This is a genomic window from Bacillus sp. FSL R9-9530 (genome assembly GCF_038008145.1).
GTDB lineage: Bacteria > Bacillota > Bacilli > Bacillales > Bacillaceae_G > Bacillus_A > Bacillus_A mycoides.
Genome location: NZ_JBBOYO010000001.1, coordinates 1,211,103 through 1,326,445, shown reverse-complemented (window position 1 = coordinate 1,326,445; position 115,343 = coordinate 1,211,103). Strand labels below are relative to the sequence as shown.

The 115,343-nt window shown below is 33.2% G+C and carries 123 protein-coding genes, 7 pseudogenes and 2 riboswitches (2 of these 132 cut by a window edge); of the genes and pseudogenes, 29 read left to right on the top strand and 101 right to left on the bottom strand.

Annotated elements, in window-relative coordinates:
• Positions 1-396: the 5' portion of a GrpB family protein gene (locus MKX66_RS06625; RefSeq protein ID WP_341085807.1), read on the bottom strand. It extends 123 nt beyond the left edge of the window; only the first 396 of its 519 coding nucleotides appear in the window; the start codon lies at positions 394-396; the stop codon falls past the left edge of the window.
• A gap of 126 nt (positions 397-522) precedes the next feature.
• Between MKX66_RS06625 and MKX66_RS06620 the strand changes: the two are divergent.
• Together MKX66_RS06620 and MKX66_RS06615 are read left to right on the top strand one after the other, a co-directional pair.
• Positions 523-1,403 (top strand): annotated as a pseudogene (locus MKX66_RS06620) (serine/threonine protein kinase).
• 46 nt (positions 1,404-1,449) lie between these two features.
• Positions 1,450-2,769, top strand: a complete 1,320-nt coding sequence (locus MKX66_RS06615; protein WP_033709154.1) for a sensor histidine kinase — start codon at positions 1,450-1,452, stop codon at positions 2,767-2,769.
• A gap of 99 nt (positions 2,770-2,868) precedes the next feature.
• Here MKX66_RS06615 and MKX66_RS06610 read toward each other — a convergent pair whose 3' ends face one another.
• From MKX66_RS06610 to MKX66_RS06595, 4 genes are all read right to left on the bottom strand, one after another.
• Positions 2,869-2,967 carry a YjcZ family sporulation protein gene (locus tag MKX66_RS06610; protein ID WP_000007808.1) on the bottom strand — a complete coding sequence of 33 codons (99 nt, stop codon included), beginning with the start codon at positions 2,965-2,967 and terminating at the stop codon, positions 2,869-2,871.
• A gap of 135 nt (positions 2,968-3,102) precedes the next feature.
• Positions 3,103-3,903, bottom strand: a complete 801-nt coding sequence (locus MKX66_RS06605) for an energy-coupling factor transporter transmembrane component T family protein (protein ID WP_002189766.1) — start codon at positions 3,901-3,903, stop codon at positions 3,103-3,105.
• Positions 3,896-5,596: an ABC transporter ATP-binding protein gene (locus MKX66_RS06600; RefSeq protein ID WP_002013167.1), complete on the bottom strand. Its 1,701-nt coding sequence runs from the start codon at positions 5,594-5,596 to the stop codon at positions 3,896-3,898. The genes MKX66_RS06605 and MKX66_RS06600 overlap by 8 nt, the downstream gene beginning before the upstream one ends.
• A gap of 10 nt (positions 5,597-5,606) precedes the next feature.
• The gene (locus tag MKX66_RS06595; protein ID WP_002013166.1) at positions 5,607-6,155 is read right to left on the bottom strand and encodes an ECF-type riboflavin transporter substrate-binding protein; all 549 of its coding nucleotides are present in this window, start codon (positions 6,153-6,155) and stop codon (positions 5,607-5,609) included.
• A gap of 139 nt (positions 6,156-6,294) precedes the next feature.
• A riboswitch (SAM riboswitch) is annotated at positions 6,295-6,410 on the bottom strand.
• A gap of 150 nt (positions 6,411-6,560) precedes the next feature.
• Here MKX66_RS06595 and MKX66_RS06590 point away from each other — a divergent pair.
• The gene (locus MKX66_RS06590) at positions 6,561-7,244 is read left to right on the top strand and encodes an aspartate/glutamate racemase family protein (RefSeq protein WP_002032436.1); all 684 of its coding nucleotides are present in this window, start codon (positions 6,561-6,563) and stop codon (positions 7,242-7,244) included.
• Between the two features lie 49 nt (positions 7,245-7,293).
• On the opposite strand, the gene MKX66_RS06585 is transcribed toward MKX66_RS06590, so the two are convergent.
• The 8 genes and pseudogenes from MKX66_RS06585 to MKX66_RS06550 form a co-directional block, all read right to left on the bottom strand.
• A complete protein-coding gene (locus MKX66_RS06585; RefSeq protein WP_341085806.1) occupies positions 7,294-8,472 on the bottom strand; it encodes a macrolide family glycosyltransferase in 1,179 nt (392 codons plus the stop codon).
• Positions 8,473-8,727: 255 nt separating this feature from the next.
• Positions 8,728-9,249 (bottom strand): annotated as a pseudogene (gene lepB, locus MKX66_RS06580) (signal peptidase I).
• Between the two features lie 77 nt (positions 9,250-9,326).
• Positions 9,327-11,453, bottom strand: coding sequence for a peptidoglycan D,D-transpeptidase FtsI family protein (locus MKX66_RS06575; RefSeq protein ID WP_341085805.1), 2,127 nt, complete (start codon positions 11,451-11,453; stop codon positions 9,327-9,329).
• A gap of 224 nt (positions 11,454-11,677) precedes the next feature.
• On the bottom strand, positions 11,678-13,465 hold the full coding sequence (locus MKX66_RS06570; protein ID WP_002189773.1) for a PAS domain-containing sensor histidine kinase: 1,788 nt from the start codon (positions 13,463-13,465) through the stop codon (positions 11,678-11,680).
• Between the two features lie 351 nt (positions 13,466-13,816).
• Entirely contained in the window at positions 13,817-14,668 is an 852-nt protein-coding gene (locus tag MKX66_RS06565) for a Cof-type HAD-IIB family hydrolase (protein ID WP_341085803.1), read from the bottom strand.
• Between the two features lie 177 nt (positions 14,669-14,845).
• A complete protein-coding gene (locus MKX66_RS06560) occupies positions 14,846-15,424 on the bottom strand; it encodes a cysteine dioxygenase family protein (protein ID WP_341085802.1) in 579 nt (192 codons plus the stop codon).
• Between the two features lie 114 nt (positions 15,425-15,538).
• Positions 15,539-16,405 (bottom strand): annotated as a pseudogene (locus tag MKX66_RS06555) (cytochrome P450); the annotation flags it as partial.
• A gap of 93 nt (positions 16,406-16,498) precedes the next feature.
• Positions 16,499-16,801 (bottom strand): hypothetical protein, encoded by a 303-nt coding sequence (locus MKX66_RS06550; protein ID WP_000717614.1) that lies wholly within the window; start codon positions 16,799-16,801, stop codon positions 16,499-16,501.
• Positions 16,802-17,057: 256 nt separating this feature from the next.
• Between MKX66_RS06550 and MKX66_RS06545 the strand changes: the two genes are divergently transcribed.
• The gene (locus MKX66_RS06545; RefSeq protein ID WP_341085801.1) at positions 17,058-17,579 is read left to right on the top strand and encodes a DinB family protein; all 522 of its coding nucleotides are present in this window, start codon (positions 17,058-17,060) and stop codon (positions 17,577-17,579) included.
• Positions 17,580-17,797: 218 nt separating this feature from the next.
• Complete coding sequence (locus MKX66_RS06540; protein WP_341087621.1) at positions 17,798-18,202, top strand: PadR family transcriptional regulator; 405 nt, start codon at positions 17,798-17,800, stop codon at positions 18,200-18,202.
• 103 nt (positions 18,203-18,305) lie between these two features.
• Here MKX66_RS06540 and MKX66_RS06535 read toward each other — a convergent pair whose 3' ends face one another.
• The 6 genes from MKX66_RS06535 to MKX66_RS06510 all read right to left on the bottom strand — a co-directional run bounded on the left by MKX66_RS06535 (position 18,306) and on the right by MKX66_RS06510 (position 23,656).
• On the bottom strand, positions 18,306-18,461 hold the full coding sequence (locus MKX66_RS06535) for a DUF1540 domain-containing protein (protein WP_000046092.1): 156 nt from the start codon (positions 18,459-18,461) through the stop codon (positions 18,306-18,308).
• 73 nt (positions 18,462-18,534) lie between these two features.
• Positions 18,535-19,164, bottom strand: a complete 630-nt coding sequence (locus tag MKX66_RS06530) for a Vat family streptogramin A O-acetyltransferase (protein ID WP_002189783.1) — start codon at positions 19,162-19,164, stop codon at positions 18,535-18,537.
• Positions 19,154-20,437 carry an MFS transporter gene (locus MKX66_RS06525; protein ID WP_341085800.1) on the bottom strand — a complete coding sequence of 428 codons (1,284 nt, stop codon included), beginning with the start codon at positions 20,435-20,437 and terminating at the stop codon, positions 19,154-19,156. Before MKX66_RS06525 ends, MKX66_RS06530 begins: the two co-directional genes overlap by 11 nt.
• Before the next feature lie 267 nt (positions 20,438-20,704).
• Positions 20,705-21,940, bottom strand: a complete 1,236-nt coding sequence (locus MKX66_RS06520) for a cytochrome P450 family protein (protein WP_341085799.1) — start codon at positions 21,938-21,940, stop codon at positions 20,705-20,707.
• 160 nt (positions 21,941-22,100) lie between these two features.
• Positions 22,101-22,505 carry a hypothetical protein gene (locus MKX66_RS06515; RefSeq protein WP_002032464.1) on the bottom strand — a complete coding sequence of 135 codons (405 nt, stop codon included), beginning with the start codon at positions 22,503-22,505 and terminating at the stop codon, positions 22,101-22,103.
• 146 nt (positions 22,506-22,651) lie between these two features.
• On the bottom strand, positions 22,652-23,656 hold the full coding sequence (locus MKX66_RS06510) for a DUF1835 domain-containing protein (protein ID WP_002189788.1): 1,005 nt from the start codon (positions 23,654-23,656) through the stop codon (positions 22,652-22,654).
• Positions 23,657-23,954: 298 nt separating this feature from the next.
• On the opposite strand from MKX66_RS06510, the gene MKX66_RS06505 reads away from it, so the two are divergent.
• A complete protein-coding gene (locus tag MKX66_RS06505; protein ID WP_002085221.1) occupies positions 23,955-24,158 on the top strand; it encodes a hypothetical protein in 204 nt (67 codons plus the stop codon).
• 352 nt (positions 24,159-24,510) lie between these two features.
• Here the strand turns inward: MKX66_RS06505 and MKX66_RS06500 are convergent, their stop codons facing one another.
• The gene (locus MKX66_RS06500) at positions 24,511-24,714 is read right to left on the bottom strand and encodes a hypothetical protein (protein ID WP_002085220.1); all 204 of its coding nucleotides are present in this window, start codon (positions 24,712-24,714) and stop codon (positions 24,511-24,513) included.
• A 624-nt stretch (positions 24,715-25,338) separates the two neighbouring features.
• Here MKX66_RS06500 and MKX66_RS06495 point away from each other — a divergent pair.
• Positions 25,339-25,530, top strand: a complete 192-nt coding sequence (locus MKX66_RS06495) for a hypothetical protein (RefSeq protein WP_002070042.1) — start codon at positions 25,339-25,341, stop codon at positions 25,528-25,530.
• Here the strand turns inward: MKX66_RS06495 and MKX66_RS06490 are convergent.
• The 10 genes and pseudogenes from MKX66_RS06490 to MKX66_RS06445 all read right to left on the bottom strand — a co-directional run bounded on the left by MKX66_RS06490 (position 25,481) and on the right by MKX66_RS06445 (position 36,550).
• Positions 25,481-25,687 (bottom strand): hypothetical protein, encoded by a 207-nt coding sequence (locus MKX66_RS06490; RefSeq protein ID WP_341087677.1) that lies wholly within the window; start codon positions 25,685-25,687, stop codon positions 25,481-25,483. The genes MKX66_RS06495 and MKX66_RS06490 overlap by 50 nt on opposite strands.
• Positions 25,688-26,126: 439 nt before the next feature.
• A pseudogene (locus MKX66_RS06485) lies at positions 26,127-26,417 on the bottom strand (homoserine dehydrogenase); the annotation flags it as partial.
• A 70-nt stretch (positions 26,418-26,487) separates the two neighbouring features.
• Positions 26,488-26,904, bottom strand: coding sequence for a DUF3995 domain-containing protein (locus tag MKX66_RS06480; protein WP_341085798.1), 417 nt, complete (start codon positions 26,902-26,904; stop codon positions 26,488-26,490).
• Positions 26,905-27,048: 144 nt separating this feature from the next.
• On the bottom strand, positions 27,049-27,816 hold the full coding sequence (locus MKX66_RS06475) for a DUF3959 family protein (protein WP_002070031.1): 768 nt from the start codon (positions 27,814-27,816) through the stop codon (positions 27,049-27,051).
• A gap of 210 nt (positions 27,817-28,026) precedes the next feature.
• Positions 28,027-30,408 carry a pPIWI_RE module domain-containing protein gene (locus MKX66_RS06470; RefSeq protein WP_326997909.1) on the bottom strand — a complete coding sequence of 794 codons (2,382 nt, stop codon included), beginning with the start codon at positions 30,406-30,408 and terminating at the stop codon, positions 28,027-28,029.
• A 332-nt stretch (positions 30,409-30,740) separates the two neighbouring features.
• Positions 30,741-31,427 (bottom strand): thiaminase II, encoded by a 687-nt coding sequence (tenA, locus tag MKX66_RS06465; protein ID WP_341085797.1) that lies wholly within the window; start codon positions 31,425-31,427, stop codon positions 30,741-30,743.
• A gap of 124 nt (positions 31,428-31,551) precedes the next feature.
• A riboswitch (TPP riboswitch) is annotated at positions 31,552-31,657 on the bottom strand.
• Positions 31,658-31,730: 73 nt separating this feature from the next.
• Positions 31,731-32,645, bottom strand: a complete 915-nt coding sequence (gene ddlB, locus MKX66_RS06460; protein WP_002013134.1) for a D-alanine--D-alanine ligase — start codon at positions 32,643-32,645, stop codon at positions 31,731-31,733.
• Between the two features lie 4 nt (positions 32,646-32,649).
• Complete coding sequence (gene pdxR, locus MKX66_RS06455; protein WP_002032478.1) at positions 32,650-34,098, bottom strand: MocR-like pyridoxine biosynthesis transcription factor PdxR; 1,449 nt, start codon at positions 34,096-34,098, stop codon at positions 32,650-32,652.
• Positions 34,099-34,194: 96 nt separating this feature from the next.
• Complete coding sequence (locus MKX66_RS06450) at positions 34,195-35,220, bottom strand: homoserine dehydrogenase (protein WP_002165683.1); 1,026 nt, start codon at positions 35,218-35,220, stop codon at positions 34,195-34,197.
• An 88-nt stretch (positions 35,221-35,308) separates the two neighbouring features.
• Positions 35,309-36,550: an esterase/lipase family protein gene (locus MKX66_RS06445; RefSeq protein WP_002032480.1), complete on the bottom strand. Its 1,242-nt coding sequence runs from the start codon at positions 36,548-36,550 to the stop codon at positions 35,309-35,311.
• 279 nt (positions 36,551-36,829) lie between these two features.
• Between MKX66_RS06445 and MKX66_RS06440 the strand changes: the two genes are divergently transcribed.
• Entirely contained in the window at positions 36,830-37,171 is a 342-nt protein-coding gene (locus MKX66_RS06440) for a DUF3914 domain-containing protein (protein WP_002189797.1), read from the top strand.
• A gap of 75 nt (positions 37,172-37,246) precedes the next feature.
• On the opposite strand, the gene MKX66_RS06435 is transcribed toward MKX66_RS06440, so the two are convergent.
• The 6 genes and pseudogenes from MKX66_RS06435 to abc-f form a co-directional block, all read right to left on the bottom strand.
• Positions 37,247-37,918, bottom strand: coding sequence for a lipoprotein BA_5634 family protein (locus tag MKX66_RS06435; RefSeq protein ID WP_002127671.1), 672 nt, complete (start codon positions 37,916-37,918; stop codon positions 37,247-37,249).
• Positions 37,919-37,987: 69 nt separating this feature from the next.
• Positions 37,988-39,919, bottom strand: a complete 1,932-nt coding sequence (locus MKX66_RS06430; RefSeq protein ID WP_326997316.1) for an ABC transporter permease — start codon at positions 39,917-39,919, stop codon at positions 37,988-37,990.
• A complete protein-coding gene (locus tag MKX66_RS06425; RefSeq protein ID WP_002013124.1) occupies positions 39,894-40,664 on the bottom strand; it encodes an ABC transporter ATP-binding protein in 771 nt (256 codons plus the stop codon). The genes MKX66_RS06430 and MKX66_RS06425 overlap by 26 nt, the downstream gene beginning before the upstream one ends.
• A gap of 320 nt (positions 40,665-40,984) precedes the next feature.
• Positions 40,985-41,479 carry a DUF3267 domain-containing protein gene (locus MKX66_RS06420; protein ID WP_215591300.1) on the bottom strand — a complete coding sequence of 165 codons (495 nt, stop codon included), beginning with the start codon at positions 41,477-41,479 and terminating at the stop codon, positions 40,985-40,987.
• A gap of 434 nt (positions 41,480-41,913) precedes the next feature.
• Positions 41,914-42,265, bottom strand: a pseudogene (locus MKX66_RS06415) (GNAT family N-acetyltransferase).
• Positions 42,266-42,285: 20 nt separating this feature from the next.
• Entirely contained in the window at positions 42,286-43,914 is a 1,629-nt protein-coding gene (abc-f, locus tag MKX66_RS06410; RefSeq protein ID WP_002136649.1) for a ribosomal protection-like ABC-F family protein, read from the bottom strand.
• A 511-nt stretch (positions 43,915-44,425) separates the two neighbouring features.
• Between abc-f and MKX66_RS06405 the strand changes: the two genes are divergently transcribed.
• Positions 44,426-45,415 carry an aldo/keto reductase family protein gene (locus MKX66_RS06405; RefSeq protein ID WP_002013118.1) on the top strand — a complete coding sequence of 330 codons (990 nt, stop codon included), beginning with the start codon at positions 44,426-44,428 and terminating at the stop codon, positions 45,413-45,415.
• Positions 45,416-45,492: 77 nt separating this feature from the next.
• On the opposite strand, the gene MKX66_RS06400 is transcribed toward MKX66_RS06405, so the two are convergent.
• Entirely contained in the window at positions 45,493-46,392 is a 900-nt protein-coding gene (locus tag MKX66_RS06400) for a LysR substrate-binding domain-containing protein (protein ID WP_033733141.1), read from the bottom strand.
• Between the two features lie 182 nt (positions 46,393-46,574).
• Here MKX66_RS06400 and MKX66_RS06395 point away from each other — a divergent pair, with 182 nt between their 5' ends.
• Positions 46,575-47,201: a DUF6518 family protein gene (locus MKX66_RS06395; protein WP_002189807.1), complete on the top strand. Its 627-nt coding sequence runs from the start codon at positions 46,575-46,577 to the stop codon at positions 47,199-47,201.
• A 367-nt stretch (positions 47,202-47,568) separates the two neighbouring features.
• Here MKX66_RS06395 and MKX66_RS06390 read toward each other — a convergent pair whose 3' ends face one another.
• The 3 genes from MKX66_RS06390 to MKX66_RS06380 all read right to left on the bottom strand — a co-directional run bounded on the left by MKX66_RS06390 (position 47,569) and on the right by MKX66_RS06380 (position 50,290).
• On the bottom strand, positions 47,569-48,552 hold the full coding sequence (locus MKX66_RS06390) for a sensor histidine kinase (protein ID WP_002136652.1): 984 nt from the start codon (positions 48,550-48,552) through the stop codon (positions 47,569-47,571).
• Positions 48,549-49,256: a response regulator transcription factor gene (locus MKX66_RS06385; protein ID WP_341085796.1), complete on the bottom strand. Its 708-nt coding sequence runs from the start codon at positions 49,254-49,256 to the stop codon at positions 48,549-48,551. The genes MKX66_RS06390 and MKX66_RS06385 overlap by 4 nt, the downstream gene beginning before the upstream one ends.
• A gap of 119 nt (positions 49,257-49,375) precedes the next feature.
• On the bottom strand, positions 49,376-50,290 hold the full coding sequence (locus MKX66_RS06380; protein ID WP_002032501.1) for an acetamidase/formamidase family protein: 915 nt from the start codon (positions 50,288-50,290) through the stop codon (positions 49,376-49,378).
• 159 nt (positions 50,291-50,449) lie between these two features.
• Here MKX66_RS06380 and MKX66_RS06375 point away from each other — a divergent pair, with 159 nt between their 5' ends.
• Positions 50,450-50,878: a cell wall hydrolase gene (locus MKX66_RS06375; protein WP_002013108.1), complete on the top strand. Its 429-nt coding sequence runs from the start codon at positions 50,450-50,452 to the stop codon at positions 50,876-50,878.
• Between the two features lie 73 nt (positions 50,879-50,951).
• Here MKX66_RS06375 and MKX66_RS06370 read toward each other — a convergent pair whose 3' ends face one another.
• The gene (locus tag MKX66_RS06370; protein WP_341085795.1) at positions 50,952-51,878 is read right to left on the bottom strand and encodes an NADP-dependent oxidoreductase; all 927 of its coding nucleotides are present in this window, start codon (positions 51,876-51,878) and stop codon (positions 50,952-50,954) included.
• 236 nt (positions 51,879-52,114) lie between these two features.
• Between MKX66_RS06370 and MKX66_RS06365 the strand changes: the two genes are divergently transcribed.
• Positions 52,115-52,972 (top strand): alpha/beta fold hydrolase, encoded by an 858-nt coding sequence (locus MKX66_RS06365; RefSeq protein ID WP_215589735.1) that lies wholly within the window; start codon positions 52,115-52,117, stop codon positions 52,970-52,972.
• Positions 52,973-53,252: 280 nt separating this feature from the next.
• Here the strand turns inward: MKX66_RS06365 and MKX66_RS06360 are convergent, their stop codons facing one another.
• Positions 53,253-53,588 (bottom strand): hypothetical protein, encoded by a 336-nt coding sequence (locus tag MKX66_RS06360; protein WP_002085171.1) that lies wholly within the window; start codon positions 53,586-53,588, stop codon positions 53,253-53,255.
• Positions 53,589-53,599: 11 nt separating this feature from the next.
• Positions 53,600-54,769 (bottom strand): ParM/StbA family protein, encoded by a 1,170-nt coding sequence (locus tag MKX66_RS06355; RefSeq protein WP_002013097.1) that lies wholly within the window; start codon positions 54,767-54,769, stop codon positions 53,600-53,602.
• 209 nt (positions 54,770-54,978) lie between these two features.
• Between MKX66_RS06355 and MKX66_RS06350 the strand changes: the two genes are divergently transcribed.
• Positions 54,979-55,383 (top strand): hypothetical protein, encoded by a 405-nt coding sequence (locus MKX66_RS06350; RefSeq protein WP_012261049.1) that lies wholly within the window; start codon positions 54,979-54,981, stop codon positions 55,381-55,383.
• A 41-nt stretch (positions 55,384-55,424) separates the two neighbouring features.
• Here the strand turns inward: MKX66_RS06350 and MKX66_RS06345 are convergent, their stop codons facing one another.
• The 6 genes from MKX66_RS06345 to sleB all read right to left on the bottom strand — a co-directional run bounded on the left by MKX66_RS06345 (position 55,425) and on the right by sleB (position 59,870).
• A complete protein-coding gene (locus MKX66_RS06345; RefSeq protein WP_016091496.1) occupies positions 55,425-55,961 on the bottom strand; it encodes a DUF1697 domain-containing protein in 537 nt (178 codons plus the stop codon).
• Positions 55,962-56,125: 164 nt separating this feature from the next.
• Positions 56,126-56,623 carry a GNAT family N-acetyltransferase gene (locus tag MKX66_RS06340; RefSeq protein WP_215589736.1) on the bottom strand — a complete coding sequence of 166 codons (498 nt, stop codon included), beginning with the start codon at positions 56,621-56,623 and terminating at the stop codon, positions 56,126-56,128.
• A 27-nt stretch (positions 56,624-56,650) separates the two neighbouring features.
• Complete coding sequence (locus MKX66_RS06335; RefSeq protein ID WP_002127693.1) at positions 56,651-57,007, bottom strand: hypothetical protein; 357 nt, start codon at positions 57,005-57,007, stop codon at positions 56,651-56,653.
• 104 nt (positions 57,008-57,111) lie between these two features.
• A complete protein-coding gene (locus MKX66_RS06330; protein ID WP_002085166.1) occupies positions 57,112-57,708 on the bottom strand; it encodes a YhcN/YlaJ family sporulation lipoprotein in 597 nt (198 codons plus the stop codon).
• A 26-nt stretch (positions 57,709-57,734) separates the two neighbouring features.
• Positions 57,735-59,075, bottom strand: a complete 1,341-nt coding sequence (gene ypeB / locus MKX66_RS06325) for a germination protein YpeB (RefSeq protein ID WP_215589737.1) — start codon at positions 59,073-59,075, stop codon at positions 57,735-57,737.
• Between the two features lie 15 nt (positions 59,076-59,090).
• Positions 59,091-59,870, bottom strand: a complete 780-nt coding sequence (gene sleB / locus MKX66_RS06320; RefSeq protein WP_002013086.1) for a spore cortex-lytic enzyme — start codon at positions 59,868-59,870, stop codon at positions 59,091-59,093.
• Between the two features lie 145 nt (positions 59,871-60,015).
• Here sleB and MKX66_RS06315 point away from each other — a divergent pair, with 145 nt between their 5' ends.
• Positions 60,016-60,348, top strand: a complete 333-nt coding sequence (locus tag MKX66_RS06315) for a DUF3889 domain-containing protein (protein WP_088039514.1) — start codon at positions 60,016-60,018, stop codon at positions 60,346-60,348.
• Between the two features lie 56 nt (positions 60,349-60,404).
• Here MKX66_RS06315 and MKX66_RS06310 read toward each other — a convergent pair whose 3' ends face one another.
• The 5 genes from MKX66_RS06310 to kynU all read right to left on the bottom strand — a co-directional run bounded on the left by MKX66_RS06310 (position 60,405) and on the right by kynU (position 64,896).
• Positions 60,405-61,040 (bottom strand): Pr6Pr family membrane protein, encoded by a 636-nt coding sequence (locus MKX66_RS06310; protein WP_215589738.1) that lies wholly within the window; start codon positions 61,038-61,040, stop codon positions 60,405-60,407.
• A gap of 20 nt (positions 61,041-61,060) precedes the next feature.
• A complete protein-coding gene (locus tag MKX66_RS06305) occupies positions 61,061-61,978 on the bottom strand; it encodes a serine hydrolase domain-containing protein (RefSeq protein ID WP_002136669.1) in 918 nt (305 codons plus the stop codon).
• A 126-nt stretch (positions 61,979-62,104) separates the two neighbouring features.
• Positions 62,105-62,944, bottom strand: a complete 840-nt coding sequence (kynA, locus tag MKX66_RS06300; RefSeq protein ID WP_000661975.1) for a tryptophan 2,3-dioxygenase — start codon at positions 62,942-62,944, stop codon at positions 62,105-62,107.
• 33 nt (positions 62,945-62,977) lie between these two features.
• Positions 62,978-63,607, bottom strand: coding sequence for an arylformamidase (gene kynB, locus MKX66_RS06295; RefSeq protein WP_341085794.1), 630 nt, complete (start codon positions 63,605-63,607; stop codon positions 62,978-62,980).
• Positions 63,608-63,609: 2 nt separating this feature from the next.
• Complete coding sequence (kynU, locus tag MKX66_RS06290; RefSeq protein ID WP_341085793.1) at positions 63,610-64,896, bottom strand: kynureninase; 1,287 nt, start codon at positions 64,894-64,896, stop codon at positions 63,610-63,612.
• A 159-nt stretch (positions 64,897-65,055) separates the two neighbouring features.
• Here kynU and MKX66_RS06285 point away from each other — a divergent pair, with 159 nt between their 5' ends.
• Positions 65,056-65,667, top strand: a complete 612-nt coding sequence (locus tag MKX66_RS06285; RefSeq protein WP_341085792.1) for a TetR/AcrR family transcriptional regulator — start codon at positions 65,056-65,058, stop codon at positions 65,665-65,667.
• A 47-nt stretch (positions 65,668-65,714) separates the two neighbouring features.
• On the opposite strand, the gene MKX66_RS06280 is transcribed toward MKX66_RS06285, so the two are convergent.
• The 6 genes from MKX66_RS06280 to MKX66_RS06255 form a co-directional block, all read right to left on the bottom strand.
• Positions 65,715-65,954 carry a DUF3953 domain-containing protein gene (locus MKX66_RS06280; protein ID WP_341085791.1) on the bottom strand — a complete coding sequence of 80 codons (240 nt, stop codon included), beginning with the start codon at positions 65,952-65,954 and terminating at the stop codon, positions 65,715-65,717.
• Positions 65,955-65,976: 22 nt separating this feature from the next.
• Positions 65,977-66,222, bottom strand: a complete 246-nt coding sequence (locus MKX66_RS06275; protein ID WP_000873838.1) for a DUF3977 family protein — start codon at positions 66,220-66,222, stop codon at positions 65,977-65,979.
• Positions 66,223-66,337: 115 nt separating this feature from the next.
• The gene (locus MKX66_RS06270; RefSeq protein WP_256486183.1) at positions 66,338-68,188 is read right to left on the bottom strand and encodes a sigma-54-dependent Fis family transcriptional regulator; all 1,851 of its coding nucleotides are present in this window, start codon (positions 68,186-68,188) and stop codon (positions 66,338-66,340) included.
• 314 nt (positions 68,189-68,502) lie between these two features.
• Positions 68,503-68,841, bottom strand: a complete 339-nt coding sequence (locus MKX66_RS06265) for an NIPSNAP family protein (protein ID WP_326997320.1) — start codon at positions 68,839-68,841, stop codon at positions 68,503-68,505.
• Positions 68,814-69,410 (bottom strand): GNAT family N-acetyltransferase, encoded by a 597-nt coding sequence (locus tag MKX66_RS06260; protein WP_149190584.1) that lies wholly within the window; start codon positions 69,408-69,410, stop codon positions 68,814-68,816. Before MKX66_RS06260 ends, MKX66_RS06265 begins: the two co-directional genes overlap by 28 nt.
• Positions 69,411-69,422: 12 nt before the next feature.
• Entirely contained in the window at positions 69,423-70,193 is a 771-nt protein-coding gene (locus MKX66_RS06255; RefSeq protein WP_326997322.1) for a DeoR/GlpR family DNA-binding transcription regulator, read from the bottom strand.
• Positions 70,194-70,444: 251 nt separating this feature from the next.
• Here MKX66_RS06255 and MKX66_RS06250 point away from each other — a divergent pair, with 251 nt between their 5' ends.
• Positions 70,445-70,936, top strand: coding sequence for a hypothetical protein (locus MKX66_RS06250; RefSeq protein WP_016101293.1), 492 nt, complete (start codon positions 70,445-70,447; stop codon positions 70,934-70,936).
• Between the two features lie 49 nt (positions 70,937-70,985).
• On the opposite strand, the gene MKX66_RS06245 is transcribed toward MKX66_RS06250, so the two are convergent.
• Positions 70,986-71,642 carry a DUF4085 family protein gene (locus MKX66_RS06245; RefSeq protein ID WP_326997323.1) on the bottom strand — a complete coding sequence of 219 codons (657 nt, stop codon included), beginning with the start codon at positions 71,640-71,642 and terminating at the stop codon, positions 70,986-70,988.
• Positions 71,643-71,862: 220 nt separating this feature from the next.
• Between MKX66_RS06245 and MKX66_RS06240 the strand changes: the two genes are divergently transcribed.
• Positions 71,863-72,456 carry a hypothetical protein gene (locus MKX66_RS06240; protein WP_061674243.1) on the top strand — a complete coding sequence of 198 codons (594 nt, stop codon included), beginning with the start codon at positions 71,863-71,865 and terminating at the stop codon, positions 72,454-72,456.
• Positions 72,457-72,624: 168 nt separating this feature from the next.
• Here the strand turns inward: MKX66_RS06240 and lpdA are convergent, their stop codons facing one another.
• From lpdA to MKX66_RS06205, 7 genes are all read right to left on the bottom strand, one after another.
• A complete protein-coding gene (gene lpdA / locus MKX66_RS06235) occupies positions 72,625-74,004 on the bottom strand; it encodes a dihydrolipoyl dehydrogenase (protein WP_215589742.1) in 1,380 nt (459 codons plus the stop codon).
• 15 nt (positions 74,005-74,019) lie between these two features.
• Positions 74,020-75,219: a dihydrolipoamide acetyltransferase family protein gene (locus MKX66_RS06230; protein ID WP_326997324.1), complete on the bottom strand. Its 1,200-nt coding sequence runs from the start codon at positions 75,217-75,219 to the stop codon at positions 74,020-74,022.
• Positions 75,220-75,246: 27 nt separating this feature from the next.
• Positions 75,247-76,281: an acetoin:2,6-dichlorophenolindophenol oxidoreductase subunit beta gene (gene acoB, locus MKX66_RS06225; RefSeq protein WP_002085142.1), complete on the bottom strand. Its 1,035-nt coding sequence runs from the start codon at positions 76,279-76,281 to the stop codon at positions 75,247-75,249.
• Between the two features lie 17 nt (positions 76,282-76,298).
• Positions 76,299-77,297 (bottom strand): acetoin:2,6-dichlorophenolindophenol oxidoreductase subunit alpha, encoded by a 999-nt coding sequence (gene acoA, locus MKX66_RS06220; RefSeq protein WP_215589744.1) that lies wholly within the window; start codon positions 77,295-77,297, stop codon positions 76,299-76,301.
• Between the two features lie 169 nt (positions 77,298-77,466).
• Positions 77,467-77,946 carry a DinB family protein gene (locus MKX66_RS06215; RefSeq protein ID WP_002085139.1) on the bottom strand — a complete coding sequence of 160 codons (480 nt, stop codon included), beginning with the start codon at positions 77,944-77,946 and terminating at the stop codon, positions 77,467-77,469.
• 41 nt (positions 77,947-77,987) lie between these two features.
• The gene (locus MKX66_RS06210; RefSeq protein WP_341085789.1) at positions 77,988-79,184 is read right to left on the bottom strand and encodes an MFS transporter; all 1,197 of its coding nucleotides are present in this window, start codon (positions 79,182-79,184) and stop codon (positions 77,988-77,990) included.
• A gap of 123 nt (positions 79,185-79,307) precedes the next feature.
• Positions 79,308-80,267 (bottom strand): helix-turn-helix domain-containing protein, encoded by a 960-nt coding sequence (locus MKX66_RS06205; RefSeq protein ID WP_215589746.1) that lies wholly within the window; start codon positions 80,265-80,267, stop codon positions 79,308-79,310.
• A gap of 136 nt (positions 80,268-80,403) precedes the next feature.
• Between MKX66_RS06205 and MKX66_RS06200 the strand changes: the two genes are divergently transcribed.
• On the top strand, positions 80,404-81,249 hold the full coding sequence (locus MKX66_RS06200; RefSeq protein ID WP_326997326.1) for an oxidoreductase: 846 nt from the start codon (positions 80,404-80,406) through the stop codon (positions 81,247-81,249).
• 39 nt (positions 81,250-81,288) lie between these two features.
• Positions 81,289-81,798, top strand: coding sequence for a GrpB family protein (locus MKX66_RS06195; RefSeq protein WP_326997327.1), 510 nt, complete (start codon positions 81,289-81,291; stop codon positions 81,796-81,798).
• Positions 81,799-81,906: 108 nt separating this feature from the next.
• On the opposite strand, the gene MKX66_RS06190 is transcribed toward MKX66_RS06195, so the two are convergent.
• The 5 genes from MKX66_RS06190 to MKX66_RS06170 form a co-directional block, all read right to left on the bottom strand.
• On the bottom strand, positions 81,907-82,290 hold the full coding sequence (locus MKX66_RS06190) for a DUF4181 domain-containing protein (RefSeq protein ID WP_341085787.1): 384 nt from the start codon (positions 82,288-82,290) through the stop codon (positions 81,907-81,909).
• Between the two features lie 165 nt (positions 82,291-82,455).
• Entirely contained in the window at positions 82,456-82,773 is a 318-nt protein-coding gene (locus tag MKX66_RS06185; RefSeq protein ID WP_080784428.1) for a DUF4181 domain-containing protein, read from the bottom strand.
• Between the two features lie 63 nt (positions 82,774-82,836).
• Complete coding sequence (locus MKX66_RS06180) at positions 82,837-83,673, bottom strand: PP2C family serine/threonine-protein phosphatase (protein ID WP_341087616.1); 837 nt, start codon at positions 83,671-83,673, stop codon at positions 82,837-82,839.
• On the bottom strand, positions 83,657-84,148 hold the full coding sequence (locus tag MKX66_RS06175) for an HIT family protein (protein WP_078185648.1): 492 nt from the start codon (positions 84,146-84,148) through the stop codon (positions 83,657-83,659). Before MKX66_RS06175 ends, MKX66_RS06180 begins: the two co-directional genes overlap by 17 nt.
• A gap of 104 nt (positions 84,149-84,252) precedes the next feature.
• Positions 84,253-84,426, bottom strand: coding sequence for a hypothetical protein (locus tag MKX66_RS06170; RefSeq protein ID WP_002085128.1), 174 nt, complete (start codon positions 84,424-84,426; stop codon positions 84,253-84,255).
• Positions 84,427-84,641: 215 nt separating this feature from the next.
• On the opposite strand from MKX66_RS06170, the gene MKX66_RS06165 reads away from it, so the two are divergent.
• Positions 84,642-84,878 (top strand): hypothetical protein, encoded by a 237-nt coding sequence (locus MKX66_RS06165; protein WP_215589750.1) that lies wholly within the window; start codon positions 84,642-84,644, stop codon positions 84,876-84,878.
• A 47-nt stretch (positions 84,879-84,925) separates the two neighbouring features.
• Here the strand turns inward: MKX66_RS06165 and MKX66_RS06160 are convergent, their stop codons facing one another.
• Entirely contained in the window at positions 84,926-85,762 is an 837-nt protein-coding gene (locus MKX66_RS06160) for an ABC transporter permease (RefSeq protein ID WP_002127727.1), read from the bottom strand.
• A complete protein-coding gene (locus tag MKX66_RS06155; RefSeq protein WP_002013036.1) occupies positions 85,755-86,960 on the bottom strand; it encodes a quaternary amine ABC transporter ATP-binding protein in 1,206 nt (401 codons plus the stop codon). The genes MKX66_RS06160 and MKX66_RS06155 overlap by 8 nt, the downstream gene beginning before the upstream one ends.
• Positions 86,961-87,133: 173 nt before the next feature.
• Here MKX66_RS06155 and MKX66_RS06150 point away from each other — a divergent pair, with 173 nt between their 5' ends.
• Positions 87,134-87,991, top strand: coding sequence for a glycine betaine ABC transporter substrate-binding protein (locus MKX66_RS06150; RefSeq protein ID WP_002085124.1), 858 nt, complete (start codon positions 87,134-87,136; stop codon positions 87,989-87,991).
• Positions 87,992-88,044: 53 nt separating this feature from the next.
• Here the strand turns inward: MKX66_RS06150 and clpP are convergent, their stop codons facing one another.
• Both clpP and MKX66_RS06140 read right to left on the bottom strand, forming a co-directional pair.
• Positions 88,045-88,626 (bottom strand): ATP-dependent Clp endopeptidase proteolytic subunit ClpP, encoded by a 582-nt coding sequence (gene clpP, locus MKX66_RS06145; RefSeq protein WP_002085123.1) that lies wholly within the window; start codon positions 88,624-88,626, stop codon positions 88,045-88,047.
• A 20-nt stretch (positions 88,627-88,646) separates the two neighbouring features.
• Complete coding sequence (locus tag MKX66_RS06140; protein WP_002127730.1) at positions 88,647-89,333, bottom strand: RNA polymerase subunit sigma-70; 687 nt, start codon at positions 89,331-89,333, stop codon at positions 88,647-88,649.
• 143 nt (positions 89,334-89,476) lie between these two features.
• On the opposite strand from MKX66_RS06140, the gene MKX66_RS06135 reads away from it, so the two are divergent.
• From MKX66_RS06135 to MKX66_RS06125, 3 genes are all read left to right on the top strand, one after another.
• Complete coding sequence (locus MKX66_RS06135) at positions 89,477-89,797, top strand: 2Fe-2S iron-sulfur cluster-binding protein (protein ID WP_002189833.1); 321 nt, start codon at positions 89,477-89,479, stop codon at positions 89,795-89,797.
• 4 nt (positions 89,798-89,801) lie between these two features.
• Positions 89,802-90,464 (top strand): ribose 5-phosphate isomerase A, encoded by a 663-nt coding sequence (rpiA, locus tag MKX66_RS06130; RefSeq protein ID WP_002136714.1) that lies wholly within the window; start codon positions 89,802-89,804, stop codon positions 90,462-90,464.
• Positions 90,465-90,569: 105 nt separating this feature from the next.
• Positions 90,570-91,004 carry a GNAT family N-acetyltransferase gene (locus MKX66_RS06125; protein ID WP_193653484.1) on the top strand — a complete coding sequence of 145 codons (435 nt, stop codon included), beginning with the start codon at positions 90,570-90,572 and terminating at the stop codon, positions 91,002-91,004.
• Positions 91,005-91,216: 212 nt separating this feature from the next.
• Here MKX66_RS06125 and MKX66_RS06120 read toward each other — a convergent pair whose 3' ends face one another.
• The 9 genes from MKX66_RS06120 to MKX66_RS06080 all read right to left on the bottom strand — a co-directional run bounded on the left by MKX66_RS06120 (position 91,217) and on the right by MKX66_RS06080 (position 97,916).
• A complete protein-coding gene (locus tag MKX66_RS06120; RefSeq protein ID WP_341085786.1) occupies positions 91,217-92,584 on the bottom strand; it encodes a lytic polysaccharide monooxygenase in 1,368 nt (455 codons plus the stop codon).
• 438 nt (positions 92,585-93,022) lie between these two features.
• A complete protein-coding gene (locus MKX66_RS06115; RefSeq protein ID WP_002165644.1) occupies positions 93,023-93,583 on the bottom strand; it encodes a hypothetical protein in 561 nt (186 codons plus the stop codon).
• Between the two features lie 76 nt (positions 93,584-93,659).
• Positions 93,660-94,856 (bottom strand): macrolide family glycosyltransferase, encoded by a 1,197-nt coding sequence (locus MKX66_RS06110; protein WP_341085785.1) that lies wholly within the window; start codon positions 94,854-94,856, stop codon positions 93,660-93,662.
• Between the two features lie 92 nt (positions 94,857-94,948).
• Positions 94,949-95,626: a formylglycine-generating enzyme family protein gene (locus tag MKX66_RS06105; protein ID WP_002127738.1), complete on the bottom strand. Its 678-nt coding sequence runs from the start codon at positions 95,624-95,626 to the stop codon at positions 94,949-94,951.
• 59 nt (positions 95,627-95,685) lie between these two features.
• Positions 95,686-96,192: a DNA topology modulation protein gene (locus MKX66_RS06100; protein ID WP_215589753.1), complete on the bottom strand. Its 507-nt coding sequence runs from the start codon at positions 96,190-96,192 to the stop codon at positions 95,686-95,688.
• 21 nt (positions 96,193-96,213) lie between these two features.
• Positions 96,214-96,600: a ribosomal maturation YjgA family protein gene (locus MKX66_RS06095; RefSeq protein WP_002127740.1), complete on the bottom strand. Its 387-nt coding sequence runs from the start codon at positions 96,598-96,600 to the stop codon at positions 96,214-96,216.
• 92 nt (positions 96,601-96,692) lie between these two features.
• Positions 96,693-97,046, bottom strand: a complete 354-nt coding sequence (locus tag MKX66_RS06090; RefSeq protein WP_341085784.1) for an MmcQ/YjbR family DNA-binding protein — start codon at positions 97,044-97,046, stop codon at positions 96,693-96,695.
• A gap of 15 nt (positions 97,047-97,061) precedes the next feature.
• On the bottom strand, positions 97,062-97,466 hold the full coding sequence (locus tag MKX66_RS06085; protein ID WP_060751382.1) for a GNAT family N-acetyltransferase: 405 nt from the start codon (positions 97,464-97,466) through the stop codon (positions 97,062-97,064).
• A gap of 33 nt (positions 97,467-97,499) precedes the next feature.
• Positions 97,500-97,916, bottom strand: coding sequence for a GNAT family N-acetyltransferase (locus tag MKX66_RS06080; protein WP_193653490.1), 417 nt, complete (start codon positions 97,914-97,916; stop codon positions 97,500-97,502).
• Positions 97,917-98,283: 367 nt separating this feature from the next.
• On the opposite strand from MKX66_RS06080, the gene MKX66_RS06075 reads away from it, so the two are divergent.
• Positions 98,284-98,985 (top strand): collagen-like protein, encoded by a 702-nt coding sequence (locus MKX66_RS06075; protein ID WP_326997333.1) that lies wholly within the window; start codon positions 98,284-98,286, stop codon positions 98,983-98,985.
• Between the two features lie 218 nt (positions 98,986-99,203).
• On the opposite strand, the pseudogene MKX66_RS06070 reads toward MKX66_RS06075, so the two are convergent.
• From MKX66_RS06070 to recQ, 9 genes and pseudogenes are all read right to left on the bottom strand, one after another.
• A pseudogene (locus MKX66_RS06070) lies at positions 99,204-99,437 on the bottom strand (serine hydrolase); the annotation flags it as partial.
• Between the two features lie 154 nt (positions 99,438-99,591).
• Positions 99,592-100,104 carry a GNAT family N-acetyltransferase gene (locus MKX66_RS06065; protein ID WP_215589755.1) on the bottom strand — a complete coding sequence of 171 codons (513 nt, stop codon included), beginning with the start codon at positions 100,102-100,104 and terminating at the stop codon, positions 99,592-99,594.
• A 78-nt stretch (positions 100,105-100,182) separates the two neighbouring features.
• On the bottom strand, positions 100,183-101,184 hold the full coding sequence (locus MKX66_RS06060; RefSeq protein WP_341085782.1) for an HAAS signaling domain-containing protein: 1,002 nt from the start codon (positions 101,182-101,184) through the stop codon (positions 100,183-100,185).
• On the bottom strand, positions 101,171-101,518 hold the full coding sequence (locus MKX66_RS06055) for a PadR family transcriptional regulator (RefSeq protein WP_002013008.1): 348 nt from the start codon (positions 101,516-101,518) through the stop codon (positions 101,171-101,173). The genes MKX66_RS06060 and MKX66_RS06055 overlap by 14 nt, the downstream gene beginning before the upstream one ends.
• A gap of 168 nt (positions 101,519-101,686) precedes the next feature.
• Entirely contained in the window at positions 101,687-102,019 is a 333-nt protein-coding gene (locus MKX66_RS06050) for a DUF952 domain-containing protein (RefSeq protein WP_002189854.1), read from the bottom strand.
• 74 nt (positions 102,020-102,093) lie between these two features.
• A complete protein-coding gene (locus MKX66_RS06045; RefSeq protein ID WP_002189855.1) occupies positions 102,094-104,169 on the bottom strand; it encodes a HelD family protein in 2,076 nt (691 codons plus the stop codon).
• A 117-nt stretch (positions 104,170-104,286) separates the two neighbouring features.
• A pseudogene (locus tag MKX66_RS06040) lies at positions 104,287-105,023 on the bottom strand (class I SAM-dependent methyltransferase).
• A gap of 181 nt (positions 105,024-105,204) precedes the next feature.
• Positions 105,205-105,588 carry a gamma-glutamylcyclotransferase family protein gene (locus MKX66_RS06035; RefSeq protein ID WP_002032638.1) on the bottom strand — a complete coding sequence of 128 codons (384 nt, stop codon included), beginning with the start codon at positions 105,586-105,588 and terminating at the stop codon, positions 105,205-105,207.
• Between the two features lie 25 nt (positions 105,589-105,613).
• Positions 105,614-107,731, bottom strand: coding sequence for a DNA helicase RecQ (gene recQ, locus MKX66_RS06030; protein WP_002013002.1), 2,118 nt, complete (start codon positions 107,729-107,731; stop codon positions 105,614-105,616).
• A gap of 1,092 nt (positions 107,732-108,823) precedes the next feature.
• Here recQ and MKX66_RS06025 point away from each other — a divergent pair.
• The 3 genes from MKX66_RS06025 (at position 108,824) to MKX66_RS06015 (ending at position 110,523) form a co-directional block, all read left to right on the top strand.
• Entirely contained in the window at positions 108,824-109,447 is a 624-nt protein-coding gene (locus MKX66_RS06025) for a hypothetical protein (RefSeq protein ID WP_002142078.1), read from the top strand.
• Positions 109,448-109,576: 129 nt separating this feature from the next.
• Positions 109,577-109,933, top strand: a complete 357-nt coding sequence (locus MKX66_RS06020; protein WP_002142079.1) for a hypothetical protein — start codon at positions 109,577-109,579, stop codon at positions 109,931-109,933.
• A gap of 137 nt (positions 109,934-110,070) precedes the next feature.
• Positions 110,071-110,523 carry a hypothetical protein gene (locus MKX66_RS06015; RefSeq protein ID WP_002142080.1) on the top strand — a complete coding sequence of 151 codons (453 nt, stop codon included), beginning with the start codon at positions 110,071-110,073 and terminating at the stop codon, positions 110,521-110,523.
• A 51-nt stretch (positions 110,524-110,574) separates the two neighbouring features.
• Here MKX66_RS06015 and MKX66_RS06010 read toward each other — a convergent pair whose 3' ends face one another.
• From MKX66_RS06010 to MKX66_RS06000, 3 genes are all read right to left on the bottom strand, one after another.
• Positions 110,575-110,760, bottom strand: coding sequence for a hypothetical protein (locus tag MKX66_RS06010; RefSeq protein ID WP_002085081.1), 186 nt, complete (start codon positions 110,758-110,760; stop codon positions 110,575-110,577).
• Between the two features lie 132 nt (positions 110,761-110,892).
• Positions 110,893-111,342, bottom strand: coding sequence for a DUF6884 domain-containing protein (locus tag MKX66_RS06005; RefSeq protein ID WP_016101265.1), 450 nt, complete (start codon positions 111,340-111,342; stop codon positions 110,893-110,895).
• A 20-nt stretch (positions 111,343-111,362) separates the two neighbouring features.
• Positions 111,363-112,571: a peptide ABC transporter permease gene (locus MKX66_RS06000; RefSeq protein ID WP_215589759.1), complete on the bottom strand. Its 1,209-nt coding sequence runs from the start codon at positions 112,569-112,571 to the stop codon at positions 111,363-111,365.
• Between the two features lie 175 nt (positions 112,572-112,746).
• On the opposite strand from MKX66_RS06000, the gene MKX66_RS05995 reads away from it, so the two are divergent.
• Positions 112,747-112,935 carry a DUF4017 family protein gene (locus MKX66_RS05995; protein ID WP_061690278.1) on the top strand — a complete coding sequence of 63 codons (189 nt, stop codon included), beginning with the start codon at positions 112,747-112,749 and terminating at the stop codon, positions 112,933-112,935.
• Between the two features lie 129 nt (positions 112,936-113,064).
• On the opposite strand, the gene ppaC is transcribed toward MKX66_RS05995, so the two are convergent.
• From ppaC to MKX66_RS05980, 3 genes are all read right to left on the bottom strand, one after another.
• A complete protein-coding gene (gene ppaC / locus MKX66_RS05990) occupies positions 113,065-113,994 on the bottom strand; it encodes a manganese-dependent inorganic pyrophosphatase (RefSeq protein WP_002032629.1) in 930 nt (309 codons plus the stop codon).
• A 150-nt stretch (positions 113,995-114,144) separates the two neighbouring features.
• Complete coding sequence (locus tag MKX66_RS05985; RefSeq protein WP_002012991.1) at positions 114,145-114,810, bottom strand: lytic polysaccharide monooxygenase; 666 nt, start codon at positions 114,808-114,810, stop codon at positions 114,145-114,147.
• Between the two features lie 247 nt (positions 114,811-115,057).
• On the bottom strand, positions 115,058-115,343 hold the 3' portion of the coding sequence (locus tag MKX66_RS05980) for a DinB family protein (protein ID WP_016101259.1). The gene runs 230 nt beyond the window's last position; 286 of the gene's 516 nt are visible here — the last part of the coding sequence; its start codon lies beyond the right edge, outside the window — the gene reads right to left on this strand; the stop codon is at positions 115,058-115,060.

The following is a 115,343-nucleotide window of genomic DNA, read 5'->3' as shown; positions in this document are numbered from 1 at the left end:
ATATTCTTCACGTGCCCACTCATGATTTATTAGAAAGTCTCGAAATAAAAGGTTGTTCCTCCATTCCTCGTTATTATAAATATAAACATGTAAATGGTGGGTACCAGCTCTCCATTTACCTTTTCTAAAAAAACGCCAATTAGGTGTTTTTTTAGGAACATATTCATAGCCAATTTCTTCTAGGGCTTCCCTCCAATTTACGGTAATTTGTAAATTTGTTACGCCGATCATCATATCAATAAGAGGTTTAGCCCCTAACCCTTCTACAGCTGTGCTTCCGATATGTTCAATAGCAATAATTTCTTCATGGAGTAACGGCACAATTTTATTTTTTTCATTTAAAAACTCTGTATGCCAATATTGTTGGTACGGTTTAATTATGATTTTTCCATCCATTTGCTTTCCTCCTTATAACTATATATTATTATATTTATAAAATTTAAATTTATAAATATAGGGATTTCACAAAATATGTCGAATACTGTAATGGACAACTTAATTATATTAAATTTGAGGTGAATTATGAAAGATATTCCAGTTAAAATTCAGTTAGATACTATAACATTCCAACTAAAAAAACATCATAATTTTGATTGGCTTACAAAACTAGGTACAGTATTTGCGGTTTTTGACCAACAAGATTCCGGTAATATAAGTTTTGGTGTTGAAAAGAATGGGAAAAAGAACTTTATAAAATATGCAGGGGCACAAACACTCGCATATAATGCTTCTACAAATGAAGCTATACAAAGATTAAAAAGCTCAGTTACTATATACAATGAATTAAAACACGTTTCTCTTATAAGTTTAATTGATCACTACCCTGTACAACATGGATATGTTTTAATTTTTGATTGGTTTGACGGTGAATGTCTCCACCCGCACTGGAGTTTCCCACCCCCAGCAAAATATAATGATCCTAACTCACCATTTTATAAATATAAAAAATTATCCGTTAAAAATAGGCTAGTTTCATTAAATTCTATTCTTAATTTCCATACTTACGTTGAACACAAAAACTATGTAGCTATTGATTTTTATGACGGTAGTATTTTGTACAACTTTAAAACTAATGAAACAAAAATTTGTGATATTGATTTATACAGTAACAAACCGTATGTAAATAAGATGGGACGAATGTGGGGGTCATCTCGTTTTATGTCACCTGAAGAGTTTCAACTTAATGCTATGATAGACGGGAAAACTAATGTATTTAATATGGGGGCTATAGCTTTGCACTATTAGGTGGCGGGCAAGATCGTTCCTTTATGAAATGGGAAGCTAGTGCAGGCTTATATGAAGTAGCATACCGTGCTGTAAATGAAAATCGTAGTGAGCGCTATGCGTCAATGGAAGAGTTTAATAATGCATGGTTAAAAGCCTATAACACTGAAAATCTATAAAAACTAAATACATTGTAAAAGTACATGTAAAACTTGTACTTTTATAATGTATAATACATATGGGATTGAAATTCAGGATAACGAGGCATGTATTATGAACTTTGTTTACATTAATCAAAATGTTTTAAATAATCTTCTTTATATTTTAAGCAGTATATTTGTTTTTTATTTTATTTATGATAGTGGGTACTTCGGGAAGAAATATAAGAAACTACTTATCATTCTTTGTACGAGTATCCCACTAATTTTATGTATGCGGTACCCCATCTATATGGATGAAAATTATATTCACGATTTAAGACAAATCCCCTTTTTAATTGGTACACTTTATGGTGGATTTCCAGTCGGTATTGCATTACTCATGATTTTATTAATAATACGTTTTATGTTTTATGGTTTTAGCCTGTTAACAATCATTGTTTATGGAACGATGTTAATAATTACAGCATTCGTATCATCAAAATTTAATACATACAATAGGAAAATAAAAGTAACTTCATCTATGTTTTTAACTTTTTTCCTTGCAATATTTACAACAGTAATTGTTTTAACTCTATCAGATTTTGAAGTGAATAATTTGTACATTATTTATTTCATTCTATTACCAACTATTTTAATATTATTTATGGTCTATTTTAATGAGGTTTTAAAAGATGCAATATTTATGCGATCAAAATTAATAAAAGTTGAAAAAATGGAGATTGTCAGCCAACTCGCTGCAAGTATTTCACATGAAGTAAGGAATCCATTGACTGTTGTAAAAGGATTTACACAACTTTTAAAAACACCCAATATAACTCAACAATCCAAAGATGAGTATATTGAACATATTCTTGAAGAATTAAATCGTGCACAAGCAATTATTGATGATTACTTAACTTTTGCCAAACCGGCTTCAGAAAAACTAGATCATATTTCAGTGGAGCACGAGTTAAATCGAGTTATTAATATGATGTTGCCTTTTTGTAACATGAATACTATTAATATTACAAAAGAGTTCTCAGAGGGAACAATTATTGGTAATACACAGCACTTCCATCAATGTTTTTTAAATTTAATAAAAAACAGTATAGAAGCAATGCCATGTGGCGGTAATCTAATTATTTCTGCAACTGTTAGCAATAATAAGGTCATAATAAGGATTCAAGATAGTGGAGTTGGAATGTCGCAAGAGCAAATTAATCGATTTGGCGAACCATATTTTAGTACAAAAACGAAAGGTACGGGTTTAGGAACGATGGTTGCTGTTAAAATTATTGAAACGATGCGAGGCAGTTTAAAAATCCGAAGTATCGTTAATAAAGGAACTACTTTAACTATTACATTCCCAAAATATAATAATGAGAGCACGTTGCATAATAAATAAAAAAGGAGCATAATGGCTCCTTTTTTATTTCGATACAAAAAGTATCTGCTATGTTTTTTTAATTTACATTTAGAAGAGACTAATTAGAAATTAGTACCCTTAGCTCCAACAGCTACATCCAACAATAATTAATAAAATAAATAACACAACTAATAAAGCGAAACCTCCACCAAAACCACAAGAACCGCCGAAACTCATATTTTTTCCTCCTTTTGGTTTGAAAACTAATAGGTAGTTGATCATTTTAACTGGTTCGTATTATACAGTATGTATATCTCCCTTTTTTGAGCATGTCTTTATAAAAATTAGTAAAAGCACTCTATTGAGAGTGCTTTAAAATGGGTACCAGAAGCTTTGGAATACATTCAGCTTTAAGTAAACTGCAATAATCAAAATGATAATACCAACAAAAAGTGTGATGTAATCCTCCTTTTGTGCGTCTTTTGCATAGTACCACGTTCGTTTATCCTTTTTTCCAAAACCTCTTAAATCCATTGCATTTGAAACAGTATCAATCCTTTCTAATGAATGAATAATAAGTGGCCAAAAAATTAAAACACGGTTTTTCATACGAATCCACAAGCTCGCTTCTCCTTTTTCAAAAGGTACGCCTCTTGCTTCCTGCGCGTGTCTAATGATTATATATTCAGATTGAATACTTGGTATATAACGCAGTGCAATATTTATTGCATATGTAATTTTATAAGGAACAGCAAATTTATTTAAGCTGCTTACAAATTCACTTGGATGAGTTGTATAAATAAAAAGAAGTGTAAATGGTAATAACGTAAAATATTTCAATGAAAGTGTAGCTGCATAAAATAAAGTTTCATATGTAATTGTTGCATAACCTATATAAAAAAAAGAGGTATACGATCCCGTTAATTCCGATCCATGGGTGGGCGTAATGAAAAGAATCATAACGGAATTTAATAAACTAAATGTAAATATAACGCTGAAAATAACTATAATTTTACGCAATTGAATTTTTGCAATTAAGAGGCCGATACATCCAATAATAAATAAAATTAGCAATATACGAAAATCAAAAAATAAAAAAGTAAGTGTCATACAAAATATAAATAAAGATAATTTAATTGCACCATCCATACGATACAAATACGTATTATGCATATTCCTCCCTCCTATTAGCTTCAATATAAAGTTGTACAAATGTTTCTGGAGTTGGAATTCCGCTTAATTTAGCTAGTTTTATTAATGAAATCTCCCGTAGATTAGCTCTTTGTAACGTTCCTTTATCCCCTAAAACAGCAGATACAGTATTGTCCGCAATAATTTTCCCTTCATGCAGAACTACCGCTCGATCTGCATATTCTAAAGCAAGATTCATATCGTGTGTGATAATAATAAAGGATATGCCCTTTTCAGCCAGTTTTCTAATAAACGACATAAACTGTTTGTAATGGTAATAATCTTGTCCAGCTGTCGGCTCATCTAATACAATAAGTTTTGGGTTTGTTATAAGTACAGATGCAATAGTAAGCCTCTTTTTTTGTCCATAGCTTAATGCCTGAATTGGCCAGTTACGAAATGGATATAATCCACAAATTTTTAAAGATTTTTCGACTCTTTTCTCAATCTCATCTTTAGAAACCTTTTTTAATTTTAATGAATATGAAACCTCTTCTAAAACAGTAGGCTGTGTAATCATTTGATTTGGGTTTTGCATAACGTAAGAAATAACTTCCCCGCGTTTACGAATAGACCAACAATTTATATTTTCTCCATCGAATGTTATTCTCCCATTCTTCGTTTTATTTATTCCTATAAGAGTATGAGCTAATGTCGATTTCCCTGCTCCATTATGACCCAATAACGCTACTATTTCTCCCTCTCCTATTGAAAGGTTGATATCTTCTAAGGCTGTATGTTTGTTATTGTACGTAAATGATAAATTTTCTATCTTGCATAAAGCTTTTTTAATATATTTGTTTTTTGATGAAACTTGCTTATGCATCCAGTTCTTTAATAGGCTATGAACGCCTGCATTACGAAGATTTTCAATTGGAAATACCCTAACATTATTACTATCAAAATTTAATTTCTTTAGCGCCTCTATATAAATAGGTTCTCTTAGTCCGATATTTGGTAATATATTAGAATTTAAAATACTATCCGGTGAACCAACGGCAATAACTTCTCCCTCATCTATTAAAATAATTTTATCTAAATCAAGGTTTAAAATTTCTTCTATTCGATGTTCAATAATTACAATTGTTTTATTATATTTCTCATGTATATTTTTAATGAGTTCTATTGTATTCAAACTACATGCAGGATCCAAATTAGCTAACGGTTCATCAAATAATAATATATCGGCATTTGTCGTTAGCAGACCTGCAAGAGAGACTGTCTGTTTTTGACCTCCTGATAATTCATGCGGACTTTGTGTATGAAAGTCCTGCATGCTTACCTTTTTTAAAGAATCCGTAACAATCTTTTTCATTTCTATTTGATTTACACAATCGTTTTCTAATGCAAATGCTACATCCTCTTCGACAGTAAGGCCTATAAATTGTGAATCTTGATCTTGTAATATTGTCCCTACGTGTTTACTCTGTTCAAAAACACTACCTTTTCTCGGATCCTTTCCAGCTATTAAAATGTTACCGGTACTTATCCCTTCGTAAGAAAATGGGATTAGCCCATTTATACAATGAGCTAATGTTGACTTACCTGAACCACTTCGTCCAGCGATAAGTACCTTTTCCCCAGGATATATTTGAAATGTAATATCTTTTAAAGTAGGCTGCGTGGTATGCCTATATTGAAAGGTAAATTGTTCAAAAGAAATAATTGGTTGCATGTATACATCCCTACTTTTCAATTTTTAAATGTGTATGTTTCTTATTTGATTTCGCTAGACCGATCGTGATTGGTAAGCCAAGAACTAAAAATACGATAACGTCTGCAATTGTTGCGCCTAGTACTTGTATAACTATTTTGTCAAACGGTTCTCCCATCACAATAATATCGAATGCTCCAGCAAATATAATTGCTATGACAATACCAATTAACCCTGCAATTGCAAAATAAGAAATATCACGGTTATTATACGTTCCATGTTTTACACTAAAACCAACTCTTTTTTGTATGAGTCCCATTGCAAAACCAATAATACCTGAACTAATAACCCATCCCCACCAAATACCCCAACCAGCGATCGTATCTGTAACGGTATGACCGATGAGTCCTATTAAAAGCCCTGCTACCGGGCCAAATAACGCTCCAAAAACTGTTAAAATAGCCAATGCGGGTTTAATAAATGTATTCGGCGCGATAGAAAATCCCCAAAGCCCTAATACCCCGTATAAAGCTGCTCCAATTCCAATAGCTACTACTAGCTTTGTCGTTAATTTGTTCATTACAATTCCCCTCTCGTATTATTCAACTTTTAATACTCTATATTTATTTTGAAAATGAATTATGCATCGACACTTCCTTTCTATACAACAAAAAATGACCTCTTAAATAAGAGGTCATTTTCTTTCACGTACAAGAATCCCCTTATCTTTCAAAAGACACATAGTGTCCTCTGCGGAATTAGCACCTTCCTATGTAATTACATAGGGGTTGCTGAGGCTTCAAAGGGCCGTTCCCTCTACCTCTCTGGATAAGTATGTATTTGTAATCTGTATTATGGCACTAACAATAAATAATTTCAATACTTTTCTTACTATTTTTATTTTTCGATAAATAGTTCACTTAAATCATTGTATTCTTATCGGGATTATGAAATAATAAATTCAAAATTGTTACGGGAGGAATGCATGATGAAAGTAATTGGCTTAATTGGCGGACTAAGTTGGGAATCAACATCGTTGTACTATAAACACATTAATACACTGACTCTCTCTAAATATGATCAAAATGCGAAGCTTGTTTTATATAGCATGGACTTTGGGGAGGTAACTACATTATTGCAAAACCATCAATATGAAGAAGTGAAAAATGAATTAGTCACGGTAGCAAAAAAGGTAGAAAACTCAGGAGCTGAATGTTTACTAATGTGTTCTAATACCGTACATCTATTTGCTGAGGAAGTAGAACAAGCAATATCAATCCCACTTCTTCATATCGGTGATGTAAGTGCTAAAGAAATGGTAGAACAGAATATAAAACGGATCGGATTATTAGGAACGAAACAAACAATGGAAGAAGATTTTTATACATCACGACTAGCAAAATATAACATTGAGACAATCATCCCAAATGACGAAGAAAGAACTTTTATCCATCACGTCATATTAAATGAATTAAGTAGAGGAGTTATTTCAGAAACATCAAAAGAAAAACTAATACAAATTACCAATTCATTAATTAATAATGGGGCTGAAGGAATTCTACTTGGCTGTACGGAAATTCCTTTGCTCATTTCCCAAAATGATCTATCTGTTCCTGTTTTTGATACTGCTTATTTACATGCGAATACTGCTGTACAATTTGCTGGATAATAATATAAAAGCATACAGGTAGAGCCTCTATGCTTTTATATTATCCGAACTATTTATTTAAAAGAGCATCAATAACTGCAATGGCTCTTTTGGAACCACCACACTCTAAAAAACTTTCATTCAGTTTTTGAATGCCATGTTTATACTTTTTATTTGAAAGAACGTCTGTTACCGCCTTTTTTAAAGTTTGCACATTAACATGCTCTTTCAATAATCTATGTGCTGCCTCAAGCTCAGTTAATCTTTGCGCTATCATAGGTTGATCTTTATCATGCGGTATTATCACAAATGGGACATTATAATGGATTGCATCGTGCACACTATTCATTCCACCATGTGTAATAAAAACATCTGCTTCACTTAATATTTCTGATTGAGGTACGTAAGGGGGTATAATAAAGTTGTCTGGCGCTTGCTTAATTTTTGAAATATCATTTCTATCACCAATCGCCATTACTACAATCCCTTCGAAATTTGAAAAAGCATCAATACAAGTATTAAAAAATGGTTCGAGCCCTTCGAGAAGTGTTCCCATTGAAATATAAATAACTTTCTTTTTTGAAAGCAATTCAAGTGGAAACTTTACATTTGTTTTGCGCTTTATAATACTCGGTCCAATAAAAACATTGTTTTCTCCGAACGAATCGCTATTAGGTTGAAAATAACGACTTGTATACACGAGACTAATATCTCCCTTATTATGCATAAATTGAAGATTACTTTTGGGCTTTACTCCAAATTCATGTTCCATTTGATACAGTAACTTTTCAGAGAGTTCATCGGGTTGGAATTGTATGTCTGCATTTGGATGAAAAGGCAAGGTTTCCAATAATACTGGTGGAATTAAAAATATAGGAGAGGAAACTATGCCTGGAACTTGTAAATATTCCTTTACTAACTCTCCAGCACCAAATATATCATAAACTATGAAATCAAAATTAATGCTTTTACATAATCGTTTCGTAATTTCTAATATGTATAAAGAAGTTTGAACATGTACATGAAAGAAAGTTTTTAATCCATATGAAGTTTCATTATCAATAGAAATCTCCTTTAATAAATCCGGATGAGTATGTACAATGGCTCCCAAAACTTCAAGCCTTTCCTTAAAACTTTCCGTTGTAATATAGTGTACGTTATCACCTCTTTCAGTAAAGGCCTTTACTAAACTTAATGTAGGATTTACATGTCCCTCTGCAGGGAAATTAACTATTAAAATATTCATCACTTATTTCTCACTCCTACAATTCAATGTTCTTATTAATCGTACTGTTATTATTACAAGCAATCTTCCCTTAATAGTCCCAATATACTTACTACTTTAGGTTGATAAATAATTATCAGACATTGAAAAAGGCATCTACATAAAATGTAGATGCCTAACTGTGATAAGGAGTGTTCTGTGAGGTTAGGATAAGCTTTTCTGCTTGTCCTATGCTATCAATATATGATTTATTTTATAAAACGTGCATATCTAATAGAATTATTTTATTTGATCAAATGGATAATATACCATCTTCACTTTACCTATTATATTTGACTCATCAATTAGTCCAAGCGTATTCCTACTATCTTTACTATGATTTCGATTATCACCTAACACAAATAATTTATGCGTGGGAACTTTCATTTCTCTACAGTTTGAAAAACGATTTGATACTTGTGACATATCTAACTGTATATACGACTCATCACGCTTTTTACCGTTAATATATACCTCATCGTCTCTTAATTATATGTTATTCCCCGGTAATCCAATAATTCGTTTCACGTAGTATGTAGCCGAGTCCTCTTTTTTTATTATTACAACATCACCATGATGAAAAGAAGAAAAATAGATGCTAGCCTTATTAACAAGTATGCGATTATTCTCATTCAAAGTAGGTTGCATCGAAATTCCTTCTACCATACAAAATAAGAATGACTTATTAATAAAAATAATTCCTATTATAATTAAAATATAGCTACATATTTTTCTCCGATCTTTTAGAATCAATTGCTTCATATATACCTCATTTCTAATCTATTCGTATGTAAAAAACGTCTCTAGTTCATATAATTGCTAGAGACGTTTCGTATATTTTAATTCTCTTTAGAGTCATCTGTTTTTGGTGCTTCGCCAGTTAATCGCTTATTTTTTAATTCAAAATAAGCATCTAAAACTTCTTTTCCAATATCAGAGTTAATACCAGATTTATCATTAATAACCCACGGCACAACTACAGAGAATGCTACTTCAGGATTATCATACGGCGCATATCCTGCTAACGTTAAATTATAACATTCTCTTCGCTCACCTTTTTCATTTCTTCCAATATCACTTTCTCCACCGTATACTGTCTGTGCTGTCCCTGTTTTACCTGCTGGCTTATAAGATGCTTTTTGGAACGCCCTTACTCCTGTTCCATCACCTTCTTGGAATACCCTTCTAAATCCTTCTTTTACTTGATTTATATATTCCTCTTTCATATCTATCTTATTTAAAACGATTGGTTCTACTGCATGCACCACTTTACCAATCTCATCTTTTTGCGACGTTTGCTCTCTTACCTCTTGAACAATTTGTGGCTTCATTCGATATCCACCGTTTGCGATTGTTGAAATATACTGTACAAGCTGAAGTGGCGTATAGGTGTCATACTGGCCAATTGAGTAGTCTAGTAAAAAACCAGGTTGATTATCTTTTTTACCAATTTGTCCAGCTGTTTCATTCGGTAAATCAATACCCGTTGGAACACCTAATCCAAATTGCCTGAAATAATACCTCATTTTATCAAAGTACTCCTGTTTAATATTTAATGAACTATTTTTCACATAATCTACACCTGCAATTTTTAATGCTGTATTAAACATATAAACGTTAGAAGAAACTTGTAAAGCTCTTAGATCATCAATATTCCCGAAATCTTTCCAAGACTTTTTCTCCTTAGTTCCTTTAAACTTCATAGGCGCATCATAAAAGTAAGTACCTGGTGTTATAGCTTTCGTTTCGAAACCAGTCAATATTGTCGCACCTTTAACTGTTGATCCAAGCTCATATGAACTTGTCATCGTACCTAAAGCATAATCTTCAACTTCTGTTTTCCTATCTTTTTCCACTAATTTTTTCCCTGCCATTGATAATACTTGACCATTTTTCGGATTTATCATTACAACGAAAGCACGGTCCAACATCGATTCTGAACCTTTATAGGCCTTTAATATTTTTTCTATGCTCTCTTCTACTTTTTTCTGTAATTCCATATCTATTGTTAAAGTTAAATTCTTACCGCTCTTTCCCTCAGAAACGGTTTCCGTTCTAATTGTATTACCTTGTTTATCTGCAACGCTTCTTACTTCTTTTTTTGTACCATGAAGTACATCTTCATATTGCTGCTCGATATAACTTTTTCCAACCCTATCATTTCGGCTATAATCACGTACCAAGTAGTAATCTAATCGTTCACTTGGTAATCCTTCATCGGAATTAGAAACATTTCCAAGAACAGATCGGAATAATCCATCATTTACATACACTCTCTCCCAATCCACCGATACGTCTACACCTGGGAGATTCGCTAAACCTTCACTAATTATAGTAAATTTCTTTTCACTAACATCTTTTTTAATAATTTGAGGTGCCATTTGATAACCTGAAGTCATCTTACTTTTAATAGCTAACACTTTTATATCTTTCTCTGTTAATTCCTGAAGATTTTTATCTGTAACCCGTTTTCTTTTTAACTCTTCTATTTTTTTATCTAGCTTCTTGCCGCTAATATCCTTTTCTCTAAATGTATCTATTTCTTTTTTCGATACTAGATTTTCAGCCAGTTGCGGATTTAATTGCATCCAAAAATCTTTCTTATCTGTCTCATTTAACTTATCTATATCTTCTTGCGGCATTTCAATTATGTCTACAAGTTGTCTTGCAGTTTTTAATATATCTTCTGATTTTACACCTTTCATCTTTGTGTACGTGATCGTGCGTAAAGATGTATTATCAACAACTGGATTCCCTTCTCGATCAAATATTTTCCCACGTGGGACAGATAGGCTCACAGTTGCATTTTCTCTCTTTTCTACTTCATTTTTATAAGTCTCTCCATCGAAAATTTGCACTTTACCTAACTGTATAATCATTGCAGAAAATAATAAAAATACACATAGAAATAAAATATTTAACCGCATCGGTATTGCTCTACCACTTTTTTTCACTTGCTTTTTCACCTTGTCATAATCTCCTCCTTACAGTATTTCTAATAATAATTGAATCTATATATTAAAAGTAGTGCACATTTTCTATACAGTACTTTGTACAAATATTAATATACTGATAAAAACTTAATAGAAATTAAAACAAAGGTTAAGAAAAGGTAAAGTTTACTAAATTAAATATAAAAATACCCAATGAAAAAAGTTTAGCTTTTTTCATTGGGTATTTAATCATTTATTTAAGAGTTAATACTAGAACGTATCGATATACATTTATCATCACAATTTGATAGAGATTGTTTACTCTGAATTTTCGGCAAGTAAATAGTTACAGTTGTCCCGACGCCAACCTCACTCATTATACTTATTGTTCCTTGATGACCTTCAATTATTTTATAACTTAACATCAATCCAATACCGGTACCTTTTTCTTTCGTACTATAGAAAGGTTCACCTAATCTTTTAATTCTTTCTTCAGGTATTCCTATTCCTTCATCTATTACACTAATAATGACACCTTTTTTATGTATTTCTTTTATATGGATTGAAATTTTCCCGCCATCTAGCATTGCTTCAATTGAATTTTGCAAAATATTAATAAATACTTGTTTCAATTGATTTTCTGAGCATTCAATGATTATCTCTTTGGAATCTGTAAATAGTTCAACTTGAATATTTGTCATGATTGCTTTTGTATTAATTAATGATACGACATTTTTAAAAATTTGATAAATATTTTTCTTTTCTGTATTTATTTCATCAGTTTTAGCAATCGACAAAAACTCTTGGAGGATTGCTTCTATTCTTTCTATTTCGGAAAGCATAAGATCAAAATATTTTTCTTGATCTTCTTTATTAATTTGGAATAACTGTATAAATCCTTTAATTACAGTTAATGGGTTTCTCACTTCATGAGCTACACCGGCTGCTAATTGACCAATTGCCGCAAGTGTATCTGATTTATTTAGCAATTCTTCTGCCTTTTTCCGCTCTGTGATATCGCGTACAATGATCATAATTTTATCTTGTAATAATGGTAAACATCTAGCTTCAAAGAAATCGATACTTCCATTAATTGTCAGAATATATTCTACAATTACATTCTTTCCTTCTTCTTTCAATTGGCGAATTGCTTCTTGAAATTGCTGTGCTACTGGAGACGGTAATATTTCGTAAAACTTTTTTCCCATAAAAGCTTCTGCAGGTACGTAAAATTTTGTAGGGGATCCTGCTTTATAATCTATAATTGTCCCATCATCTTCTGTTAAAAAACATAAATCTGGTAAAGCTTTAAAAATTAATTCTAATTCAGACGTTTGTTGTTTTAATTGCTCTTCTATCGCTTTTAAATGTGTAATATCTACCCCAACAGCCCAGTAACTAAATCCTGTTACAGGAAACTGTTCTGATATATTGGACCACATTATCGTTTTAATTTCACCATTTTTACATGTTAAACTCATTTCCCAATCTCTAAAATTTTTTCCACGAGTCAAAAATTTATTTTGTATTTGATGGCGATAATTATGGTCAGGATACAGTAATTGAAGAGCGTTTGGATTCCCAATTATTTCTTCAGCAGTATAACCTGTTACAATCTCGCATTCTCGATTCCATAAAACAAAATCTCCATTATAGTCAAGCGCATCAACCATAACAGGCATGTTTTGTAAGATCGTATGTAGTTCTTCCTCTTTTCGAGAAAGTAACGATGTATTTTTACTTTGAACTGCTTTTTTCATCCCAGTTATAATGAGGTTAGAAAGCATTTCAAAATATTTTTGGCAATTGCAAATTTCGCTTCGTTTGGACCATACAATAAAAGATCCTAAATATTGATTGTATAAGAAAAGGGGGATTTCAATTTTGGGAAGTTTACATACTTTCATTTCATTAATTCCAAATGAAAATATACATTCGTTTTCAGCATCAAGAAGTTGATGTGATATGTTGGTTAATTTATAAAATTGTTCTGCCATGGTTTCTATTGTACTCACATCAATAAGTTCCATTAGCCGCGCATTCATTCCTTTTTCACCTCGATATGTAAAAATTATACAAATTCAAAATTCATACTTCTTCATTATACGAAGAAAGTGCTCCTAGGTATATAGCTGTAGAATAATTATTCTAACAAATTCTATTTTTCAATTAAAAACAGAAAATAATATGGGAGTGTTACGCGCTGCTAACAGCACTATAAAAATACAATAAACATAAAGTTCACGAATTTTTCATAATTTTCATGAAAAATATAAACATTTATTCCAATATATTCTATATAATTAGGTGTAATAAGGCTTCTATGAATCACATAGAATACCTTACCCCTAATAAAAAGAAAAAAGAATCTATTTGGATTCTTTTTTCTTTTTTTATTACATTACATATTTATATAAAGCATGTGCGACACCATGTTCTTCATTTGTTAACGTTTCGTATCGACACATCGCTTTTATTTCTTCAACTGCATTTCCCATTGCAATTGATATATTTGCTTTCTCCATCATAGAAACATCGTTTAAGCCATCACCTATTGCTACAGTATTTTCAACTGGAATATTCAGGTGTTCTGCTAAAGTATATAATCCATTTCCTTTTTGGGCATCTCGATGATTAATCTCTAAATTATGCCAATATGAAGATGTAATTGCTAAATCAGTATTATGCAGAAACGCTGCTTTTAATTTTTTTAACTTTTCTATGTCATAAGAAAATGGTAAAAGCTTATGCACATGTATATCAGTTTCTACAATTGGTTTACAACTTTCCGCACTATGAAATGCTGTATGTTCGAGATATAATGCTGCAATCGTTTCTAACTCTTTCAAATCAAAATTTTCTTTTGCATTCCTCACATACTCGATTTCATTACGCACACTCTCTACCCCATAATCTGGTACATATACACCTTTATCAGTATAAAGCTGATAATATAAGCCATTCTCTTCAAGATATTCTACAATCTCAAGTGCTTGCATATTTTGAATTGGATATCTCTTCATCATTTTCTTATCTTTATAAATAAGGGCACCATTTTCCGCAATAATTGGACACTCTAAATTAACTTCTAACAATAATCGTTCAATATCAACGATAGAACGCCCTGTACAAATAGCTACAACATGGCCTGCTTCCTGACATTTTCGAATTGCTTCTGCATTCTCTTTACTAATCATTTTATTCCCCGAAAGAAGGGTTCCATCTAAGTCAATTGCTATTAATTTCATTATTTCTTCACCACTTTCTATAAATACACGAGATCTATTTAACAAAAAGGTATCGTTTTCATATTGAGCTCGTTAAGTACTTCTTATTTATAATTTATGAAAAGCGTTTCAGGTCAAGAAATAATTAAAAATAAAATCAAAAGCTTTTCTCTTTAAAGAAAAGCTTTTGATTTTAAACTATGAACTATAACTAATATATTTTGTCTCACACATATACACATTCTTTTCTTCAGTTGGGACATATACTTTAAACTTTTCTAAACGTTTTCCGTAAATATGAATCGTGACAACACTTTCACATTCAGCTATTTTAAGAATATGACAATCAGCTGGTGGAATGACTTTATCTGTTTCTCCTTCTCCCAAATAAAGATTTCCTGTATGGGTTAAATAAACAAGTGAATTTTCAAGCTGCTTAGTTTGTATAAAGTTCTGCACCATTATCCTTCCTGAAAAAACGCCTTCTACTCCCCATGTACCATCATGATCATGTAAAGATGTAGATTGTCCATCTTTCCATACAAGAGCTAATACTTCAAATCGCTTTAAAGGATCTTCATATAACAAGTGTCGTGCATATTGAGCCGAATTCGCCTTCTGTTTTTCTAGCGGAAGCCATGTTTTTTTTTCTAAAAGTTCTTCTAGTAATTTTTCAATCGCACAAACAATTTGATCTTCTAATAAATTACTATCAATTAAATCCGTTACAGCTTTAATAAATGTTTGAAACGTTTTACTTCCATTACACGTTAACATAAGCATCCTCCTCCACTCTTCTTTCATACACTTCCATACTAAATAGACCACTAAAAATTTACAATTGAGAAATAAAAAAACAAGGTACAGTAATTTTGTACCTTGCTGAACGTTTTACCTAGTTTTCAAAAGAATAGGTAAGTATTTTAATGTTTGTTCATTTTCTAATATACATTTTTCTAAATTGAACGATGGAGATAACTCTATTTTTTCAAAGGCATTTATAAAGGTAGTTAATGCAATCTCAGCTTCTAAACGTGCAAGTGGCGCCCCTAAGCAAAAATGAGGACCTTTACCAAAGGTTAAATGCTTTTCATTTCCTATTCTGTGTAAATTAAATTTAGAAGCTTGTAAGAACTTTTTCTCATCTAAATTTGCTGCACTAACCCACGCAACAATCATTTGATCCTTTTTCATAAAAGGTCCAAATATATTTGTGTCCGCTGTAATCCTCCTAGCTAATGTAATGGGAAAGCGATAGCGTAAAACTTCCTCAATCGCTTTTGAAATTAACGTAGGTTCTTTTCTTAACTCTTCATATATTCCAGGTGAATCTACTAAAAAGCAATAAAAGCTGTTAATAATTAAATTTGTAGTTGTTTCATTACCTGCCGCTAATAAACCTAAAGAAAAAGTAACTATTTCTTCATCAGTTAATCTTTCGCCTTCATATTCAGCTCGTATTAAATCTGAAATAATATCGTCGGTTAAATGATATCTTTTCTCTTGAACAATTGGAAGCAGGTACGTTTTAAATTCATTTAACGCAATTCCTTTTTCTACATCCAAATCGTTAAATTTTTCTTTACTATATGGCATAAATAAAATATCAGACCATTCTTTAATTTTTTTACGGTCAGTTGTTGGCACTCCTAATAAATCGGATATGACGGTAACAGGTAAAGGTGCAGCAAACTCTTCAACGATATTAACCTCACTATATTTCCCGATATGTTGTACAAGTTCATTTGCGATAGACTGATATGTAAATATAATAAAAAACGAATGATTAATAGAAATATTCTACGCCACTCGTTTTTTATCGGACTTCTTTTTACTGTACTTTTATTTTCTTTATGAGTTATTAGAAAAATAATTGTCTATATAAGTCTTTATTTTTTCAAAATCCTTTTCCATAAATAAGATTGCTGGTACTTCAATTATTGGAAGATTATTTTCATTATCAAAAGGTGGACACGGTTTGGGAACTACCAAATAGTCAACTGAGTTTTTATCCCTAATATAATTAATTGAAACATCATAATACTTAGAAAAATATTCCTTCAAATCATCCTGATTCCTTAAAAATGGTAGAGAAAATATTGAACCATAATTTATACCAGCGTCGACAATTAATACAAAGCATATTTTTTTCATGATACACCCTCCTCGTATAATAAGTTTTAAGTTAATAACTGTTCCTTGAAAATTAAATAGTTTTTATCTTCAAGAGCTACATCAAAAAAATGATGTATGGGTAAAATTTAGTCTTGGATAAGGTAACACTGATAAAAACAGGTTTCCTTTTTCTTTATATTCAATTAAATTATATCATTATTTTACATGAATTTTCAGACTTTGTTTTTTTATTTTATTGGTAAACTTATGCTTAGCATGAATTGGAGGGATATATATGATAGATTATAGAATAATTTCAAGAGAAAACTATTCAAATAAGATTGGAGAGCTTGTAACAATGCTTGAACATACAAGAGATGTTACATTGAGCGAAATCTCCAATTTAAACCAAAGTGATTTAGATTTCTTACCAAACGGTAGTTCAAACACTATTGGTTCTCTCTTATCACATATTGCAGCGATAGAGTTTGTTCATCAAGTTATCTCGTTTGAAAAAAGAGATTTAACTGAAAGTGAATATCTAAAGTGGCGAATTTCTTTAGAACTTGGAGACAAAGCAAGGGAAGGAATAAAAAAGCAATCTTTAGATTATTATTTGAATGAATTATCACAAGTTAGAGAAAATACACTAACATATCTGAAATCAAAACAAGATAGCTGGTTATTCGAGGAAAACAAGTGGGATAATGGTGTGCCTTATAATAATTACTACTTGTGGTTTCACGTTATGGAAGACGAAATTAATCATCGTGGACAAATAAGAACAATTAAGCGATTGATGGGAATGAATAAATAAATCTTATTCAACCAAAGGGTGCTTTACTTGAGAAAGTCACTAGAAGAGTCAAATGATAACTATGAACTGCCCCCAATTGCTAGGTTTTGTTTAACAATTGGGGGCAGTTCATTTATAGCGCATAGGTAATCAGCTTTTTGTTAATCATGAGGTAGATATTTTTAACTAAAAAACCAATAATGGAAATATATTACAGCTTATGACCCGTTTTTACACGTATCTCGGCTGAACCCCATAATACACTGTATCCCGCTCTTCGGCGCTTCGAAAATATGGGGGCTATAATTAAACAAATACATAAACAAGTCGGAAAGCCACACCGAAATATGTACGACATAACTGAAACAGGAGAAGAAATTTTTTATGAAATGTTAAGAGAGTTTCCCGAAAAGATTGCGACAAATAACGCTGAATTCCTTGTGCGTATCGCGCTATTTGAAAAACTTGATTACGAAGCTAGAAAAGAAATTTTAACAATAGGCCAAGACGTACTACATAAACAGCTTACTGCTACTCAATCTTTACATGTTAGCTCATCTTTTATTACAGAAGTCATTGAATTTAGTAAATCGCGTATTGAGCATGAATTACTCTGGATTACATCACTTATGAAGAAAATATGAAAAAATAAAAAGAAAAGTTAAAAACAATGAATGAAAATGAGATTTATTATCAATACTATAATTAATAAAAGGGCAACCACGATTTGGCTACCCTTCAAAAATTTTATATTTCTGGATCAAAAGTTTTGCAATCTGTTTCTTCCGTAGTTGATGCATGTTTCCCTTTATTACTTACTACATAAATTGCATCTGCACTACATTTATTGCCGTTAGCCCAAAATTTACAGTTGTTTACTTCACATAAAACGTCTTGTGCCATAGTATCACACCTCCTTGTTCTAATATCATTAACAAAATTCGGAGGTATGATACTCTTTGTTATGCATTTTTTATTACCTTTTTAGCTTTCTTAATGGTTCAATGTCTCCTTGAACAATAGCATCTATATTTTCTGTTATTTTTTCAATGTCAAAATGCCACCATTGAATTTGCAATAATTCTTCTACTATTGTATTTGTAAATCGTTCTTTTATTTTATTTGCAGGGTTTCCGCCAACAATTGTATATGGTGCGACGTCTCTAGTCACAACAGATTTAGCTGCAATGATTGCACCATCTCCTATTTTTATTCCGGGCATAATCGTTGTATCCATACCAATCCAAACGTCATTTCCTATAACTGTATCACCTTTGTAAGGTAAATCAGACAAATTAGGTGTATACTTCTCCCACCCATTTCCAAATATATTAAATGGATATGCCGAAAATCCATCCATCCGATGATTCGCTCCGTTCATAATAAAGGTAACTCCATTTGCAATACAACAAAACTTTCCAAGTATAAGGCGATCTCCAAGAAATTCATAATGATGTAATACACGATCTTCAAATGTTTCTCCATCTTTCGCATCATAATATGAATAGTCTCCAATGAGTATATTAGCTTTTGTTATTGTATTTTTTATAAATTGGACATTTTGATTTCCTTCAATAGGGTACTTAACATTTGGATTAGGATTCATTTTGTACAACACTTCCTTTATCACTTATTTCATTTTCTATTGCTATTACTGGCTTTAAATTGTATATCGGTAAAATAAATAATAATCCAATTATAAATAGTAAAGCTGTGCCCTCATACATCGTACTTAATGAAAACATTTCTTTTAACGAACCAGCAATACTCATTGTTACTACCATTGAACCGGTAAATAATGGACTTAAAATGCCATTTACACGACCAATAAAATCAGTATCACTATTTTGAATAATGAGTGTATTAATCCCTATTTGGATACACGGAAGAGCTAACCCACTAAAAAGTTGTGCTGTGAGTGTTACCCATAAATTTGTGGAATAACCTATAATCCCAATACCGATCGCCTGACCTAGCATACCGATAATTAACATCTTTTGCGGAGCAACGTTCTTCGCAAATACCATCGCTAAAGCGCCCCCAACAATCATTCCTGCACCATTTACCGTTAGTAACCATTGTAAACTCTCTTTTGATAATCCTAACTGCTCAGTTACAATAAATATACCAAGTGGCTGAATTAAACCGATACCGAGTCCTGCTGCCATAAAACAAAGGCCAAGCAAAGTTAATGCTTTTTTCTTTTTCACATATTTAATCCCATCCAGCATCTCCTGTAATAGCGTGATTTCTTTCTTCTCATTATCATTCTCAAGATCTTTCGGTAGAAATAACAACACAGCTGCAGCAAGTAAAAAAGCGATACCTGTTATGATGATTGAAATATAAATTCCAAAACTATGAAAAATAAATGTTCCAAGAATCGGTCCTAATACCATAAAAATCGCAAATATTGTTTGATATATTGACATCGCTAATTGGATTTGTTCCGTTGATAAATGCTGTTTAAACAATTTCATACCTGATGGTTGAGAAAACTGCGAAAGGATTGCAGAAATAAGTGTGACAAAAAACACAATTTTCCATGTTCCAAACATAAGTGTAATTAATACAACGAATACTGATATGGAACTTAACGTTTCACACCATATCATCGTCTTCTTTGGCTTCCACCTATCAGCAAACGTTCCACCAATGAATGAGAAAATAAAAATGGGAGCAAATTCAGCAACCGAAATCATCGAAATAGCAAAAGCATCACCTTTCGTCATTTCCATAACATAAAGTAATACCGCAAAGTTACGAACCCAAATTCCAACTTGTAAAAATAATGCTGATGCTAGAATCCCTTGCACAAATCGATTTTTTAATACTTGTGATACCCCATGATTTTGTTTCGTTTCTGCAGTCGTCGACATAAAAAAGCCTCCTATTTCGTGTTCTGAACAGGAGGCAGCACAAATCATATGAAAAGACTATATATTCGCAGTGCGAAACACATCCCTTTTCTATACATGCACATACTAATCCTATTCAGAAGAATATTTCGTTTTTTAACGAAGATCTCTTACAAATAGAATTAGTTGATCATTGGGATGTTTTCACCCTTCCGTTTCGAATTTAAATAACACATACATACTCTATGTTAATCATTTGTCGTGTATGCATGTCTCAATATAACTATTCTAAAAAGACAATGGTAATTCCTCTAAAGAACGCATTAAATAATTACCTTGCCAATTAATTTTTTCACGCTCACCTTTTATTTGTAACGATGGCATTCTTTTAAACAGAGCAGTAATAGCAATCTTTGCTTCCAACCTAGCAAGTGGAGCTCCTAAACAGAAATGGCTACCATGTCCAAAAGCAATGTGACGGTTATTCTCACGCATAATATCAAATACTTCTGGGTTTTCAAATACTGTTTCATCACGGTTTGCTGAAGCTAATGCGATAATAACCATATCTCCTTTTTGGATTGTTTGGTCATGAATTTGAAACGGCTCAGCCGCCCATCTTGCAGTTGTCACCTCAACTGGAGAATAATAACGCAATCCTTCCTCAATAGCTGAATCAATTAATTCCGGATTTTCTTTTAATAACTGTAATTGCTTCGGATTTTCAAGAAGTGCTAATACCGTATTTGTTATTAAATTCACTGTCGTCTCGTGTCCGGCTACAATTAATAACATGATCATTGAATATAGCTCTCGAGCACTAAGTTTATGCCCTTCATTTTCTGCAAGTATTAACGCACTAACCAAATCTTCTTTTGGATTTTTTCGTTTTACATCAACTATATATTGGAGATATGTAATAAACTCAGATAGTTGTTTTTCGGTTTCTTTTATTTCTTCAGGTGTTTCTGGCGATGCAATGACAGCATGAGACCAAATTCTAAATTTCGCTTGATCCTCTTTTGGAATTCCAAGCATCTCACTTATTACAATAATCGGTAATGGGAATGAATAATCATCCACAAGATTTAATGTACCTTTTCGCTCTATTTCACTTATTAAATCATCCGCTATTCTCTGAATTCTTCCGTCTAATTGTGAAATCATCTTCGGTGTAAAAGCTTTTTGAACTAAAGATCGCAAACGACTGTGGTTAGGTGGGTCCGAATTTAACATGTGCGTTGTTAAATGATCACTATTGTCAACGGAAAGATGCATGTTCTTTGTATCTTGAGGAAACACATTTGCCTGATCTTTTTTTAAGCGATTATCTTTTAAAAGCGGCAGAGCATCTTCATATCTTGTAATGAGCCATTCTTTACCGATTTCAATTTGATTTACAAATAATATAGGCTGTACTTTTCTCGATTCTTTATAAATTTCATAAGCATCTTCTTTAAACTGAGCAGAAGCTAAATTAATGCCATCCTCTATTTTTTGGCCAACCTTATTTTTTATTGACATTACATTCCCTCACTCTCAATTATTTGTGTAAATCAACCTAACATTTGAATTATACTTCAATAAAAACTAGAAAATTGTAAATTTTTAATTAAAATCTTACTTCGTATATTGAAAAATAAAAAAGTGAGAGAGTAAAATTATTCTACTCTCTCACTTCCTATTATGCGAAGCACATAAAATTACTAATTTGTTGATATCGATAACTTACTTTACGACGACGACCACCTTGCCAAGTGTAACCTGAAACCCCGCTTCTTCTTACCTCGGTTGGAAAGAACCATAAATCTCTTCCGAAAGGACCAGGTCGATGTAAACGTAAATAGCCCCATCTTCCTAGACAGTTACACATCCATGATTTCATATTCCCTGCTTGTGCTGGAGAAGCAAATGTGGATGGTAAAGACGGAGCTTGTGACGGTGGTGGTGACGTTGGAGCATCTTCCGCATCATCTGGTCTATAGTCTTCTTGTTCAATATCTCTCACTTCATTTGTAGATTCATAACCGTAGTTTTGTGGATTATAATACATCTCTTGATCATATGGATAGTTTTGTTGGTTATACATAATAACCCATCACCTTCTTTTCATTTGTTTCTTTTAACATTCATATGTGATACGCCATTCATAGGAAGCTTATGTATAGCCTAAATTCATCTGAAAAAAGCTCGTATTTTAAAAATACGAGCTTTTTTATAAACAAAATATATTTTTTATTTTATTAACTTCACACTATAAAAACGCATTTGATCTAATGAACCTTCATATTCAAATACTTCTTGCTTAATTAATTCTTTCAAGCGATATTCCAAAAACGTATCCCCAACCAATTGATCCGAAAGTCCAAGTGCTTCACCTATTACTCTCGGAGCTTTATGAAATTCTTTATCTGCTCCTACATTTTTCGCACACTCAATAATGAATTGATCAAAATAATCTTCTTGTACAGCATGCACTTCATCGTCTTTCCAAACTCTTAAAAACTCCGTGCTTTGCGATAATCTATCCCACTCATGTGCAAACTTCATTCGCTTCTCTTCAGTTAAATACGGAAATTCCACAAAACTTTTTTGGAAAAGAGCTAAACTTTCAGGAGATAATTCTCCAGTTCCACGGATATCATAATCTTGTTTTAATATTTCTCTACTCGCTTCAGAAGTATTCATAACACGAATATTTTTCTTATCTTTTAATTGCGCAATTGCAAAACAAAGCCCTACGTGCTCATGGGCATTATCCGCCTTCCAAACGGTAATCGGTGTTTCATTCGGAATTGAATGTAGCTCTTCTAAAGTCTCCTTAAATCTTGGTAAATACTCTTCTTCAAAATAACAATCATAAGAAGTTAAGTTATTTAATAACCACTGTGCCCTTGCTAATTGACCTTCATTCGTATGTAATTGATGTATGGGACCAATTGAAAAGAATTCAGAGTATGAAACAACACTCTCCTCGTGTAATCCTTCTTGTTTCAACATATATTTTAAACATCCGGCAGTTGAATCATCAAAGGCAATATGAATGTGTGTGCTTTCTTCTAAATTTTTTTCCTGAGTTGTATGACTCGTCAATTGCTTAGGGATACTCGTTAAATTTTTTATCATATCTTCGCTATAATTCCCGTCTAATACATCTAACTGTATTAGAATACTTTGAAGTAAATGTTTTGCTTCATCTTCATACATATCCTCTACAACATTTTTAATTTTATCTATCATATAAATCCCTCTATTCATTTCTAAAATAACGTAGATTATAGTGTATCATTTTAGCCCAGATGTTTAAAAGTCTTTTTAAAATCAAATCGTTTATTACACAGATTGCTGCAGCCATCTAAGTTTTTAACAAAATCTTTCTCTATGTTCCTCTCAATCTATAGATCTATAATATTTTTTTCTTCCTCCTTATTTATCTCCCAAAATCACATTAGTTGCTAAATAATTTTTAAACACTTTGTAAATCTTTTTATTTAAATGTATAATTATATAGAAAATAAAAAATACAGGAGCAATATTAATGGCGAAAGTACTTACTAATTATAAACATTATTTAAAAAATTGGAGATTTATATTTATTTGTATATTACCTGCTGTCGCTTTATTGTATACATTCGATGTCATCTTTGAACTACTGTGTCACCAAAATTTCTATTTGTCTAATTTAATTATTGCTATCATATTAATCTTAATATTTATTAACGTTAAAGAAAACTATAATTGAAACGAAACCGTTGTGAAGCTACATTTTTCATAAAAAATTAGAGCACCCTGCTATTGGATGCCCTAATGTGATTAGAGGTTTTTTCTGAGTATTTAGTAGGACACGAAGATCTTGTCCTATTACATACTATATGCTTATACTTATTACATTGTGCACTAGAAAGCACAATGTCTAGATGCCAAATAGATACATACACATTGGAGTAACTAACACGCTAGAAAAGACCTTTCTATATCCATTCATTCTTAATAGCCTACATTATTACTAATAAAATTTTCTCATACTTTCATTGTACAATTTCTTTATTTATAAACAAAAAACATCCCCATGGATGTTTTTTATCTAATTACCTTTAAACTTCCATAAATTTAGCAGGTACACCAATTTTTTCAACTACAGAAGATATATTAGTAGGGTTAATCATTACATTTTCAATACAAACTAATTTATTTTCTAATAATCCATTCTCTGTAGTAATAAACTCTTCAAATCGTTCTAAAGTCATTGAGAATTTGTGCTCACTTCCACCATTCATACTGACTTTTACATACTTCATAGTGTCACCGCCTCTCTTAATTATCTATAATTCGCTAAAAATACGCTTACATCCTTTTATTAAAACGTGGATTTATCACTTTTATCACTTCCCACTACACGTTTGAAATGATTTTGAGAAAAAAGCTACTAAACACCACCTGTTCTTTTCATTAAAATTTCAATAGAATATTTCCAGAATTATATATCTTTGAAAAAAATTATGTAATAGTACTCATTAAATATTAGGAGTGTTATTAATGGTTGATATAATCCGACTCTTAATCATCATACTTATCGCAATTTCTTTATTTTCATCAATTATTATGGAGTTTAAAAAACCTCACAAAAGTATGTTTTGGTTCTCAATTGAAGTCTTGTTTCTGCTAGGAATCGTACTTTTAATGAAAGAATTTTTCATCAAACTTTCCGCATAAGCCCTTAAGTAAAACATAATATCCCATCAATAACGCAGGATAAATTATGATTGTTATTTTTTTCACTGAAGTTAATAATTTAACTTCCGATAGTTATCTTTTATTTATAACTACTTTATAAGCTTCTGCTAATTACTCTTTTTCGTATATTATCATGAAGACTAGAGCAAGCATACCTTGTCATATATTAGATAAGGGATGTGATAACATTGGGTAACGATAACAATCAATTTATTTTTCATGTAGTACAAAGTTCGGCAATTAAAAGATTTATAATTATCGATATAATTGCTGGAACAGGAATTTATTGGACCGTAAATTTCATTTCTTCAAATGCATTACTCGCAATTATTAGTTGTTTTTTGGGGACAAAAAAAATGAAAAAAATGCATCATTCATAGAAGCAATAACTAAATCCCAATTCATTTCTTTCAAATTTGTGCCTTTACTCTTCTTGAAGTGGGAAAGCAATTTTTCACAGTTGGCTAATTCATCCGACTTTCTGGCAGACAATACTTTTGATTGTCTGCTTCTTGTATGAGATTTTTCGTTTGACATATACTACTTTTGAACCTGTATACCAATACAAGCCATTTTGGTGTTTGGGATTTCCCTTCCTGGGATAAGTATTTTTGAACTTATCCCTTTTTGTATAGGCATGTATATTTGGGATAAAACTAATTACAAGCAGATTTTCTGTTTATTCGTAGTTCTTAACCAAAAGACTTTTCTCCTTTAAAGGACAGTAGGTACGACTGCTTGTCCTTTTTTATTAATATTTCACACACCATTTTTTGCCCCCTTCTAAGCATTCTATTACAGCTCCCAAATAGCCAATGTTTATAGTCATACAAAATAAGCAGTTGCTGATACTTTCCTTTTTGAGTTACACAACACAATAAAAATGTGTAATTATAGATTTGAATCCATGTCCCTCCTATCTCAAAAGCTCTCCTAAGTAACTAAAAAAACACCTTAAGTGGGTGTCCTTTTTTCTTTATGTAAGAGAACATACAGATAACATTAATCCTCCAAATGTCACTGTTCCTAGTAACCCCAATACAACTCCTGTTAAACAAACACAATCAGCAAGACAAATTGAAGATTGCGATAATGGAACAAATGACCTACTTGTGCTCGATCCATAATATTTTATTTTTTCATAATTTATATCCAACATGAAATGTAGACATGATACACAACCCTCAATAGTTTGAAGAGATTCATTTTCTAACCGCTCCAATAACTTGTTATTTAAAGCAAATGGTAGAGGGTACTGCTTATCTAATCATCTCTGTTGCCGTATAAATCCCTAGTTTAGTTTGTAATAAAGTATTAAAATAATGCTGGTTATATGTTCACGTTATTATTGCTAATAAGAAGGATAAAGATAAAAATGCACAAAATGGTACATGTAAAACAGTATCCATTCTAGCAAACTGCGTATCTTTTTTTCGTTTAAAGATACCAAAATAATGAAACTCACCAATTACTCTTATGAAAAAAACAACCATACAAACACAGGATCCCATTTGAACAAAAACATTGGGAAGTGCGGAATGAACAATATTTGCTTGTTGTAATAAAATCATTGCTGCCATACTTAATAATAACGCAATGAACAATGTCATTCCTGTACCTGGTGTAAACGCCTTTTCTCCAGCTTTAGTTGGAATGACACTATTTGTCGCCCACTTACCTCCGAAAGCCCAATAAACATGTAAAAAACTAACTAAGAATAATATGCAAACAGAAATATATGTAACAATAAGCATTTTGTCCTCCCATTATTTTATTTAAATCCTTACCTTTAAAATATGCTATGAATCCTTCATACGCAATCTATATTTAATTACATAAAAAACCCCTTAATGATTTATCAATTTTACGATAAATCATTAAGGGGTTAGTGAAATTTATTATGCATTATACCTATTTTTTCGACGTTCCATCCTAGTTTGTCCTTGAACAGTACTTTCTTTATATTGATCTATTTGCTCTGCCATTTCATATGTTACAACTGGTTCTTCGTTATTACGCTCATGCATTATTTCTGGCGTTTTACGTTTAGAACCTTTTCCACCAAACTTAAATAATTTCATCTTAAATTTCGGTAATCTTGGAAAGCGGATCTTAAATGATAGCCTTTTACGTTTCTTTTTTTGTTTAAATAGATTTGTATTTTCTTTATTAGTGTCTTTCTCTTTACGGTGTAATAACATCGCAAGTAATCCACCTAATATAAGTCCTCCAACTAAAAGGAGAATATATAAGTAATGGCTTGTCATTAAATTCATCATACGCTCAAGTATGACTAACGACTGCACTTCTTTTATATCCCATAGTAACGCGGCCCATAATGAGAATAAGCCCAAAGTAAGCCCGTATGTACGAAACCGGAATAAACACGGAATTAACGCAATGCAAGCGGCGATTTTCGCGTTCGCTATTATTGAACTTATTGAAATATCCTGATTCCAAATAACTAACAGTAATGTTATAAATGGTGCATACGCTATCCAGCTACATATACGTGAATATATCTTTTTCGCAAAGTAACTACCGAAACTAGTAAAAAATAAAAGTCCTCCAATATATAAAGATTGTTCAAGAGGGATTTGCTTTAACATTCCTGCAATTGGAAAGAGGCCGCTCAGTAGCATTAATAATACATCTAATTTCTTCACAATTCCCCATTCCTTTCAAATTTTCTTTTCAATTAATAAAAATCGCTTTTCCATATGATGTAGTTTTTGTATTTCTAAAAAACATCTTAATCCTGTATGTAAATAAAGTAAATACGTAAAAGAAAAGATACATGACAAAGGATAGCCTTATTTACATGAAAAAATGACAAATCCTGCTCATTATTACTAGCAGGATTTGTACAATATTATTTATATTAATATCAATGTATCTTCTTTTTCTAAAATTATTACATCTTCATCTAATTCGTCATTGAATTCTTTAAACTCCCTTGAATCAATATCGGTAGTATAGTTTTTAATTAATTTAGCCATATGCATTACATACGTATTATGAATATTTTGTTCTGAGAGCAAGGTTGATTTACAGCACATGTAATGTATCATTTTGGCGATTTCTTCTCTCTCTTCAGATTTTACACCAAGCGGGATAACTTCGAGTATGTACTGCTGTACTATCTCATTACAATCTAATTCGTATGCAGCCGTGCTATAGTAAATTCCCATTTGATCTACAAATAATCTCGTTTCATTCATAACATGTTCTTGGTCTCTAACAATATAGTTCGGTACATCTGAGTTAGTATTAATTCTAATTATGTTTATATCCTCTTTTAAATTTGGGATTATTTCAGGTGAAACCCCAATATTAACGCTTTTATTTTGCAATTCCTCTATCCAATATTTCCTCATATTGGCATCTACAATAAAATAAACTTCTTTATTTTGTTTATGTGCATCTTGTGAAATTTCAACTAATGTTTCTGACATAAATTGTTTAAAACTGACTCCTATATCATTCCTTTTTGATGGTTGTGGTAAAAACACTTTATTATTACCTATATTTAATAAAGTATGATCAATTGTGCCCCATTCTTCTTGACCATATAATTTATATAATATTTCTCTCCCATTTATTTTTGAAAAAATAGGTAAGAAATCATATTTAGACATTTTCTCAATTGATAAATTTACAATTATCCCCGGTAATTTTATCTTATTCCAACTACACTTTAAGAATCCCTTTTGTTCTAACAAACTAAGAATGGCATTAATAATTTCTTTTTTAGATACACTTTGTCCGATAAATAAATTAATAAATGCTGAAATACGTTCCGTTTGAGCGAATCCTTCCCGAATAATTTGCTTTGGATTAATTTTTTCGCGACCATCACAATTTTTTATTGCAATTAATGCTAATTTCATTTCATTTTGCTCACCTGCCGTAGCATGTACAGCTTTTACGACATCGTCTACTAGTTTCTTTTTGTTTTTATGGCTATATTGCATTCTATATGGATTTTGTAACAATTTCCTAATGTTATATCTTACTATTTTTAACAACACCGGATTGTCTGCATTTAATACATAGGAGGAATCTCCGTTTTGAGCTAAAACTATTTTGCTATCTAATAACGCTTGTTCTATCTCTATTACTATATCATCTGACCATACTTCTAACGTAATTGATTCTAATCCCTTTGGGGCAAATAAAGGTAATAACTCATTCTCATTATTAGTTAATACATTTTCACATTCTGGAAGTAATGTGAAATATGGGCATATTCGTTGGAATTCATTAAAAAGTTCCTCTTTTTCTCTTACTTTTATACCAAATTTTATTTTTGTTCCTTGAACTTTATATATATTTTCGTTATATGGAAGAAGCACTCTTATCTTTGTTCCTCTAATATACTCTTTCGGACATTGGAGAATGTTCTCTAATTTAACTTCTCCCCCTATCCTATAATCATCTTTTAAATTTCTAAAACGTTTAATCCACTTTATTCCTTTTACAGCTTGTTGTACTTTTAACTTTACAAATCTTTGCTTTTTATTATTTGATTCAAATTCAGGAGTTGAAATCAGTATTTGGCTCCGCTTTCGCCCTAAAAGTATAGGGATATCTTTATGATTATATTGTTGATAAAACCTCCTAATCCCTACAGATACTTTTAATAGCGGAATATTCTCACCTCCACGAGTTACGTATTCAAACCGATATACATAAGAGAAATAATCATGTGTTTCTTCATCTTTAATTGGCTCAGACATCGCTTCTGAAACATGTTGTGATCGCAGTGGTGAAAAATATATTTCTTCCTCATTTTTATTTTCCAAATGTAAAGGCTGTTCGCAAAAAATATGAGTAATTAGAGCTGGTACCCATTTAGAAAACGTTTTTTTATCATGTAATGCTGGCAAATTACTAATTAAATCATACTGCCATTCTAAATGTGGTGGATCTATTAATTTATTAGGTTTCCAATCATGAATAACCTCATACCAGCTTTGGAAAATATAGTCTAACTGTTCTTGTTTCATTGGTTCTTTTGCTACAATCCAGGGCGTATCTTCCTTTAATATATATGGATTATGCTGAATGAATAATATATCAGAAAACATTTCATACAATCTTTCATTTACAAGTTTTAATTTGCTCGTTAATAAAAATGTTCTATAATGTATCTCTACAATCTCAAGCCATTCAATAGGAAAATAAATATACGATACTTTCTCATTATAGAGGGGTTCTACTATATTTTTAAATGCTAATAACTGTAATTTTTCCATATTATTAATACTTCCTCTCTTAATTTATATTGATCATGAATAATACTAGAAAAGATACCAATTTTTTAAGCATTAACGAATCAAATTTTAACCAAGCACATTAAAGGAAATAGCTAAATTACATTCGTTTATATAAATAAAACATTATTAAAATCAAATTAATATAAAGTAACTATTAACATATAACTACCTCCTTATGGGACTTTATATTATAAAATCATTATAATTAATTATTATATTTTTTTATATATGATTTACAAAAAAATTACAGAAACTAAATATAATAAAAGGTATCGCCTCTTTATATAGCGATACCTTTTATATACTCTTAATTAAATAACACCTTTAACTTCTTCATTCACCGGCCATTTTTCTAATGTATATGCCATTTCCCAAAATGAATATTCATATTGACTACTAAAAATAAAATGTTTTCTCATACGATTACGGTCTGCCTCTGTTACTTTTTCAGCGATCGTATCTAATCGTGTGATTTGCTCTTCTACTAGAGTACGGAACCAATCAGATCCATATGCAGAAATCCATTCTTGATAAATTGGCTCTTCTGGTTGACATTCTTTTAACCGTTCACCGATTTCATAATATAACCAATAACAAGGTAAAATAGCCGCAATAATATCTCCTAAATGCCCTTCATAAGCTGCACGATACATATGAGATGTATATGCATATGCAGTTGGCGCAGGAATAAAATTATCTTTTTCTTCTTTTGTAATCCCTAATTTCTTTGCGAAATTCTCATGTAATGATAACTCAGCTTCATACGTATTTTGTGCATGGTGTGCCATACGAGCTGTCGTTTCTAATTCAAGAGCCTTTGCAGCACCTAACGTTTGTACTCTAGCAAAATGACTCAAATAATAAGAATCTTGAAGCACATAATATCGAAAACTAGCTAAATCTAATGTTCCTTCGCCTAGTTTTTTTACAAAAGGATGGTTAAAACTTGCTTCCCAAATTGAATCTACTTCTTTACGTAATGATTGTGAAAAAGTCATTTAAATTCCTCCAAATAATGTAAAAAATATACGTATTTATCCACAATTATTAAAGCTGTAAAATAAAAAAACTTTCTTTACAGGCGTAAAGAAAGTGAAATTGACAGTATTTATTCGTTAAATAGCAACGTCTTTCCCACTTTCCTACGCTGGCATTAACCAGATCAGGTACTAAGAGTCTCAAAATTTCATCTGATCTCAGCCTATAAAAGGCCCCCCTAGTGGATAAATATTTAGTTGTCGTATTGTAATTATCATAGCATAATTCGTGGAACTGTCAAAAGAATTAATTATATAACTACCTTAAAAACCTTCTTCTTTCCTTACTTTTAATGAAGTTTCAATTATCATATCTAATAGTTTGCTATAATTAATTCCCGCTGCTTCCGCACTTTTTGGCAGTAAACTTGATTGTGTCATCCCTGGTAATGTATTAACTTCCATTACATATGGAATTCCTTCCTTCACCATCATATCAACCCTTGCATAAACACTACATTTTAATGCTTTATAACAAGCCAGTGACGCTTTATTTACACGTTCCTTTATTTCAGCTGGAAGTTCAATAACTTCTTCAACTGTACTAGTATCATCATATTTTGCATTATAGTCAAAGAACACAGCAGCATGTCGAATCGAAATGATAGGTAACTGTTGCCCATCAAAAATTGAACATGTAATCTCGTCACCTTTTATATACTTCTCAATTACTACTTCAGAATCCCATTCGAATACAGTTTCTAGCATAGAGATTAATTCATTTTTATCATAGACAATCTTAACTCCAACACTTGAGCCGCCAGAGTTTGGTTTTACCACTAACGGAAATCCTAATTTATCTAATTCCTCAAGCTTTAGATCCTCCATTTTTGTAAGTTCAATCCAATCTGGTGTTTCTACTCCTTCATAACGCAAAATCTTTTTTGAAATATTTTTATCCATACATATACCGCTAGATAACATATTACTGCCGCTATATGGAATACCTAAACTCTCAAGCGTCCCTTGAACCGTACCATCTTCTCCGTATTTCCCGTGTAATGCTAGCAATGCAAAATCAATGTCTTTCGCTTTTTCAATTAAATCCATTTTTTCATTTAACGTAATTGGAACGATTTCATATTTACTCTTATCTAAATGTGCAATCATTTCATTCCCAGTCATAATTGATACTTGTTTTTCAGAGGATACTCCTCCCATAATAACGCCAATTCTCATTTTCTCAACTCCAAGTTTCATTTTTTAAAGTTTCACCAATTATTTGAATCCCGCTAACAATTTCCTGTTCTTTCAAACGTGAAAATCCTAATCGGAATGTGTTCGCTCCTCCTCCATCAGAGTAAAAAACATCTCCAGGAGAAAAAGTAACTCCTTTCTCATAACACTTTTGTAAAAGTGTGCGGGCTTGAATTTTTTCTTCCAACTCTATAAACAAATGAAGTCCACCGTCTCCAGTCATTCTTTTAAACGGAATGTACTGATTACACGCCCCAACAGCTAACTCATATTTTTTCTTATAAACAGATCTTGCTTTTTTTAAATATTTTTCAAAATATCCTTCATGTAAATATTGAAACAGAACAGCTTGATCTAACGTAGATGTGTGAATGGTTCTGGCTCTTTTAACACTTTCTAAATAATGTATCAGTTCTTTATCTGCAATGATCCAACCTACACGTAAACCAGGGAAAAGTACCTTTGAAAAGCTACTAATATAAATCACATTATTACCAGCCCCTGCAAAAGTTAATAATGGCGATAAATGTGAACCCGAATAACGTAATTCTTCATTAAACCCATCCTCTATAATAGGGATCTTGTATTTTGAAAATAACCTCATCAATTCCGTTCTTTTCTCCGAACTCGTAACAATACCAGTCGGATTATGATAAGAAGGGATTAAATACGCGAAATCAAAATCCTTTTCACGCAAACTTTTTTCTACTTCATTCGTATCAATACCATCATCATTCATATTAATTCCATGAACTTCAAGTCCATGTAAACGAAAAAGCTTCAATGCAGCATGGTGAGTTGGGTTCTCACAAATAACACGCCCTGATTTCTTCGATAAAGAAGATAACACAATATCTAATCCTTCTGTAAATCCATTTGTAATTAGAATATCTTTGTTCGAAATATCTACACCTTTCATTTCCATGTAATGAAGTAAATAATTAATTAACGGTCTATAACCTTTTGCATATCCGTAGTTCAATACGATATCCCCTTCAATGGACATACGAGTAAGAAAAGCTCTTTTGAAATTTTCAACATCAAATAGCTTTTCGTCCGGGGCTATACTATTAAAAACAATCATTCCTTTTTCCCAGCGAACTCCATGCTTCATTAAGTCTAATTCATCTGCTAATGTGGTAACTGTATTAAGTTTATTTTTCCAATCTATTTCAACAGACGAGGTGTTACTTATATCCACCTTCGCAACGAAATTTCCTTTTCCTTTAACTGCATAAATGAGTCCTTCTTGTTCTAAATCCGCATATGCAGAGAGTACTGTATTTCTGCTCACTGATAATAATTCACTCAGTTCCCTTGTTGATGGGATTTTTTGGTCCCCCAACAAATGCCCTTTCATAATCATCTTTTTTAAATAATCCTTTAATTGAATATAAACGGGACGATCTTTTACAACTTTAAAATCTTTAAACAATTTCTTACCCCCTGCAATTATTTTTACATATTTATTTCATTCTCAAAAGGTCCACTACATATGTATTTTTTATTAATAGCGGTACGGTTATAAAGTCTATAAATCATTTCGATATAAATTGATTACATCTTTTAAAGCAGCTGCTGCAGCTCCGCGTGGATTAGAAGCTCCACCAATTGTAGTTACTTGTCCCATTGTATCTGTAAAGAACGTAATTCCTTTTTCCGTGCCATTTATATTTGCTAACGGATGTTCTTTCTCTAAATTACAAGGTTGTACACTAAGGTTTACTTTTCCATTATCATCTTTATATGCTGATGCAATTAATTTAATTGATTTATTTTGTTCCTTTGCATTTTGAATTTGTTGCGTTGTAACGTGCTCTATTCCGTTTATTTTTATATCTTTGAGTGAATAATCGTTTCCCATTAAACTATTCGTCAAAAGTAATAATTTACAAGCGCTATCCATCCCGCTTATATCTAATAACGGGTTAGTCTCCGCAATTCCTTTATTTTGTGCTTCTTGCAATGCTTCTTCAAACGTCTTATATTCTTCATGCATCTTTGTAAGAATATAATTTGTTGTCCCGTTCAATATTCCTTCTATTTTTTCAATATGGCAACCTGCTAAACTTAGTTGTCCAATGTCTAATGTCGGTAACGCAGCGGCAGTTGCACCGCTATATCGAATGCGTGAGCCTGAAATACGTGCTGCTGTATTCAGTTCACTCCAAGCTGTAACAAGTGCACCTTTTGAAATAGCTACTATATCCATTTGATTTTCAATAGCTTGTTTCATATACTGTTTCCCTGGATTTCCATTTTTAAGATTTGTAGCAGTTGATTCAACCAATACAGTACCATTTATATTAATCGTTCCGCGTTCCTCTGGATAATGTTCGATATATTTTTCAATTGCAGCAGAACCATCACCATACGTCAATAAATCATTAATCTGCAAACCTTTTCCGTTATGTATTGCAATATTTCTTCCTATCACTCCACTAACAACTAAGTCAATTCCATATGTTTCATTTATATATAAATATTTTTCGTTTAATAATTTAATAAATTCTTTACCAACTGTCCCATACCCCGATAATACAACTTGAATTTTCATAAGATCACCCCATGTTTTTTTTGCCAAATCCCTCTTTCAATATAATATAAAGCGCCCTCGAATTCCATCGAGAGCGCTTTATTATTATCTATTTCGGTAACCGTGATAATTTTTCTGCAATTGTTCTATAAAACTCTTGAATATTAGAAAAACCTAACGTGTCTGAAACGCTTAATCCTACCATATCAAGATGGTCCCAATTTGCTTTCGTTTCGATATGATTCCATTTTCCAACCTGTAAAGACTCATTATCATTTGCAGCAATATTAGATGAAGGTGCAATCATAGAATTTGTATTTACTACACCGTCATTTTGCCACCAAGAAGTATCTATTAATGTTCGATTCTCTTCATATCTTGCATAGGAACCTAAGAAAAATGCATTACCCATTAACACTTTATTCATCGTTATATGAGGTAAATGTAAACCTGTTATTGGTGCTGCTTGCGATGCATGTCCACTATAGGATAAGTAATATACATCCGATTGCGTCTTTACCCAATTATTTAACTCCTTTGCTCCATCAGTACTTAAATCCCATTGACTTATATCTTTTGTATTTTCCCAAATTGAACTATTTAAAATACGATCAGTATATTGAAAAAAGGACTCTCCAGTATTCTTTTTTATACCCCATTGATCCAATTTAAAATCATATAATGATAAATTATTGTTTCCACCTAAACTTGCAGCTGTAATGAGTAAATCTTTAACGAACGGCAACAGAAGACTTCCGTCCGCGAGTGTTGTACCGTTATGAGGAGTTGCTAAAGTTGTAACACTATGAACATACGATTTGCCACCTTCAAATAGTGGTGATATCTTTGTGTTCGGATGATTTTTCACATAATCTTTTTCTTCATAACTTCCTTCTTTTAATAACTGCACTAATGTTCTTGTCGTTTGTCCACCCATGCTATGCCCAACTAAATGAACTTTATTTGTTTCACTCCAATTCGGTGCAAATCCACTATAAGTTCTACCAAAACGATTATGTCCATGTTTCTCAGCATGTGCCGCACCGTAGTCTACTATTCCACCGTTAATTTGCGCATATAATTCACATGCACGATCCCAGTTACTAGAAACTGGTCCAACAGCTGCAGTATGTACTGTATAACCATTTCTTTTTAAATCTTCTTGTATATCATGAACACCACCCCAATATTTTACCCCTAGCATTTCCTCTCTACCCCATCCAGCAAATCCATTCACTAAAATGATAGGATAATTATTTTGTTGTCTCTCTTCAGCGTATGTTGTTTTCGCTGCGAATGAACAAACAGTCACTAATGCGAAAAAACATACTTTTAAAAATAATTTCCCCATACTTTCTCCCCCTCAATAAAACGTTTACATTTATCTTTGAAAAAAAATACAAACTTAGTTTGCAACTTAAACATAATGTAAAGTATTTTATATACGTTGTATATATAGAAAACATATACAAATGTTGATAAATATTTATTCTAGTAAGCATTTACTTTTCATAACACAACTTGTAAATCTGATTATTTGAATTTATAATTAAATATAGTTTCCTCATGTTAAATGGATTTAAAAATCATAAGAAAACTAATTTCATTGCTTGAAAAGGAGGAAAAAAGCATGCAAGTCGGATTAAAAATTCATACATTAGCTCAACCTTCTAAAATAACCCCATCTAATCTTGAGCATAATACTATCTCTTCTACTAAGCATAAAGATAAGAAATCTAATGATCTAATCAAATTTGATATTCGTACATCTGAACAAGAAATGAAACAAGCGGATCATAAATTTAGCGAATTAGACTTATGGAAAATGCTAAAAGACAAAGGTGTACCTTTATGGATGATTTTAGAAATGTTACAGAAATTTCGTAAAGAAAAGGAATCTCAAAATGGTTCGGTTCAACATTCAAATGCGATTGAAGAAACGAGCGAGACTCGATTAAATGAAGTCATGTAAACTATGTTATCTGAAGGGTCTATAACTAAAAAGAGTTCAAGGTTGATAGAAACTTTATCAACCTTGAACTCTTTTTTAAGATTTTTCTTCAATCGTTAAAAACTGAACTGATACTTCTCCCTCAAAATCTTTAATTAGCTTTCTTACTTTTACATTTTCATTAACCAATGTATTATCTGTCGACATTTTAGGTTTTTCGTCACCTAAAGATTTTTTTAATTGAAGAAGATGCATTTTTGTTTCATTTGCTTTTATTTCCTTATATATATTATTTTTGGATACAATCACATACCATTGCGTTGGATAATTACGCTTGTTACCTATCCAAGCGTCACTATTGTATATGACAGGGACCTCTTTTCCTTCTAATTTAATACTTTTCAAAGTCTTTTCGTCTTCTTGTGCAAACAGTAGAGAACCCTCTTTTGGGAATTTCGGTAACGTATTTACAGGCATAAAATTGGAGCCATTATCTCGTTTACGGAAAACTTTAGCTTTAATCAATGCTTGTGCTGTAGACTCATTTAAAATTAATACTTGTCCGTTTCCATAAGTACCTGTTTTCACAGAAAACACTTCATTTTCTTTCGTAATTTCTTGATAACGATTAATAATTGGTGAAATTTTATTTTCATTTCCAATGATTAATAAACCGTTTGCAGGAAATGGATTCTCCTTTTTAGAACATGCACTAAAACTTATTAATAGTAGTATCGTTAACATAAAAATAGTTAAAGTTCTTTTCATCGCGTTTCCTTTCATCATACAGTTCATTTTTTCCACATACTTTAATGTAGTCTTACAAGCTAATAAACTCTATTGCTCCATAACCTTATAAAGCTTTTGCAGGTAACGCCAACGGGTTATAAAGAAATATAATACTTGTATACATATAAATGAAATTAAAATAACGATAGAGCTATTAATTATAGAAAAATCGACTAATTGCTGTAATGCCGTATAAGCGACTACAGTATGAATCACTGCAACAACAATCGGTAAGAAGAACATTAATAATAACTGTCTCGTTACAATTTTTTTTAATTCTCGTTTACTTAATCCCATTTTCGAAATCATTTTATATTGCTGTTGATCGCGATCTAAATCAGTATATAATCGGAAATAAATAAAACTAGCAGCGAATGTGAAGAAGACGATTCCGACTAAAACACTTGCCATAAGTAATAATCCATTCGTTTGCTTTGCACTTAACAAATCTATAGTTAAAGCCCGAAATTGAAAATTACCTACTCTAATATCTTTCTCAAATCTACTAATTAATTCGTTTGAAATTCCCTTCGTTTTCATCCAATCGTCTACAACAAATCCGTAAGTACGATATGGAATGTCTTTATTAACTGGGTCACTAGTAAGAGGGATTCCATCATATACCTGATCTTTAACAGCGATATAAATAGTTCTAGAATCATGTGGTAAAACTAAATTTTCTACAGCTTTTTTCACATGAAATGTCTTTGTCCAATCTCCTTGAATGACTTCTATATTCTTTTTATACTCGCCATTTTTAAATTCTTGTTTTTGTGATACGACTCCAGGAATTAATAAAATTTCATCTTCTTTTTCTATTGTTTCTTGTTGATAGCCTAGTGCTTTAGCAAGATCGTTATATTCACTTAACTTCATTACATCTACACCATTTTCCGTGTATATATATGAAGATGAAGCCATTCGATACGGAATATTAGCATCAGAAAGGTGTTTTTTTATAATAGAAAGATTTTTATTTAATACTTTGTCGTTTTCAAAACTTCCATACAAAAATGTATACGGATTTGTCATCCTTACCAAATCCCTATTTCCAATTGCAGCTGTTGTACCAATCGCTGTAAATGCAACTGCTGAAACAATAGATACTATAAAAAACATCGTTGCATTATCTTTCATACGGTAAATTAATTCAGAAAATGTTAATATATTTGTTCTCTTTAAAAAGAAAGATTCTCTCCTTTTCGCAAGGTGCAATATATAAACGCTACACTGTGTATATAAAAAGTACGTTCCTATAATTACTAGGAGCACCCCTATTCCAAGCGTAATAAAATTAGTACTTGGGATAAAGCGAAATACTGAAAAATATCCATACCCTATACTAATTAAAGAAAGTAGCGATAATAAAATTGATGCTTTCGGTTCTGGCTTTGGCTTTTCCTCTGCTTGTATAAGTTCCACAAGTTCTGTTACTTTTATCATTTTAAATGTAACGAGCGAAACAATTAAAAATAATAAAAGAAATGTGATAACTGTTAATAATACGGCCTGCACTGGTATATAAAAAGGCAAACCATTACTAATCATTAATACACTTGCGCTTATCAATAAAACTAGTTTAGAAAATATGAGTCCAATGAGAATTCCTATACAAATTGAGCCAAGTCCAATCAACATATTTTCAATTAATAATAATTTCTTAAGCTGTCTCATTGACATACCTTGCATCATTAATATCCCAAATTCTTTCTTGCGCGTTTTTAAAAATGAACTAACTGAATATAGAATGAAGAAAAATGAAAATACAAAAATCAAGCCTTGCGAAACTGAAAATCCCAATGTACCAAATGCACTTATTGTTGCACTTGTCGATTTCAACTCACCTTGTAAATCAGGATGAAATAATAAAAGAGCATACGTAAAGAAAATCATAATAGAAAATGCACTACTTAAAAAATGAGCTGCATATGTACGCTTATTGCGAAAAATATTATTAAATGCGAACTGACGAAAAGTCATGCCTTTTCCCTCCTAACAAAGAAAGGACATCCATAATCTTTTGATAAAATGCTTGCCTACTTTCACCACAATAAATTTCGTTATATAGTTGACCATCTTTAATAAATATGACTCTGCTGCAAAAACTCGCTGCATACGGATCATGTGTAACTAACATCATCGTAGCTTTTTCTTCTTTATTTAAAGTATCTAGCATCTCCATTACATCATTTGAAGATTTAGAGTCTAAATTCCCTGTTGGTTCATCTGCAAGTAATAATTGCGGCTTATGAACAATTGCACGAGCAATTGCTGTTCTTTGAGCTTGCCCCCCTGAAATTTCAAAAGTTCTTTTACTCAATATATCTGTAATATTTAATTTCTCTGCAATTTCTTCAACTCGTTCGTTCATTTCTTGTACAGAAACACCATCTAATGTCATCGGCAATACGATATTTTCCTTTACTGTAAGTGTGCTAAGTAAATTAAATGATTGAAAAACAAATCCTAATTGTTTCCTACGGAATAAAGCCAAATTATCTGATGTCAACTGGAATGGATTTGTACCATTTATTAATATTTCTCCCGATGTTGGAGAGTCGATAGTAGATACCATATTTAATAACGTTGTTTTCCCGCTCCCTGATGGCCCCATAATCCCTATAAATTCACCTTCTTGAATTGATAAATCAATATCTACCAATGCCTTAAAAGGTACTTTCCCTTTATATACTTTACTAATACTTTTTGCATGTAGAATTTCCATTTATATTCTCCCTTCATTTGCACTTCTCACAATATAGTGTAAATGAATTGTCTTATAGCACGTATTGATTCATCTTTCATTTATCTTACACGATTGTAAGATTTCTAAAAAAACTGATAATAAATCTACTTTGAAACTATAATCAATTTATATCTATCTTATAATATTCGCAGGGTAGTATGAAATACTATGCTATTTATTTCTAATCTTTATTATATTAATGAAAAAAGACCGATTGTATTATCGGCCTTTTTACTTTCAAATATTATATTTTTAACTAATTTCTTAAATTGAAATATAATTAAATAATACTTTTAATACTATTTCACGTGATAATATCCTCTGCAAAATACTGAGTTCTTCGGTTTCATTGCAATTAAAAATGAATTGTAAATATCTGAGGCGGAAATTATTGCGTTTATCCAACATACAAATAATATGATTGATTTAATATTTCCTGATACATAGAACGACATAAATGCAGGGGCTACCGATAATACAATTATGGGTAAGCTCATAAAGACCCAAAATCTCGCTTTGGATAGGGTTGCATTTGTATTTAGCCAAAAAAATATTCCACTACATGTTAAGCTAATATCACCTTTGTTACTTATGACCAAAATGTGTAGACATTCGTGAATGATGAAGACAAAGATACCTATTATGATTAGATACAATATATTAATATGAGTGAAACCTACTCCAAAGTAATTTGGTATCAGAAAAATGATTATTTGAAGTAGATATACAAACTTCATATAATGCTTTTGATACCAATTATTCTTAATAAAAGGAGTCCATTCTGAAAAATCCATACTTATCTGTGGCAATTGACGAAACCAAATTATGATATGCGTTCCCCTCCCTCATTTAATCTATTTCATAACTTAAAACTTTTAATCCACTAACACTCAACCGTAAGTTTTATATGCAAAACTTCGCTCACCTTCACTTTTGCCGTGCGTTCTTCTATTTGAGCTCAAAATGATTCATTTTTAGGATAATTTGAGTAAGAAAGTGGTGTTTTCATAGACAAATGTATTCGACAAAATTATCCAAACCCCTTTTCATATATGATTTTTTATAAAATGATTATCGCATGTACAGCTTAATCCCCTTGTTTTTTTGATGAGAAAATCCGGCAAGAAGCCATCCAAATTGTCTCTTTGATATGGTAACAGGTATAATGGAATGTAAAAAAGCTTAGAGTTTTAGCTCTAAGCTTTTTTACATTCCATTATAGATTCTTTTAAAGAGCAATATTTTTTATCCACTCTGATTTGCTTAATAAATAATGATTATATAGTTGGTTTTCTATCGTCTGTTGGCTCAAATAAGTAAATCCACATTTTTCAATAACTTTATTTGATGGTACGTTGTTAATTAAAGCAATTGCGTTGAGGACATCTACATTTGTATTTTTAAACAAATAATCAATTAACCCTCTGTTCTTTCGTTGATTTCCAGTCCGGCAAAAACTTTTCAATTTCCGGTTGATTCGATATTTTATAAATGCTCTCCGCATCTTTGATAGTAAACTCTTGCAAGTATATATCTCCACAGTCTATTCTAAATAAATTAGTCGAACTCTCTTCTCCCATGTTAATCCCCCTTAATTACATTAAAGCGCCTTAATCTGCTTCGTAAGTTCTATAAATCGTTCATCAAGTTCTTTATATTCTTTATCGTTAGAAGTTAAAAAGCTTAATTTACCTAATACTTCTTGTCTCTCTGTTTCTAATGTTAAACGTAGCTCTTCAATATCATCTCTTGTTTTAATAAGTTCCTCTAGCTGCTTTTGTATCGTATTATTTAAAAACACGAGTTTCGTGTTAGTTGTTTTCTCCAGAAAATATCGATCGTGAGAAACTATAACGAGTGTTCCATTATACTCAGCTAATGTATTTTCAAGCTGTTCACGTGAAGGGAGGTCAAGGTGATTCGTCGGTTCATCTAAAATAAGTACATCTTTTTCATCTAAAATATAAGCCATTAACTTGCATTTTACTCGTTCCCCCATACTCATATGCTCAATCGGTTCTTTCCATTGAGAAGCTTGGAATCCTAAATGTTTCATTAAATTTTGGACTTTTCCTCTTTCTTCAAATGTCTCTTTAAAAAATAAATCTTCTGGTGTTTTATCCAGTGGTAAATCAAATACTTCTTGTGTTAAATAACCGATGTTTGCAGATGGTGAAATCCATACTTCTCCTTGTACAGTTTCCGTTCCCATAATCATCTTCAGTAATGTTGTTTTCCCGCTACCGTTTGGTCCAACAATCGCAACCTTCTCACCGTGCTGGATTGTAAAATTAACGTTTTCAAATAATGTCTTTCCATGAAAGTCTTTTTTTAATTTCTTTACTTCTAAAAAGCGTTTTCCTACTTTTTTATTCGCTTGAATAGAGAACTCCACTGAATACTCTTCTTTCACACGTTCTACTTTCGTTTTCTCCAGCTCTTTTTCGAGACGTTTTCGTTTTGACTTCACTTGCGCATCCATTCGCTTCGCTTTTACACGATAAAACTCTTTAACTCCTTCTTGTTTTGTAGACTGTGCGTGTGCCTTTTGTGACCATGAACTTAATTCTTTTATATGTGTTTCTACTTGTTCTATCTTTTTTTGTTGTTTTTCATATTCACGTTGCTGCGTCATTCTTGTATGCTCACGTGCTTTCATATAACTCGTATAATTACCGCTATGCTCAATTAGTTTCTTTTCCTCAATTGACCATATTTTCGTTGCGACAACATCTAAAAAGTATCGATCATGCGATACAACGATAACTGTACCCTTCATATTTTTTATTTGCTTAATGAGAAATTCCGTACTCATCTCATCTAAATGATTTGTCGGTTCGTCTAATATTAATAAATTAGGATTTTCGGCAAATCCTTTTGCTAGTCGAACTTTCAGCTTTTCACCACCACTTAAAGTAAGAAAATCGTTCGTTGGCACGCCCCATTTCGCAAGAAGTTCTGCTTCTTTTGCAATCATATCATTACTAATAAAAGATTCTATTTCTTGTTCAACATATGCCGTTGTCATATTCATTTGCTGCCATTCAACAATCCCTTTTGATGGCTCAATCTTCCCATTTATTAATTGAAGTAACGTTGATTTACCGGCACCGTTTTTACCAATTAATCCGATAACATCCCCTTGTTTTACTGTAACATTCATTTTCTCTAACAAAGTATTTTCCTTTATTTCAACATAAACATCATTTAATTTTAAAATTTCTTTCATATTACCGATCCCTTTCATTAAGGGAGAACAAAAAAATCCTCCCAAATTAATTTGGCAGGATTAGTCGTTAACATATTTATACCCAAATAAGCTATTACGCATAATAAATAGCAATACCGTTGTAAGGAAATTGGGCAGACTAATCCTATTTTTTATAAATTGAAATTTATTGAATTTCAACATTTAAAAATAAGATTAGTTAATCATCGTCCACCCATCATTCCTTTCCGTCGTTAGTAACCATATTGTACCATAGTAGTACTGTATGAGTAAATGCGATTATACGTGCTGTGAAAATGATTGCTTTCTTTTAGGTCTATTTATCTTCACTTCATATCGATCAAACACAAACAACATCTGTAATACTACTGGCTTTAGATTTCCTTAGTAGTAAACTTCTAAGCACTCTCTCTTATATAATTTTTATATAAATGTATCATTAATTATATATTATACATATTACATTTCAGTTCTTATAATAAAGATATCATTTTAAAAGGAGGATACTACAATGGAATTTAGTAAACTAGGAAACAGTGGATTAACAGTAAGTAAGATTGCATACGGGAACTGGATTAACCATGGTGGAAAAGTAAACGAAGATACTGCGAATGATTGTGTGAAAGCCGCACTAGATGTCGGAATTACTACGTTCGATACTGCTGATGTTTATTCGGACACTATAGCCGAAGAAGTACTTGGCCGGTCTTTGAAAGGTATACGCCGAGAAAGCATAGAACTATGTACAAAAGTATGCCATCCGACCGGACCTGGAAAAAATGATCGTGGATTATCGAGAAAACATATTATAGAAAATTGCAATGCATCGTTACAGCGGTTGCAGACAGACTACATTGATGTCTATTATGCACATAGATTTGACTCAACAACTCCTCTTGAGGAAACGATGTTAGCTTTTGCTGATCTTGTAAGACAAGGTAAAGTCCTTTACTTAGGCGTAAGTGAATGGACATCAGAACAAATTACCCGCGGTGCAGCACTTGCACGAGAATTGAACATTCCACTTATCGCTAGCCAACCTCAATATTCGATGTTGTGGCGTGTTATTGAAACTGATGTAATACCAACATGTCAACGTGAGGGACTTGGTCAAGTTGTTTGGTCTCCCCTTGCACAAGGTATTCTCTCAGGAAAATATCAACCTGGTAAACCCTTGCCGACTCAATCACGTGCTAATTCAGATGCTGGTAAACCATTTTTCCACAAACTCGTGCAACGTTGGATGAGTGATGATGTACTCACTGCAATTCAGAAACTCAATCCCATCGCGCAAGAAACTAATCTTACCCTACCACAACTCGCAGTTGCCTGGGTACTACAAAATCCAGCTGTTTCCTCTGCAATTATTGGCGCTTCAAATCCGGAGCAAATAAGAGAAAACGTAATTGCTTCTAGTGTTAAATTGCAACCTGAAATTATGGATCAGATTGATAATATACTAAAAGGTTTCGCTGAGTACGATCCGAGTAAAACAGGTTGAATCTTCAGTGACTTTAAAATAAAAATAGAAGTTTTCCTATCCAACTTTCCGACTGCCCATCCCATCAAGATGGGCCTTTACTTTTTAAATTCAAATTGTGAAGTCGTATAAACCTCTCTAACAACTGTTAAGAAGTTCTCTAATACGACAGACTTTTCATCTTGTCTCCATCCAACATATAAATTTATTTTTGGTGTATTTTCTTGAATGTCTTTATACATGACACCCGATTTTTTATAGCTTTCCACCGATGATGGAACGACAGAAATCCCCATTCCTGCTGCAACTAAATTCACAATAGTTTGCATTTGGATCGCCTCTTGAACAATATTTAAACTTACTCCATGTTCCCAAAAGTAACTAATAATTAAATCATAAAAGTTAGTACCGAAATGACGTGGAAATAAAATAAATGGTTCATCAACTAATGATTTGATTGAAATGTTACGTAACGAAACTAAAGGGTGATCTTCATGCAAAACTAATTTTAAACATTCCTCAGAACAAACTTCGGAAACTAATATTTCATTATTCTGCTTGGAACGAATAAATCCAATATGAATTTGTTTTTCATATAGCGCTTTTATTTGCTGGTCTGTTGTCATCTCGCGTAATATAAGCTGTATTCTAGGAAAACGTTCTCGAAATTTTTTTAATATGTCTATTACGGTTTCTGTAGAATCGACAAAACCGATTATTAAATGTCCTATCTTCCCTTCATCCGCAAGCTGTGTTTCTTTAATAGTTCTATCTACTTGAAGCAACGTTTGCCGCGCACCTTCTAAAAATATTTTCCCTGCACTGGTTAGTTCAACCATTCTTTTTGTTCGATGAAAAAGTTGAACGCCCAATTCATCTTCTAATTTACGAATTTCTTGGCTTAAAGGAGGTTGTGCCATCCTAAGCCTTTCTGCTGCACGACTAAAGTTTAATTCTTCTGCCACTGTTATGAAATATCTCATTTTACGAATATCCATTTCAATCCCCCTATCATTCACAACTAGCAAAAAAGCCCTCCTTCTAATAAATTATAAATAAAAAGAAAATGCTATTCGCTATCCAATAATCACTTATTGTTTTTCGATAAATTTTTATTGATTACTCCCCTTTAATAAGCTATTATATGTTTGTAGAAAATATTAATGTAAGGATTGAATTTATGGACAGGACATTAAAAATCACAAAGTTAAATATGTTTTTAAAGATTTTTCTCATCCCGATTATAGTAGGGATAATTGTTGGTATACTAACTAAATTAGGGCAAGGTATACTTCCAGGACATTGGCATTCATTAGCTAATCTAGGAAGTGTTTGGTTAGTTCCATCCTTTTTCGTGGCTAGCTTTAGTTATTCTAAGCGTACAGCTATACTTTCTGGTATCCTTGCACTACTCGGCATGGTATTAGGCTATTATGGTTATGCAATAGTTATTAAAAATGTAGCTCACTCTATTTATTTTATATCTGTATGGATTGTATGTGCATTTATAGGAGGAACTATCTTTGGAATTGCAGGTTTTCTATGGAAAGATACTACAAATCCACTTCATAAATTCGGAAGCGCGCTTATTAGTGGAGTTTTTGTAACGGATGGACTTCACATTCTTTTAAATTTTGAAGACTATAGTCACATGTTACCTGTTGGATATACCGAAGTGATAGTCGGGATTATCTTGATTCTTGTGTTAGAACGCTCTAATGCTAATCGAATTTCTTCTTTCTTAATGATGGTTCCTATCACTATTTTAGGATTAATTGGATATACATTATTAAGTTTGTTTACTTAATTACAATACTGTATTATAAAAAAACAAATGACTAATTCTATTATAATCCACAAAACATATCACGAATTCGAACATTATACTTATTAATGTTGATACACCTATTCATAGGATGGATTCATGAAGCTATCTCTTTCAAAGAGGTGGCTTTTTTCTTACAAAAACTATTTATCAGCTTTTTATTAAATACTTCTAATTTAAAGATCGTATTTATTAGCCTGTCATTATACATACTAAGATGACCTTTTACCATTTCATATAATCGCTATAAAGTGAAACTTTAATCAGCGGGGGTCTTACTGCCCATTAAAGCGGGATAAAATAAGGCTAAAAAACTTATCTCCAAAGTTCTTTAGCCAAGAACACTTATTTACACATTAAAAAATATTATTCGTACAACGGTACCTTTACCAACCTCTGAATGGATTCCTACACTATGTCCTAATTGTTTCGTAATTTCATATACAAGATAGAGCCCCATTCCAGTTGATTCTTTAAAATCTCTACCGTTTTCTCCTGTAAAGAAAGGTTTGAATACTCTTGGTAAATCTTGCTTCGGTATCCCTACGCCACTATCGGTAATTTCAAGTACAACTGTATTACTTTCCTTACGTGCTTTCACTTTAATCTTTTCTCTACTACCTGATGAATATTTAATCGCATTCGATATTATTTGTCCAATTAAAAATTGTAACCACTTCGCATCACTTTCTACAGTAATACTCTTATCAATTTCAAGCTCTGGGTATACAAAATTCCGAATAAAAAAGCGTTTATGTTCATGCACGGAATCATTCACTATTTTATGTAGTTGTACTCTTTCTACATAAAAATCTTGTGTAAATGCTTCTAAACGTGCGACATACAGTGCCATCTCTAACCCCTTTTTCAACCTATCTGTTTCCTCATTAATACTTTCAAAACGTGAATCCACTTCATCTTGTGTAATTAATTCTATTACAGATAAAGGTGTTTTCATTTGATGAATCCACTGATTCATAAAGGTTAAATGATCATTATTTTTCCTCTCTTGTAACTGGAGCTGATTTTGATAATGTCGATATTGTACTTCGAGCAAATCTTGGAGAGCAGTAGATAAAACTGCAAAATCAGATTTTTGAACAGATTCATCCAAAGATTGCAACGGATTTGCTAAACGTTCATAAAAAGAACGATGTGTAAAATAACGAAATACTAAATAACTTACCATAAAAAAAGCACCTAAAAACATTGCATATAATGCCGTTGAAATATGATTATGCCCATCAAACCAATAAACTAAGAATATGGCTAGTAGTTGGATCGCAGTAAAACAAATAAGTGGTATATGATCACGTATAAATAACCTTATCATTTTTCCATACCATTATCCCAAGTAATATGTAATCTATATCCAACACTACGAATTGTTTCTATTGCTCCTTCAATTTGTAACGTTTTTAACTTTTTACGCACACGTGTTGTATTTACACTTAATGTATTATCATCAACATAAGATTCACTATCCCATAATTTATTTAATAATACTTCCCTACTAACAACACGCGGATAGTTTTTCATTAACATCTCTAATAAAATGGCTTCGTTTCTCGTTATATCAATCTCTTGGTTCCTAAGTTTTAATACAAGTCTTTCGGGATATAAACTAAGACCTTGTCGCTCAATCATTCGTTCTTCTAGTTTCGGTGCATAGTCTCCATAAGCACGTCTTAAATGACTACGAATTTTCGCCATTACAACTTCATAATGAAACGGCTTCGGAATAAAATCATCGCCACCATTTTCTAACGCCATAACTTGATCCATCGTACCTTCACGGGCCGAAATAAATAAAATCGGACATGTGGAAACCCCGCGAATTTGACGACACCAATAGTAACCATCAAAACTTGGTAAATTAATATCTAATAAAACTAACTCCGGTTGTTCTTCTAAAAATATGTCTAACACATTTTGAAAATCCGTTACAATAATTCCTTGGTAACCGTATTTCGCAACATATGTTGATAATAGCTCCGCAATTTTTATATCATCTTCAACAATCATAATTTTAACCATCTCTGAACTCCTTTTTGATCCACAATCTCAAATATACTTATATAAATACTACCTCTTTTCACAAAATCCGTAAAATAGAAAAGGATACTTTTATACAAAAGTATCCTTTTCTATTTTTCTTATTTAATATGAAATTCATTTAGAGAAAACCCTAACTTCTCCACATATTCCCTTCCTAGTTCCATCCGCGCCGTTTTTAGTGGATCCACAACTTGGCAAATTTTTAAATTACCTGCTGCTGATAATAAAAGAGTTGCATCAGCTTTAGACACTTCTAATTCTTCATGTAAAAATGTCACCATATTACGTACTGCACGATTCGCTGCATCATCTAGCAATTTCTCTGAAGCAATCGTCATTATTTTTTCTTTTTGAATAGCCAATGGTAATGGCCATTTCTTTCCTTTTATAGTCTGAACAGTTACAGTTACCTCACCAGCAACCTCTACTCCACTAACACCAATTTCACCATCACCCATCGCAGCGTGTAAATCGCCTAATGCTAAAAGAGCACCAGGAACATTTACAGGTAATAATAACGTTGTACCTTCTTTGATTTCTTTACAATCCATATTCCCGCCGTGATCATGCGGTGTACCACATGAAATACTCTCTTCTTTCGGTGCAGTACCAATCACACCAATCATTGGATTAATTGGAATTTGCAGTTCATTTGAAAATGAAACATGTCCATTATGTATTGGGACAATTTTTACTGTATTTTCATTTAGCTCATCACCCATTACACCTAGGTTCGCACCTGTAGTTAAAACACCCTGCTCTGCAATTTTAATCTTTTCAATCGTTACGACTAATATATCACCAGGTTCTGCACCTTTAATATGTACAGGTCCGGTCGCTGGATTTATTCGATTCCAATCTAATTCTTGAAACACAACATCTTCAGAATCAATTTGATTTTCAAAGCAATCATATGTTTCAAATACAAGACGGCTCCCAATTTCTACTTCAATACATGGATTATTTTCTGGTGACATTGCGTAAATGATATGTTCTTTATGTATACGATGCATAGTACCTCTCCTTTTTCGTTTTTATCTTCTATATAATAATTAGCTTTTATCTGTATAAGCTCCTTTTTAAAATCAGTAGTTATTTTCAAGAAAAATGCACTTAGCTCATTTTGAAACATACACTCTTTACTATAACAGGTAAAGAAAGGTGGTATTACAATGCCCCTTATTCCATACAACGAAAGTGACGTTGATTTATTAGCACGTTTAATCCGTGCTGAAGCTGAGGGCGAAGGACGACAAGGTGAACAACTTGTTGGTTGTGTTGTCGTAAATCGTGTGTTTTGTGATTGTTTAGATTTTAAACAACTTCGATCTGTGCGTGATGCAGTATATCAAAGCCCTGGCGGATTCGAAGCAGTTCAATACGGTTACTTTTATCAACGTGCCCGTGAATCAGAAAAAGAAATCGCAAGAAAAGTTTTACAAGGTGAATGGCGCTGGCCAGCACGATGGGCTCTTTGGTATTTTCGTCCAGTTGGAGCTTGTCCACCCGAATGGTATAATCAGCCGTTTGCAGGGCAATTTAAAAGCCATTGCTTTTACGAACCAAGTGGTGATGAATGTCCAAAAATGTATTCAAGATAGTAAAAATTATAGTATATACGAGTGGTGACTATTTTCATCTCATATAGTCACCACTCGTATATTTATGTAAATATCATTCCATCGTAATTACAATTTTCCCTCTAACATGCTGACTTTCACTTAAAATATGAGCTTCTCTAATTCCTTCTTCATTAAACGGAACAACCTTACTGATGATAGGTTTAATTTTTCCATGCTCAATCAAAACAGATAATTCGTCCAATTGCTTCCCGCTTGGTTTCAACCATAAAAACCCTGATTTTATACCCTTTACTTCATGACGTGGTTCATGAATGATAGAAACTAGAACACCACCAGATTTAATAATTTGAAAACTTTTTTCTTGTACTTCTCCGCCGATTGTATCTAACACAATATCATAATCTGATAGTAGCTCTTCAAATTTATCTTTTTTATAATCAATAACAAGGTCAGCACCTAAAGACTTTAAAAACTCTTCATTTTTACTACTTGCAGTTGTTGCGACAAAGGCCCCAAATGATTTTGCGATTTGAATTGCAAAACTCCCTACTCCGCCCGCTCCAGCATGAATTAATACTCGGTCATTTTCTTTTATTTGTGCGTAATCAACAAGACTTTGCCAAGCTGTTAGTCCTGCAAGAGGTATAGATGCTGCTTCTTCAAAATTAAGATTATTAGGCATTTGCGCTACTAAATTTGATTTCACTGTAATGTATTCAGAATAAGAACCTTTCCCTATATTTTCAGGTTTCGTAAACACTTTATCTCCTATTTTAAAATGATTCACATCTCCTCCAACTTCTTCAACTATTCCAGCAACATCTAATCCTAATGTAATTGGAAATGAAAATCGCAACTTTTCTTGTAAGTCTCCCTTTCTTATTTTCCAATCAACAGGATTGACAGATGTTGCGTGTATACGTATTAATACTTCAGTACATTTAACAACTGGTTTAGGAACTTGTCTTTCTTGTAATTCTTCAACACTACCATATTGATCAATAACAATTGATTTCATTTCCTCTCCCCCTTGCTGTTTATTTTAATAACAAACAATTATTTTTCAAAATTTTTCGCCTTGAATGAAAATAAATATGTTTGGAGGTGATATTTATGCTACTCTACTAATTAAGCATCATGAGTGCAAAAAACATTTATTTCACTTAAATACAATCTAATTTACGCCTAAGAAACACCCAAAGTTATATTTCTCTTTATTTATTAATGACCTTTAAATGAAACGGAGAGTGTGCTATGAGTGAACAAGTTTTCAAAGTAAACGGTATTGATATATGTACAGAAAGCTTTGGAAATCCTAATAACCCAGCAATATTATTAATTATGGGAGCTACGTGTTCAATGGTTTATTGGGATGAAGAATTTTGTGAAAGGTTGGCTAGCACAGGAAGGTTTGTCATTCGCTATGATAACCGTGATGTTGGGCGTTCTGTTACATATGAGCCTGGGACTTCCAATTACACTGTAGCAGATATGGCTGAAGATGCAATCGGAGTACTCGATGCGTATCATATTGACAAGGCACACCTTTTTGGCATGTCATTAGGAGGTATGATTGCTCAAATTGCTGCAGTAAAACACCCAGAAAGAATTTTGACCTTAACATTACTAGCAACAAGCGTTATTGGATCTGATAACAATACTCGTGATTTGCCTCCAATGGATGAAAGAATTTTGACACATCATGCTAATGGTGCAAATTTAGATTGGACAAATAAAGATGTTATAGCGAAATATTTAATTACAGGATCACGTCTACTCTGTGGATCAAAGCGTATATTTGATGAAGCAAGAACTTTAAAACAAGTAAAGCAAGAAATAGAACGTGCTAACAATCTATTAAGCATGTTTAATCACGCCCTCCTTACAGGTGATGATTCTTATGAAGGTATACTAAAGTCGTTACTAGTACCTACTTTAGTAATTCATGGTACGCATGATACAGCTCTTCCACTTGAACATGGACTCGCACTTATTGATGAAATTCCGAACTCAAAGCTATTATCCCTTGAAGGTACAGGGCACGAGATTCATCCCGATGACTGGGATAAAATTATTAAAGCAGTTTCAGAACATATATCCAGTATAAGATAAGAACAACTATTAGAAGGGGCACAAATTGTTTTGCCCCTTCTATTTATCCCGCTATTTGTGGGCAGTAAAACTCCCACCTCAAAATTCAGCTGAAGCAAAGAAATTAGGTGGGAGATAAACTGCCCGTAAACGCCCGATTGGTGAAGGCTAATAATCAGTGGGGGATGAACAAAACCCCCACTGATTATAGTTTCACTTTATAAAGATTACGATACAATATCAAAAACCCATCACTGCATTCGTATGTATAGTGATGGGCTCTACCTATATTTTTCTATGCTTAAAAAAATGGACAATCTAACTGGTCAACAGATTCCCACGATTTTTTTTTTACATTTTCGGTGGATTTACTATTTTCTAGTGGTACGTGTTTAAATGGATTCATTTCAACTTTTAATAGAGATGATGGTTCTATATATAAAGAAAAAACATGGCTACTTGGCAAGGTTTTTGATACATCAATATCTCCTACTTGTTTAAATAATTGCTGGGCCGCAAAGAAAAAGAAATTAGTTGGATTAGATTGTTTATTAAGCCAAGCAATCATTTCAGGCGATACCGATTTATTAATATTAATTTTCACTCGATCACCACGTTTATATCGCCTAGATCGCATACTTCCACCAACTAACTTATCGTTAAGTTTGTAAACCCTAACTCTTTTTGCTTATGCTCTCTATATTTTGGCGAGCATGTATATACTAATAACCCACGAGCATTGGTGAATAACGGGTTATCTACAAAGATCACATTTTTCAAGCGTCCTTTTTGTTTCAAAATCATTTTTAAGCTATTTTTAATAATAACTGCGCCCCCACCATAAATAAATACATATGGATCGTCTTTCATATCATCAATTTTGTTAATAATATCCGTTGCGACACGTGCTGCTAAACCTAAAAATGCTGGCTGCGATTCCTCAACTAACAATGCATTTCTTGGGTGCTTTTCATTTAAATAAATTTGGTTAAATTCTGTAATGCTATCAATTGTTTTCGTAGGATATTTCCGATTCCATCTCGTAATAATTTGTAGTAACGTTTCTTTTACACCATATGATAATCCTTTACTTAATTGCGGACGGAAATTTACCCCTAATGAAACAACTTCTTCCGTTGTCCCCGCGCCAATATCAAAAGACAATAAAGTTTTATCTACAAAATCAATTTCTGAAACTTGATTTTGTTCACATTCTATTTTATGTTTCACAACATTTCCTTCCTCATCATATACAATCCCCCACGTCCCAGAAGCGCCTTCAGGTAGACATTTACAAAACTCAATAGAAACATTAATCGTAACATCGCGTCCATTTGGATAATGGAATATGACCTTGTGATTACCCATATACCGTTTCGCATTTTCAGCAGCAATTTCCTGTGTAATAAGTTGCATTGGAAGAGCAACAGATAAATCATAACGAATATTAATATGACTTGAAGTTGGACTTTGACGCATAGCACTTATCGCTAAACCTGAAAGGATTGTAATGACCATTAATTCATCAGTAGATTTATTTGATTTCTTCTCCACTTCAGTACCTTTTAATTGATCTTGAATCACTTTTTCTCCAACGATGTATCGTACATTATTTAACATTAGCGATGGAGAACTAATGGTCACATCAATGTGATTCTCTAATTCTGACGATGAAACTTCACCCTCATCTAACAAGCCCGTAGACTCACCTATATATAAGGAATAAATACTCGGAATAAAAATAGGTTCCTGCCCTTTCACCATTAACTTCAAACCATTATTTCCTGCATCTGCACCAGCTTTTAAAAGAATAGACATAACTACCCCCTAAATTAATCTGACATCCCTTCCAAATATATGCGAGCCCATTCTTTTACATTCAAATGTAATTTAATTTTTTATTTATCCCAAAAATAAAAAATTATAAACACTCACTTCATATGTAAAAAATATTTGACATAAGACTTTTCCAATTTTATACTATGGATGTAAAGAGTTTTTTACAAAAGTGGAGGTGCAATTATATATTGAATACTAAAAAAATTATTTTTGTAATCATAACTTTATCTTTAATCGCTATACTTGTACATGGCACATACAAATACATAACTGAAGGTTCAATTTTGGGCGGGACTATTTTCGCTGCCTCTTTAATACTTAGTAATTTAATAAATCATATTACATGGGGAGATCCAAACGGAGTATCGGAAGAAAGTCAAGATGAGATGGGACAACAAATTACCTATAAAAGCTTTAAAATCGCGTATTTCGTGCTTGTAGGTGTTATGTTCCTTATATTACTCTGCTCGGAAGGATTTTCTATGGGTTCCAATTTGGATGGTGTAAAAAACCTTCCACTCTTTATTGCACTCTGTTCTTCCTTTCTTATTTTCCCAATTGTTGAACTCATTGTCGCCAAACAATATAAATAAAAAAAGTGGTTTTCTAAATGCAGAAAACCACTTTTTTATGTTTAAATACCTTCTGCTATTGCTTTCAGCTTATTCACAGTCCGCCAGTTCCTTACTGTAGCTGGCGTATGTAATTTTTGAAACTGGTTCATTAGTTTAGAATTCCGAATGCTTTTTTTGAAAAATAAATACACTACTCTTCCTTCGATATGGCAATCTTCTATGTCACTTTTGCACATAAGTAACCGCTTACTGTCTTCTTCAGAAAGTAGATTAGCTAAAAAGGCCACATGTACACTTTCTCCTTCTAATAACGAATGGGTCTCGTAAGGACACTTTTTAATAATATTAATAAATTCATCATTTGCTCGTAACATGACTGGAACATTGAAATCAAAAACGTTCTTAATTTCACATTCAATTCGTTCCTTTAAAAAACTTATCTCTTCTTCTGACTCAAACACTACATTTCCACTTTGAATATATGTTTTCACTCTTTTCAACCCTATTGATTCAAACATTATTTTCAAATCTGCCATTTTGATTACTTTATGTCCACCTACATTAATTCCCCGTAGTAGTGCAATATAAATTGTCATATGATTACCCCTCACGTATTTAAATGCTTAACAATCGAATTGTTTTGCACCTTCATGCTTCTCGAATACTTACTTTAATACATCTAACATATCATGTACGGAAAATATCTCAAATTAAAAAACTTACTACATGATTTTTTTCAAGAGTAAGCTTTGTTATCTCATTATCTCGTTATAGGCAAATGTAATATGAATTGTTGTCCAATTGGTCCCATTCTTCTAAACCCTTTATCTTGAAATCCAACTTTCTCATATAACTTTTGTGCCGGAATGTTTTTTTCATTTACAGCAAGAATCACTTCATTTTTTACTGGATAATAATATTTTACAAAGTCTTGTAATAACGCCAATGATTTTTTAGCATATCCTTTATTTTGTTTATTGTGATTAATAGAAAAAGAAGTTAAAAGTAGGGCATCCTTATTTTCTGTAAACTCCTGTACCCTATCACCTGTTTGTAATATAAATACACCGACAGGTACTCCGTTATAGTCTAAAATAACAACTACATTTTTCGTTCGATCATTTTTCGCTTTCTCCAGTAATTCACCTGGATTCGCCGTAAATTGAACTTGTTCACTTGGTAAAGTAAATGATTGTATTATCTCTTTATATTGCTCCTTATACGGCACTAATTGTATTTCCCCTGTATGTATGTTCATGCTTAACTCTCCCATTCCTTCAAGTTATTAACTTAAACCTTGCTGTGTTTTAGAATGCACTTTTCCATCCAAAAATGTTATTTTAGCAAATGATTTTGGATCGTTTCCTTTCCAAGCAAAAATTTGCTTAATTCGTGTAGAATGTTCTTCCCCTTCTTCTATGAGTAAATCCCCTTCAAAACCGATTAAATCTTTCACTTCTAAATAAGTCATTCCTTCATTAATATTTGAGAAATGATTTATATTAATGGTCTCTTGCTTTTTATTTTCCGTTATAGTAGAAGACATAGCTGTTTTTTTCTTCACTTCTTTCTTCTGGTCACACGCTGTCATACTAAAACCTATGCATAAACTACCTAATATGAGTGCGCTTTTTTTCATCATAACGGTTGTCCCTCCCCTCATTATTAAACCATATATTCCCTTAAAAATAAACTGAATATTTAATCTTACAGAAAAATCCCGTACAATTTAGTACGGGATTTTCACTATTTTTTCAAATGGTTATTTGACTGATCTTCTTGTTCTTTTCGTAGTTCTTGTTCTTCATCTTTTGGTAATTGTTTATCATTATCTTTAATCGGATTCGTTTCTCTATTTTCAATCATATCATTTGGAACTTGCGGCATTACTCGGCCAACAATTGCTGCTAATTCATCAAGTATGCCTTCACCAGTCTTACCTTTTTTAATTTGCTTACCTATTTGTTTTAATCGTTCATACGTATCCACATCTGCTACAACGACTGCATTAGCACCGTTCGGGTCATTCTTTAAACTTTCTGCAACAGAATACTTAATTGACTCAACGCGAGTTCGATCAAGTTTCGCTTTCACATCAATACCTACAACAGCATATTTCCCAACTACTACTGCTGTCGCATCGTTTACACCAGGTATACTTGCAGCTAAAGATGCCAGATGATCAGCAGCTTTTTCATTTGGCTTATTTGATTTATTTGTATACGTAACATTTTTCATCGAGACATTTTTTTGTTCTGGCTTTTCATTAGGATTGTCTTTTTTTCCAATGCTACATCCAGTAATAACGAAACAAAGCATTAACATATATATAATGATTTTCATTATTTTCACCACTTTATCATTGATGTTTAATCATAAATTTTTTCAACAGCTTGCATCTTCTTCACTTTTTCTTCTGCTCCGCTATTTGCGTTAATGAAAATTTGGTACGTATCTTTCCCTAAAGTACCAATATATTCATAACAAAGTACTTCATTATGCAAGTCATTTACTACTACAGCTTTACGTTCTTCCATAACTTTTACATCGGGGTTAATTTTCTTTCTCGCCTCAGCAGCGGTTAGCTTCGCACTCGGAATCGTTCGTTTTTGATGTGATGCTAAATATTCCTTTGCGGAAAAACCAACAATCGACCCATCATCTAAAGCAATTTTCATTTGGATCGCTTCTGGATAAATACGCACTCCATTTTCACTTGCAACGTACGTAAACACACCGATATTATCATATTGAGAGCTATCAAACAGCTCCATATTTGTAAACTTGTGATCCTTTAAAAATGTTAATCCTTTACTTCCTGCATCATTTAAACTAATTTTTTGCTCTTTAATTTCTCGGTTGTTCATTACCCAAATTGGATATCCACCTTTTCCAGTAATATCCATATAATACTCATTGTTCGTTGCTGGATCTTGAATTTTCACACTGTAGAATGATTCTTTTGCACCTTTTCCACTTTTCTCAACTTCTACTTTTTCATTCCCTTTTAAGTTTAAAAATGATTTCGCGATTTTTTCCGCTTCCTCTTTCGAAATCGCCTTTCCTTTTGCTTCAAATCCGCCTTTTTTATTCTTTTGTGCACTTGTAAAAGTCGGTCCAAAGTTTGTGGACGAGTATGAGGTTACATTCTTTTCTACCGTCTTTAATCCATCGATAATTGTGTTATCTGCTGGGTCTTGGTTTGACGCAAGAGCCATTTCTACATCCATCCAGCGAAGATTATTTTTCAATACAAGATGCTGCACTTTTCTCAGTTCATCTTGTATATTTGCTGCATTTGAATATAAACCTTGTAACGTTTTATATTCTTGATCATTTAACGGATCTTTTTCTAAATCACGAACCGCTGCACGATAACTAAAATCACCGATATTCGCAAGGAACTCTTCCGTTTTATTAAATGGCATTAATGTTAAAGGTAATTGTCCTACATCAGAACGAGCCTCTGATGTTAAACGCCATACATCTACTAAAGCTGGCGATAATGAGGAACGTGAATTCATCGCCAGTGTTGTTCCAATTTTATCGTGTAATAAATCAACTTCATATGCTAAATCATGAAACGCACGCTGATAACTATTTTCCGCTCGAATTAATACTGCATTTTTCTCTTGATGCTCTTTATAGCCCCAATACCCTGTTCCGACTACACCTACTGTTAACAATACGATGATAATACCTCGTAACATGTTTCCACCTCCGCTCTATTTACAGAAAATATGCTTACCAATTTTTTTAATTTGTGGACGAGTCCAAATCCATTTACTTGTCGCAGTATCTGGGTTGAAATAATATAATGCATTCCCAGTTGGGTCCCATCCGTTGATCGCATCTAATACGGCTTTTTTCGCATTTTCATTTGGCGTTAAATATATTTGTCCATCTGCTACTGCTGTAAATGCTCTCGGCTCAAAGATTACTCCTGAAACAGTATTTGGAAATGATGCACTTGTGACACGGTTTAAAATAACCGCAGCTACTGCAACTTGTCCTAAATACGGCTCACCACGGGATTCTCCGTATACAGCGTTTGCCATTAACTGAATGTCATTTTGAGAATAACCGTTTGGAACATTTGTCCCTGTACTTTTTGGCGGCTTATTTTCCTGTGTACCTCCACCACTGTTCCCTTTATTAGTTGTAGTATCTTTATTAGCGGTCGACTTATCATACTTCGTTGCCTTTACAAGCATTTGCTTCGTTTTAGCACCCGCTAAACCATCAACTGGCAATCCGAATTTTTGCTGAAAGTTTCGAAGCGCCCAATATGTACCCCATCCGAAAACACCATCAACTTTCCCCGTATAAAATCCGTTATATTTCAAACGAGTTTGCAGTTCAATGACATCTTCTCCAGATGCCCCTCTTTGAATCACTTGATTAGAAAAGGCTTCCACATTTTTGGTCTGTATACTACTTACCATTAAAGATAGCCCGATAAAGACAAGCAAAATCGCTATCTTAAAAACAGCTTTTTGACGCATGTATTTCCCTCCTTAATTACGGAAATGATTTCATGGTTATGTTTTGTAAAACCCTCGCTTTTATGTAAAGAAGACAAAAAAATCCAAACTTATATGCTTGAAGAAATATGTAAACAATATACAAAAAGAATAAAAGGAGCTTATTATGAAGCGATTCTTCGTACGTACAGCATTTATATTTTTTTTAATAACAATATGTTCAAATATACATACCGACCCATCTATTGTTCACGCACAGCCACCCTATGCAAAATGGGGTAAACTAGCCGTTGAAAAAACGAAAGAACAATATCCGAAAGCTGAGATTATCGATTACCTTCATATAGGTAGACAACCAAAAACTGTTCAAATAACAGTTGAAAAGTTTAAATTATGGCTACGTGAGGGTGGAAAAGAGTATGGTGTTTTTGTGGATGTAGAGTTTGATACGAAAACAGAGGAATTTTTAAAGATGTCCTTTCAGAAGACAAGTCGGTAAAACAAAAAAACCTCCGTCTTTACATACAGACAGAGGTTTCTTTATGTACTTCTTCCTTAATAAGGAGGATTATTTTTTATATGCAAAGATCGATTCCCTAACATTTTTACTAATCCGCAAATAGCTCCAATAACAACGGATATCCCTATACTATATAAAAATACTCTCCCATATCCACCTATTCTCGGATCTAAAAACGGATATGGGTACCAATTCACGAATGACCCGCGTATTAAGCTATAGACAACATATAAAAGCGGGAAAACAAGCCAACTCGCAGCCTGTTTCCATGTAATGGTCTTCGTAGGTGGATTTATAACCCAATCTAAAATCATCGCTAACGGCATGATGTAATGAAGCACAGTATTTACCCACGGTATCGGTGTTTGAAGTGTCTCTTCTAATCCCCTTAATAACAAAAAATAAATAAGTCCTGTTGTCAGTATGTATACTGTAGCTGCGCCGCGAAGAACTCCAAACTGCTCGGAACGTCCAAATAGGGCTGTCCCCAAACTACTAAATAGTAGAATTACCGCCACTAAAATATTACTTTCAATTGTGAAGAAACTAAAAAAGTTAACTGGATTGAACGGTTTCACTTGTGCCCTTGTAACAAATTGAGTAATAAGTGCACTAAACGCTAGAAGACTTAATAACAGTCTATAAATCGCTATCATTTTTGCACTTCTCATAAAACACCTCATTTCTCTACTTATTTATGATTGGAATTCTCTTTTATATGTTCTATAAATAACTTTAATGGTACGAGGCCACGTTTTGGCATGTGACTACTAATTACAGCTACGAGCTCTAACTGCGGAATGATAATAATGTATTGCCCTCCGTATCCCATAGCAAAATACATACAATACGGTATGTGAAATCTTTCGTTATTTAACACCCACCAGTGATATCCATATGCCCCGACATGTTCATACGTTTCAAATAGAGCTGTACTTGATTGCTCTAACCATTTCGATGATATAATTTCATTTCCCTTCGAATATCCATTCTGCAAACATAATTTTCCTAACTTTAATAAATCTATAGATTTCATTTTCATACCGAATCCCCCGACATATACACCTTGCGGGTCTTGTTGCCATTCATATTCCGTAATGTTTAATGGATCAAATAAATACTTTTTCGCGAACTGCTCCGTCGACATTCCAGTTGATTCTTGAATGATGTAACTAAGTAAGTGAGAAGAACCTGAGTTATAATTCATTTTCATACCCACGTCTTCAATGAACGGCTTTTCTAAAATGAATTGTGCCCAATTGTCTGATTCCACAAAGTCATTCGGGAAAACAACCCCATTGCCGAATTCTTGCCAATCTTCTCCTGTTGTCATCGTTAATAAATGATACAGTGTTAATTCCCTTTTTTTCTCCGGTACATTGGGAATCCATGTTGTGATTGGTGTATGTATATTATTTATAAATCCTTTATCAATTGCGATACCAATTAATATAGATACGATACTTTTTGTAATCGAATTAATTTTAAATAAGTCATTTGCACAGTCTATCGTTTTATAGTACTCAGTCGTTAATTCCCCCTTTTGATAAACAAGAAATGTATTAACCTTTTTCTTTTCAAATTTATTTTGTAATTGCTCGAAATTCAAGAAATCTTCCTCCATCTAAACGGTTATGTAATATTTGTAGTTCATCTCGTTCTCTCTATTAAATCATATTTGTTATTAAAACAAAAAAATAAACTTGCCAGCATTTAATAGCTGACAAGTTTATTTTTATAATTTCGTTCGAACGTTCCAAAGCTCTGGGAAGAAGCATTGATCAAGCACTCGCTTTAAATAAGATACGCCAGAAGAGCCACCTGTTCCCATTTTATGACCAATAATTCGTTCTACCGTTTTCATATGACGGAAACGCCATTGTTGTAGCCAGTCTTCAATATCGATTAATTTCTCTGCAAGCTGATATAAATCCCAATATTTCTGCACGTCCGCATATACTTCTATCCAAGCCGCTTCTACAGTTGCATCCTCTTCGTAAGGCTGCGTAACATCACGATTTAACACATCTTTATGAATTGGAAATCCTTCTTTAACAAGGGCTTGTATCGCCACATCATACAAACTTGGTGCATGAAGTGCTTTATGAAGACGAGCATGTAATTCTGGGTCCTTTTCATAAATTTTTAATGCATGTGGTGTTTTATAACCAAGTGCATATTCAATCATTCGATATTGATACGATTGAAAACCTGAAGCCTGACCAAGTGAATCGCGGAACTCAATATATTCTGATGGCGTTAATGTCGCAAGAATATCCCAAGATTGAATAATTTGCGACTGAATTTTTGATACACGTGCTAACATTTTAAAGGCTGGTGGTAATTTATCTTGTTTAATAGATTCAATCGCTGCATTCAATTCATGTAAAATTAGTTTCATCCAAAGCTCACTCGCTTGATGGATGACGATAAATAACATTTCATCATGATGATCTGATAATCTTTGTTGACTAGATAATAAGCTATCTAGCTGTAAATACTCTCCGTACGTCATATTCTCCTTAAAATCCGTATGAATCCCTTTTTCCATAATTACCTTTTCATTTTCTTTCATATTAGCCAAACGCCCCTTTGTGTTCATTTCTACTTATATTGGTCTAATAACAGCTCGAACTGGACTCCCATCCGCATCTGTTAATGCAAGTGGTAATGCAATAAATTCGTAATCGCCGTCTACTACGTGATCTAGTACGACATTTTCTAAAATATGAATTCCATGTTTAAATAATTGATGATGCGCTGCTAGTTCTTTATCATCTAAAGGATCAACAGATGGTACGTCCACCCCGATTAAACGAATTCCCTTTTCAGAAAGAAAGGCTGCAATATCTGCGCGTAAATGCGGGATTACATCTGGGAATTCATTTGCTTTACCATGTGAAGATGTACGTAATAACAATCGTTCTACACCTTCTAAATGAAAGTTTTCTAATTCCTTTTTCCCGATGCTTTCAAGATTAGAAACGTCAATGATCCGTGCTGGACCAACATAAACTTGAATATCTAAATCCAACACCTTCTTACCGTCATTATCAAAATGAAAAGGTGCATCAATATGAGTACCTGTATGGATACTCATCGTTAACTTTCCGACATTTACTGAGCCACTGTCTTCTTTTGACCATGAAACTTCATACGAGAACGGTGTATCCCCTGGCCATGTCGCGATATCATTATTTAGCGGTTGTGAAATATCAATCCACTGCGATGTTTTCATGCTTACGCCACAACCTCTCGCTTATTTTCAAAGTTTTTATATTCTTCATTTTTCATAATGTTCTTTAAGATTTGTACAGAATTCCATACTTCCTCATACGTATTGTATAAAGCAACAGGCGCAAGTCTAACTCCATTTGGAGCTCTAAAGTCTGGAATAACCCCATTTGCTTTTAACGCTTTACATATACGTGCCGCCTCGGCATGTTCTAAATAAATATGCCCGCCTCGTTTTTCATCCTCTAATGGATTTCCAATTGTAAATTCAAAGCCTTTTAATTCATGTTCAATTAAATCAAGCATATATCTCGTAATATGTAATGATTTTTCACGTAACTTTTCAATACCAGCTTCTTTAAAAATTTCAAGAGAACCGATTAATGGTGCAGTACTTAATACGTGAGGTGTCCCTATTTGATAAGCTCCAGCATGGTCAGCCGCAGTTAATGAATGCTCCATATCAAATTGCTTATCTTTTCTAGAACTAAACCAACCAGATAATCCTGGGAGTCTATTAAAGTGTTTATTATTTACATAAAGGCCTGCAACACCACCAGGACCTGCATTTAAATATTTATAATTACACCATACAGCGAAATCTACATCCCACTCTTTAAAATGATGCGGAATGGAGCCGATTGAATGACATAAATCAAAACCGATATGAATACCACGTTTATGAGCTTCAGCTGTTAATCGCTTCATATCAAGAATTTGTCCACTCCTATATAGTACAGAAGGCAATAATATTAAAGCGATATCATCGGTCATCGCATGAATAATATCATCTTCAGAAAGTGTTCTTCCATCTCGGCTTTTCACTCGTACTAAATGTTCATCTGGATCTAAGCCTTTTAAACGAATTTGACTCTGAAGTGCATAAATATCTGACGGAAAAGTTAATTCATCCGCAAGAATTTTTGTTCGTATTCCTTTTGGCTCATAAAACGTCGCAATAACTTGATGTATATTCGCAGTCGTGGAACCGGTTACAATCATTTCTTCCGGTAAAGATCCAATAAGAGGTGCTGTCAATTCACCCAATTTCTCCGAAAGGAAAAACCATGGATGCTCACCTTCAGTCCATCCATCAATCCCAAACTCTTTCCATGAATCTAGCAAGGTAAGTAACGATTTCTCTGCTCTTTTTGAAAGCAACCCTAAAGAGTTACCATCTAAATATATTGTTCCTTCTTTTTTATAAAATTCAGATTGAAAATCTTTCAGTTCATCATGTTTATCACATTCAAGCGCATACTCATAAGTTGGTTGAAATGGTTCTTTATACATGGTGTCACCTTCTTTTAATTTTCTTTTTATTCTAACTAATTAAAATATATCACTTAAATTGATATAACGTCAATGATATTATGTCAGTTGACTTTATATACAAACTTCTTTTACAATACAATTATATTTTCAGATATTTCAGTATAAAGAGGTGATTCCTTGAAAAATTTTACTCCTTCAACAAGAAAACACCGCTCCTTAGAAACAAAAAAGAAACTATTACATTCCGGTTATACTATGTTTATAAAAAACGGATTTCAGAAAACTACAATCACGCAAATTATTAAACATGCAGAAACTGGTTATGGAACAGCATATGTATATTTTAAAAACAAAGATGCTCTCCTCGTCGTTTTGATGGAAGATGTTATGAATCGCTTTTATGATATTGCTGATCGCTCTTTTTCCCCTCAAACAAAGGCTGAAGCACGAGATATGATTCAGAATCAAGTACGCGCTTTTTTACAGTTAGCACAAGAAGAAAGAGCTATATTACAAGTTGTTGAAGAAGCAATAAGAACCTCAAAAGAAATACGTCAAAAATGGGATGAGATTCGCGAACGCTTTGTAACACGGATTATACAAGACATTACTCATTCCCAGGAAAATGAATTAGTACGAACTGAGTTAAATAAAGAGATTGTCGCATGTGGCTGGTTCTCTATGAATGAAACGTTTCTTTGGACAATCGTGCAAAATGATAAAGAACTAGAATTAGAAGAAATTGTACATACTTTAACGGTAATGTATACGACGGGGTTATATAAATAGCACATTATAACCTCAATAAACCGTTACTCAATATGCTTAGTAACGGTTTATTTAAAATATTTTATTAACGATACAATAATACAAAAAAGTGATGTAGGTAATAGCAAAAGCCCCATATTCTTATTCTCTTTTTCATCCTTCTTAACGTTTTGTATCCCCATACCGGCAAGCATAAACCCTAAAAGTAATTGTAAAATGAGCATACTTTGCTTTGAATCATCATTCCAACTGTAAATAGAATAGCCCATTATAATAAAAGCGAGTATGAATGTGATAATTCTAATCATAAAAACACCCCCCTGTGTGATTCTATTGTTTTAACCTACTCACCATTCCAACAATAAACTTATACTCAGCTCTACTTTTCCTTACTTTCTTAAAGCCCTCTTTCGTATCAAAAATAAAACACGTTTTCCGAAACCAAATCCGTACATATAAAGACTCAAAATAAATAGGTTTAATAATTCCTCGTTCCTCGAATTCAGTTCCATCTTTATTTTCGGTTTCCGTTCGAATGAACCACCTATTCCCGATTCCAATTTCAATATACTTCACATGCTACCCCCCTTCAGGAAATCTTCTTTCTAATTATTCTATTATTTCCCTGGCAAGCGCACATTCCGACAGAACGTGAGCCCATAAAGAAAAAGTAGATTACAAAAATCTACTTTTATAGCCTAAATTTTTGCATACGTTTATAAAACGTACTGCGTGGCACATCTAATAGTTTTGCAGCTAATGAAACATTTCCGTTCGTCTTTTCTAGCGCTTCAATCATGCTATCACGCTGTATTTTTTCACGGAAATTTAATGTATGCTCCGTTTTATTTTCTGCTTGCAATTCAAGTTGATGTTGATTTCCAATCATTGTTTGTAATAAAAAAGAGATTTGTTTTTCGCATATTTCCCGTCCTTGCGACAAAATGTATATGCGTTCTAATACATTTAATAATTCTCGAATATTTCCGGGCCATGTATGCTGTAAAAATTGATTACAAATACTCTTTGGAAATACAACATTCCAATCCTTTCGTTCACAAAAATGTTGTATGAAGTACGGAATATCCTCTTTTCTTTCTATTAACGACGGAACATATAGCGGATAAACATGTAAACGATAATATAAATCTTGACGGAATTTCCCTTCTTCTACTAATCGTAGTAAATCTTTATGTGTCGCAGTAATAATACGAATATTTACTGGTACCTCTTTTGAACTACCAATTGGGGTTACTGTTCGTTCTTGCAAAACACGCAATAATGCCACTTGCATCTCTGGCGGCACTTCACCAATTTCATCTAAAAATATTGTTCCTCCGTCTGCTTGTTCGAATTTCCCTTTATATCCTTGGCGCCGCGCACCTGTAAATGCACCTTCAGCATAACCGAATAATTCACTTTCCATTAATTCTTTCGGTAATGAACCGCAGTTAACAGCTATAAAAGGACCGTTTTTTCTTGGACTATTTTCATGAATCGCTCTCGCTACATATTCTTTCCCTACACCTGTTTCACCACATACATATACACTAGCGTCAGTTGGTGAAACAAGCTTAATTTCTTCTAAAGTATGTTGAAATACGCTGCTTGTCCCAATAACTCCAGGGAAAGTAATTCCGTTTATAAACGGATAAGGAGAAAATAAATTTTCTTGTTTATTTTCCTTTAAGTAAATACATTTCCCGATCATTCTATCATTACTATATACCGGTACCTCTAATTTAGGTTTCAATCCATTGTGCATTAAATCTTCAAGTTTCATTCGTGACCAATTACATACTCGTTCACGAACCCTCTTGCTCGCAGAAACGATAACATCACGATGGTTACAAATAACAACTTGTTCTTCACTGTCAATTACATCTAAAAAACGATGGATTAAATGCAGTTCATTTTGATGTACTCGAATACTACATTCACGTTCAATCGCATGCGCGATCGAAGTTACCATTCCGAGCATATATGGATGTGAAAACTCAATTGGACAGGAGAAATCTAGAACACCAATTAATTTCCCATCATCATTATGAATCGGAGAGGCCGCACAGCTCCAGCTATGAGATGCGACAGAATAATGCTCTGTACCACTTATCATAATAGCCTCTTCAATCTGTAACGCTGTTCCTATCGCATTTGTACCAACAGCTGCTTCCGTCCATTTCACACCTTCAATAAAATTAATATGTTTCGCTCGTTTCAAAGTTTGCTGATTCCCACTTAATGATAGAACATAACCATCTGGATCAATTAATAATGCCATCATTTGCAGTTCATCAATGGTTTTTCTCATATTTTGTATTTGAGGTATTGCTATATCAAGGAAGATTTCACTCTTTTTCTTTTGATCCTGAAAAATATCAGAAGACAAAATTTTCTGACCTTTATTCATATGAGGATTCACATTTGCTTGTTTACATCGATGCCATGACTCTGAAATTCTTTCGTTTATACGGTTCGAATCAAGGACTCCTTCATCCACAAACTTTTTCCATGTATGTAAGTAAAACGGTGAAGCTAACATTGTATCATCTCCCCTATTAATTGTTTTGGAGATTTATAAAACATACTTTTATTATAAAACTGAATAAAAGCGTTTTCAATACAACTAGAAAGATGACACAAATATGTTAATAATTTGAATATCTTAATAAACTTCTTTATTCTTTTTTAGTAGAACTATATTTTGTATAATGGACGCAAAGAAAATACATAACCAAAACCACTTTTGTGGGTTGCCGTTTATAAAGAAAACTATCACCGCTATTGCAAATAAAATGGTGGATGCTAAACTAAAATATAATTTTGTTTTAATTCCCATTATTCCTCACCCCTCTATCACTTTACAGTACATACTAACTCTTCATTTTTTAACTCTAATATGTACTCCTGTAAAACATATTCTTTCCCGCCATGTTTTTCATACCAATCATGTATTCTTTTAACATGTATCTTGTCGCTTCTAATTTTTGATTCAATTTCTTTATACTGTTCATAACTATCATATTCCCATATTGCAAATACTTCAGTCGTACCATCATTATTATCTTTCATCCAGCGTCCTATTAAACGAGAACCATATTTTATTTGATTAGGTAAATTAGTATAATTGAAATGATCATTAAATATTTCTATGAATTCATTTTTTACTACATAGTATTTCCTTCTGTAAAACATACTTCTTCACCACTTTTATGAAAAGTATCAGTAAACCTTCCCATTACTACCGTATTATAATACTTACCATCTGACAGTTTTTTATCATTTTTTAGAATACCTTCTACCTCCAAACCTAACTTTTTATAAAGCTGAATAGCTTTCTCATTTGTCTCTAACACTTGCAATGATATCTTTTTCACTTCATTTTCATCAGCCCACTGAATAGATTGTTGCAATAGACTCTTACCCATTCCATATCCCCAAAACTCTCTTAAAATACAAACACCAAACTCTACTTTATGGGATAATCTCTTCAAATTTGATCCTTCACATCTCGAAAATCCTACGATTCGGTTGTGCACTTCTGCAACTAAAAAAAGATTCTTCATCTCTTCACTATCTGTTTTTACTATTTTTTGAAACCCTATCTTATCAATAAACCCCTCTCCAGCTTCTCTATCCATATTTTCAGTTTCGCCATCGATCTGAACTCTAATTTCTGATAACTGCTCAGCATCCGTTTGAACTGCAGAACGAACTGTATAAGTTAATCCATTTATATGAAACTCTTGTCCTTTTATAATCATTTCAAACTCCTTTTAAATGAGGTCTATTGACGCTATTACAATTTCTTTACCTTGTTTCTCAAATTGTTGAATCGTTTCTTTACTAGCCCCTTCATCTGTTATTATAAGGTCAATTTCTATCAGTGACTCTCCTTTTATAAAGCAGTCTATTCCAAGTTTATTATGAGGAGCTAAACAAATATTTCTTCTAGAAATTTTACTTACTGTTTTTCCAAAATAAGCAACTTCCGGTGTCGCAGTACTTATACCATTCAATGAAATACCGCCACCTGTAGAGAAATAAAGATCAATAGAGAATCTACTTATCAATTCAGAGGCCAGTGTATCTGTCATATTTCCTGATGGTTTCACTTTTCCACCAATTAAGTACGTATCAATGTTCTTATATTCTCGTAACTTACTAGCAATTTCTAAAGCATTCGTAATAACTGTAAATGATGTTTCAGGTAAATACTTTAACATGGCATAATGAATGGAAGCCCCGCCAATAAAAACGGAATCTCCTTCTTGTATGTAGGATACAGCAACTTTCGCAATCGCGTCTTCATCTATTGAACTATCACGATAACGTTTCGATGGTTCGGCAGCTAAGTTTCTCACTCGCGTAAGTTCAACTGCACCTCCGTACGTTCTTTTTAATAAACTCTCTTTCTCCATAATAGTTAGATCTCTTCTTATAGAATCAATAGACATATCAAAACTTTCCGCAAGATCCTTTGCGATTACTCTTCCATCTCTCTTAAGTAACTCTAAAATTTTCTCTCTACGCTCTTCAGTGAACATGTTATCACCACCATTATTGAAGATTCAGAAATTTAATCTTTATTTTAATTATATGCATGCTTTTTCTGTATTACAATATTTTCAACTCTTATTTATTCAGCTTTATACAGTTTTTCTCCCTCTTTCTATCCCATTAACTTGAAAACGAAATAAATGTATATTTGCATATTCCACAAACATACTTCCATTTCCCTTCCTACTGATGTAAAATTATTCCTATGTTTTACTTTTTAATACAGAAAGGGATTACTATGAAGTCTATAATTAAAGTAACTTGTACAGCATTATTATTTACAGGAATAATGGCAGGATGTAGTGGAAATACTGCACCAAAACAAGAAAAGAGCGCTTTTGAAAAGGATGCAATGCACTATGGGGAAATATTTAAAAACGAATACTATAGAGCAACTGTTGAAAATGCAAAATTCGATAAAATAGACAAAGAGTGGCGTCTCACAGCTCGCGTTACTATAAATAATGCTCGTGCTGACGGACAAACGATAGATCTTTCAGAAATAAAATATTTCATAAAAGATGAAAAAACGGGTGAAAAATACGAAGGTGAATTTATACAAAATGAAAATGCTAAAAAGGTTCCATCTGAGTTTTCTTTAACTACCGACATTGTATTTAATATGAAAACTTCTCCAAAAGATTTAAATAATATGTATTTATACATAGATAGCAAAGCTGCGCCGTTAACAGATACATATTGGAAACTTGATAATTTAGCATCTAAATAAAAAACAGTCATATAAGACTGTTTTTTTGTTTGTAAAGTTATAAAGTTTACTAGTTACTTTTCTCAAGCAATACATCTTTTGCACAAATCGTCACTTCTTCAAATGGGCAATCAAATAAAACACCCAATTCGAAACCTTCATTAGTAAGATCTATTTCATGACATAACCACCAAGCACCTTCAAAATTTTCCGGAATAGAACATTTCGTTACGCCTGTAAAAGTTACTTCCAGTTTGTCAAATTCACTGAAAGTACCACTGCAATCTAAAGTTATGATTAGCGTATCTTTTGATCTTCTCTCTACTGATTTGACTACACTGTCATGTAGTGAGTATTCATGTAGTTGAACGACATTCTGCGCGAGCTTTTCTTTTATAGCATTATAATTATCTATATAAGCTTGTTCTAAATCATTCATTCTTTTCTCATAATCTTCTGTCCAATCAAGCATAAGTTTCTTTAACTTTTCTGATGGGTATTCTGACTTAATTGTATTGTCATGAATGTATGGATGTAGTGACTTAGGTAGAAACTTTAATAAATCTTCTTTCTTTTCTTCCATGTCTTCTCTCAAACTTTTCTTATAATCCATTCCTACCTTTTCGCTCTCTCGCAAAATCTCTTCCCATTCTTCTAATGTTTCTGAGAAAATTAAAAATCCAGATACTTGCATTTCTTTATACCAATCTTTATTGAAATACTTCAATGGCTTTCCTCCTAAAACATTTCAACATCCAACAAAAGCAATATATCTATTTATTATATCATTCCAATAGCTATTTTTTCTAAAGAATAAATGCAAAAATGTAAATATTCCGCCTATTATTTCTAAAACTTCAGAATATTTACAAAAATGTGAAATTAGAATACATTTTACATGTACAAGTTTTACATGTACAAAAATCTAAACAAAAAGGGATGGTTATATGTTGAAGAAATTAGTAGCAGGGACATTAGTAGCAGGTTTTGCATTAACTGGAGGATTAGGAGTAGTAAGTGCTGCAGAAAAAGATAATACAATTAAATCATTTGATTATTTAAAAGTTGATGAAAAGAATGTTAATTCATTCACAAAATTAAGCGATCAATCAAAAAAAGACATCCAAATTACTATGGTACTACCTAAGCAAAATGAAAATGGAGATTGGTTAGCTTATGGCTTTACTAGCAGAGAAACATTGAATGCTTTTATTGAAAAGGATAAAAAGGCACTTAAAAATAAAATTAACCCTTTAGGTAGTGGTGCTGGTAGTACCGATTTTTATGAGCATCAAAATAAAGGTGGACAGTATATTTATTGGAGCAGTGGCTTTAAAAACCTACCTTCTAGCTGGAACGACAGAATTTCTTCTGTAAGTACAGCTTCACCTTCTGCAAGTTATTCAACAACGCTATGGGAACATTCTTCAACTCAAGGATATGGAAAAGGTGTCTCCTTTAGACACTCTGATTGGTATGGTCAAACTGCTAATTTAGCTGCAGATTGGAACGATATAACTTCAGCTATTGAAATTAAATAGTAACAGCGCATTTCAATTAAATAAGTGAAGAAGTTTCAAAATCACTATACTCTCATCGATTAAAAAAACATGAGAGTATAGTGATTTTTCTAGTATCTTTTTATACATATTGCTACTTAAATATTATTTATTAAAAAGACCAGTCCTATTAGACTGGTCTTTTTACCTTCAAGCATGTACAGCATGTCCTACTGCCTGCAATAATGCTTCATGGATTGCTTCAGATAAAGTTGGATGTGCTGCAATATAATCTCGCATTATATCAGCTGTAACTTCTGTATGAATCATCACCGTTCCTTGTCCGATTAGTTCGGTTGCACGAGGACCGATAATAGAAATCCCTACAATTTCTTGATATTTAGGTTCCACAATAACTTTTACTTTCCCCGTTTGTTCTCCAATAATAAGCGCTTTTCCGTTCGCTGTAAATGCGAATTCTCCGATGAGGATGTCACCGTATTGCTCTCTTGCTCCTTTTTCTGTTAAACCGACACTAGCAATTTCTGGAGCTGTATAAATACAGCGAGGTACAGCATGATAGTTTACTTTCACATCTTCTCCGCTCGCGTGTAATGCCGCTGTCGTTCCTTCATGGAAGGCAACGTGAGCAAGCTGTATTCCACCAATCACATCACCCGCTGCATAAATATGTGATCTATTTGTTTGCATATGTTCATTCACAGAAATTCCTTTATTTGAAAATTGAATGCCTGCTTTTTCTAAAGCTAATTCTTGTACACGTGGTTTTCGACCTACAGAAACGAGAATGAATTCCGGGTTGGCTTCTTGGATACTTCCTTCATATTCAAATGAAGCCTGCTTCTTATAATTATTTAATCCTTTTAAAGCCGCTCCTGTAAATATTTTTACGCCATCATTTTCTAGTTTCTCCCTTAAAATTTGTGCGATATCTTCATCTTCACCAGGTAATAATTGCGATGCCATTTCAACAATCGTAACTTTTGTTCCAAGACGACTATAAATGCTTGCAAACTCGCAACCTATTACACCACCACCAACGATTAATAATGATTTTGGTATATTTTCTAGGGACATTGCATGACTACTATTTAAAATCCACTTCCCATCAAATGGAGCAAAAGGTAATTCAGTTGGTTCTGATCCTGCCGCTATAATGAACTGTTCTCCATCTACTACATCTTCTTTATCACCGTGTGTAACTCGCATACGGTGATCCGTTTCAAATTTCGCTTTACCTTGTATAACTTTTATTTTATTTTTCTTCATTAAATATTGGATTCCTTGGACGAGCTGCGTTACGATTTGTGATTTTCTCGTCTGTATTTGTTTCCAATCAATTGATATATTCTGCTTATCTACTAATACTCCAAAACGATTCGCATGATTAACAATATCGTATACTTCCGCACTTTCTAACAATGATTTCGTAGGCATACAACCGAAATTTAAACAGGTCCCGCCAAGATCAGCTTCATCAATAAGAGTGACATCTTTTCCATTTTGAGCCGCGGTAATTGCCGCTACATAACCAGCAGGTCCGCCCCCAATAACAACTAAATTACTCATTTTCTCACCTTCTCTTTATAAAAGAATTGTTACAGGTTCTTCTAAATAACGTTTAATTGTGCGTAAAAATGCAGCTGCTGGTGCACCGTCTAGTACACGATGATCGAATGTTAAACTTAAAGGTAACATACTTCCTTTTCTTAATTTTTTCCCTTTATATACAGGAACATGTTCAATTGCACCTACACCTAAAATACCAGTTTCAGGTGTATTTAATACTGGCGTAAAATATTCAATACCGAAGCTACCTAAATTACTAATTGTAAATGTTGTCCCTTGCATATCATCACTACTTAAACTGCCTGCTCGTGCCTTTTGTGCCACATTTTTAATCTCTTTAGATAACTCTACTAAAGATAGATTATTAGCAAAGCGAATAGCTGGAACGACTAATCCTTTTTCTAACGCGACCGCCATACCTAAATGAACATGTTCAAATTGATGAATGGCATCATTTATATACGCGCTGTTCATTTCTTTATGCTCTCTAAGCGCTAATACAACAGCACGAGAAACGAAATCAGTAATAGTTAGTTTGTTATCGTATCGTTTTTGTACAACTTCCGCTATTTCTTTATGTAAAGCAACTAAATCTGTAACATTTACTTTCATCGTTAATGTTAATTGCGCACTATTTTGTAGGCTTGCATGCATACGGTTCGCAATTGCCTTCCGCATACCAGTAACAGGAATGACTTTACTTTCTTCTTGTTCAAGTACTTCTGGAATCGGCACTCTTTCTTCAAGCACCTTTAACACATCTACCTTTGTAATTCTTCCACCAGGACCTGTACCAACTAATGCCTTGATATCCAGATTTTCAGACTTTGCAATTTTCTTCGCAACAGGTGAAATTTTGATTCTTTGATTTGCTATTTCTTTCGCATATGGTTCTGGATGTTGTATATTTTTAGGTTCTGGATTAGGTATTTTTTCTTCTACAACATTTGTACTTTCATAGACTTCTATTTTTTCGTCCGGTTTACCGATGTAGCAAATTACAGTACCCGGCGGCACTCCCTCATCTTCACTTACAGCTATATCAAGAACAGTTCCATCAGCTGGTGCTTCTATTTCAGTTTCGATTTTTTCCGAGTTAATACTAGCAATTAGTTCACCTTTTTCTACATTATCACCTGCTTTAATATTCCAGCTCGTAATAATACCTTCTTTCATCGCCATACCTAACTTCGGCATTACAACTTCTACAGCCATGTTTCTCTCTCCCTTCTCATCGTTTCATTACACACGTAATAAAGATTGGTCTCCGATCATCTCTGATACAGTTTCAATTACTTTCTCCGGCGTTGGTAAATATAACTTTTCAAGTGGTGGCGAAAACGGAACTGGTGTATGTGGCGCTGTAATTCGTTTAATAGGTGCATCTAACAAATCGAATCCTTTATCCGCTACAATTGCCGCAATATCTGTTGCGATACTACATCTTGGATTTGCTTCGTCAATAACAATTAGGCGATTCGTTTTTTCAACAGATGCTAAAATCGTATCTTCATCCAGCGGTGATAAAGAACGTGGATCGATTACTTCTACTTCGAGTCCTTTTTCCGATAATTGCTTTGCAGCCGCAAGTGCTGTATGAACTTGTTTTCCAATTGCAACGATTGTTACATCAGAACCTTCACGTTTAATATCTGCTTTTCCTAAAGGAATTGTATAGTACCCTTCTGGTACTTCGCCTTTCATATTGTAAAGTGTTTTATCTTCAAAGAAGATTACTGGATCGTCATCTTCAATTGCCGCTAATAATAAGCCTTTTGCGTCATAAGGAGTGGAAGGAACGACAACTTTTATACCTGGAATGCTCGTAAATAACGCATATAAACTTTGTGAATGCTGTGCCGCTGCGCTAAATCCAGCACCGTGCATCGTACGTACTGTAACTGGCACTTTCGCTTTTCCACCGAACATATAGCGGAACTTTGCACCTTGGTTTAATACTTGATCAAGACAACTACCGATAAAATCATTAAACATTAATTCAGCTATCGGGCGTAAACCTGTTGCAGCAGCTGCCATCGCCGCTCCCATATAACCCGCTTCTGAAATTGGAGTATCTAAAATACGATTTCGACCAAATTCTTGTACAAGTCCTTTCGTAACACCGAGTACACCGCCCCATGCTTCATCATCTTGCAAGTGATCCACTTGTGCACCGCCTGCAACATCTTCTCCGATTAAAATTACATTTTCATCACGACGCATTGATATTTTCATCGCTTCATTAATTGCAGTTGACATACTTACTGTTCTAGTCATTATTTTTCACCCTCCTCTTATTTGTAAGAAACGTATACATCTTTTAATAATTCTTCATCTTCCGGATATGGACTATTTTCACTAAATTCAATTGATTGTTGCACTGCTTCATCTACTGCCTTTTCCATATCCACAAGTTCAGATTCTGTTAATAAAGCTTCATGAATTAAATGCTTACGGAAATTCACAATCGCATCTTTTTCATTTAATTGTTCTTCTTTTTCTTCTGAAGTTTTATATGTTTGCGCTTCACCTTCGAAATGACCGTAATTACGATATGTCATACATTCAATTATTGTTGGACCACCGCCATTACGCGCACGTTCTACTGCTTCTTCCGCCGCTTTATACACTGCAAGTAAATCTTTTCCATCTACTTGAACACCCGGAATATTGTAAGCTTTCGCTCGATCTGCAATGGAATCACAACTTGACGCATATTCAAATGTTGTTGCTTCACCGTAACCGTTATTTTCTGCGATAAAAATAACTGGTAACTTCCAAATCGCTGCTAAATTAACCCCTTCATGGAATGTTCCTTCATTATTTGCTCCGTCACCGAAGAAGCAAACACTTACATCTTTCGTTCCTTTATATTTAGCTGTTAATGCCGAACCACAAGCAAGTGGAAAACCTCCGCCTACAATCCCATTTGCACCAAGCATTCCTTTATCTAAATCGGCAATATGCATTGAACCACCTTTACCTTTACATAACCCTGTCGCTTTCCCAAAAAGTTCGGCCATCATGCCATTTAAATCACAACCTTTTGCGATACAATGGCCGTGACCTCTATGCGTACTTGTAATACTGTCACTATCTGTTAAGTGGGCACATACACCAACTGCTACTGCTTCTTCACCAGCGTATAAATGAACGAAACCTGGCAGAACGCCTTGCGCGAACAATTCATGCACCTTGTCTTCAAACTTACGAATCTCTAACATTTTTTCATACATCCAACGAGCTTGTTCTTTCGTAATTTCATTCCCTTTACTTTCAGTTGTTTTTAACATGTCCAGCCCTCCTATTTTCTTGTTCATCTTTTATATTGCAAGTACTGTGCCAAATTCTAATCCCTGATTTAATAGGTTTTCTCTTTTCTTTCATAATAAAAAAGTGGACAAAATGAGACATCTGTCTCGTTTTGTCCACTTTTGTTCACCTAATTTGAGAATTATTATCTTATTCATTATCAAAACTCTTCTGTAATTTCCGAATGTAAATAATTTGACCAATGTGATACGCGTTATGAGTCGTTACATTAGCTAATACTTCCCACCACTTCGCAGATACAGGAAATCCAATTACATCACTTTCAACCTTGTCTTCATTTATGAGACTTTGCCATTGTAACAGTTTCTCTAATAGTTTTTCTCTTAACTCTTCAAATGTTTGATTATCTGAAAGCATAAAACTTTTGTTATTATCACCAATAGCAGGCACAGCATTAACATTTGATTCTTTGTACCTAGTTTGCCACGTCGTATTCCAATACAGTAAATGTTGTACAATTTCAGCTATACTATTACACTCTTCATTCGGTTTCCAGAAAGCTTCTCTCTCAGATAAATCCTTAACTGCATCTGAAAATGGAATATACCAACTGGGATCATTCGCATTTGCTAATAACTGATCTGCTAATACGTCTTTAACATGGAACACTTTGCTTCCCCCCATTAAAAAGATTCATTTCAAGACAATACTCACTTCTCTATATACGCTGAGTTTGCCAGATCCCCTCTTTTTAGCCTTAATCCCAAACATATGCACATAAAGAAACCAAAAGCACCTAATCCATAAGCTGTTGTATATCCACTTTCCCCGATAATCCATCCTGCAAGTCCTGGTCCAATCATTTGACCAACTGCATAGAAAACGGATATAAAACTAATTGCCATTGAGACATATTTCGGAGATACTTGCTTTGAAGCAGCAACTTGAATTAATAAAAGGATACCTCCGAGGCCGGAACCCCAAATAATTGCCGACATGATAAAGCCAATGGTATGTCCAAATATAATTGGAATCATATCACCTATTACAGCTAATAAAAGTGCAATACATAACGTCTTCTTTATACCAATCCGATCCGAAATCAATCCCCAGACAGGAGCTCCTACGATTGAAAACATTCCTGCAATCGCATAAACAGTTCCCGAAATTGATGCCGAAATACCATTATTAATCATAAAACTAGTTTGATATAAATTTGGAATTAAATAAACAACGCCCACAATAAAATACATCCATGCAATGATGTATAGCTCTTTCGTTTTCCATAAAAACGACTTATTATTCCTTTCCTCCTCATCTTCAGTAACTTCTGGATTTTTCAAAACAATTGAGGCAACGAATACAACAATACATGTAATAATTCCAAACAAAAGCCATGAACCACGCCAACTATACTCTGGAAATGTACGTACTATATAAGGAACAATTATTCCACTAAATAGCATGCCTATGCCAGCACCGCTTAATAATAGCCCCATTGCAGTTCCTCTTTTTTCTGGAAAACATCCTACTGTTATTGACATGAGTGGTGTATATACAAGGGCACTACCAGCTCCAGAACATAGCATAAAAATAGCAGCTATCCAAACTGAAGGAACAAATGATAATCCTATTAAACTTATAACGACGAGCCAACTCCCTATTAATAAAACTGATTTTGCTCCAAAACGGATAGTAAGTATTCCAGATGTTCCGACTGTTAATAAATACCCTAAAAAGAGTATAGTTCCTAACATACCTGCTTGAGCTGTAGATAAATGGAGTCCTTCTTGCATAAACGGTAATATAATTCCATATGCCATACGTGCAAAACCCGTCGTTGTTATAATAAGAAACATTCCTGTTAATACAAATATCCAAAAATGACTTTCATTCCGTTCTTTCATTTAAATTCCTCCATAAAAAGTTATTTCCAATTGGATGTTGTTTGTAATTATAATGACCATTACAAAAAGCAACTACCAAATGACGGAGGAATTTACGGTATAGCGGATTATTCCTGTTTTACGTTAATAAATACGTAAAATTTCTGATGGATTCATTCCATACTTTTTACGAAATAACTCTGAAAAATGACTGACATTATTGTATCCAACTGCAAATGCCGTTTCGGTCACATTACTATTTCCCGAACGCAGTAAATCTATCGCATGCTCCATACGCTTTTCTCGTAAATATGCAAATGTGGACATCCCAAATAATTCTTTAAACCCAATTTTTAATTTATAATCATTTAACTCTACTATTTTAGCTAATTCTAATAATGATGGGGGTGATTCCATTCGTTGAAGTAAAATTTCTTCAGCCTGTTTTATTTTATTCAAATCCTGTTTTGATAATTGACTCCTTTTATTTGCATCACAATCATTAAGCAACACTCTCCCAAAATGTATAGAAAGCAATTCGAGTGCTTTACTTTCTATTTCTAGTTGATTAATACGATCCTTTTGGGGATGCTCTATCATTCTCTTAATAAGATTAGATGTTATAGAATCAATTGGATTTTGAAACTTTTTAAAAGATTGATTTCCTAATATAGAATGAAAATCAAGACTTTTTTCAATAGCATTATTCATCATGAAATGATTAAACAATTGTACAGGAATCCCAATCGCTAATGAATATAGAGGCGTTTCTTTTTCATATTCAAATACTACATCAAAATCATTCATAAAATATAAATAGCTATTTCCAGTCATTAATTCATACGAAGAATGACCAACTTGCACTTCTCCGAACCCTTGTAAACAAAAATTAAGCTCTACCATTGCTGCATCAGATGCAAACTGGATACGATGATTTTTATGAAATTGATAATTTGATAACACAATTTCCATTCCTGAAAACGAAGTCCATCTTCGTATTTCACCCATACCTATTGTTTTTGGAACATTCATATGTCTTTCCTCTACAACTTGTAAACCATAAAAATATTTATGAAAAATATCATGAAAACCGTTAGTCTCCATGAAACCCACACTCCTTTTATGTAAAAATCAAAATTTAATTGATAATTATTTTCAATTATATCAAATATCTTTATACAATAAATAGATTTTCTCCTTATAACTCGTTATGATAAAAGAAAAAGAAAGCGAGCGAACAATGAATACAAAAATCGCGATTATTACAGGGGCATCAAGTGGATTCGGACTTTTAACGACACTTGAACTTGCAAAAAAAGACTATTTTGTCATTGCTACAATGCGAAATCTTGAAAAACAAGTAGACTTAATATCTCAAGCTACTAAACTCCACTTACAACAAAATATAAAAGTTCAACAATTAGATGTAACAGATCAAGGTTCTATACATAACTTCCAATTATTTTTAAAAGAAATAAACAGAGTAGATCTTCTCATTAATAATGCAGGATATGCAACTGGGGGCTTTGTAGAAGAAATTCCAGTAGAGGAATACCGTAAACAATTTGAAACGAACCTTTTTGGAGCTATATCAATCACTCAGCTTGCCTTACCATATATGAGAGAACAGAAAAGCGGAAAAATCATTAATATTAGCAGCATTAGCGGCCAAGTCGGATTCCCTGGTTTATCCCCTTACGTTTCTTCAAAATATGCATTAGAAGGCTGGAGTGAATCCCTTCGCTTAGAAGTAAAGCCTTTCGGGATAGACGTTGCCTTACTTGAACCTGGTTCTTATAACACGAACATATGGGAAGTTGGTAAACAACTAGCTGAAAACAAATCTGATACAACCTCTCCTTACAAAGAATATATGGATAAAATACAAAAGCACATAAACAATGGCAACGATACACTTGGTAATCCGATGGATGTTGCAAATAAAATCGTAGAAATTGCTGAAGCAAAACATACTACTTTACGATATCCAATTGGAAAAGGTGTCAAATTCATGATCTTAGCGAAGAAGATTCTTCCTTGGAGATTGTGGGAGTTTCTTGTATTGAGGAGCTTTAAGAAAATGTAAGTAACTTTATTGAAAAAATATGTAAGGGGTGCTAATTAAATGCTAGGTTTACCCTATGGTAAAGTGTTTTTAGTTCCGTGGTCCGAAGAGTGGGAATTTGAGTTTTCAAAAGAAAAACAATTAATTGAGGAACACATTGGAAAATATATTTTAGCGATACACCATATTGGAAGTACTTCCATCCCGCATTTAAGCGCAAAACCTATTATTGATATTGCGATTGAATTAAAAGATTACATAAATGGTATAAAATGTATTAAAAACCTAGAACAATTAAATTATAAATATAGAAAACATGTATTACCCGAAAGGTATTATTTCAATAAAGGTGAGCCAAGAACTCATCAAATTCATATGTATGAACAAGGGAATCCATATTTAATAGAACAATTAAAATTCAGAGATTACTTAATAGACAATAAAACTTCTCGTATGCAGTATGAACAGTTAAAGATTCAACTTTCAAAAGCTAACCCAAATGATAAGCATAAATATGCAGAGGATAAAACAAATTTCATTAAATCCATATTGGCTAAAATAAATGATTAAATTGCGAAGACCGAACTTCGTACACATAATAAGAAACCATTCATGTATAGATGAATGGTTTCTTATTAATTAGTTATCTCATTATTTGTACCATCAATAATCATTTTATTATGCAGCAGGTGGAACGAAGTAAAATAGCATCGAAGTCATAAAAATAAATGCAAATAATCCAATTATCGAAAAAATATATTCTTTCGATTCTCTATCATACTTCCATTCCATCCATGTCCTTAGGATCCACGTAACCCCTAAATAAGTGAAAATGATAAACCAAATATTAGCGCTTTCGAATTTAAAGATGTAAATAAAACTAATTATTAAATAAACAAAAAGCAGTCCTATTTCCAATTTTTTATGTAAGCTATTTACATATTTATTATATCCCCAAAACCCGCTCTTTGGCATATTCAATTTTTTTCTTAAAAATCGATCCAAAAAGTAGCCCGCTATACAAAAAACAAAAATTATAATCCAAAATGTATAGGTTCTCAATATCATTCCTCCTATTACTTCATTGAATTGTTTAAAATAAAGTGGACTATATTAACGGTTATTGAACGAGTATTCTTGAATGATTCTCATTAAAAATGATCGATTCTGCACGTAAGAAAGGGGTTTTCATTTCTTCTCTCCCTCTTCCTTTAAATTTATACTATATTAAAGGAAGAAATATAGTATGAACCCTGTTATTATTAATGCTGCAACTCCTAATAATGAAATCAAAAACTCCCGCGATTCCTTATCATATTTCCACTCCATATATGATTGAAATCCATATAACGTAATAAAAAACAAAAGAGGTACATAGCCCATATATATACGATTTGGAAGAAAAGTGCTTATAGCAATAACAACTATATAAGAGGAAATAATAATTCTATTTCCCCATTTATGTGTATCATTCACATATTGGTTATTCCATCCTTTTTGTTTCGGTATATTTAACTGTCTTCTCGCAATTCTTTCAAAAACCAATAAAGATAGCACCCATAAAATTAATAAGGATATTTTTGTAACTGACAGAAAATCCTCTCCTTTTTATTTTTTCACTTTAATTTTCTCCGGCTGATCACTCGGATACGTAGCATTTGTTTTGTTTTCTAGGTCCCAACTAATAATGGTCGCACTATCTCGTCCTAATTGATGATGAACGTGTTCTAAAATATTGTGAACATTTTCTTTAAGCGCTATATTATTTTTATTCATATCACTGTATAGGTTTAATGGCGTTTCATAACGGCGTTCCCCGCATTCTAATACCCCATCTGTCACCATTACAATTCGATTCTTTCCAGTACGTAGTTCACGAATTCCTGAAGAATAGCAAGGAACGGGTAAATCAAATGTGTTTACATTTCCAATCCATTCGTAAAAGTGGCGTTGATTCAATGTATATTGTCCTAATTTATGTAATTCATCATGAAATACATAAACTAAGCAATCACCTATGGAAAGCCACCATATGTAATTTTCTTTTCTTACGCATATTAAGCAAGCAGTTTCACCTTTTACCCTTTCGCACTTTTCTTTAAATGAGCGGGATTGAAATATCGTAAGTATATGATTTTCAACAGATCGAAATACTGTTTCAATCTGTTCATTCATAATTACTTTTATATTTTCATATTCTGCTTGAATCGTACTTACTACTAAATCAACACTTTCTGCACTATTATGTCCGTCTAATATAACGGTAAATTCCCAATCACCATTCGACCAAACTAATGCACCGTCTTCATTCTTTTTTGCTCCGGCACTTATATTTCCGCCGTATTTACCAAGTACAATATCACCATATTGTTTGACTGAAACTTCGTCTAAACACATTTCTCTACTTCCAACCCATGAATATTGTGTATTATTTGTTGTATGCATACTCATTTACCATATACTTTCGTATTCTTTCGCATAGTTTTTTAATTTTCTCTGAATCTCCATGTGGTGCACCAGTCCAATTTGCTACCTCAGTCGGTGACCAAAACTCTTTTGGTGTATTTGGATAACGCGGAATAATGTGCATATGCAAATGTGGTACACCATTACCTGAAACGAAACTGTAAATATGTTCTGCACCTTTGCTTTCTTTAAGCGCTTTACTTACTCTACTTGTTATCAGTCCGAATGCCTTGGCCTCATCTTCAGTTAATTCAGCGAGACCAGGTACATGTCTCTTTATATCAATCATTACATAACCAAGATATGTTTCTTCTGCATCCCAATGGACATGTCCAACGTAAATGAGTTCATCTTCGTAAATAGCTCCACCTGGAACTGTAATGTTCCCTTTATGTTTTTCACAAATGAAGCAGTTTTGTTCTGCTTGATTGTTTATTGGCATATCCATCACCATCCTTTGCATATATAATATCATAAAAAAAGGAAAAACAGGTTTTATATTCCGAAAATTCAATCTCTTGAAATGAGAATTTTCACATTAAAATAATTTACAACTCATTATTTCTTCAAAAGCGTAATCCCCATTCCAACTGCAATCCCAATCGCTATTCCGATTGCTATATTATCATTAAATACACCAGGAATTACACCGATTACAACACCTATAGCGACACCAATTGTCATAGCATCATTTCTTTTTTTATTATTAGCCAAAATAGCATCTCCTCTCATAATTTCTCCCCATATAATATCCATTTACATGAACGTTGCTGTCTACTAATATATTTGCTATTCCGCTTGAAAATTTCCAGAAAATGTACTTTATTACTTTTCCATTCCCCCTACATAATCCTCTTCGTTTGAAAGAATTTTTAAGTCACCATTACATATACATAGGCATTTACTATAAGAAAGATCAGTAATTTATTGAAGGAGGAACGATTCAAATGTATCCTCATTGGAATCCAAATATAAATCAACAATATGCTTACTCCCCCCATCCAGTAAGGAATACACCTCATTATGATTCACAATACATGATGCAGCGCATCGCAAGCCTTGAAAGCCAATTAGCTAAATTAATCTCATTAATCGAAGAAAATAATCAATTAATAAAATCAATGGAACAACAGCAAAACCAAGTTTGTGCACCAGCTGGAGGTTCTGTTATTGTTCGGATGTAATTCGAATTCAAAAAACACACTTTGTAGTATAAAGTGTGTTTTTTGAATTATTTTCTTTTTGTATAAAACCCTTGCGTAATTCGGTCTAATATAATCGCAATCACGACGATAGCAAGTCCAGCTTCAAATCCCATTCCGATATTTACTTGTGTTACAGAACGATATACATCGACGCCAAGTCCTGGCGCTCCTACAAGTGAAGCTGTTACAACCATTGATAACGAAAGCATAATACTTTGATTCACGCCAGCCATGATCGTTCCGGTTGCGAGCGGTAATTGTACTTTAAATAATTTTTGTGATGCGGTAGAGCCAAACGCATTCGCAGCTTCAATTAAATCTTCTGGAACTTGTCTAATTCCTAAGTCTGTAAATCTGATTGTCGGTGGCATAGCAAAAATAACGGAAGCAATAATGCCTGGTACGACGCCTACTCCAAAAAATGTTATCGCGGGAATGAGATAGACGAATGCCGGCATTGTTTGCATAAAATCTAATGTCGGTTTTAAAAATTTTGAGAAACGTTCATTTTGAGATGCTAAAATGCCAATGGGAATTCCGATAATAATTGAAATAATAACTGACGTAAGTACGAGCGCTAATGTTTGCATCGTTTGTGCCCAGTAGTTAATATTTAAAATAAATAATAATCCGATGAGCGTAAAAATGACTAAAGATAATTTCCTCGTTGTGTACCAAATGAGGAAACATAAGATGATAATCATCACTATGGCTGGTATTATTGTTAAAAAATTAGTGAGTAAATCAACAAATCCACCGATAATATAGGAGAATCCTCGGAACAAGCCTTCAAAGTGCTCATATAAACTTGCAACAAATGAATCGACCCATTCGCCTAATGGAATGCGCGGAATATTATTCATCGTCTTTCACCTCTTCCTCAATGTTACCTGCAAGAGCTTGAATGACACTTTCACGTTTAATAATTCCTCTCAACCTTTTCTTTTCATCGATTACGGGTAATGGATATTTCATCTCCGCCATTTTTGCATACGTTTCTTCCAGTAATGTATCTAGATAAACGTGTGGAATATCGTTAAGTAATAAATCAGCAATTGGCCATTGTTTTTTCATTGCTTTACTTGCATCATCCGCTGTTAAAATACCTAAAAACTCATACTTTTTGTTCACAACATATACGGTAGAAACACCTGCATTTCTCATAATTTGCAGAGCTACACGCGGCCCACGATCGATTAATAACGTTTCTGGTCTTTTTAAAATAGATTCTGCCGTAATTACTTTTCCTAAATTCACATCCGCCACGAATTTCTCTACAAATTCATTTGCAGGGCTCATCATAATTTCTTCCGGTGTTCCAATTTGGACAATTTCTCCATCTTTCATTAATGCGATACGATCACCAATTCGAAGAGCTTCATCTAAATCATGTGTAATAAAAATAATTGTTTTTTCCATTTTATCTTGTAACTCTAACAATTCATCTTGCATTTCTTTTCGAATTAGTGGATCTAAGGCACTAAATGACTCGTCCATTAGTAATACATCTGGATTATTCGTTAGTGCCCTTGCAATTCCAACACGCTGCTGCATACCACCACTAAGTTGACTAGGGTAATTATCTTTATGATGATCGAGTCCTACTAACTGTAGCGATTCTAACGCCTTATTTTCTCGTTCCTCTACTGGAACTCCTTGAATTTCTAACCCGTACGCAACGTTTTGTATTACCGTACGATGTGGAAATAAAGCAAACTTCTGAAAAACCATACTCATTTTCGTCCTTCTTACTCTTCGCAATTCTTCTTTTCCCATCGTTGCGATGTCTTCACCATCTATGTATATATGCCCGGCTGTCGGTTTGATTAATTGATTCAGCATTCGAACTAGCGTTGATTTCCCACTACCAGACAAACCCATAATAACGAAAATTTCTCCAGTGTATACTTCAAACGTTGCCTTTTTCACACCAACGTTCATTCCTGTCTCCTTTAAAATTTCCGATTTGCTTTTTCCTTCTTTTAATAAGGTAAGCGCTCGTTGCGGATGTTTCCCAAAGACTTTTGTTACATTTTCAACACGTACCTTTGTATTATCCATGTCACTACTCCTTTTCTACCCATCTATTTACATAGTGTTGCGATTTTACAGAGAAATATTACATAAAAATGACATATATAAGATTTCTTTAAAAATTCTTGTTTCCGTTCATAATAAGAAGGTTCACTTATAGATTAATTTATAAAAAGCAAAAGCTTCACAGGAGGTTTTGAATGCGAAAAAAAATATGGATTATAAGTCTGTTACTATTTATTAGTATGATTTTCACTTCTTGTAATGCAACAAATGCAAATTCGAAAGGAAAAATTAAACTTGGTGTAACAAGTTGGAAAGAAAATATCGCAACCGCAAATATGTGGAAAGTTTTATTAGAAGAAAAAGGCTATAAAGTTGAACTCATGTATTTAGAAAAAGCTGCGATATGGACTGGCGTCGCACGTGGTGATGTTGATGCGAATCTAGAAGTATGGCTTCCTGTTACAGATAAACCATTAAATGCCCGTTACAAAGATGACTTCGTCTTAAAATCAAAATGGTATGAAGGTACTGGGCTTGGTTTAGTCGTCCCTTCTTATGTGAAAAACGTTAACAGTATTGAAGATTTAAATGCACATAAAGATGAGCTAGATAATAAAATTGTTGGGATTGAACCTGGTAGTAGCCTAATGAATTTAACGAATAAAGCAATGAAGGAATATGATATAAAACTAAAACTTGTCCAATCTTCAGAAGCTGCGATGATGAGCGAACTAAAGAAGGCATATACGAAAAAGAAACCAATTGCTGTTACGCTTTGGAATCCTCATTGGGGCTTTTCAGAATTTGACTTAAAATATTTAAAAGACCCTAAGAAAGTATATGGTGAAAAAGATGACATTTATTACTCAGTTCGTAAAGGTTTCGAAAAAGATCATCCGGATATTGTGAAATACTTTGACCAATGGAAAATGAACGATGAACAACTAGGTACTTTAATGGTCATGCTAAATAAAACGAAAGATCCGGAAGAAGCCGCGCGAAAATGGATTAAAAAGAATCAAGCTTTAGTTGATGAATGGATAAAAGAATAAAGAGTGACAAAAACAGGCTAGAGAATTTAGTATATTCTCTAGCCTGTTTTATGTTATTTTTTCTCAATAACTGCATCGACAATTCCATATTCCTTCGCTTCTTCTGCCGTCATAAAATAATCTCTTTCTGTATCATGTGCTACTTTTTCAACTGGTTGCCCTGTTCGCTCTGCGATAATTTTATTTATATCGTGTTTTAACTTTAAAATTCTTTTTGCTGTAATTTCAATCTCCGTTGCTTGCCCTTTTACACCGCCGAGCGGTTGATGAATCATGATTTCACTGTTAGGGAGCGCAAATCTTTTTCCTTTTGCGCCAGCTAATAGTAAAAGCGCACCAAATGATGCCGCAAAGCCCATACAAAGTGTTTGCACATCTGGTTTAATAAGGTTCATCGTATCTAATATTGCAAATCCCGCTGTCGTTGAACCACCCGGACTATTGATATACAGGAATATATCTTTTTCTGCATCTTCCGCTTCTAAAAACAATAATTGTGCTACTACACTGCTTGCAACTTGATCGTTAATTTCTGAACCAATCATAATAATTCGGTCTTTTAATAATCTTGAATATATATCATAGGAGCGTTCTCCTAATTTCGTTTGTTCTATTACGTAAGGAATTACACTCATTATAAATCCCTCCATCTGTTTTATGCCGCATTAAGCATACAACTGTAAGAAGAAGATTGTTTCATACTGAAGAATAACACCGGTTGTATTGATGGTAACTTAGTGAAATCTATTGTTGGGAGAAGTTTCGTCAACAATTCAGGTCTTTCTTCTCGAATAGAAGTTACAACGATTTCAACATCATCCGTGTACTCGACTATTTCAATGCCTTCTTCATTTACAGTTTTCAGCCTATTTCTACTCCTAAATAAAGATGCTTTCACTGCCCCTTCTGATACAGAGCATATTTTTGCAATATCCGCGATACTATATTGAAAAACATCCTTCAATAATAAAATTACGGATTGTTGCACATTTAACGAAGACAATACTTTCCCTACCATTTCATGCAAATCTGCAATTTTTCCATGTGGTTCTTCAAATGTATTTTGCTGTTCTAACTTTTCTTGAACGGATTTTGATTTCATTTGATCTAACCATTGATTTCGAGCAATTTTATACAGAAGCGTTATACAAATTTCCTTCTCACTATACTTTTGAAGAACTTTGCAAATTGCTTCTTGGGCAAGGTCTTCCCCATCCCATTTGTTTTTCGTCAAAAACGTACAGTATCTTTTTACCTCTGCATAATGTGTAATTAAAAAATTTATATTTGAATGATTCATATCGATATGATCCTTTAAAACCTGAGTTACTTTTGTGCACAAAATAACCACTCCTTTTCAGCGCTTACTTAATAAACGATTGAACAAATAAAAAAGTTACGGGGCTTATAATTAATTTTATGTTTATGTTCATGAATACGGGTCATAAATATGTTATATAGCATTTTACATGAGGAGGAATCAATTTGCCAAAATTAACAGTGGAAGGTACCGGAACTTTCGATATTAAAGAAGGAACGAAATTAGTCTTAGCACTTGAAGATAACGGTGTACACATTCTTCATCGTTGCGGTGGCAAAGCAAGATGTACAACTTGTAGAGTTGAAGTCATTGCAGGTGATTTTTGTGAGGCGACAAATGATGAAAAACAAGCTATTACGGAAAAAGGAATTGAAGACCACTTACGATTATCGTGCCAAATGCGTGTACATAAAGATATTACCGTTCGCCCTATACTTACAGTTGAAAATTCCGGTTTAGATGCTGGATCACGCCCGGCGGAGTAAAATGATGAATTTAAAACAGCTTGCAGGCGAATATGCTGCTGGCTTTGTAAGAGATGGTATGACGATTGGACTTGGTACGGGTTCAACCGTATATTGGACGATACAAAAATTAGGTCACCGTGTACAAGAAGGGTTATCTATTCAAGCTGCACCGACATCAAAAGAAACTGAAGTATTAGCAAAACAATTATCTATTCCGCTAATCTCTTTAAATGAAATTGATATACTTGATCTCACAATTGATGGAGCAGATGAAATCAATAATGATTTACAATTAATAAAAGGTGGTGGTGGTGCATTACTTCGCGAAAAGATTGTTGCCACCTCCTCTAAAGAACTTATTATTATTGCAGATGAATCCAAACTCGTTTCACATTTAGGTACCTTTCCACTTCCTATTGAAATCATCCCCTTCTCTTGGAAGCAAACTGAAAAAAGAATTCAATCTTTAGGATGCGAAACGCGTTTACGTATGAAAGATGGCGGACCATTTATAACTGATAACGGCAATTTAATTATTGATTGTATTTTTCCAAATAAAATATTGAATCCAAATGATACACATACAGAGTTAAAGATGATTACCGGTGTAGTTGAAACAGGATTATTTATCAATATGACGAGCAAAGCGATCATCGGAACAAAAAACGGTATAAAAGAATATTAAGCATTTTAAAGGCTGACTTTTACAAGTCAGTTTTTTCTTTTATAGCATTACAGTATGATATACTATGAAAACACATTCATATCACACTAGAAAGGGCTGAACAATTTGCAATCCAAACTCATAACAGAACTTACAGATTTAGAAACTGCCTTTTACATTCGAAAAGAAGTATTCGTAAAAGAACAAGGTGTACCTCTTGAGGATGAATTCGATACATATGACCAAATTGACGAAGTATGCAAACATATATTAGTTTATTATAATGAACTTCCTGTAGGAACTGGCCGTATACGATTCGTTGACGGAATGGGTAAACTAGAAAGAATTTGTATTTTAAAAGACTATCGCAAATACGGATTAGGCAAAGTAATAATCAAAGCACTAGAAGAGATTGCTCGTAACAAAGAAGCAAATAAAGTGAAACTACACGGTCAAACACAAGCTGAAGGGTTTTATGAAAAATTAGGCTATCAAACTTCTTCCGACGTATTTATGGAAGATGGAATTCCACATATTCTTATGACGAAAGTGTTATCATAATAGAAAGGTTACTATATGATTCTACATTATGTATTCGTATAGTAACCTTTCTGTAGCTTATTCGTTTGAAAGTCTCTTTGATGAATATTCTAGATTAATACAAAAAGACGACGCTGAATACGTCGTCTTTTTTATAAGCAGAAAAGTTAACTCTCAAACTTCCTTTTTTTGCATCAAAGCCCATCATCTTTCATTTCATTTTGAGGTAAAGCTTACACTGTTTTCCATAAGGATAAAGCAAAAATCCAGTTTGGATCCCCATGTCCTTCATAATTCTGGACTGCTTCATACACTTTTCCCTCGTGTAAAACTCTATCCCCCTTTTTATATGCTTTCTTTGCATCCCACGCTTCATATGAAGCGCTTTCAGTTTTTGTAGTAATTGTGAACGTATCACTTTGTACGGATTCATTTCCAACTACATCCACTGCTTTCACTGCATATTTATAAGTAGTATTAGCGAGTAAATTTTTATCCATATAAGAAGTCGTATTGGATGTTGCAATTTTTTTCATTGTTCCTTCTATTTCTCTATAAATATCGTAATAGTCTACTCCAACGTTATCATCAGATGGGCTCCACATTAGATCCACACTTGACGCTGTTGTTCCCATGCTATGTAATCCTTTTGGTTGTGTTGGTGCTTCTGTATCAGGAGCTTCAACTGTTGTTTTCACTGTAAGCGCTGTACTTTCTTTCGATACATTGCCAGCTGCGTCAATTGCTTTTACAGTATAAGTGTATTCTGTGCTTGGTTGTAATTTCTTATCAATAAAATAAGTGCCTGGTACTGTGTCAATCATCTCTCCGTTACGGAAGATTTGGTACCCTTTTACTCCTACATTATCCGTAGAAACGTTCCATGTTAGTTCTATACTATTTGCTGTTACTTTTTGCGCCTGAATTCCATTTGGAATACTTGGCGCTTCTGTGTCTGGTTTCACATTATTGATGAGATTCACATCAATTACATTATAGAACGCATTTGCTGTATCAGCTACATCCCATACAGCTAAAATCACATGATATCCACTACGGTCAGTAGGTACATTGATTTTATGAGTTAAATTATTTGAAGCTGCAGAACCATCATGTTGTACAGTGCCAATTGGCTCAAAGTCTGCTCTTGTTAGTGCTTTATTTGGATTCCATCCTTTTTTTGTAATATAGTAGTGCCATTTGCTTGTTAAGTGAGGTGCTGTATACTTCCAAGTAAATCTATTTTCCCCACCAGTGATTGTATTTTTAAACCAACGATTTGCTGTTTGTTGATCTAAAATACCGCCAAATTTTCCACCTGCAGAAGCGATTTGCCCATCAACTGGGCCACCTTGTGGGAATCCTTTTGGAGCTTCTAAACTTTGTGGTTCATACATAACACTTCCGCAGTTTACATTTAGAGAACCATAAGTTGGACTACATAAAGCGGAACGGCTACCAGGCTTTTCAACAAAGCCGTGCGCGTATGCATTTTGAGGAATAAGTGTCGTGCTGATAATTCCAGCTGTTAATGCAACAGCTCCTATACTTTTTTTGTTCATTTTCAAGTTTTGTAGTTGTTTTAAAAATCGATTATTCATGTTCCTGTCCCCTTCTTGTTATACTTCGTAGTGTAATGTGGGCTTTGATGTAAAAGAATAACAAGAGTCAATCTTATTTCGTGTATGCGTAAATATGCATACACCGTCGTAAAGAAACATTTCATTTCTTGTGAAATATTTCACTTATGGAATATATCATGACATAGAAATCACCTAAATGCGTGCAGAAGTTGTGCAGAAACAGTGAAATTACTACTAACACGTAAAACTACATCCTAAATTTATAAAGTAAAAGTGAGCAATAGAAATTGTAGTACTTGTAATGAAAAATTTTAGGTATATATATGGATGAATTGCACCAAGTCGTCTTGAAACCCTTCATCGTTAACTTAAAACGCATGGCAATGTGAGATCACATTATTTTAAAACAACGTGCCATCTCCATTTTCCATATATCTTTCTATCAATACTTTGAAATTACTTATCACTTGTAAACATTTCCGAATCCGTCAATATAGTTTCATAAAATTTATCATATTCTTCACTGTATTGAAGTTTTAACTTTTCTATTAAACTTGTATCTGGTGAAACAATGTCAATAACGTCTGTACTTATATACAATAAATAAGTATCGTTATAAAAAGAAATATACGCTTGCTGACCACCATTAACGACATACTTGCAATACTTATATACTTCATCTTCATGTACACCTTTAATCGTAGTAAATATGATTGTACTTTCAAGATCATCAACGTCTACTTTCGTTTCTGTCCAATTCTTAATCTTCATGAACCTTCCAATTTTTGTTTTCTCATTTATTCTCTTACTTTTACCATATGTTATGTAACCGGAAATAAATGAAACATCAATCGTATCAGGACTTTTAAAAAGTTCAGTCAAAATCCCTCTTAATCCTCTCAAATTACCCTCAAATAATTCTATATCGAATCTAATTCTATTTTTCGCCTCCACTTGAAAAAATGGTGTAGCTGTCATATCAGCAAAATTTACATCTAGTATTTTCATTCTTTCCATTTCATCAATTCCTCGCTTCATATAACATAAAAGTGTCTATATCATTTAATATAGACACCCTTTCACATGTATAGTTTTAATAACGGCCTGTAAATTTAAAAATTTCATCAACAGCTTGCTTATACCCACCTGATTTTCGGAGAGACTCCTTCAAATTCAAAGCAGCTTCTTTACATGACGGATTATTTAATACTATTTCTACACTTTCACTTAGTTGATCCGCAGTTAATCCTTGCATTTGCAATTTAACTCCTGCCCCGAGACTCTCCACTTGCTTTGCGATTACTGGCTGATCTGCACTTTGCGGAATTACAACGAGTGGAACACCGTTATATACCCCTTCATGCGTACTGTTCATACCGCCGTGTGTAATAAATAGTTTCGTATATTTGAGAAGTTCAGTTTGTGGTACATAGTTTTTCACAATGAAGTTTTTAGGGATATTACCTAAATCACTTATTTCCGTTTTGTTGCCAATAGACATAACAATTGTATGCTTACTATTCTCGAACGCCTTCATACAAAGTTTATAAAAATCAAGCGCTTCATTAAAAACAGTACCTAATGAAATGTAAATCAGGCTTTTTTCTTCAATTGAAGTGTAATCAAAACCTTCATTTTTCACTTGTGTAGAGATAGATGGACCCACAAATTTGAATGTTTCATTAAATGTATCCCCAAAAGGTTGGAACTCCTTAATTGTATACACAATAGTAAGTGAAGCTGGATTACAGAAAACTTCATACGGTGAGTTTATATTAACACCATATTTTTCTGTAATTCCATTAGTTAAGTTTTCAAAATCATTATGTATTCTATCCTGAACTTCCAGTGGGATATTTTTAGAAAGATGGTCTAACATTTGTTTAAATGATTTTTCATCTTGTGCAAAAGATGTGCATGAATTTATGGCTGGAAGATTAAGAATTTGAGCAATTAAGCGGCCACAGCCAAACATCGAATCATGAATAATATAATCAAAATGTTCACCTTCAATTTGTTCTAGAACACTAGGTATTACAATATCAGCTGTATATAGAAGGCCGTTTATTCTTTCCTGTAAATAATTTCGACCACCGGAAAGAAATGCTTTTATAAATTTTTCATCATCAATCGTTCGTACAGTAGCGCCTGTCTTCTCAATACGCTCCCTGAAAGCCTCTATTGAAAAATAAACTACCTCTTCACCGCGAGAAATCAGTTCTTCTACAACATGTAATGTTGGATTTATATGTCCTTCTGATCCAGCGTTAATGAATAAAACACGTGCCATTCAAAACACTCCTTAAATTTTAAAATTTCTATGTTGTAAAGAGTATGGATACTTTCCATACTCTTTACGGAGTTATATGTATCATTTTCCTGCTAAATTGACCTAGCAAGCCTAAAACCGAGATCATCTATATGAAATGTAGGATGACTACGACGGCGACAGGTAGCACCGCACCCTCTCGCTTCTTCAGCCCAGCTACCGCCTCGGAAAATTCGGTACGATCCATATACCTTTTCATCATACAAATCATAACACCATTCCCAAACATTCCCTAACATATCATATACTCCCCATGCATTCGGTTCTTTTTTACCGACCTCATGAATTTTCCCATCCGAGTTTTTATTATACCAAGCTATCTTATCAAGTTCTCCATATGTATACCCAGTAGTCCCTGCTTTACATGCATATTGCCACTCTCCCTCAGAAGGTAATCGGTAGCCGTTGGACTCTACATTACAACTAACCTTTTGACCGCCATCACTAATAGAATAATATTCTTTTAATCCCGCTTTTTTTGAAAGTAAATTACAAAATATAATCACATCATTCCAAGAAGTATTAACAACGGGTTTATGATTGCCTAGAAAAGAATTTGATGATTCATTTATAACAGTATAATATAATTCCATCGTTACAGTATATTGTGCAAGAAGAAACGGCTTAATTTGGGCCTTCCATTCTCTTTTAATTCGATCGTCTCTTAAAACTATCTCCCCTGCTGGGATTTTTACCATATAAGAATCAATCAAGCGAATTATTTCATTCAATATTATTCCTCCATTCAAAATGGAACATAATTTAATGTTTTTAATGCACCAATTTATACTTACTGCACTTCCTTTATGAATCGTTGAACCTCATTTGGTGTTTTTAAAATAATAATTCTTTTATCCTTATTGAATTGATCGAGTCTTTTTAAAATTGCAGGTCTTTTCGACTTAGGATATTCCCATATCCATTTGAAAAATTGCAAGTCAAATCTTTCTTCACATCCAGCCCCCATATCCGGTCTTGTTTTATTCCGATATTGCACAATTCTTTTAAAAGCACGATAAACACAAATTGTTCTATGAATATCAAGAAAGATAATTGTATCAGCTGCGTTAATTCTTATGTCCATTGTCCCGCCATAATTCCCATCAATAATCCACTTTTCCCCTTTAACTAATTCATTTTGAACCGTTCTTTGCTCCTCTTTCGGTACACCCTCCCAATTTGGTTTCCAAAATAGTGCATCAAGATGATGCACCTTAATATTTAATTTATTCCCTAACTGTTTTGCTAATGTAGATTTTCCTGAACCACCAGGACCTATTAATATTATTTTTTTCATAAATACCCCTTTTTACATCTTTTATTTCTTCCGTAGCATAAACTCACCAAGCATTCCTACTCCAACACCAATTGTGTAAGCCACTAAATCACTCCATAAAAATCCGTAACCTAATACGAGTCCACCTAAAGTCGTTGCGCGAATGCTATCAATCCATTCCGCATGGTACAATTGGCTAATTTCAATCCCGTAGCAAAATATCAAACTAATAAAAGCTAATTTCTTCATTTCTATTTTAGGAAACAAAAATCCGAATCCAGTAAAAATCATTAATGCCCATAAAGCATCACCTAAGTACTCATTTAACAAATCTGGTAACGCAAAAGCAAACTTTCTTGAACTAAGACCTAAAATAATAACAACTATAGTAAACACCGCATATAGTAATCTATTTCGTTTCGTATTCATTTCAAAATCCCCTAATATATAATGTAAAACTGCAAATAGCTAGTAAAATATAATCATTTTACTAGCTATTTATAGTCGACTTCACTTTGTATTTAATCCAATAACTCTTGCTGCTTTTTCTTTGAAAATGATTGTAATACTAAATCATACGACCAATCTATCATTTTATTAATTTGTTCTTGCCCCACATCCTTATGTATGTACACTGTATTCCAATGCTTTTTATTCATATGATATCCAGGAATTATTGTTTCTGGGTAATCTTCTCTTATTCGTAAAGAGAGTTCTGGATCACATTTTAATGTAATCGCAGCTTTTTCCCCTTCTTCATGGTTCACTATCGCAAATATTTTACTATTGAGCCTCATACATGTTGCACTCCAGCCATCTGGAGAATCTTCTGTCGCTTTTCTTTTCGATAAACAATATGCTCTTGTTGCATTCATTCTAATTGGCACCTCTTATTCTTTTACTATTTGATTACGATGCATCACAATTTGCTTCGTCGCTTTAAATTGCTGTTCACCATAGAACTTTATTAGTTTCTCTCCGCAAAATAGACTAACAATATCAATATCGGATACCTCTTGAAGTAACATTGTAAGCATCTTCTCACCAATTCCCTTGTTTCTTACACTCTCATGTACGACAACATCTTCAATATACGCCCGAAAAACACCGTCAGTAACAACTCTAGCAAATCCAATTAATTCGTTTTCTTCCCATACTCCAATTGCTATACTATTCTTTAACATTTTTTGAATATCGACTTCTTTTCTTTCTGGCCACCAACCTACAGAATCGTAAAGTTTCTTTATTTTTTCTACACAGATTGGTTGTTCATGTTGTAATTTATACGTGTACATTTTTTCTCCCCTAAACTAGTGTACATAATATTATTATAATCTCTTTTCTAAAAAGTGTTGACTATGCCCTTTAGGATGATCTTCAACAACACCATATTCTCGGTATCCGTGCTTTTTATAAAAATCTGGTGCTTGGAAACTAAATGAATCTAGTAAAATGAGTCTACATCCTTTTTCCATCGCAATTTCTTCTATTTTATGTAACAATTGACTACCATAACCATCATGACGAACAGATTCATCAACCCATAAAAAATCTATATGAAGATGATAAAAATACATCGTTCCTGTTACCCCGCCAAAGATTTTTCCTTCCTCATCTTTCACTACAAAACTTACTTGTTCCATGGGCTGTTTTACTTCATCTGTTAAGATAGACATATTATATTGAATTACTTTATTTTTAATGTATTCACCTTCAGTGCGAGTACCGTTCTCTATGCTTTTCATATATTTCCTCCTTTCAACTTAGTAAGCTACATTTAATTTTTACTTCTTCTCTTTAATATACTGATGAATATAAATCCAGCATATGTAACAAAGCATGAAAAACCAATTATGCCTGGTACAGAGACATAGCCTATTCTCACATAACTTATAACGGCAAAACTAGCAATTAATAATAAAATAGATGGCCAAAAAATAAGTGCTGTTTGGAGTAAAGCCATGTTCCTTATATATTATAGAATGGGTTTATATTTGTGTCATAAGGGCTTATGCTTATTTTTATTTTTAAAGGCTTTTTCCTTATACCTGCGTGTTAGCTAATTCATAAACTATAAAGTGTAAGTGGGTGAATGATAAGGATGGTGTAAAAATGAGTAAATTTAAAAAGAAATTTCATATCCCGTGCGAATGTTTCGGCCCCCCTATACCTCCACCTGAAATTGGTCCAACAGGTCCAACAGGTCCAACGGGTCCAACGGGTCCAACGGGTCCAACAGGTCCAACAGGTCCAACAGCAGTAGGATGTTGTCCATGTAATAATATTCTTGACAACCCTGGATTTGACGAGCCGGCAGTAGTAGGAGATCCAGTTCCAGGTTGGAATCAAGCAGGTTCTGTTTCAGAAGTAGGGTTTCCAAACGTTCATAGTGGCCGGTTTCTGTCAAATGGTTCATTTAGTCTCTTAGCTGCATCAATTAATCCAGGTGGAAGTATTAATCAAACAGTTGATGTTGACGCAGGTTGTTGTTATACGTTTTCTTTTGCTGCAGATGTAAGGGATGGTGCATTTCTTATAGCTTCAGTATCTTTCCCAGAACTTGGGCAAGCATGTCCTCCTGCCCCTGTAACTCTTGGTCCATTAAACATTCCACATATTGTACCAGTTATGAATCAACCACAATCTCTTTTCCAACATTATATTCTTGTTGTGTGTATACCTGCTACTGTAACTACAGCATGTATTTCTTTCCAAAATACTGCTACAGGGGGAGAAGGCGCAACAGCTTTTGTTGACAATGTTGTATTTCAACCTACTGGTGGACCTTGTACTTCATGTACACAAAATTTCTAATGTATTGAAGTACTTGAAGCTTTTCGTTTTGCTGGCGGATCACAAAACCATTAAGGAGAGCCTTTGTGCTCTCTTTTTATGTTAGAAATCACCAGACACTCCCATATGCTGAGCGCATTACCTTATAGTCCCGATATATATGAGGGATTCACCTTTGTAAACGGCATACTCCTTTAGGTGCACTATTCTCCTCCCTGCTATTAAAATAACGTTTTTATTCAATTATCGGTTACAACGTTTGTTTCACTTGTCATCTTATATTCTTTATATAAGCACTTCAAAGCTTCTAGAATTGTTTCATCAACCTCTTTATTATCAAATCGATTAGGTAAATCCTTTCCCCCAATTACATAAAGAAACGGAAATTCATGAAACATTCCTATTATACCAATATTTATTGTAGCCGTGGATAATCCGCCTGTCATATGTGCTAGATGATAATAAGGTATACCTGCCTTATATCGTTTTATCATCTTCTCAAAATTCGATATAGAATATAAGAATCCTTTTTTGTTAAATGATAATCATGAATACAATAAGAAAAAGATAGCATGAAATTTCTTCACACTACCTTTTAAAATTAATTATTACGCATAACGAATACATCTATTCTTCGATAGGATTTCCAGGTCCGTTAAGCTCCAATTGATAAAAAGCTAAATCCAGCCATCCATTGAACTTATAACCAGCCTTTTTTATTGTTCCCGAATAAACAAATCCGAAGTTTTTATGCATTGCAATGCTTTTTTCATTTTCCGCATCAATTCCAGCAATTAAGGTCATATATTCTCTTTCTTTTGCAATTGTGATTAATTCTTCTATTAAAGAGGACCCAATTCCATTTTTTCTATATTCCTTATCAACATACACAGAATGTTCAACTGAATATTTATAGGCAGGCCATGCCCTAAAGGGGCCAAATGTCGCAAATCCTACTACTTTATTATCTAGCTCGTAGACTAAAATAGGATAGCCATCAGCCTTTTTTTGTTCATACCAATCTATTCTATTTTCAAGGGTTACAGGTTTGTACGCATATACAGCTGTTGAATTAAGGATTGCATCATTATAAATATCTAAAATAAATGTTACATCTTCTTTCATTGCTTCCCTTATCATTGTTTTCTTCCTTTCATAATGATTTTTCTCTGTACCTTTCTTTCAACTGATCTACCTAATAATAATACAAACTTATTTTTACAACCGAATTCTAGATTTTCGAAAACCATCAATTGCATTTAGTACCGCAGATAATATGAAGATAATTATCCCTCCACCAATTAACCACGTTTTAAATTCCTCTGGAGAAATTGCAAACACATTTGCCACATACGTAATGAATCCTTCGTTAAATAAATGAGGATTTACTACGATTACAATGAATACTATTGTTGCAGCTAACTGTAGGATTGCGTTCCCAATTGCCAACCTTGTCGTCCATTGTCCTTGCACTAACTTATAAAGAGATATACCTATCTCGAAAACAATCATAATTACAACGATTGGCCAATACTGAAGTAAAACATCTTGATTGAAAGTTGGTGCGACAAATTTCAGTCCATCTGCTGCACCATTATATACGCCAACAAGATGATTCGCATAAAAGTAAAGGGTAGCCCAAACTGCTGTCCACATCAAACCTCCAAAAACTTCAAACTTTGAGATCGACTTTTTCTTTGGAACATACGAGATATTTTTCAAATCATCAGGAGTCCATTTTTTTAAACTTGTCGTCAACGGTTGGGTACCTTTGTCTTTATCTGTTCTTTCTAAAATAGCAAATACAAGTGTCAACCAGAAAAATACATGGAGGCCTACTTCGACAATTTCCCCAATGCCTTTACCTATCAATTGTAAAATAACATTTAATACTGCTTGATCACCAGTATAGCCTATAAAATTTTCTGCAATCATTGCAATGAGTGCGATAACAGCTGCAATTGGTATAATCATTTTTAATAGCGTCGTATATACATCAAAATAGCGTGGTCCAATTAAATGCATCGGTCTATCCAAATACCCATTAGCCAATGAAACCGGGCTCCCCAATTTTTCGAGAACGATCTTCACATCATCTTCATTATAATCGTCTGATAACATATCCTCTATTGTCGACCGTAGCTCAAGCGTAATATCTTCACGATTTTTTTCAGGTAATCTCTTCGCAACTTCTTGGACGTACATATCAATCAAACTCATTCTCGTCCTCCTCCTTTAATAAGTTATAAAGTTCTTTTGAATCCTTTATCCATTCCTTTTTCAACTGCAAAAATATATTTAATCCATATTCACTTAAAACATAGTACTTACGAGGTCTACTCTCCGTTTTATCCCAACTACTCGTCACTAGCTCCTGCTTTTCTAATCGGCGAAGTAGTGGATATAAAGTACTTTGATCTATCATGATTCCTGATTGCTCCAATAATTGGACAAGCGAATATCCATATTGCGGCGTTCTTAGTTGACTTAAAACCGCTAATGTCAATGTCCCTCTCCTTAGCTCAGTAATTAATGAATTTAATAAAGTATCCATTCACCCACCTCATTTCCATTACTATATGTCATACAGTATGTGTTTTATACTATGTATCGTACAGTATTAGTGTGACAAAAACAATAATTTTTCAAAAAATATATACAATAAAAAGCACAAACTATATAATTTGCGCTTTTCTAGCTAACTTAAATACCTATAACACTCTTAACTTTGTCCCTCTGGTAATAAAAAATCTCCCTTTTCTTTAAAAAATGGAGCAACACCTACAATTGCCTCAAAATTGATTACTCCATATACATGCGGGTATTCTTGACCGTTAGTAGCAAGTTCATATTTTATTTCTGCTTTTACTAGGGATGGATCAATTGTAAGTAATAAAACATCTTCTTCATGACTAAAATATGTTTCCGCAACTATTAAAGCTTGGTCTAATAATGAACAATGAATAAATCCCTCTTCTATTAGTGATTTTTCATTAATTTCTCTAGTTGTTTTTGCGATTTCCCAATTTCTTTTTGTTATTACTTTTGTAATCATATCCATTCCCCCTATATCCTTATATAGAAAAAAAGAGGTTTTTCTGTTTATTACTAGAAAATCCTCTTTTTTATTTATTTTATCCCCTTAATTAATGGCGACGCTTCCCCACTATGGAAAATCCATAAATCATGAAGCGATCTCGTACATCCGACATACAATAATTTCGCATCATGTTTTGTATTTTTGTAATGTTCCTCATCAACGTCGATTAGAAGTACGGCATCAAATTCTAAACCTTTCGCCAAATATACAGGTACTACCGAAATACCACCTTCATATTTGCTTTGATCTGCTTCAATGACATTAACAGTCAACCCTGCATTTGTTAACTTCTCATATATATCACGGCATTCATCGTCTGTTCTTCCAATTACCGCGATTGTTTTCACATCTTCAGTTTGCAAATGCTGTAATGTCTTTAAAACTTCAGTAAATTGGTCCTCTGCCGGAATTACTTTCACGTCTTCACCGCTACGGAAAACTGGAGTTGCCAGTCCCACTGGAATCTCTGCATTTTTAATTATTTCATTTGCGAATTCAATAATTTCTTTTGTAGAACGATAACTTCTCGTCAATTCGTAATAACCTGTTTCTTGGAATACTTCCTTAAAAGCACCCCAGTCTTCAATTCCTTGATAATCATAAATCGCTTGAGATAAATCACCTAATATAGTGAAAGAATTACCTAGTGTAATTTCTTTTAATACATATACTTGGAATGGCGAGAAATCTTGCGCTTCATCAATAACGACGTGATGGAACTTTTGTCCAATTTCAATTCCTGTTATGCGATGTTGTATGTAAATTAAAGCTGGTAAGTCTTCTACATACACTTCTTTTTTACGACAATTCTTTTCTGTTTCTTGAACAAGTTCTTCAGGTAATACTTCGAGTATTTCTTTACTCTTTATCATTGAATTATATAGTGAAAGCGGGCTCATTTTCGGCCAAAAATTCATATATGTGTTCAATCTCTTTGTCGCTTCTTTTTTTAGTAATTTTTTCTCGTTTGTTTCTCCAAACTTTTTAAGCTCAATTTCAATCCAGCGCTTCATACGGCCGACTAAACGTTCTCTTCTTTTCTTTAATGGATAGTGTTTATATTCAACCTGCATCCATTTTTTAACGTCTTCCACTGGAATAACAGCTTTATCCCATGCCTCAAAATCTTTTGTTGGCACTAAATCTTTTTCAAATTGAATCATTCTTTCTTCAATAAACGACTTAAATTCCAGCGTGCCTTTCAATTTACCTAGCATAACCTTTTTTTCATCGCGATTAATTGAGAAAGCTTCTTTCAATTTTTCTTCTGTCTGCTTCAGTTTCACCGAACCATCTAACGTACGTAATGCCCAATCTGGAAACGTTGTTTGACTAATATTTCCTACCCCTAACTCAGGAAGTACACTTGAAATATAGTCTAAAAACAAACTGTTTGGAGCGAATACGATCATTCTCTCCGCTTCAAGTTGTTCACGATATTCATAAATTAAAAAAGCAAGGCGATGTAAAGCGATTGTTGTTTTTCCGCTCCCTGCAACCCCTTGAATTAATAACGGTAAGTTTCTTTCCGCACGAATAATATCATTTTGCTCCGATTGTATAGTCGAAACGATATCTTTCAATTTATTATCTTTATTCTCACCTAATCGATATAGAAGAAAATCATCAGCATGTGAGACATCTTCATTTCCTTTCACATATGTATCAACAACACGTTCTAGTTCTCTCTTTCGAATCGAAATGTTTCGTTTTAAATAAACATCTCCTTCTACTAATCCGTCTGGTGAATGATAAAATGCTAATTCTTCTCCACCGGTAAATGAATAAAACATACTTGCGACAGGTGCACGCCAATCAATTACAATTGGTTTCATCGTATCTTTATCTGAAACACCTACTTTACCGATGTAAATCGGCATTACATCTTCCTTGCCATCCTCCTGAAAATCTAATCTTCCAAAGTACGGCTCATGTATACCAATACGTAAGCTTTGTCTATTAGACTCCCTCATACTTTCAAGAATTTGTTCTTTAAAATCTTCTCCATAATAAACCGGGATTTTTTCAAGCTGTTCTAATTGATCATCCATCGTACTTAAAGTATCTTTCATTTTTTGTAACTCTTCGTCAAAAATGTTGTTCATTTGATGATTCCCTCCTGTCCGTTCCAATTTTTTCAGTCGAAATATAATTGTATTAAAAATCCATTCATAAAGTCAATAGTTTTAGTAAGAATTTTCTAAATTAAAAAAGAGTAGAGATTAATCCCTACTCTTCCTTACTTTAATTCGATATGCCAAACATTCATTTAATGTTGCCAATTCTTTATATTTTCGTTTTTCAAAATCATATGCTCCCCCAGGGAAGAATCCCATAATACTTAAACCAGCTTCAGCACATAGATTGCTAATCTCATCTACCGTATAACATCGTAAAGACTGTGTTACTACAGCATTTGGATAATTAGGGTCCCACCAATGATCTAACATTCTTTCATTTATACTATCATATTCGTATTTTCGCATAGCTGCACTTAAGGACATTTCTTGTCCACTTACTTTTTTCCAATACAATGGTTGATAAATATCAATAAGTGCACATCCTTCATTCAATTTTTAATCCGTTTTAATAGAATCAATTGCTCATCATCTGTTCCTACACCAAAACCGTCTAAATAACTAACAACATCAAACTTTTCTTCAAAGTTAATTTTATAAAAATCTGCGCAATGAATATCTATATTATTAGTAGAATGTTCTTTTGCAAACATAACTAACTCTGGTACAAGTTCAACCGTAGTCATTTTCACTTGTAACCTAGACATCGCCCTTGCAAATCTACCATTTCCTGCTCCTAGTTCTAACATCGTTTGAAATGGATGACCAACTTGTTCTTGAACTTCTTTAGCAACCTGCTCTAACCAGCTTTCTGTATTGATATCGTAATTCGACAGTTCGAATTGTTTTTGGTAAAATTCCTTCACATTTAATTCGTTCATTATTATTCTCCTCCTGCACTAGACTTTTCTGCCACAGGTGAGAAACTAAATTTCTGACACCCATAAAAAAAACCATTCTTATTTCTCTATATTTACAATTTATCAAAATAATAAGAATTTTAAAAATGCCAATATAAAAAGCAGATAATGGTCGATTCCACTATCTGCTCTATAGCTGCTTTTATTTTCCTTGTTGATACTCCACCCAATCACCAGAAATGATAACTTTCTTTAGCATCTCTTTATCTTGAGCAATATACACAAATGCACGTATTTCTCTATCACCTAAATAAATCGTTTCGGTGATTCGGTCATATAAATCACTCTCTGCATTACCTGTGTATTCTTCAAGTTCATCTAACTTTTGCAGAACATCATCATTTACTTCATAAACTTCTCCGTATACTTTGTCCTCATTTGAACAAATCATCGCAGGATACCCTTCGTATGTATCAAATAATTTACCATACGTCCATGCTTCGTCTGCGATGCATATTGCACCTTGCATAAAATGAGCATTCGTTTGCTCTTTTCTTAACGTGCCATACACGAAAACGTGATGCATAAATCCCTATCCCCTTTATATGTCTCTACTTTCTAATTTGTAAATAAGCACGAATCATAAAGTAACTCACTTCATTTGGAAGTTGGTCCTTAATCGATTTCAGACCACCCTCTGCATTTTGCACGGCAGTTTCAATCAGTGATTCATATTCTGCAGGAACAAAACTGTTCCAGTCTACTTCCATTCCATCTTCAAAGCAGCGAATTAAATGATTTTCAATTGTTTGTCTTGATAAGCTACGTTCTTTAGCAATTTCATCTAGATCAATGCCTTGTTTATACATTTCATACGTTTCTAAATGAGAATTCGCTGACGCTTTTCCTGATTTTTTACTCTCTGAAACAACTTCAGTCTTAATTGTTTCCGCATAGTTTGGGTTATCCTCAATAAAGTGCTGAACTGCTTGTAAGAAGTGAGATCCGTACTTCACAAGTTTGTGTTCTCCGATTCCTTTTACAGTTAGGAGTTCGGAGTCACTTTGTGGCATTTTCGCACACATATCTTTTAACGTTTGGTCAGAGAAAATAACGAACGGCGGTACACCTTCTCCTTGTGCAATTTCTTTACGCACTTCACGAAGCACTTCAAATAAAGGATGGTCTTGAACAATTTGTCTCGTTTCTACTCGTTCTTTGCGTAAAACATTCTCTTTACCAAGTAATACTTCTTTTCCTTTTTCCGTTACTTTTAATGTTGGATACGTACCATGTTCAACTGCAATTAACTCATCTGAAATTAAAAACTCAATAAACTCACTGACTTCTTTTACACTACGGTTTGATAAAAGACCATACGTTGGCAAAGTATGAAAATTAAATTCAATGACTTTCTTATTTTTAGATCCAGTTAATACTTGTGCAATCATTTGCTTTCCGAATCGTTGGTTCGTCCTAATCATACAAGATAGTACCATTTGGGATTCTCTCGTCACATCGATACTTTCACGGTCATCCGTACAATTACCGCAGCGACCACAATCTTCCTTCGGCTCTTCTCCGAAGTATTGCAAAATAAATGATTGTAAACATTGTTCTGTATGACAGTAATCGGTCATATTTTGGAGTTTTTCAAGCTCATTTGAAAAACGTGATTCTCCAGTTGATTGATCGATTAAAAAGCGTTGTACTTGCACATCTTGAGAAGAATATAACAAAATACATTCACTATCTAATCCATCACGACCAGCACGTCCTGCTTCTTGATAGTAACTTTCCATATTTTTTGGAAGTTGATAATGGATAACGTAACGTATATTCGATTTATCTATACCCATTCCAAATGCAGATGTTGCCACCATAACACTTATTTCATCTCGTAAAAAGAGTTCTTGCTGTTCATTTCGATCGTGGTCGCTCATACCAGCATGATATTTCGATACAGAAACTCCTGCTTTCCCTAAATCTTCATATAACTGATCGACAACTTTTCTTGTAGCTGCATATATAATCCCAGATTCCTTCTGATTTTGACGAATATAATCCGCTAAATAAGCATTACGATCCTGTCCTTTAATGACAGAGAATGATAAGTTCTCGCGCTCAAACGTTGTCATAATTGTATTTTCTTGATTAATTCCAAGCGTGTTGCAAATATCTTCACGAACTTGTGGTGTTGCCGTAGCAGTTAACGCTAATACGAGCGGCTTTTCTGGAAGATAATCTAATATGCGATGTATATGTAAATAACTAGGACGGAAATCATGTCCCCACTGCGAAATACAGTGCGCCTCATCAATTGCAATCATCGGGATTTTCATATCGATAAGTTGATCAACAAATTCCATTGAATCAAGACGCTCAGGCGCCACATAAAGTAACTTATAATGGCCTTGTTTCGCTAATTGAATTCGTTGATTTGCTTCTGTAATAGAAATAGAACTATTAATATAAGTAGCTGAAATACCGTTTTGTACTAATGTATCTACTTGGTCTTTCATAAGTGAAATCAAAGGTGAAATAACTAATGTCGTTCCTTCGAATACTAATGCGGGAATTTGATAACAAATTGACTTACCACCACCCGTAGGCATAATACAGACTGTATCTTTCCCATCTAATACATTTTTAATTGTTTCATCTTGTCCTCTTCGGAATGACGAATAACCGAAATAAGACGCTAAAAGTTCTTGTGCTTTTGTAAACAAAAAAGAGTCACCTGCTTTTCTTTATCTTTCATCTATTCCCATTATATCATCAAACTGATTCTCGCCACTTTGAATTTTATAAGTATTTGAGTTCTATTTGCTTCCTACGTTTTCCAACATAAAAAAACAAATCTAGTACACAAAAAGAAAGAATTTCAAAATAAATATTCATTTAATTTACCTTCCTAGAATACTACTAATCGTATACATATGAATTTGAGGAGGTTAAATTATGAAGAGTCGTTACAATAATTCCAACAAACCTAAAGCGTCAAATAAACAACTCCAATTCTCTAATAATGATGCGTGGAAATATGAATCATTTTATAAGTATCAGCCCTTATTTTCTTATAGCAAGCTTATGAATTTCCTTTCTCAACTTTTTAAACGTTAATACATGTGCCAAATATATATCATTCAAACAAATTTTCTCAACATATAACTTATAGACTTACTACAATACAGTTGTTACCATATATAATAATCTGTTAGATAAACCCCTTATGTTGACCTGCTTAAATTAGCAGGTCTTTTTTTATACTTACATATTGCAATGTATCGTAGCCTGGCTGAAAAGTCTTTTCTCCATTTTAGAACCCTATTCTGCTCTCCACAAATGATTATAATTCCAAAAAGCAAAATATAAATCCGCTACATTCATACAAGCAATTCATTTTTTCTCAATACACAAAGTGAATTTCATTTGTTACTATAAAAGTACTCTAGATGAGTTTTTGCTCATCTACATTATCTAGTTAAAGGGATCTGCCGCGGGAAGCAGATCCCTTTAACTTTATTAAAAAGCACCCTTCTCATTTGGACACATTTACCAGGTTTTTTTGAAAGAATTTTATGTTAATATTACGTAGTCGAGTCCGACATCTCGGCAATACCCTTTTGAGGTCCTGCAATTTCCCTTGCAGGACCTCTATTATTTTAAAATTCTTTTTATTCATATATATCATAAGTGTGTTTTTTATTCCCCTTCAACTTTCTCCTTTTCCAACTCTCAAAAAAACTCTTGGACACGTAACTTAAAAATAACGTTTATCATATTGTGAGATATACATGTTCAAAGGAGTGTAACTATTTATGTATACTTATTGGCAATCGTATTACTCCCCTTATCATATCACTAATGGAAACTTCGATTCATTTGTACGAAATTACCGAGTTAGTAAAAACGAAAACTTTCTAAAAGGATATATGCGTTCTTTATGGGAACAACACGTTGCTTGGACACGATTAGCCATTATAGGCATCATCTTTAACTTGCCCGACGTAAACGTTACCGTTGGACGTCTTCTACAAAATGCAACACACATGGGGCTATCACTTGAACCATTCTACGGAGAAAATGCAGTGAAAAAATATAGTGCATTAATTAAAGACCACTTAACAATCGCTGCTGATCTTGTTAAAGCCGCAAAAGCTGGTGATCAAAACGCAGCGGCCGCTATAGAAAAGAAATGGTACGCTAATGGTGATGAAATCACTGAATTTCTTAACAGTATCAACCCATATATAGATAAAGAAGAATTTAGAAAAATGTTTTATGAGCATTTAGCGTTAACGAAAGCGGAAGCACTTGCCTTCCTAAATAAAGATTATGATGCCAGTGTAAAACTATACGATAAAATTGAAAAAGAAGCATTAGAAATGGCCGACATGATAACAAACGCAATCGTAAAACAATTTCCGCAAGTATTTCAATAAAAATAAGCCGATTTGAAAAAACAAATCGGCTTATTTAGTTTTCTATCAATGATATTTCACCACTCCTCTTTACATTTAACGTATATCGATATATTTTATTAATATCCGTTTTTTATAGGAGGAAATAGTTTGATTAACGCAATTGGTCTCGTATTTATTCTCACAAATAAGTACGAGAAAAAGAAGAAAGTTTATCTGAATGAAAAATTTGCATTAATAGACGTTATTGATTCTAAAGAAGTATTTGATGATGAAGGTAACTCATTAGTAGAACTAACATGTAAATACAGCATATACTTAGATGAAAAATACTATTGTAAATCTCTCGATGATTATACTGGACAAGTATTCCCCTTCTTAAGCGCAAAAATAGGAAAGGGACTTCTTAGAAACTTAAATTATTACTTTTCTTACGTTGATGCCTATGATAAAAAACCACCTGTTAAAGAAATAAGACCGCTTATGAAACAAGTAACTAACAGATAGCGGACAGTATTCAAAAAGAAAGCACCTAACTTCAGATGCTTTCTTTTTTTGAATCAGTAACTCTCTAACTTTCATATCCTTCTAAATATATATACCCAAGCATACTTTAAAATAAAAACATTGGAGGATTAGGCTGAATGAAATATTCAGAATCAATCGTAAGTAAACGGCTTCGAAAACTTAAAACAACTGGTATGTTTTTTATACTATTTTTAATCGCCTGGCTTGGATATACAAAATTCCTTTATGGAAATGGTTTTCTTCTAGAAAAGAAAAATTCAGTTGAAGTAATGAATACTAGCGTTACTGGAGAAATAGAAAAGAATTTCGATGTAAACTTACAAGGTTTTCGTAAAACGAACCTTGATACACTTATAGATGCTAGTAAAACCGATCTTAGCGAACTATCCTTAATTGAACTTATCAACACATCTTGTTCTAAAGATTGCATTGGCGAACCTTTAACTTACGTTAAATCAAACCACGGATATATCTTTTATAAGGAATCTAATGGTACTAATGTAGCTTTAAAGATTATAAAACAAGATTCATGGGAAATTGAAAAAAAATCTGTTCAAGATGGAATTTAAAAGGTTTATACACAAAAAGAGTACTTACTTCAAAGTACTCTTTTTAAAATATTACCACTTACGACATTTATCATCATCGTCGTCACGTTTACGATTGCGACGGCAATCATCACAATCACAGTCACGTTTACGTCTACAACCACAATCATCACAATCTCTGCGTCTACATCTTCCAAACATTAAATCATCCCAAAATCTATTACAATCTCTGCGTCTACAACCACAATTATTACACATGAATATGACTCTCCCCTAATATAAAATAGAATTCATCATATTCTATGTTTAAAAAGGTAAAAATGCTTGTTTACTAGTCTATTTTAAATGTATTAATTTGGCATAATTTGAATCTATATTACTAATTTATCCCTATACTTCCTTCTGCGCTTCCACAGCCCCCTTCAATCTCTGCAACATATACCCAATTCCTTTACACCCTTCTAATGGATATGTAATGATTTCTTCTGGATATAGCTTCGTCACTACTTTTTTATGCTTCTTTCCCGCAAGTAAGACGATCTCTTCAAACTGAAGTAAATCTTTATCAACCATCTGTTGTTTTAATTGTTCTATGCTAATAATCTCATTACTCTTTGAATCAAATGCAAGATCATAGTTTTCTTGTACGATATCATTTGGTCTTAAGAATCCATGCTTTGCTGATAATATAACCCAATTCTCAAAAAACTCAGTTGCATACGCCTGACATGCTTTTCCGAATGGACTAATATATACATCTTTTGCCTCTGCCTCTCCGTAATCTGAGTACTTATCCCAAATTTTCTTCTTTCCGCACGGAATAATGCATAATCTTTTCATTGTTATTTCTTACCTCGCTTCTAACTTTTTAAATATAAAAATATAGAATTCTCCACTTCTTCATACTCAGCTTCTATGTCTCCAATTCCCACAACGTTCCAACTATTATTTTTTTCTACCGGTTTTTCATTCATAATGATATGAACTTGTTTCATATTTTTATAATCTTCTTCAAAAGATGCTAAAACAGGCTGATTTAGCATATATGTTTTATTATGTATACTTACACTTACAAAGGTTTTATGTAATGCTTTATTTCCCTTTAAATTTACGTTCATTGGATTAAACATATTTAATTTTATATCCCCTATAATATACAGGTGATATCCTTTTTTCTCATTAAATTCTTTAAAATCCTTGTCTCTTTCGTTTTGAACAAAATGAATCATTTGCTTTGTTTCATTACTTATTGTAATTTCATTGTTTAAATCCAAATCCACATTTATATTTTGTTTTAAAAAAGCATATAGCGATTTATCACTATTAAAGAAGCTCGTTTTCCACTCAGGAAGGATTTCATCTAATAATAAACATAAAAACATTCCTGAGCCATAGCAACTCTTTCTTATGTTACAATTAGCTTCATATGCATCTAAAATTAATCTACTATATTTTCGTAATGTTTCACTTTCATCATTATTACATACTGTATTGTAAGCATTCATTTCAACATACCAAGCAGGCCCTTCTATACTTTCAACCATACACTCGTATGTTACAAACTCTTCTTTCATAAAATTAGCCCTTTGCTCTCTTAGTTCAATAAATTGCTTAATATAGTTATTCTTCTCAGCTTGTGACTTACAATGAACAGCATCATATAAACAAATTCGTTCTTTATTTCGTAATTCAATATTTTCTTCTAATATAGGATATTGAAATCCTAGGGATTCATTTGGAAATCTACTTTCACCATTCAAATATTGATAACAATGAAAAAGTTCATGCACTACAATCGCAAATAAACTTTCATAATCTCTATACCTATTCATATTGACGATGGCAGTTGGATAATCTTTGAATATGATGAATGTATCTCCTTTAAATTGTTCATTCCAATTTAAAACGGTATACCCATCATCATCCTCTGTCAGAAATAATGGATGATGAAATACATACACATACTCATCATCATACAATGCAAAAGCAGCCCTCTTAAAATCAGGCCATAGCTTATACAATAACTCCATATTTATATCTTGCTTCATTCTATTTAATATATTGTCCATTATACAAATCCCCCTATATCATTCTTTATATATATCATCTACCCTATTTTCAAATAACCATTTCATTTACATAATTACAAAAATATATATCTTGTACATAATTTTCCAAATACAAACTTATCATGTATTATATAAATATAGTCATAACATTGGTATTAAAAGGAGGTGAACAATTATGAAAAATATAATCCCAGCATTATTAGCTTATATTATTGTTTGTATCATCGCAATTATCATTCCAGCATCTGAGGGCTATAATACTGTAGGTTGGAAATTCTTTGTTGGGCAAGCGTACGCAATACCTATTTTCATTATTGCTGCTATTATCACATTTTATATAAATAAGAAACGATCTTATGAATAAATGATAAGAAGGATAGCTATTGCTATCCTTTTTTATTTCCATCCAATAGGCTCTTCTGTAATTTTATAATAAAAAGGACAAGTAGCCAATATGACTACTTGTCCTTTCTTTTATCCATACTCAATAATATTAAGCTTGGAATGTTTCTGTTAGTACAGGAACGATTTGTTTTTTACGAGATACAACACCTTTTAAAGTAGCTGTGTTGTTTTGTAATGTTACGTTGTAAGCTTTCTCAACAACGTTTGTTGCTTTACCAATCGCAAGACCAACAGAATCGTTAGTTAAGATATCAGTTACAACGAATAAGAATAGGTCCAAACCTTTTTCTTCTACTACTGTAGTGATAACTTTTTCAAGTTCTGCTTGGTGTACAAGAACGTCGTTTGTATCAACAGCGTTTACTTGTGCGATTTCAACTTTCGCGTTACCCATTTGGAATTCTTTAGCGTCAAGAGAGATTAATTGCTCCATTGTTTTTCCGCTTAAATCAGCACCAGCTTTTAACATTTCTAAGCCGTAGCTATCTGCATCTACACCAGCGATTTCCGCTAATTCACGAGCTGCTGCTACGTCTTGTTCTGTGCAAGTTGGAGATTTGAATAGTAAAGAATCTGAAATGATTGCAGATAACATTAAACCAGCAACTTCTTTACGAATTGTAACGCCATTTTCTTTGTACATTTTGTTTAAGATTGTAGCTGTACATCCAACTGGCTCACAACGGTAGTAAATAGGATCGCTTGTTTCAAAGTTAGCAATACGGTGATGGTCAATAACTTCTAACACACGAACAGATTCGATATCGTTAGCACTTTGTTGACGCTCGTTATGGTCAACTAAAATAACGTTGTCCACTTCGTTTGCTACTGTCTCAACAAAACGCGGTCCTTCTACTTTAAAAGAGTCTAACGCAAATTGAGTTTCACCACTGATTTCGCCTAAACGTACAGGCTCAGCATTCATTCCTAATTCTTTTTTCAATTCTGCATAAGCAATCGCAGAACAAATTGCATCTGTATCTGGGTTTTTATGCCCGAAAACTAGTACTTTTTCCATGTTTTCCACCTCTTCATGAAAAGGATATCTTAAAGAAGCAAATATGACAATATTTTAGACACATTTTTTTATAAATAATTGCAGTTTCTTCTATATTTTTCATAAAAAAATCATCTAAAATGAATTAGATGATCAAAATGTATATTTAATTTAAAATAGTGTAGGAACTTGCACTACATTGTTAAAAGCAAAATTGGAATTTAAACCATTATTCACAAGGTTCACATCAATAACTTGATAAAACGCATTTCCAGTGTCCGCAATCTCCCAAACAGCTAAAATAAGATGGTAGCCACTACGGTCAGTTGGTACATTTGCTTCATGCGTTACTGTTGTCCCCGGTCTAACTCCGCCATCATTTTTTACATAGAACGGCACTAAATCTAAACTAGACCTTGTTAAAGGCATATTTGGATTCCAATCCTTCTTTGTAATGTAGTATTTCCATTCTTTCGTACTATGAGGAGCGGTTAGTTTCCACTTGAATGTATTCATCCCGCCGTTTAACGTAACTTTCTTCCACCTATCAACTGCTTGAACGTCTAAAGCAGGAAAATGGCCAGCTCCTGCGATTTGTCCATCAGAAGGTCCTAATTGCGGAAAACCCCCTATTCCTTCTACACTTTGTGGTTCATATTGAACTGGACCGCAATTTACATTTACCCCTTGCTTACATAAATAAGATCGGCTCGCTGGTGATTCTACATACCCATGAGCTGAAGCCTTTTCTGAAAATCCAAATGTTAATAACCCCGTAAGTAATATCCCGCCACTTAATATAACCTTCTTCACCTTTTGTAAACTTGTCTTTTTCATTCTTTCATCCCCTTCCCAAAAATGAAATGAAAATAACTATAGTTGCCTAGTCATCTTCTCTACATCCATTATAAGTGGAAGAGTATTACTAAAAGAACCCTCTAAAAACTTTCTCAAATTCAATTAGTATATTAAATAAAGTTTATTGATACATTCAAATAACACCGCTAGAAAAATATAGACGGTGTTAAATATACTCAATTAAACCATTCGTTTATAAATAAATTACGAAATTGGCAAAGGTAGCCTAGTTATCGAATAGCCCTCTTCCTCTCAGATTTGCGGAAACAGGCTCCTTTCCTATTTCACGTGCCCATATAGATAACTGGCCGATATGGTGGATTTCATGGACAATGACATGACGTATTATCTCTCCGTGTGTACATTCAATGACTCGGCGCCTGATTGGGGCGTCTCTAGAGCTAATCGGTTCTTCATTGAAATCAGTTTCTGAAAGTTTCCGAGAATCCATTTCATTTGTCCAAGATGTCACAAATGGCTTCACTTTCTCGTGATATTGAGCTGAGAGATTT

Coding starts and splice junctions, on each gene's coding strand:
- MKX66_RS06025 (WP_002142078.1), top strand. CDS start 108,824: ATGTATACTTATTGGCAATCGTATTACTCCCCTTATCATATCACTAAT.
- MKX66_RS06250 (WP_016101293.1), top strand. CDS start 70,445: ATGAAGTCTATAATTAAAGTAACTTGTACAGCATTATTATTTACAGGA.
- acoA (WP_215589744.1), bottom strand. CDS start 77,297: ATGTTAAAAACAACTGAAAGTAAAGGGAATGAAATTACGAAAGAACAA.
- MKX66_RS06260 (WP_149190584.1), bottom strand. CDS start 69,410: ATGATTATAAAAGGACAAGAGTTTCATATAAATGGATTAACTTATACA.
- MKX66_RS06560 (WP_341085802.1), bottom strand. CDS start 15,424: ATGTTAACGTGTAATGGAAGTAAAACGTTTCAAACATTTATTAAAGCT.
- MKX66_RS06505 (WP_002085221.1), top strand. CDS start 23,955: ATGGCGAAAGTACTTACTAATTATAAACATTATTTAAAAAATTGGAGA.
- MKX66_RS06345 (WP_016091496.1), bottom strand. CDS start 55,961: ATGACAATTTATATTGCACTACTACGGGGAATTAATGTAGGTGGACAT.
- MKX66_RS06605 (WP_002189766.1), bottom strand. CDS start 3,903: ATGCATAATACGTATTTGTATCGTATGGATGGTGCAATTAAATTATCT.
- MKX66_RS06075 (WP_326997333.1), top strand. CDS start 98,284: ATGAGTAAATTTAAAAAGAAATTTCATATCCCGTGCGAATGTTTCGGC.
- rpiA (WP_002136714.1), top strand. CDS start 89,802: ATGAATTTAAAACAGCTTGCAGGCGAATATGCTGCTGGCTTTGTAAGA.
- MKX66_RS06375 (WP_002013108.1), top strand. CDS start 50,450: ATGCCCCTTATTCCATACAACGAAAGTGACGTTGATTTATTAGCACGT.
- MKX66_RS06615 (WP_033709154.1), top strand. CDS start 1,450: ATGTATAATACATATGGGATTGAAATTCAGGATAACGAGGCATGTATT.
- MKX66_RS06515 (WP_002032464.1), bottom strand. CDS start 22,505: ATGTATAACCAACAAAACTATCCATATGATCAAGAGATGTATTATAAT.
- MKX66_RS06000 (WP_215589759.1), bottom strand. CDS start 112,571: ATGGACAATATATTAAATAGAATGAAGCAAGATATAAATATGGAGTTA.
- MKX66_RS06500 (WP_002085220.1), bottom strand. CDS start 24,714: ATGAAGTATGTAAAAGTCAGTATGAATGGTGGAAGTGAGCACAAATTC.
- MKX66_RS06110 (WP_341085785.1), bottom strand. CDS start 94,856: ATGGCACGTGTTTTATTCATTAACGCTGGATCAGAAGGACATATAAAT.
- MKX66_RS06095 (WP_002127740.1), bottom strand. CDS start 96,600: ATGAATACGAAACGAAATAGATTACTATATGCGGTGTTTACTATAGTT.
- MKX66_RS06430 (WP_326997316.1), bottom strand. CDS start 39,919: ATGACTTTTCGTCAGTTCGCATTTAATAATATTTTTCGCAATAAGCGT.
- MKX66_RS06120 (WP_341085786.1), bottom strand. CDS start 92,584: ATGAATAATCGATTTTTAAAACAACTACAAAACTTGAAAATGAACAAA.
- MKX66_RS06160 (WP_002127727.1), bottom strand. CDS start 85,762: ATGAATAATATTCCGCGCATTCCATTAGGCGAATGGGTCGATTCATTT.
- MKX66_RS06590 (WP_002032436.1), top strand. CDS start 6,561: ATGATGAAAGTAATTGGCTTAATTGGCGGACTAAGTTGGGAATCAACA.
- MKX66_RS06565 (WP_341085803.1), bottom strand. CDS start 14,668: ATGAAATTAATAGCAATTGACTTAGATGGAACCCTTCTTTCGGGGAAT.
- MKX66_RS06385 (WP_341085796.1), bottom strand. CDS start 49,256: ATGGTTAAAATTATGATTGTTGAAGATGATATAAAAATTGCGGAGCTA.
- MKX66_RS06600 (WP_002013167.1), bottom strand. CDS start 5,596: ATGCAACCAATTATTTCTTTTGAACAATTTACCTTTCAATATAGGCAT.
- MKX66_RS06480 (WP_341085798.1), bottom strand. CDS start 26,904: ATGCTTATTGTTACATATATTTCTGTTTGCATATTATTCTTAGTTAGT.
- MKX66_RS06530 (WP_002189783.1), bottom strand. CDS start 19,164: ATGAATCCTAATCCAAATGTTAAGTACCCTATTGAAGGAAATCAAAAT.
- MKX66_RS06005 (WP_016101265.1), bottom strand. CDS start 111,342: ATGAAAAGATTATGCATTATTCCGTGCGGAAAGAAGAAAATTTGGGAT.
- MKX66_RS06525 (WP_341085800.1), bottom strand. CDS start 20,437: ATGTCGACGACTGCAGAAACGAAACAAAATCATGGGGTATCACAAGTA.
- MKX66_RS06405 (WP_002013118.1), top strand. CDS start 44,426: ATGGAATTTAGTAAACTAGGAAACAGTGGATTAACAGTAAGTAAGATT.
- clpP (WP_002085123.1), bottom strand. CDS start 88,626: ATGAGTGTAATTCCTTACGTAATAGAACAAACGAAATTAGGAGAACGC.
- MKX66_RS06335 (WP_002127693.1), bottom strand. CDS start 57,007: ATGATGAAAAAAAGCGCACTCATATTAGGTAGTTTATGCATAGGTTTT.
- MKX66_RS06435 (WP_002127671.1), bottom strand. CDS start 37,918: ATGAAAAGAACTTTAACTATTTTTATGTTAACGATACTACTATTAATA.
- MKX66_RS06535 (WP_000046092.1), bottom strand. CDS start 18,461: ATGGCACAAGACGTTTTATGTGAAGTAAACAACTGTAAATTTTGGGCT.
- MKX66_RS06315 (WP_088039514.1), top strand. CDS start 60,016: ATGAAGCGATTCTTCGTACGTACAGCATTTATATTTTTTTTAATAACA.
- MKX66_RS06150 (WP_002085124.1), top strand. CDS start 87,134: ATGCGAAAAAAAATATGGATTATAAGTCTGTTACTATTTATTAGTATG.
- MKX66_RS06355 (WP_002013097.1), bottom strand. CDS start 54,769: ATGTCTATTCTTTTAAAAGCTGGTGCAGATGCAGGAAATAATGGTTTG.
- MKX66_RS06065 (WP_215589755.1), bottom strand. CDS start 100,104: ATGATAAGGGAAGCAATGAAAGAAGATGTAACATTTATTTTAGATATT.
- lpdA (WP_215589742.1), bottom strand. CDS start 74,004: ATGAGTAATTTAGTTGTTATTGGGGGCGGACCTGCTGGTTATGTAGCG.
- MKX66_RS06510 (WP_002189788.1), bottom strand. CDS start 23,656: ATGATAGATAAAATTAAAAATGTTGTAGAGGATATGTATGAAGATGAA.
- MKX66_RS06080 (WP_193653490.1), bottom strand. CDS start 97,916: ATGAAAAGCATAGAGAACGGTACTCGCACTGAAGGTGAATACATTAAA.
- MKX66_RS06330 (WP_002085166.1), bottom strand. CDS start 57,708: ATGAAAATCATTATATATATGTTAATGCTTTGTTTCGTTATTACTGGA.
- MKX66_RS06280 (WP_341085791.1), bottom strand. CDS start 65,954: ATGATTAGAATTATCACATTCATACTCGCTTTTATTATAATGGGCTAT.
- MKX66_RS06210 (WP_341085789.1), bottom strand. CDS start 79,184: ATGAAAGAACGGAATGAAAGTCATTTTTGGATATTTGTATTAACAGGA.
- MKX66_RS06195 (WP_326997327.1), top strand. CDS start 81,289: ATGCTAGGTTTACCCTATGGTAAAGTGTTTTTAGTTCCGTGGTCCGAA.
- MKX66_RS06365 (WP_215589735.1), top strand. CDS start 52,115: ATGAGTGAACAAGTTTTCAAAGTAAACGGTATTGATATATGTACAGAA.
- abc-f (WP_002136649.1), bottom strand. CDS start 43,914: ATGAAAGAAATTTTAAAATTAAATGATGTTTATGTTGAAATAAAGGAA.
- MKX66_RS06115 (WP_002165644.1), bottom strand. CDS start 93,583: ATGGAAAGAATGAAAATACTAGATGTAAATTTTGCTGATATGACAGCT.
- MKX66_RS06170 (WP_002085128.1), bottom strand. CDS start 84,426: ATGAGAGGAGATGCTATTTTGGCTAATAATAAAAAAAGAAATGATGCT.
- MKX66_RS06090 (WP_341085784.1), bottom strand. CDS start 97,046: ATGAATGCAACAAGAGCATATTGTTTATCGAAAAGAAAAGCGACAGAA.
- MKX66_RS06550 (WP_000717614.1), bottom strand. CDS start 16,801: ATGAAAAAAATATGCTTTGTATTAATTGTCGACGCTGGTATAAATTAT.
- MKX66_RS05985 (WP_002012991.1), bottom strand. CDS start 114,810: ATGAAAAAGACAAGTTTACAAAAGGTGAAGAAGGTTATATTAAGTGGC.
- MKX66_RS06610 (WP_000007808.1), bottom strand. CDS start 2,967: ATGAGTTTCGGCGGTTCTTGTGGTTTTGGTGGAGGTTTCGCTTTATTA.
- ypeB (WP_215589737.1), bottom strand. CDS start 59,075: ATGTTACGAGGTATTATCATCGTATTGTTAACAGTAGGTGTAGTCGGA.
- MKX66_RS06265 (WP_326997320.1), bottom strand. CDS start 68,841: ATGTTTTACAGAAGGAAATACTATGTAGTAAAAAATGAATTCATAGAA.
- kynA (WP_000661975.1), bottom strand. CDS start 62,944: ATGAAAGAAAATGAAAAGGTAATTATGGAAAAAGGGATTCATACGGAT.
- MKX66_RS06155 (WP_002013036.1), bottom strand. CDS start 86,960: ATGGATAATACAAAGGTACGTGTTGAAAATGTAACAAAAGTCTTTGGG.
- MKX66_RS06200 (WP_326997326.1), top strand. CDS start 80,404: ATGAATACAAAAATCGCGATTATTACAGGGGCATCAAGTGGATTCGGA.
- MKX66_RS06175 (WP_078185648.1), bottom strand. CDS start 84,148: ATGGTGATGGATATGCCAATAAACAATCAAGCAGAACAAAACTGCTTC.
- MKX66_RS06180 (WP_341087616.1), bottom strand. CDS start 83,673: ATGCATACAACAAATAATACACAATATTCATGGGTTGGAAGTAGAGAA.
- MKX66_RS06045 (WP_002189855.1), bottom strand. CDS start 104,169: ATGAACAACATTTTTGACGAAGAGTTACAAAAAATGAAAGATACTTTA.
- sleB (WP_002013086.1), bottom strand. CDS start 59,870: ATGCGTCAAAAAGCTGTTTTTAAGATAGCGATTTTGCTTGTCTTTATC.
- tenA (WP_341085797.1), bottom strand. CDS start 31,427: ATGACTTTTTCACAATCATTACGTAAAGAAGTAGATTCAATTTGGGAA.
- MKX66_RS06545 (WP_341085801.1), top strand. CDS start 17,058: ATGATAGATTATAGAATAATTTCAAGAGAAAACTATTCAAATAAGATT.
- MKX66_RS05995 (WP_061690278.1), top strand. CDS start 112,747: ATGAAAAATATAATCCCAGCATTATTAGCTTATATTATTGTTTGTATC.
- MKX66_RS06440 (WP_002189797.1), top strand. CDS start 36,830: ATGCAAGTCGGATTAAAAATTCATACATTAGCTCAACCTTCTAAAATA.
- MKX66_RS06270 (WP_256486183.1), bottom strand. CDS start 68,188: ATGTTAGCTTCACCGTTTTACTTACATACATGGAAAAAGTTTGTGGAT.
- MKX66_RS06310 (WP_215589738.1), bottom strand. CDS start 61,040: ATGAGAAGTGCAAAAATGATAGCGATTTATAGACTGTTATTAAGTCTT.
- MKX66_RS06400 (WP_033733141.1), bottom strand. CDS start 46,392: ATGGATATTCGTAAAATGAGATATTTCATAACAGTGGCAGAAGAATTA.
- MKX66_RS06050 (WP_002189854.1), bottom strand. CDS start 102,019: ATGATTACAAAAGTAATAACAAAAAGAAATTGGGAAATCGCAAAAACA.
- ppaC (WP_002032629.1), bottom strand. CDS start 113,994: ATGGAAAAAGTACTAGTTTTCGGGCATAAAAACCCAGATACAGATGCA.
- MKX66_RS06015 (WP_002142080.1), top strand. CDS start 110,071: ATGAAATATTCAGAATCAATCGTAAGTAAACGGCTTCGAAAACTTAAA.
- MKX66_RS06205 (WP_215589746.1), bottom strand. CDS start 80,267: ATGGAGACTAACGGTTTTCATGATATTTTTCATAAATATTTTTATGGT.
- MKX66_RS06570 (WP_002189773.1), bottom strand. CDS start 13,465: ATGAATGCGCGGCTAATGGAACTTATTGATGTGAGTACAATAGAAACC.
- MKX66_RS06470 (WP_326997909.1), bottom strand. CDS start 30,408: ATGGAAAAATTACAGTTATTAGCATTTAAAAATATAGTAGAACCCCTC.
- MKX66_RS06360 (WP_002085171.1), bottom strand. CDS start 53,588: ATGCGATCTAGGCGATATAAACGTGGTGATCGAGTGAAAATTAATATT.
- MKX66_RS06395 (WP_002189807.1), top strand. CDS start 46,575: ATGGACAGGACATTAAAAATCACAAAGTTAAATATGTTTTTAAAGATT.
- acoB (WP_002085142.1), bottom strand. CDS start 76,281: ATGACTAGAACAGTAAGTATGTCAACTGCAATTAATGAAGCGATGAAA.
- MKX66_RS06595 (WP_002013166.1), bottom strand. CDS start 6,155: ATGAACAAATTAACGACAAAGCTAGTAGTAGCTATTGGAATTGGAGCA.
- MKX66_RS06035 (WP_002032638.1), bottom strand. CDS start 105,588: ATGCATCACGTTTTCGTGTATGGCACGTTAAGAAAAGAGCAAACGAAT.
- MKX66_RS06340 (WP_215589736.1), bottom strand. CDS start 56,623: ATGAACATACATACAGGGGAAATACAATTAGTGCCGTATAAGGAGCAA.
- MKX66_RS06230 (WP_326997324.1), bottom strand. CDS start 75,219: ATGGCTGTAGAAGTTGTAATGCCGAAGTTAGGTATGGCGATGAAAGAA.
- MKX66_RS06380 (WP_002032501.1), bottom strand. CDS start 50,290: ATGCATCGTATACATAAAGAACATATCATTTACGCAATGTCACCAGAA.
- MKX66_RS06085 (WP_060751382.1), bottom strand. CDS start 97,466: ATGTACACGTATAAATTACAACATGAACAACCAATCTGTGTAGAAAAA.
- ddlB (WP_002013134.1), bottom strand. CDS start 32,645: ATGAGAATTGGCGTTATTATGGGAGGAGTATCCTCTGAAAAACAAGTA.
- MKX66_RS06490 (WP_341087677.1), bottom strand. CDS start 25,687: ATGTCAAACGAAAAATCTCATACAAGAAGCAGACAATCAAAAGTATTG.
- MKX66_RS06100 (WP_215589753.1), bottom strand. CDS start 96,192: ATGAAAAAAATAATATTAATAGGTCCTGGTGGTTCAGGAAAATCTACA.
- MKX66_RS06425 (WP_002013124.1), bottom strand. CDS start 40,664: ATGGAAATTCTACATGCAAAAAGTATTAGTAAAGTATATAAAGGGAAA.
- MKX66_RS06010 (WP_002085081.1), bottom strand. CDS start 110,760: ATGTGTAATAATTGTGGTTGTAGACGCAGAGATTGTAATAGATTTTGG.
- MKX66_RS06255 (WP_326997322.1), bottom strand. CDS start 70,193: ATGTTCACTGAAGAGCGTAGAGAGAAAATTTTAGAGTTACTTAAGAGA.
- MKX66_RS06390 (WP_002136652.1), bottom strand. CDS start 48,552: ATGATAAGGTTATTTATACGTGATCATATACCACTTATTTGTTTTACT.
- MKX66_RS06520 (WP_341085799.1), bottom strand. CDS start 21,940: ATGTCAATAAAAAATAAGGTTGGCCAAAAAATAGAGGATGGCATTAAT.
- MKX66_RS06450 (WP_002165683.1), bottom strand. CDS start 35,220: ATGAAAATTCAAGTTGTATTATCGGGGTATGGGACAGTTGGTAAAGAA.
- MKX66_RS06370 (WP_341085795.1), bottom strand. CDS start 51,878: ATGAAATCAATTGTTATTGATCAATATGGTAGTGTTGAAGAATTACAA.
- MKX66_RS06445 (WP_002032480.1), bottom strand. CDS start 36,550: ATGGGGAAATTATTTTTAAAAGTATGTTTTTTCGCATTAGTGACTGTT.
- MKX66_RS06165 (WP_215589750.1), top strand. CDS start 84,642: ATGTATCCTCATTGGAATCCAAATATAAATCAACAATATGCTTACTCC.
- MKX66_RS06060 (WP_341085782.1), bottom strand. CDS start 101,184: ATGAGTTTGATTGATATGTACGTCCAAGAAGTTGCGAAGAGATTACCT.
- MKX66_RS06240 (WP_061674243.1), top strand. CDS start 71,863: ATGTTGAAGAAATTAGTAGCAGGGACATTAGTAGCAGGTTTTGCATTA.
- MKX66_RS06055 (WP_002013008.1), bottom strand. CDS start 101,518: ATGGATACTTTATTAAATTCATTAATTACTGAGCTAAGGAGAGGGACA.
- kynU (WP_341085793.1), bottom strand. CDS start 64,896: ATGTATAAAGAACCATTTCAACCAACTTATGAGTATGCGCTTGAATGT.
- MKX66_RS06420 (WP_215591300.1), bottom strand. CDS start 41,479: ATGGATTTTTCAGAATGGACTCCTTTTATTAAGAATAATTGGTATCAA.
- kynB (WP_341085794.1), bottom strand. CDS start 63,607: ATGAAAACATCGCAGTGGATTGATATTTCACAACCGCTAAATAATGAT.